Genomic DNA, 115,343 nt, shown 5'->3' with positions numbered 1-115,343 from the left:
CACCATGGGAGCGTCAACTTCCATCTCATCCCACTCTTTCACTAAAATATCCTTAACAATACCACCCTTTTCTGCTGTGACACTGATTTCATTTTTCATGCAATTGATCACGGCTACTTCTTGACCTTCTTTAATTGAGTCACCCTGGTTAACGACAACGCGGGCGACTAATCCCGGCATGGTGGCATTAATATTAAATTCCATTGGTTCTCTCCCTTTATTTAATAAAATTCCAAATAAGTATTGTTAATTCGCCAGTCATAAATTTTAATAAACGGCACGGGCGGACCTCATTCTGACCCGGATCCACCCACAACAAAGCTTGCAACATTCTCCGGTTTTACGGAGTATTTCATATAAAAAAAAATTATCAGGCGAGTGCACTTTCAGAAAGCAATTCTTTTTGCTTAGTCCTTGCCGCAACGGCCTCTTTTTCAGTGCAGTAAATAAAACGAATGCGATCTCTCATGGGAGTTCCCTGACCGATCTTCCACAAATCGGCATTAATTACATGAAGTGCACAGAAATATCCACCAAGAGTTGGTCCATCTCCGATGAGAATTATGGGTGTATTACCACAAATATTCAGTGCTCCCCGGATAGAATAGGCATGGTCCACAATGTTTGACGGGTGACTGCCCCCTACTCCGCCATCTTTTCTTGCAAAAAAGGTATTCGGGAGTTCATCCAGCCGGTATGCGGAACGATTGGAGGTATGTTGAATTTTAAATGAATTGTCAAACAGATAGTCCATTCCCTCTTTGGTAACATAATCCGGACAGGTGTTGGGACCCGGCATGGCACGGATCTGCCACTCGTTTTCATATTCGGGAATATATTCTTTTTTCAATTTTCTGCCTGCAAGGTTGGCCAGGGGCACAGAGGTTTTGCCAAATACGAGCAAATCCCCCGGGGCCAATTTGCGACCTTCAAATCCCCCGTAACTTCCGAAAATACATGTGGATTTACTGTTTAAATAGCTGGGAACATCAAATCCACCGGCAACGCCAAGGTAAGATCGAAAGCCTGTTTTCCCAAAATGAAAAAATTTAAGGCGATCTCCTTTGCGAACCATAATCGACGTCCACATCTCAACCGGGTCACCGTTCAATGTCGGGTTCATATCCGTACCCGTAATGGCCATGACAGCATCTTCCGTAAATTGCGCTTCAAAATACCCACCCGCAATTTCCAGGCCTGCTTCCCCGGCCGGATTTCCCACCAGGAGATTGGCAAATCCCAGAGACACATTGTCAAGGGCACCCGATGCTGCCATCCCCTTGCCCAGGTATCCCAACCGTCCCGGCCAGTCTTCAACGATTGTCTCAATTCCACCATTGATTACGTTCAACATTTATTCATCCTCCTTGTCCAAATTTTTAACCGGAACCCATACCGGAGTTCATCGGTTTCAGCATGAATCGTATCGATTGACAGGGTATTCTTCATAACCTGGGAGCTTCCACGGCCCCTTTTGCCTGTTTTTTCTTAAATTCTTCCGCACCGTTTACGACTGCTTCCGATTGAACAAAATTCACATAATCCTTTATCCGTATTTCCCCTTCTTCAATCTCATATGAGTAATCGGTTTTCTCATGGACATGGGCATAAATATCAAGTATTTCCGACTCACTCACCTCATGGAATTTAATTCGATCTCCGTTCCGGTATAAAAAAGGAGTGTCTTTAAAAAGGGGATGTTTTTGGCTGAACTGAAAGGTGGGGATGGTTCGACCGAAAAGCTGGTAACCGCCACCTGTGGCCGTGGTATAAGTGAACACACAGGGACCGCCGATGCCAACTGTTCCCTCGGGGGTCCATGTCCGGGGAGGATTATATTTGGGAACCACAATGGCACAACGAGGGTCCATGGGCCAGAAGAAACCGCCACCGGGCCAGAATCCACAACCGCTATTATACCATTCCGTTCCCAAAAGTATTTTTTTGATTTCATCAGTGGAAACCCCATTACACATGGCAATATACTCCAGATTATAGCCATTTATCACATTTGGGGCATCCGGCCGGACCTCTTTAACATATTTTGCCACTGCCTTTTTGGTTTCACTGTCTTCAAAAGCGATGGGAAGATGAATAACCCGTGATTCCAACTTGATATCCTCAACGTCCACAACTGCCTGCTCTTCTTCCGTGATTGCCTTAATAAGCTCCTGGGGCCTGAGAATTTCCGGTTCAAAATGGAATAGATTCGTCCTGATACCGGGCACGGTTTCAATAAGTCCGGGAATCTTCTTTTCCAGAATATTGGCGTTGACGGTTCCAATGCGAAAGGAATCCAACAGATCGGCCCGCTGTTCCCGGCCGTACTCTACCTGGATGAATCCGTCACCAGCCTGGCGAAACAATACTTCCAGTCGGGATTCCGTGGGGGCTAAGGAATCCAGGATAACATCATAACTTTTTTGTTCCATGTGTTACGAACCTCCTTTTTTACTGATGAACGATGAATTTTAACCAAAACACTAAAGCTCCGGTGCTGCTATGGTGCAATTTGCTTTTTTTAATTCTTCACAAACCTTTTTGATAAGTTCCAATGCCCCCGGACTGTCCGAATGCAGACATATGGAGGTACCCTCGATGTCAATATCTGTGCCCACTGTGGTGGTTACTTTTTTATCGGTGAGCATTCGCATGACTCTGGCAGCCACATCTTCTGGTCGGTGGGACGCATGCGCCCTTGTAATAACCAGATTTCCCTCGCCGTCATAATCAAGATCTCCGTATACCTCGTATATGACTCGGATACCCATCTCATCGGCCACCTCTTTGACCACTCCTTTTTTCATGGTGTACAGATAAAGGTTTTTGTCAATCTCTGATATGGCCTGACATACGGATCGGGCTACGTCTTTGTTTCTGGACATCATGCCGTAAAGAGATCCATGGGGTTTTACATGGTGGAGTTGCCGATCCCCGGCTTCTACAAAGGCCTTGAGCGCACCGATCTGATAAATCAGATCGTCATGGATCTCTTCCATTGTCATCTTCATTTCTCGGCGACCGAATCCCTGAAGGTCCGGCAATCCGGGATGGGCACCGACCTGAACCCCATGCTTTTTTGCAAAAGCGACTGTTTTCTTCATTACACTCGGATCTCCGGCATGAAATCCGCAGGCCACATTTGCTGCACTTATGTACGGCATAAAAGCTTCATCGTTGCCCATGCTGTACATACCAAAACTCTCACCCATATCCACATTGATATCAATTTCCATAAATCCTCATTTAGGGGATAGCTCACAATATCAGGCACTCTGGGAGTGACTCACTAATCTTGACTAATGAGCAACATTGGAATCAAATCCCTCTTTTTAAATCGAAAACAAAAATAATTCCCAATTTTGACAATTGTGTAATTTTTTCTAAGAAGTTATTGAAAATTTTGAAGAGCTAATTTTCATGTTTTGATGGTATTGAAAAAAATCTGACAATCATTATTTGAACACAATATGCTCTGCTTCAAGCGCACAAGAACTACAATAAACTGTGGTCTAAATTTCATGGATTGATTTTTTACAGAGGCATTAATTTATAGATCGCCCATCTGGAAAGATTAATATCAGCATCTTTTTTGCCTGTAAATATTTGATTTACGAATCTAAAATTCGATTTTTCCGAATTCAAATTTATTCCCAACCTAAACAGAGCAAGCCAGACTCACAGACTTTCCCATTGACTTATTTCCCAAGCGTTTATAAATAAAGAACAGTCTTCCGGGAATATAAAAATACAGGAGTTTACATCGTAAAAAATTTATGGAAATCACATTAAGACAAGTGAAATACTTTGTTGCCGTTGCAGAAACCGGGAAACTTGCCTCGGCTGCCAATCTGGTCAACATTTCTCCATCGTCCATCACCGAAGCTGTGAAAGAACTGGAAAGTATTACCGGGGTTTCTTTAATTACCCGGCATCGCCGGGGAGTTGATCTGACTTTTGAGGGATTTCGTTTTTTACAATACTGCCGGGACATACTTTCTTCGGTCACAGCTGCAGAATATGACTTGAAAAATTCAAAATCCCATTTATCCGGCCAATTGACGATAGGGGTTACCTTCACCATTGCCGGATATTTTCTGGCAGCTCTCATGTCACGTTTCAACCGGGCGTTTCCCCAAATAAAAACGATTTTCATGGAATATACCAGACCTGAAATTGAAAATTTAATATTGAAAAAAAAGATGGATTTGGCAATCCTTCTGGTATCTAATGTAGATAACGATCAACTAAATACCAAGTTATTGGTGAAATCCCCTCGGAAACTCTGGATGTCCATGAATCACCCGTTTTTCCCCAAAAAGGAAATCTCACTGGAAGATGTTTCGCAAGTTCCCTATATTCAACTACTGGTAGATGAAGCCGATACCTCTCATATGAAATATTGGAAAAAATATAACGCCACCCCTCAGGTTCTTTTTCATACGGAATCTGTGGAAGCAGTTAGAAGTATGGTGGCCATAGGGTCAGGGGTCACCATTTTATCAGATATGGTATATCGTCCCTGGTCTCTGGAAGGAAAAAGGATCGAATCCCGTGAACTGGTTAACCAAATACCATCAATGGATGTTGGGCTGATCTGGAACAAAGAAATCCCCCCCACGTCCTGCGCCCAGGCATTTATTGATTTCTGCATCATGGAATATTCTCCAGGACGTCCCATACCCAGTTATCCTCACAGGTAAAAAAATTTCAACCCAACTTTTCTTTATTTCGCAACCTCCCTTAAAAGCATTTATCAAGGCAGGTGTCGATCCAATCTAACAGAAGGCTGGTATATTCCGTTTTTTGTACGGATATTACACACATTAAAACATTTCCGGACTGCCCCGACGGCATTGTTTTTTACAGTGGTATTTATAAAAAACTGCCGGAGCAACACCTCAGGTTTCTGCCCTTGTAGCATGTATCTGCCCTTTGCGGATATTCCTGAAAATATTGACGGGATTGCCGAAAGACGTCAACTCCCCTTCCTGAATCAGATATTCAAAAGAGAGACCCCTTGGCGATAACTTGAAACTCAACTTTCGGTGTTCGCCTTTCGTGGTGGGCTCAAGCTTACGTTATTGACGATTTTGTTGCAATTTGAATTAAGACACCGCCTATCGTCAAAAGTACAATAACCCAAACCTGACCCCGTTGGTGCATGAACTGTCTAAAAACGCCAGCTTTGAGATGAAATCCGAAAGTTGAGTTGAAATATTATTTTTCCGTCCTATATTTGTTATCATGTATAACCTTCGTCCCTTAAGTCCAGAAAAAGGGACGGGAAATAAATCCCATTCATCTGTTGATGAAAAGACAGATGACATTCTGCAGAAACCCCAATATCCTGGACCGGCAGAAATTTCTGATGACACAATTAACTTACAATTCCCGTACGGATCTTTCCATTGACATTTCCTGGCACAAGCACGGTATCTCCCACCATGAGCATTATTTTGTCGATCACCTGAACTGCTGGCGGGACATTTTTCCGGGCAGCGTCCTGGAAAAACTCTTTGATGCCCATGACAGGGGATCGTGTTATTTTGGAAAAAAATCAGAAAGCCTCTTCGATTCTGCCTCGTCCAGGTCAGGCTGACTGATTCTGACTTCAACAAGGAGAAAGCGATGAAAAACAAAACGGTTTCCATTGCCGTCACGGCCGATGAATACATTTCCGCAGTTCTTTGTACACCGGACATCGGCAACGAGAACAGCACTACGGCGCTTGCCTTTGCCCACGGCATGTCCAATGACATGAATCATCCGTCCATCAAAGGGGTGGCAGAAGGTCTTGCAGAAATAGGTTTTATCACCCTGAGATTCAATTTTCCATACAAGGAAAAGGGTAAACAATCCGCTGATCCAGATCATAAACTCATCAGAACATGGCAGTCAGTCATGGGATTTCTCGGTAGCCAAACACATCATCCGGTCAATACAATGGTGGCTGTGGGAAAATCCCTGGGGGCCAGGATCGCATCCCTGGCCGTGGCTGAGGGTGCCATCAAACCGGATCATCTCATCTTCCTTGGCTATCCCCTCCACGCCCCCGGTCGGACAGAGCAACTCCGGGACGCACATCTCTACAGTATCTCCTGTCCCATGCTGTTTTTTGAAGGCACCCGGGACCCGTTCTGCAAACTTGATCTCCTGGACGGTGTGCTTAAAAAGATCCAGACATGCCATGAACTTGAAATAATTCAGGGTGGAGACCATGGCTTCAGTCTCCCCAAATCCGATCTCCGAAAAGAAAAGGATGTGCACCGCCAGATTGTAGAAAAATGCAGGGGATGGCTTCAAAACACCAGCCACTTCAAATAAAAGGGAAATAATGACCAGACAACTAAAGACACCGGCAGACTCAGAATGTTTCATTGCAGAAATTGTCGGAGAAGAGAGCCTCATGGGTCAAAGAATGTCTGCCGGAAAACTCCTCCACATGATGGACATAGCCGCTGCCAGCGCAGGCGCCAGACATTCGGAAAGTTCCCTTGTCACCCTCTCCTTTGATCGCATCGAACTCATCGATGAAATCTGTCACATGGATTATGTGCGCTATGATGCCTGCGTAATCCAGGTGGGGAAATCATCCATGGTGATCAAAGTGGATGGGTTTCATAAGGCCCCGGGTGAACTGGATCTGATACCCGGCCACAGCCACATTATTACCATGGTGGCCATTGATTCAAACAGAAAACCCAATAAGAGTATCCCCGGGCTTGAATACCGCACAGCCAAAGATAATGAGCTGAAAGAACTGGCACAAGCCCGACAGAGACTCCTGGCAAATCGCAGTAAAACAAAGGACAGTGTTCAAGCCCTGGAACAGATCCCCACCCAATGGCTGGCCGATTATTATACCCGTACAACTCATTTCCCGCCGGAGGTCACGGAACTTGTCACCCGCAGGCGTTTTCTTCCCCGAAACACAAACGTCCTTGGCAACGTGTTCGGCGGTGACACCGTGGAGATGATGGCGGAACTGGCCCTGGCCACGGCCCGTCAGTTCACCGGTAATTACCGCATGGTGACCATTGCCATGGAAGACGTTTTTTTCCTTAAACCTCTCCAACTGGAAAATATTTTTGAGATGTGTGCCCATGTGATTTTTGTTGCCAACACCACCCTGGTGGTTCAAATCACAGTCAAAGCCATCTCACTCCATGACTCAGAAGCGTCCTATGTCACCAACAACGGTCTTTTTACCGTTCTTAACTATGATCGAGCCGGAAGAAAAAAAACCATTGTTAACGGCCTTAATATGAAAAATGCCGATCTTCAAACCCGGAAACACTATCTCAATGAACTGATAAAATACGAAAGACGAACCGGTCTTCAAAACACATGGGAACATCGACTGACCGGAAACCTCTGAATTTAAGGAAAAAAACATGTTCTCTAAAAAGATCCCTTTCACTTACCAGATGGAAATCCGCTTTGCCGACACCGATGCCAACGGCCACGTTTTTTTTGCCAATTATCAGACCTATTTTGACACGGCCTTTTTAAAATACCTGGATCACATCGGTTGCAGCTTTGCCTGGTTTATGAAAAATAACATGAACTTCTACTATGTGGAAGCCTGTTCCCGGTTTAAATCCGCACTGACATACGGGGATGAAATCATTATCTCGGTTAAAGTTTCAAAAATCGGCAGAACCAGCTTTACCACTGACTTTGAAGGCAGACAATCCTCAAGCGGTCGTCTTGCCGTCACCGGCCATATTGTTTCGGTTGTGGTGGACAAGGAAAAGGAAACCCCGGTTGAAATACCACAGGCATTCAGGGACGCTTTGTCAACGAGTGTATGAGTTGCAATTTAAAAACAACATCTCCGTCGCCACCGTGGTCATCGGTGTGGTCTACAATGAAGATATCATGGCACTGCTCTCCCAGAAGAGTCTTGATGCAGTACCATGGATTTAACTGAAAAAACATTAACGGTTTTAACAACACCTCAATGCCGTTATCGGTTTTTCCATTCCGTGGTGGTTTTATTTAAAAAGGCAGTAATCCCGTTTGCTGCATCCTCGGAGCAGTTGTTCATCACAATGGTGTTTTTTGCATAATGAAACGCCTGGGCATCGGTCATATCCGCCTGGGCATAAAACCCCTGCTTTCCCACGGAAAGGGCAAAACCACTGGCCCCAGAAATGTCTGTGGCCAGCTTCAGGGTTTCCTCTTCAATGGCTTCAAGGGGAACCACCCGGTTGACAAGCCCCAGGGCCTTTGCCTCTGTTGCAGGAAACTCCCTGCCGGTCAACAGCATCTCCAAAGCAGCCTTTCTGCCGATGGCACGGGTGATGGCAACCATAGGCGTGGTGCAGAAAAGACCAATTTTCACCCCGGGAGTTGAAAACCTTGCGTTGTCCGCCGCCACCACCAGATCACACCAAGCGGCCAGCTGACACCCGGCCGCCGTTGCAATGCCCTGTACCTGGGCAATCACCGGCTGGGGCAGCTCATGAAGCATCATCATCATGCGGGTGCACCGGTCAAAGATCTCCCGGTACTCCTTCACCCCCTCACCCACCATCTCTGCAAGGTAGTGCCCCGCACAAAAATGTTCTCCGGCGGCCTTGATGAGAAGCACCTTTATGGATTCATCCATGGAAATTTCAGTCAACACATGGGTCAATTCTTTAATCATCTGCCTTGAAAGCGCATTGATCTTGGCAGGATTATTCAGGGTCAAAATTCCCACCGCATCTTCTCTTGAAAACAAAATTTCTTTATACTCCATGTAATTTACCTCCTGATTCAGATTTAAGGGACCTTGCCAGCATCACACTGCAGACAAGACAGATCACCGCCGATATAAGGACAAAGACAAACACACCATGCACCCCATCAAGCACCGCCGCCTGCACGGCCTGCCTGGAATGATCGGGAATAAGGGCCTGTACCTCCGGGCGGAACAGATTTTCGGTACCTTCCCGCAACTGATCCAGCAATGCCGAAGGAAAACCGTGGGACACACGCTCCAGACGTCCCACCAGCCCCGATGTCACAAGACCGCCGCATACGCCCACCCCGATGGTACCGCCCAGGGTCCGTGAAAACTGGCTGGAAGCCGTTGCCACCCCCAGATGGATTTCCGGCAGGGCTTTTTGCACCTGCACCATGGTGGAAAGGGAGACAAATCCCATGCCAAGCCCCAGCACCATGAACACCCAGAACAGTTGGGCAGCAGTGGTGTCAAGGCTGAATTTAAGAACGAAAACAGCCCCTGCCACCATGAAAAGTCCCCCCAGAACAGGGATGTTACGGCCACCGGTTAGATCCATGATGCGGCCGATGGCAATGGCACCCACCGACCATCCAAGACTTAATGACAGCATGGCCACGCCCACCTGCATGGGGGTCTGGTTCAGTGCGCCCTGGATAAAAAGTGGCGCGTAGGCGAACAGGGCAAAAATGGTACAGCTGGCAAAAAAAGTGGCACCATTTCCCAATGAAAAGCGGGGGTTTTTAAAAAACCGCAGATCAAGAATAGGATCCTTGGCTCTTTGTTCCACCATTATAAAGGCAACGCCAAAGGCCACGGTGGTGCAAAGCATAAACCCCATTTCGATAACGCCTCCCCCCTGGGCCTTCGCCCCTGTCATGAAAAGAGAAATAAATCCCAAGATAAACCCGGTGAGACACACCACTCCGGCATAGTCCAGATCCACCGTCTTTTTCTTTTCCCGGAATTCGGACAGATATCGTGCAATGCCGATCAAGGAGAGAATCCCCAGGGGCACGTTAATGTAAAAAATCCATCGCCATGAAAACCAGGTGACAATGACCCCGCCAAGGGTAGGGCCGATGATACTTGATATGCCCCACACCGAGCTTGCAAGGGAAAGAGTTCTGGCCCGGGCACCCGGCGGTGCCACTTCCGACAAGACTATGTAGACAAGAGCAAAACAGGCCCCGGCCCCGATGCCTTGGAACACCCGGGCAAAAACCAGAAACGCCATGGTCCGGGAAGCGCCGGCGGCAATGGAGGCACAGAGAAACAAAGAGATGGCAAACAGAAAAAGTTTCCGTGTGTTGAACAGATCTGCAAGCTTGCCAAACACCGGCAAAGCCACAGCCCGGGCCAAAAAATAGGCGGAATAAACCCAGGAGTAAAGGTGCAACCCCCCAAGATCGGCAATAATAGTGGGCGCGGCGGCCGTCATGACAAGGGCATCCATGGCTCCCAGAAAAAGGGCCAGCAGAGCCGAGGCAATAATGTAAAACCGGCCCTGCCGGCCTATGGGGTCTTCAATTGTTGTCTGCACTGAATTTCTCCATAAAGGGGATATTTACATTACGAACTACAGGAGAGCATGGAACACCCTGCCTTGTTTCTGGCCCATTCCGGTCTTTTTTCAGCAAACTTTTTCCTACCAGCCTGTTCTTCATAGGGATTTCGCATCACGTCAAGCAGTTCATTGACCATGTCATAGAAGCTGTTTTCCGCTTTATCAATGACCAGCTGCACCCGATCCCAGTGGGCAACGGAAGATTGATTACCAAAACAATTTTCCTCATTGTCTTTTATTCTCCAGGCTATCATATGTTCTCCAGGCAGGCGTTGCAAACTTCATTTATCAAATCAGGAAAGCCAGGACCGGATCTCATCCTTTGACGGAATTTTGCCAGCACACTTCACTTCACCGTCCACCACCACCGATGGAGTGGCAATCACCCCGAAACCTGCGATCTCCATCATGTCAGTTACTTTTTCAACAGTGGCATCACTACCCGCTTCGGCAACCACCTCTTTAACAATTTTTTCCGCTTTCTTACATTTTGCACAACCTGGACCTAATACTTTGATTTCCATTTTTCTCTCCTGTAATCGGACATGTCCCTAATTTCGTCACCCTTAAAATGCTTGCACGAAATTCAAATCAAGTCCCTGAAATTTATACAATAAAGTTAAACAGATACCCCACTAACAGGATACCAAAACCCACTACACAAATAAACACAGCGATGAGGCGGGGCTTTAACACCTTTCTTAAAATAACCATCTCGGGCAGAGATAGAGCAATGACACTCATCATGAAGGCGAGCACCGTGCCAAGGGCCGCGCCCTTTCCCAGCAACGCCTCCACAACAGGAATAATCCCAGCAGCATTGGAATACATGGGCACACCAATTGTCACCGCCAGGGGCACGGACCACCAGGACCCTTTGCCCATGATGGAAGCCATGAGATCCTGGGGAACAAAGCCATGGATGCCGGCCCCAACGCCAATGCCGATGATGACATAAATCCACACCCGGCCGATGATCTCCTTCACCGCCTCCCAGCCATAAACAATACGATCGGGCCAGGTCAGTTTTTCGTCTTCCGCCGATCCGTCCTGGGCTTTTACGGCAGTGACCCAATCTTCAATATGATTTTCAAGTTTCATGCGTCCGATGGCCCAACCGGCACCAACAGCCACAAACAATCCTGTGCCCATATAAATGGCCGCCACCTTCCAGCCCAGAAGGCCGTACAGCAACCCCAGGGCAATCTCATTGACCATGGGAGCCGCAATAAGAAAGGAAAAGGTTACTCCCAGGGGAACACCGGCCGTGACAAAACCTATAAACAAGGGCACGGCGGAACAGGAACAAAATGGGGTGACGATGCCCAGAAGGGCAGCCATGACATTACCTGCCAATTCACTGCGCCCGGACAGCAGTGCACGGGTTTTTTCAGCGGTGAAAAAACTTCGGATAATGCCCACCCCGAATACCACAAGAAAAAGCAGCATCATCACTTTGGGGGTATCATAGAAAAAAAATTCAATGGATGCCCCAAGATGGGAGCCCTTTTCAATGCCGAACAGGGCATAGGTGAACCATGCAGCCACGGATGCCAGCTTGCCGTAGATGAACCACCAGAGATAAATCCCCACGGCTGCGGCAACCGCATAGAGATACAGTGGACGATTTGATTCCCCGGAAGGAGACATTTGGGTTCCATTGGCTGTAATTTGATCTGTCATCTTGTTCTCCAAAAATTAAAACTTTGACCATAGAGGCTATAAGCATAGGGTCCAAAATAGTTACGCAGGTGCTTATGTAAATGATGTCTGCACCGGCCGGCATGTCAAATTTATAAATAGCTATACAGCTATTTAATCACCAAGGGATTGATCATAACGTCGGTCACTTGGGGGAGAGATCCGGCCTGCCTGAACTGAAGATAAAACAAAGTCAACAGATATTCTCCCGCCGGATAAGGGGCAGAGACGATATCAACGCCTTTATTTCAGGGTCATCCTCCATCCAGTGGCGCAGATTCCCCAGAAATGTGGCGGCATAGGGGCTGGAACTTCCATCCGCCAATGAATAGTTGACCCATTTTTCATTCCGTGAAGAGTTCACCAGCCCTGCAGCTTCCAGTACCTTCAAGTGTTTTGACACCGTGGGCTGGGCCAAGCCCAAAGCACTTGTGATTTCACAGACACACATTACCTTGTGCTGGAGCATTTTTATAATTTTTACCCGGTTAGGGTCGGACATTGCCTTGCATACATCAACGAATAATTTCATACCCCCCCTCATATTCTTTTTTTGGAATATAACCCCTCAAAAAAGACTTGTCAACAAAATATTCGGGCTTGATCATAACATGGGCCATTTTAGGGAGGCTATCGTTTCAACAAGCCTAAAGCTATTTTCCCGCCTGATACAAAGCATTACCCAGAAAAACCTTTCAGCCAGGCTATTTATCTGTTACAATACACATTCATTTTTCGGGCTTGATCGCACAATGGTCCACATATCAAGTGGCTGTCAGTGCGCTCAAGCCCTTTTTTTAAGGACAATATGCCTTTAACTGCATATATTGCCCGACACATTAAACCCCAGGAGAAGCAATCCATGACTGACACAATCAAGTCCGGAGATACAATCAGAGTAGGATACACAGGCAAATTTGAAGACGGCGAGATTTTCGACACATCAGAAGGGCGGGAAGGCTTGAAATTCACAGTGGGAACCGGTCAGTTGATCAAAGGCTTTGACCTGGCCGTAATGGGCATGAAAGTCGGAGAAAAAAAAACCGTCACCATTCCCCCAGAGGAAGGATACGGCCCCCATTTCGAAGACAGAATCATTGATATCCCCGCAGATGCCATACCGGAAGAAATGCAACTTGAAGTGGGCATGCAGCTGGAACTCACCGATCCCAATGGGAATCCGGCCATGGCCACCGTGGCGGAAATTGGAAAAAAAGCCATAAAAATGGACGTGAACCACTTTCTGGCAGGCAAAACCCTTGTCTTTGATATTAACATTGAAGAAATGGGACTGGAACCCGATGCCCCCCACCAATGCGGCGAGGGATGTGACAGTGGATGTGACACGGACAAGGGATGTGGATGCAACTGCGGATGCAGTGACTGATACAGACCAAAAGAGCCATGCCCTTTAAATTGCCTGCCATCCTTTCATGGAAGCAGGGAACTTAACGGACATGGCTCTTTTATTTGCTAAAGAGCTTACTTATCGCTGGGTACGTGGGGAGACCGACCGACTCCGGAAATTCTTATTCCGGGGCTGAACCCGGGGCCGAGGAGATGGCGGCGGCGGTGCTGCCCCCGGTCGTTCAAGTTCAAACCCTTCCATGTTTTTTACGGGAATGTCATGCTTTAAAAGACGCTGAATATCCTTAAGCAGCTTCTGCTCATCCCGGCACACCAGGGAATGGGCCACACCGCTGGCACCGGCCCTGCCCGTGCGGCCAATACGATGGACATAATCTTCCGGCACATTGGGCAGATCAAAATTTACCACATGGGGCAGCATATCAATGTCAAGCCCCCGGGCAGCAATATCCGTTGCCACAAGGGTTCTTATTTTTTCGCTCTTAAAATCAGCCAAGGCCCGGGTCCGGGCAGTCTGGCTTTTATTACCATGTATGGCTGCGGCACCGATACCATCCTGGATCAACTGCTTTGTCAACCGGTTGGCACCGTGTTTGGTGCGGGTAAATACCAGCACCTTGTTCCATTCACCACTTCTGATGAGGGTGGATAAAAGCTGACGCTTCTGGGTCCGAGCAACGGGATAAACCGCCTGTGACACACCATCGGCAGCCTTGTTTGAGGCAGAGACTTCAATGATCTTGGGTGCATTTAGGAGCGTATCTGCAAGGCGCTTGATATCCGTGGAATAGGTGGCGGAAAACAGCATATTCTGACGTCGTGTGGGCAGGAGTTTCAGCACTTTACGAATATCATGGATAAAACCCATGTCCAGCATGCGATCGGCTTCGTCCAGCACAAGAATTTCAATACGGGACAAATCCAAGGTTTTTCGCCCGGCATGGTCCAGAAGTCGTCCCGGTGTCGCCACCAGAATATCTAACCCCCGGCGCAGCTTATCAATCTGGGGATTAATGCCCACACCGCCAAACACCACGGCGGATTTGAGGGTCATTCCCCGGCCCATGTTTTCAATGCTTTCATGGACTTGGGCCGCCAGTTCCCGGGTGGGGGCCAGAACCAGACATCTCGGGGCACAGCCTCTGCCCTTTGTTCGATCCAACATCTGCAGTATGGGAAGACCAAACGCAGCGGTTTTACCGGTGCCTGTCTGGGCACCTGCAAGTACATCCTGTTTCTGGAGAATGACGGGAATCGCCTGGTCCTGGATGGGGGTGGGAACTTTGTAGCCCTCTGCGGCAACGGCACGTAACAGTTCGGCCCTGAGGCCAAATTTTTCAAATGACATATATAATATAATCCTGAATCCGCCCACCCACCATGGTGGGCCAGTCCAGGCGAAATAAATGTTATTGCATGAATTGGGGTTGAGATAACCGCGACACAGCAGGCACTGACTGGGAGGTGCTGAAACAAAAAGATAACTATAACACCCTCACAAACAAAATGCCATCTTATTTTTAATATTTTTTTATCCCACCCTGAAACCAGCCTACAAGGCCATTTACCGGATTACAGACGACATCTTTCATACCTATTTCAATTGGCAAATAGCATGCTCAAACCTTAAAATTTTGACAACGGTCCCATTATCAAGTAAATTCAGGCTTAATTCCAACAAAGCACTTTAAAAGCTGATGATCCAGTGAAAGGCGTACCATGGGGATATTAAAATTTTCCGTGCCTGAAATTTTTTTAGGCCGTGACAGCATGAAATATACAGGCGTGTGTGCAAAGCGCCTGGGAGCAAAGAAGATTTTCTTTGTCTCAGATCCGGGACTTGAGAGTTCAGGATGGGTGGATATTATATTTGACATCCTTGACCATGAAAAACTCAAATGGGTGTATTATTCCAACATTTCATCCAATCCCCGGGACTGGCAGGTGGAGAAAGGTGCACGCCTCTATGAAAAACACGGCTGTGATGTCATCTTTGCCCTGGGGGGGGGAAGTCCCATGGATGCAGCCAAGGGTATTGCACTTGTCACCAGTAATGGCGGCCGCGTCAATGACTATGAAGGGGCCAACCGCATCCAAAAACCATTGCCTCCCATGGTGTTCATGCCTTCCACTGCCAGCAGCGGCTCGGACATTTCCCAATTTACCATCATCACGGACATGGAACGCCAAGTAAAAATGTCCATCATCAGCAGGACCCTGGTACCCAATGTCTCCATTATTGATCCCACCCTGCTCACCACCAAACCAAGGGATCTCATCATTGCCGCCGCCGTGGATGCCCTATCCCATGCCGTGGAGGCCCATGTGTCCCGGCTGGCCTTTTCTCTTACAGAGGTGCATTCTCTTCGGGCCATCAAACTAATCATGAAATATCTGCCCCTGACCCTGGAGAACAACAGTCTGGACAACCTGGAACAACTCAGCATTGCCGGCACTTCGGCTGCCATGGCCTTCAGCAATGCCAGTCTTGGACTTGACCATGCCTTGGCCCACACCCTGGGTGGGGTATTGGATGTTCTGCACGGCATTATTCATCCCATCCTGCTGCCAAGTGTCATGCGCTACAATCTGCCAAACTGCGTGGATAAACTGGCGGAAATCGGCAAGGTGATGATAGGCGGGTCCCTTGGCTCCCCCGAAGCCACTGCCCTGGCAGGCATTTCCACCCTTGAAACCTATTTTAAAAGCCTTGGGGTCACCACGCGACTGCGGGACATTATTCCGGACCGCTCAAAGTTGCCCCAGATATGTGAAATGGCCACCTTTGATTCCTGTTTGCTTAGCAATCCCCGGGATGCAGACGTGGAAGACATGATGAATATATGTAACGAAGCATGGTAATGAATTATGACAAAACCCACAACCCTTGAAGATATCATCGGACTTGAATACACCAAGCTCGGTTTTTTTGGCGAAGTCAAAAAGAACATGGCCAAACTCCAGGCAACCAACCGGCAACTGGAGCGCAAACAAAGAAAGCTTGAAGCCATTTTTGACGGCATATCTGATGTTATGCTCATTTTATCTGCCAATTTCACCATCATTTCGGTAAACCGGCTTTTTTCCACTTTTTTCAATCATACATCCCCCAAGGGAAACTTCTGCTATGAAATTTTAAAAAAAAGAAACCAGCCCTGCGTGGACTGCCCTGTTATGAAATCCAGATTAACCAACAAAGTCTGCCGTAAAATGATGGGCTTTGACATCGATGGCAAACATTATCAGTTTGATATCACCGTATCCCCCCTGCGGGATGCCCGGCAGCAGCCCTTTCGATTTCTTGTTTTAATGCGAGATGTCACCCGGGAAAAGGAATATCAGGCCAAATATAACTATTCCAAAAAAATGGCTACAGTGGGAGCTCTGGCAGCCGGGGTAGCCCATGAAATCAATAATCCCCTGACATCCATCAGCGGATTTACCAAAGGCCTTCAAAGACGACTTCCCATGCTGAATGCCAACCTGTCCGACAATGAAGAAAATCGCGCACTGATGGCGGATTTTACGGAATACATTGACACCATCCTCACCGAATGCGACCGGTGCCGGGACATTGTTCAGAGTCTTTTGACATTCAGCCCAAGAAAAAAAGTAGATTTCACCCCCCTGAACTTTAAACGCCTGGTCACCGGAGTATTGAAACTGCTGCGCCACCGCTTCAGGGAAACCCCCCAGGTAACCATCCGCCTGAAGTCAGAACCCAACCTTCCCCATATCATGGGCAACGCTGCAGAATTAAAACAAGTGGTTCTAAACCTGGTCTGCAATGCGCTGGATGCCGTCAATGAAAAGGGCTCTCTGCAACTGTTTCTTGGACTCAAGGACAATCAGATCATTTTTTCCATACAAGACGATGGCTACGGCATTACCCCGGAAAACATGGAACGTCTCTTTGACCCGTTTTTCACCACAAAAACCATCGGACAGGGGATCGGTATCGGCCTTTCCACCTGCTATAATATTATCCATCAGCACCATGGAGAAATCCTTGTGAACAGTAAAGAAAATAAAGGCACTACCTTCACCGTGGCCCTGCCCCATCCCGATGAGGTGCTGTCATGAGTTCCCCGAACGACAGAATGAAAATTCTGGTGGTGGATGATGAAAAATCCATCCGAAGACTGATGCAAAAAGAAATCGCATCCCCCCGGCGCATCATCACCACGGCGGGCAGTGCAGGTGAGGCCATGGCGGCCATTGCAAAGGACGCCTTTGATGTCATCATCCTGGACATCAACCTGCCGGATGCCAACGGCATTGAGTTGATGAGCCGTTTCCAGGAAGCCATCCTGGCCGTTCAGATCATTTTGATCACCGGTTACGCAGATGTGGACGATGCCGTCAATGCCATGAAGATCGGAGCCTACGATTATATTACCAAACCATTTGACCTTGACCGCCTGGAACTGGTGGTGGAAAAGGCATATCAAAAGGTAACGCTCCAAAGAGAAAAAGTACTTAAGCGCCAGGGAGAAAAACCCCATGTTCCCCGCCTCATTGTGGGTCATTCCGCCGCCACGGATCGAATTCGATATCTCATCGACAAGGTCGCCCCCACATCGGTGCCGGTGCTGATCACCGGAGAAAGCGGCACCGGCAAAAATGTTGTGGCCCGGCAGATCCATTCCCAGAGTCTCCGGGCGGGCCAACCTCTGATCACCAAAAACTGCGCAACCCTCCAGGAAGAGTTGATTCGAAGCGAGTTGTTCGGCTATTGCAAGGGGGCTTTCACCGGCGCGGAAACCTCCCGCAACGGTCTTTTGGCCATGTCAGACAAGGGAACGCTTTTTCTGGATGAAATTGGGGAACTTTCCGTGGGGGTGCAGGCATCTCTTTTGCGGGTGATGGAAAACCAGACTTTTCGGCCGGTGGGGGATAAAAATGAAATCAAGGTGGACATACGATTCATGTTCGCCACCAACAGGAACCTGAAGGAAGAGGTAGCCGAGGGCCGCTTCAACGAAGCCCTTTTTCATAGACTAAATGTCTTTACCCTGCAAATTCTACCCCTTCGGAAACGAAAGGAAGAACTGCCTGTGCTGATAGATTATTTTCTGCAACAACTCAGCCCCGGCGATGAGCCATATAAGATTTCACCCAACGCCATGGCCTGCCTCATGGCCTATGACTGGCCCGGCAACGTCCGGGAACTGAGAAATGTCATGGAAAGAGGCGGCATCCTGGCAGAAAACAACACCATCACCGAACATGGACTGCCATTGGAACTGATTGAAAAAATGACTGATTTTTCGGCAACATCGCCCTTTCTACCCCTTAAAGAAGTTGAAAAACAGCACATTCTCAAGATAATGCACCACGTAAAAAATAACAGATCAATGGCTGCGGAAATCCTTGGTATCGGCAGAAAAACCCTGTATCGAAAACTGCAGAGTTTTGAAGAATAAAACACGATAAACAGAGACAGGCCAGAAATAAGAATGGGGACAGGAAAATATTCCCGTCCCCATTCTTCCCCTTAACCATGGCAACTGTCTAACTTATCAAACAGATATGTGATGTTCCGATTTTTTCATATTAAGCTATGTCAGGTTTAAGCTTGTCAGGTTTTGAAAACAAACCGAATCATCGGGCCATATCAACCCATAAGAAAATTAATTTTTTTGGTTCACTTCTAACAAAAACGAAATCAGAGAAAACAGGATTCAATCATAATTTTTTCAATGAATAGGCAGATACCAGGTACCTGCCTGCCCATCACTATGGAGAGAACGTCCATAATATCCGGCTCAGACCCCATGGCCGTCGCTGTGATGCATGAGCCATGAAGTCCGTCAGGAAAAAAGCCGTATTACAATGCTGCTTTATAAATATTTACTACGTCGTCAAGAGAAGGTCTTCTTGGGTTTGTAGCACCACAGGCGTCTTTCTGCGCATTTTCAGCCATGGTAACAAGATCTTCTTCTTTAACACCCAGTTCTGTAAGGTTGGCAGGAATTCCCACATCAGCAGACAGGGTCTGAATGGCGGACAATGCTTTTTCAGCAGCTTCCCGGGTGGAGAGACCTGTTATGTTTTCGCCCAATGCCACGGCGATGTCAGCAAAACGATCCAGTTTGGCAATCAGGTTGAAACGGGATACATGGGGCAGCAGAATGGCGTTGCACACACCATGAGGAAGATCGTAGAATCCACCCAACTGATGGGCCATGGCATGAACATGGCCAAGGCTTGCGTTGTTGAATGCCATACCTGCAAGATATTCTGCATAGGCCATTTTGTCACGAGCTTCCAGGTCTTGACCATTGGCAACGGCCTGACGCAGATTTCCGGCAACCAGTTCAATGGCTTTAAGGGCACAGGCGTCTGTAACAGGAGTGGCGATGGTGGACACATAGGCTTCAACGGAATGGGTCAGAGCATCCATACCGGTGGCAGCCGTCAAGAATGAAGGCATGCCAAGCATCAGAAGAGGATCATTGATGGCAATGGTGGGGGTTACACGCCAATCAACAATGGCCATTTTTACTTTTCTGCTGGTGTCTGTGATAATGCAGAAGCGGGTCATTTCGCTACCGGTACCGGCTGTGGTATTGATGGCGATGAAGGGAGGCATGGCCTTTGTAGACCGATCAACGCCTTCGTAGTCATGGATGGTTCCGCCGTTTGTGGCAACGATGCCCACACCCTTACCACAGTCATGGGCACTACCACCACCCAGGGTGATGATCATATCACAACCGCTATCCTGATACAGCTTGAGGCCTTCTGCAACATTGTTATCTGTGGGGTTTGGAATCGTATCATCATATACAACCGCATCTACACCCACGTCTGCTTTGATCATATCGCAGATCTGCTGGGTCAGGCCGCAGGCAGTGATGCCCTTATCCGCCACCAGAAACGGTTTTTTTACGCCAAGAGTTTTCATCTGTGCGCCCAGCTGCTTGTGAGACCCAATACCCATAAGAGTTACTGTGGGAATAAAAAATCCGTATACTGCTTCGCCGTTTGACATGTTAAAGCTCCTTTTGCTGTCACCGTTCGTCGATTGAACGATGCGGTGCATTAGATTAAATGGATTTAAGAAGGCAACCCGAAGGCTTCCCCCATGTGAATGAACGTTTCGCTTTAGTACTGCAATTAAAAGACCATGGATGCTATTTTCGCATAAAAAAAACATACGCATGGCCCCCAAAAATATAACATACTGTTTTTATAATATAAAAAAATTTCAAAAAATTAAATGCGTGGATTTACCTGATGGGAAAATCATGGCATTCACCAGATCTGGACACGGGCAAAATGACCCACACAAATATTTCATTGGGGCATTTTTATCGTTACCTCTGAAAAAGGGTCCGGTAATCCAGAACCAGGTTATTGACCATGTTATGCTTGTCTGGCATTATAAGCAGGCGTAAATATTCGCTCAGCACCCCATCTTCACCTGTTTTGGTGATCAACGGTACGGTGTCTGAGGCACCCCATCAGTATTGACAGGATATACACATTGAAAAACCAAAAAAATATAGCTGCAATTATACCCGTGGCGGGTCTTTCCTCCCGGATGAAAGGCTTTAAACCGTTGTTGCCCATGGGAAGCCAATCCATCCTTGAAACAACCATTGATCTGTTCAAACAAAATGGGATAAAGGATATTTTTGTGGTGACGGGCCACAGATCAGAAGCGCTTGAAGGAATTATCACCCAAAAAAAGGCAACCCCGGTACATAATCCAGGGTTTCGCCAGGGCATGTTTTCCACCATCTTAACCGGCGTTAAATGCCTGGACAACAATTGTGATGCTTTTTTTTTGCTTCCGGCAGATATACCGGCCATCAGGCCCCATACCATAAAAGAAATTCTCAGCGCCTGGCATAACGGTAAAGGAAAAATTATTTATCCGGTATTTAAAGGACACAGGGGGCATCCCCCGCTTATCTCCACCCGGTTTTTACCGGCCATCATCAATTTCAATCAGGGGGGCGGATTAAGGGCCTGCCTTGCCGATTTTGAAACAGAATCCATGGATCTTGACGTGTGTGACCGAGGAATTCACATGGATGCAGATACCCGGGAAGATTACCACGCGGTTTTAAAAAAACATCAGACCATGGCCGTGCCGGAAGTTGAAGAGTGCCTCTGTCTTCTGGAAAACAGTCCCCTGGCAGATGAACACATCATGGCCCATTGCATAAAAGTGGCAGAAACAGCCGTTAAAATTGCCACATCTCTGGATCAGGATGCCCCGTTGCTTGATATCCCCTGCATTGAGGCGGCGGCCCTGCTCCATGATATTGCAAGAAAATCCCCCGATCATGCCAGAAAGGGAGGCGAGATACTTAAAGAGATGGGGTTTACCGACATTGCAGAGATGGTCTCTTCCCACATGAATTTAGAAACCGCCCCGAATATCCCTTTAAATGAAAAGGAGATTGTCTACTTTGCCGATAAACTGGTGAGGGGGGATCAGGTGGTCATGGATTTTGAAAAACGATTTAAGGAGAAACTCAGTTCCTTTAAAGCGTATCCGGATGCTGTTAAAAACATCCAGGCCAGGTTTGAAACCGTCTGTATGATAAAGGACAAGATTTCAAAACGCCTGAAAAGGGATCATTCCCATTTTCCATTTTCCCATTCGGGAGAGGTTTTGTAGTAATTATGATCTATCTGTTAAGACATGGTGAAATAAAAGGCGCATCAACAAAACGTTTTATTGGTCAGACAGACGTGGGATTAAGCCAGGCAGGGCTTGAGCAGGCAACATCCTGGCAGAAATATTTTTCACATATCCATATTGATCATATTTTTACAAGCCCGCTTTCAAGGACCGTTGACACCGCAAGGATCGTATCCGGGCGTACCGGGAATGCACTTATTCGGGTCAAGGAGTTCAAGGAGATACATCTCGGGGAATGGGACGGAAAGCCCTTTGCGGAAATAAAAACCAGGTTTCCAGACCAGTGGGAAAAAAGGGGCAACGATCTGACAGGATACCGCCCCCCCCTGGGGGAAAGTTTTCATGATCTTTACCGGCGGGTTGTGCCTGCTTTTAATAAGATATCATTGGAAAATTCAGGAAATATTCTCATGGTGGCCCATGCAGGGGTCAACCGGATGATTCTATGCAGCCTGTTAAACAAAAATCTGCAGGAGCTTTTCACCATTCCCCAGGCCTATGGCTGTTTAAACATCATTGATAATGAGGGAAAAGAACGCCTGGTCCAAGAGATCAACCGAAATCCGTGTCATTGGGAATGGCACCCATCAAACCCTCAATCTCACCGGCCCACAGGTCACTGTCCGGGGTCTCAAGAATAAGGGGAATGTTATCAAACCGAGGGTCCGCCATGATCCGCAGGAACACCTCCATGCCAAGGGAGCCCTGTCCCAGGCTTTCATGGCGATCCACCCGGGAATCAAAGCCTTTTTTAGAGTCATTTAAATGCATTCCTTTCAGATAAGAAAAACCGATGAGACGGTCAAACAGCTGCCAGGTCTCTTTAAAGCCTTCCTCAGATTTGAGATCATATCCGGCGGAAAAGGCGTGGCAGGTATCAATGCAGACCCCCACGCGGGTTTTATCTTCCACCCGGTGAATAATTTGTGCAATCTGTTCAAAGGTATAGCCCATATTGCTGCCCTGACCGGCGGTGTTTTCAATCACCGCCGTGACCCCATGGGTGGCGCTCAAGGCGTAATTCAGGGAATCGGAAATGGTCTCAAGACAGGCTTGTATCTGACGTTCTGATGTGCTGCCTTTTTTCCCCAGATGGCTGCCGGGATGAAAATTCAGGGATTCAAGACCCAGTTGGCCACATCGCTCCATCTCATCAATAAAGGCAACTCTGGATTTCTCAAGGGCCCCCTTTCCAGGGTGTCCCAGATTAATAAGATAACTGTCATGGGCCAGAATCTGATCGGGGGTATAGCCATACTGTCGGCAATTTTCCTTAAATGCCTGTATCGCCTCCGGGGGTAGCGGTTTTGCCTGCCACTGGCGCTGATTCTTAGTGAACAGCGCAAAGGCAGTGGCCTTGATCTTATGGGCATTCACCGGAGCGTTCTGAACACCACCGGCGGCACTGACATGGGCGCCTACGTATTTCATGGAAATATTCCTTCTGAAAAAATCAGGATCTACCGGTCAACACCCATCCAAGGACTGGGCTGCCCTCCGGACCTGGATGAGTTCTGCCACAATACTCACGGCAATCTCCTCAGGGGTCTGGGCTCCGATGGAAAGGCCTATGGGGGAATAAATGCCATCCAGGGTCTCCTGGGAAACACCCCGGGTTAACAAATATCCATAGATCATCTCTCTTTTGGCCCTGCTTCCGATCATGCCAACATAGGTGGCCCGGGTTTTAAGGGCCTGCTCCAGAACATCCCGATCGTAAATATGACCCCGGGTCATGATAACAATATAGCTGCCCCGCCCCATGGGAAAACCGTTAAAACAGTTTTCAAGTTTATTCACCACATGCACCTCTGCCATGGGAAAACGTTCTTCATTGGCAAATTCTTCCCGGTCATCCATGACAATGACCCTGAACCCCGTCCGGTGGGCAAGGTGGGCGGTTTCTGCACCCAGGTGTCCGGCACCAATGATATACACCGTTCCGTTGAACCGTGCAGGTTCCACAAAAAAACGCTCGTCACCCACATGGATAAGACCGGGGGAACGCATTTTTCCGGCATGCTCGGACAGAGATGCCAGGGTCTGTCCATTGAGTTGAAATCCACCGGTCTGGGAATGGTCTGAAATAATACAGCGCTGCATTGAAAAATCTTTATTACTGTTCAAAGGCAGCCGGCTGATCATAAACCCATTCTGGTTTTTCTCAAGCATCTCCAGCAATTTTGCAAAGATATTGATATTGTCTTCCGTGGCTGGCAGATATTCCAGAAGCAGGCTCACACTGCCCCCACAAACCATGTCCATGTCTGCGTATGCCTTGGAATCCAGGGTAAATTCTCGGATACATGCCCCTTTTTTTGTTTCAAAAAATTCCCGAGCCAGTTTCTGCACCTGGGCTTCCACCCAGCCCCCGCCAATGGTGCCGCTGATATTGCCGTCCTCATGCACAATCATTCGGGTGCCCGGGGATCGGGGGGCTGATCCCTGTTTGGTTAAAATGGCGGCCATGACCACCGCCCTTCCCTGTTGTAAGCTGTTGTGTAATATCTTTATTGTTTTACTCATATTATGATCTCTTTAATTTTACGTTTTCCGGGGTTGAAAAAAAGTTTTTTACGGGAAAGAAACACGTGCCCTACGATTAAAATCCCTTGGTTTATCAGCCGGGCCAACTCAGGGATTTCATGGAGGCGCTGCCGAATGTCAACATCAAGATCCGGCTTTCCCCCGGGGATGGCCCAGAATTCAAGGTTCAGAAAATATTTGTTTTGCCGATTCTCAATGCTGGCCTCAAAATCCACAATGTCTTCCAGGGCAAACAGCGCCTCATCCATGACCTCCAGGGGCAATTCAATGCCGTTGCTCCTGTATACACTGCGGCCCTGCAATCTGTCCAGACGTTTAAGTGTTGATCCACAGTCGCACCGGGATGTTAACAAACGGGAAACATCCCCGGTGCGGTAACGGATTAAGGGCATCCCGGTGCGAGTAAGGGTGGTTAAAACAATTTCTCCGGATTGGCCATCCGGCACAGCGTTTCCCTGTTTATCGACTATTTCCAGCAAAAGATCCGCCTCCCGCAGATGGCATCCCTGAAGGGCCTTGCACTCCACCCCTCCGCCAAGTCCGGTTTCTGTCATACCGTAATGGTTGAATACCGGGCAACCCCACGCCCGTTGTATGGCTTTGGTTATGGATCCGGGCAGATAGTCCCCGCTTAACAGCACACTTTTAATGCGGCCCGGGGTAATACTATTGCCCGGCCACCGGACAAGGCTTAACACCTGAACCGGAAGGCCTATGATGCAATCTATGGAAAGTTCATTGATTTTTTCAATCACCTGTCCGGGATCATCTACAAAGCCATGAACCTCTGTCCGGCAGTCAATTCGTTCAAGCCCTGTGGTGAGTCTTTCCCCCACGGAACCGGGATTGGATCCGGGCATAAGCACCATCACCCGTTGGCCGGGTACTACCAAAGCTTTCATTCCATGGGCAAAGAAATCCGCTGTCAACTCAAGATCTTCTTGTGTAAAATAGATTCGTTTGGGATTGCCAGTGGTACCAGAAGTCTGGAGAGTTACCACCCTTGTTATTTCACTCTGGGAGACACAGAGCATCTGCAAACCTGAATCGGCAAGATCCCGTGGATAAATGAAAGGCAATTTGACAATATCTGCAATGGATTTCAGATGATGGGGGGTGATATCCTTTAAATGACTTTTATAAAAGAAACTATTTTCAATGGTTGTCTCAATGACTTTTTGCAGCATGGCCAGTTGATACGCCTGTAGTTGTTCAGCGTCCAGGGCAGATCCCATGGAACAACCTGTCTTATTGGCAATCCACTCGTCTAATGGTGTTATGTCTATTTCCATTTTATTCATACCTGTATAAGGAAAAAATATAAGGCCCATTTTCTGTTTCAGGGGCTTTTGAAGCATATCGCCCCAAGCTTTTGAAGCTATTATAAATACTAAAAATAGTGCAGGGTCAAAGCTTTTTTTAGAGTTGCCGATTTCCAAAGATTCCGTAGAGTAATACTTTGAGGTCAGGAACCACACATATGTTTTTCAGCATTCCATGGACATATAAATTTGATATCCCAGGGTATTATTTTGAGGAAATGGAAATATTCGGATTGGAAATGGAAATCTTTCGAGCTGTTGTGCGGATAGCAGGCAGGTAGCGCGTTGCTGACCCCATTTGAAGCAGCATTTCTGTGCTATTTGCAACCCTAACGATACCAGTTGAAGGCTAAATTCGGCATCCTTGTATATTCAATGGACTTATGACTTGACTGCAAGACTTTGGAGTTTTTGGAAATCGTCTAAGGTATCCACATCAAAAAGAATTCCGTCATTTCCTGTTTCAACAGCCAGAAGACCTTCCTGATATCGAGCAAACAACTTTCTGGCACCGGCATCCCCGCTCAATGAATAGATCAACGGAAAAATATGATGGTGGATGATAACAGGATTTCCCCTTTTCCCGTTACAAAAAGGAATAACTATGGGCGGGAGTGCAGCCTGAAATGCCCGAATCAGGGTATTAATGACGCCATGGTCCACAAGCGGCTGATCCCCCAGCAAAAACATAGCCCCATCACACCGATGTTCCACTGAGGTCAGTCCCTTTTTCAGGGAGCTGCTCTGCCCGACTGCATAATCTTCGTTCTCAACAACGCATACACCAGCTAAAGCCACTTGTTTTCGGATAGTGTCTGCACCATGCCCAAGCACCACAACAATGGGATCAAGATCTGACTTCAACGCATGGGAAATCACCTGATCCAGGAGGGTTCTCCCCCTGAAAGGAAGCAGTTGTTTGGGACGTCCCATGCGTGATGAGCTCCCTGCTGCCAGCACAATTCCGGCAACCTTGATTATTTTTGCTTGCATCCCTGACATAAAATTCTCCTTTTGGGAATCCTCCCAACTGAGCCCATGCCATGTTCCCCACCCATACCATCTCCTTTTTATTTTATCTCGTACCACTGCTTAACAGGAAGCACGGCTTCAAGGGCTGCCACCATGATTCCACAGCAAACACCGCATTCGCTGAGATATTTAGCTACAACAGTGCCTTCCATCTCAAGCTGCGGACTATCCGCCTTGTTCAGCACCACATATTTCAAGGCCCCCGGCTGCACCAAATCAATCTTTTCCATCTCAACCGCAAGCCCCCGGGCCATGTGAATTGCATTAAGAGGTGCGCCCAATGGCAAACCACTATTCCGAGAAAAGAGTAAGGCCCTGTGGACGTAATCATCACAAAGCGAATGTCCAAGCACATCCAGACCTGCCACCAGGATCAGGCACTCTGTACAATCGGGAATCACCGGCTCGGCAGCATTGCATGCTTTCAAGGATTTGCGTTTTGCCCCATCAGCCTCCACTATTATCCAGTCAAAACATCCGGATTGCCACAGTTGATCAACTGCCTCACCGGAAAACCCTAAAATTTTATCCCCTCTCATACCGACAGAAGATCCTGCCGAACCCTTAATAAGAGAGACCCCCATCGTAACGTGACGCATATGACGACATTCTGTCTTTAGCTGTCCAAGCAGAAATTCCATATCAGCCGACAGGATCACCGCCTCAGTCTGCTTGGGAGGGGGCATGAAGATTTTTGTAGTGGTGGTGGTCAACACTTTTTTGCCGATTTCTTGCAAGGCCTTTGCCAACTGAAACATAAGGGTGGTTTTCCCCCCCGCCCCCATGAGGCTGATCACACCCCGGCCATTGAGGCGTAATGCATGTATCAGGGAAGATTCTTTCATCAGTTCACTTTTTTATTCAATTTTAGATAACCCTTTGAAATCATATCATCCATCATATCATCCCCAAAGCAATTTCCACTTTGGCAACAATATTTCCCGAAAACTGAAATTATTGACCCAGAAAGCGTAAACAGCCAAATGAATAATGCCAAATTCATCAATTTAATGAGGCTGTATGTTCTGAGAAATGACGGGTCCAGCTTTCTTTTCCCCCTGTGGCAATGAAAGCCCCCAGGATCACGCCCCTTTGAACGTAGTGCTCCGCCCGTTGCAAAGCCCTTGAGAGGGCATTCATACATGTATCCGAATGCAATGAGCCCACTCTGACAGTTACCGGAACATCTGGAATATCCGTAGCTGAGTCCAGCAGACGGGCAGGTAACTGCAAAATCCCCTCATCTTCAAAAAAACAGGCATTGGCCAAGGCCGTTGCCGCCGCATCTGCCAGGGAAGAGGTGTGTGACAACACCGTCACGGCCGATGCAATTCCCCGAGTGAGGCTTCGCCCACCCAGCCCACTGGTATTAACGCCCCAGGAGGCATGCCGGGCATCCAATGCCATTACATGAGCAATCAAAGGACTTTTAATATCTGTGCGAATGCCCACCCGAGCCATTTCTGTGCCAGCCAACCGAATGGCAATGTCTCCTCCGTTATCCACAATCACCTGGGTCATTTCCCGCTGAAAAAGCCAATCTGCCACAGCGTCTGCCAGAGTACCTGCCACGGCTGCCATGGGGGTTAAATCCGGCTCATCCAGAGCCAGCACGCTTTCAACCATTGTATACGGTATTGATATGTTTTTTTCTTTAAAAAACGAAAGCATCCGGGGCTCCCGATGCATCAGTTGATTCCGATACATTGCCACCTCTTCAAGACAGGTAAAGGCGAATCCGGCAGCTTCCATTGCCAAATCAGGATAGGAGCGACCATGGCGACGGGCCTGTATCGTCATGCGCATGGGACCATTTTCCGCCAGCACCCCCCTTCCATCGGGGAGTATAACAACGCGCCGGTCCATCACGCATCATCACTGCTGCCCACTGGAGATTGGGCAATAAAGGGTTTCATGGCCTCCACGTGCCCGCCCATGGCTTTATAATCAGCCACAGTCATGGTGTATTCCAACGGACATATGGTGGCCGGTGTGGGTGTCCAGTAAAAGGAGCCTTTCTTGACCCTGCCCACATCCACCATAAAGGAGATACCGCCGCCCGGCATAATAAAGCTGGGGGCACCGCCAACGGTGAGTGATGCCTTTCTTTCATGCACGGCCCGGGTCAGCTTGATGGGATAACGTGTCACCCCTGCCCGGGCACTGCCTCCGCTTCCTGCCGTGTACATGGCAGAGACCAGCGACGATTCACAGGAGGCGGCAATGGCATCAATGGCGGCCTGGGCATCGGCGGTCATGTCAATGGAATCAAGATCTCCATTTTGGTTCACCTGAAACAGGGCCCCCTTCTGGCCAGTGGTTTCGGTGATAAGGATGGTCATACCGGGCCATGCAACATTCATATCAATGGAGGCGATAGCATCCGAGGGGGAAATAATAGATGTCCCCCCCCATCCAGCCCCATGATCCCCGAAATAGCGGCCCGGAGTACTCTGCTTAAAGGTCAGCGACACACCGGTCGGTTTCATACCCACATAATCACCGGCCACATGACGACTGAGCTGACCGGTGACATGGGAGTCCAGCACAATGACCTCATCCGCCGCTCTCTTTAGAAGCGGTGCAAAAATGCCAAGGGTGGCACTGCCGCAACCCACACGCATCTTCTCCACGGGCAGCCCATCAATAGTGGGCGATTTTCCCACTTGAATATTGAGACGGCTCCCGCCATCAACTTTGAGCTTCACCGGTTTTCCGTTGGCAATGTCGGTGATGGTCCTGGCCACCACAAATCCATTTTTCCCGGTGAGACGGTTCACACCGCCAATGTGGATCATTTTGGAACCATACTGCTCAGTCTCCACCATACCCACCACCCGTTTTCCCACAAGGACATCTGCCCCCTCCCGGCCAATGAAAAGATCCGTATCGATTTTCACCAGGATGGAGCTGTAACTTAAGGGAACTTCAGTGACCACCGTCACCACATCCACATCCTCCCTGGAATCGGTGACGATGCGGGGCGCCGGTTTACAACAGGGATAGGTGGTACCGGCACCCAGGGCTGTAATTACAGGGGTCAGAATGCTCTCATGGGGCTCCGGCCCCACAATGTCACGCACATCCTCAAAACTGTGGGACCGCGTGGTTCTCACCAGGATTCCGTTGATATTCTCATATCGACGGCAGGCACCCAGGGCATTCAACGGGACCCAGCACCTTATGGGACATGCCTCACATTCCACTGTATCCTCGGGTTGAACCCCCTTTGCACCGACTGCCTCTTCGGGACAAACCCGGGTACAGACACCGCAATGGGTACATTGATCCACCGCCACCACTGCTTTTTTTTTAACAATACGGATGGCTTCCACCGGGCAATCCCGCATGCAGAAGCCGCAGCCGGTACATTTCTCCAGATTAATTTGCATATTACCTCTAACTTTTTCAGGAAAACAGTTCAGGTTTGGTTGCAGCCGGTGGTGTGTTGCGGCTTTTTGCCACCACCACCTCACCATCCACAATCACCATGGCAACCCCTGGGACATCTCCGGCCTCAATGGCTTCCAGGGCATTTTTACCCACAGATCCCATGGGGGTGTCCATGATCACCAGGTCCCCTTCCCTGCCCGGTTCTATAATGCCGCAATTGAGTTTATGGACCCTTGCCGTATTGCCGGTGGCCATGCAGATGGCCTGGGCAGCGGAGATGGGGGTGAGGCTTGCCAGTTGATTGATCACTCTCAATATTCCCAGGGGAACCACACCGGTCCCCGACGGGGCATCATTACCGATGATCACACGATCCAGCACCTTGTGCTCCACAAAGAGTTCTCCAGCTTTAACGGCAATTAACGGATTACCACAATGGACAATCTCAAGGGCCATGTCGGTTTTTGTGATCAGCTGTTCCACCTCATCCAGGGCAACGGCTGTGGGGCCTCCGTTCACATGGGATGCAATGTCCGGGTCAGCTTGGATGACCATCTCCGCCGTCACTGTGCTGCTGCCGGGAATGGAGGTGCCGCCGGTATGCATCATCACGGTCATGCCGCATCCCTTTGCCCATTGAATCATGGGAGCCGCCTCCAGGGGATCCTTCACCGAGCCTAACCCCACTTCACCCACAATGTGTACCCCTTCCTTTGCCATCTCTTCAAAATCGGACTGAATCAGCCCCTTTTCAAGAATCACGGCCCCTCCCTTGACCTTTGCGCCGCCGGGCCTGAAGTTGTTAAAGGATTTTGCGGCAAGAATGGCCAAAGACTTTACACCGGCCCGATCCTTGGGTCGTCCTTTTAAATGGACTTCACCCGCTGAAATCATGGTGGTCACCCCGCCGTGAAGTTCGCTTTCAAGAAATCCCATCTGATTTTGCCGGGAGGTGTAATCCCCTAAAATAGTATGACAATGGGAATCTATGAGTCCCGGCGTAACCGTTGTCCCATGGCAGTCAATGGATTTAATGCCCTGGGGAATATCAAGATCTTTTAAATACCCCACCGCGTCTATTTTACCATTTTTAATCACAATTGCATCGCCCTGGAGCAGCGGATTTTCAATGTCTCCACCGACGATGGTTCCAATGTTCTTTAATAATAGGTCTACCATTTTTCGTCTCCTGATACTCAGTGTTCAAATTTTTTCTGACCGGTTTTAAAAGAACGGAGTCAGATTGGTATGATTGGCGCTATCGGCCCAAAGCGGGTGTGAAGCCGGGACAAAATTTTGGTCCGACCATGACGGTTAAAAAATCTTCATCCCTGACTGTTGTGATTTAGACCTTGTTAGATTTTATAAAATACCCTGCGGCAATACTGGCTTCCAGGACCCGCTCCAAGCTCGCTGGCAGATGGTAAATCCGCTCACCCAGGGCATGGGAAATCGCATTGATAATGGCCGGTGCCGTGGGAATCAGGGCAGGTTCCCCCACGCCCTTAGCTCCAAAGGGACCACTTGGTTCGGTGTCCTCCACAATGATGGGGATAATTTCCGGCATATCCTTGAAGGTAGGAACATGATAGTCCTTCATGGATTCGGTTTTTCCCGGGACAAACTCCTCCATCAAAGCAAATCCCACCCCCATGGCAATACCACCGCAAATCTGCCCAATGACATTTTCCGGATGGATGGCCTTCCCCACATCATGGGCCGCCACCACCTTTTTTACGGACACCTCTCCGGTGAGGGTATCCACCGCCACACAGGCCATCTGACAGGCAAAGGCATAAGTGGCATAGGGAACGCCCTCTCCGGTTTCCGGATCCAGAGGAACGGTTTCCGGATCAAAATACCCCTGCCAGGACAATGCACCTCCCCTGTCCAAAATTCTTTGGGCAAGCCAGGCGAAATCCACTTTTTTATCCGGATTTCTACAGTCAAACACCGTAGCATTTTTGAGTTTCAAATGGGATTTCTGAACCTTCAAACGGTTCACCGCCTCGGTGAGCAGCACTTTTGCCAGTTTATCCGCTGCATCCTTCACGGCGTTTCCGGAGATATAGGTTTGCCTGCTGGCAGAGGTGGCACCGGCATTTGTGGTATATTTAGTATCACCCACAACCATTTCAATGGCATCGGGACTTATTCCCAGGGTTTCCCCGACGATCTGGGAGAGGATAGTGGTAGAGCCTTGGCCGATATCGGCACAACCGGTGAAAAGGGTTACCTGCCCCATTCTATCCATCTCAATCTTTGCCGTGGACGGATTTTGAACTCCGGTGTTACCAATACCATACCACATCCCCCCCAGCCCCACGCCCCGCTTGATAAAAGGAGAGGATTCAGCACTGACCCAGTTTTTTAGGGCATCTTTGTAATGGGGTTTTATCTCATCAAGGCAGGCGTTAAAGCCGGCACTTTCGGTGAGGGTTTGACCGGTACTGGTGATGGAACCCTTTTTCAGCCCGTTTAACATGCGAATTGCCAAAGGATCCATCTGAAGAGCCTGGGCCAGAAGATCCATCTGGCTTTCGTGGGCCAGGGCCATTTGGGGAGCGCCAAATCCCCGCATGGCACCGCAGAGGGTGGTGTTGGTGTAAACGGCACTGCACTCTATATCCACATGTTCCACTTCATAGGGCCCGGTGCCATGCACTGCTGCCCGGGAAGCCACGGCAATGCCGTAAGAACCATAGGCCCCGGTGTTACACACGGCTCTCACTTTCATTGCCACCACCCGACCCTGGGCATCGGCAGCGGTTTTCATATGAATTACAAAGGGGTGTCGCTTGGAGGAGGCAAGATAGGTCTCTTCCCGGGAGTAAACAAACCGGACCGGTCTTTTTAGATGATAAAGGGCAAGTGCTAAAAAGCCCTGTACATTGAGATCCAGCTTTGATCCAAATCCTCCACCGGTGGCCGCTTGAATAATGCGAACCTTTTCATCGGCAACCCCCAGCAGGGAAACCACCTCTTTATGATCATAGTGCGGATTCTGGGTGGAGGCGTAAATCACAAAGGTTCCGTCATCATCCACATATCCCGCGCCGGCATCGGGTTCCAGATAGGTATGTTCAATGGCACTGGTACGATAGGTTTTTTCCACGATGACATGGGCGCTTTCAAAGGCTTTATAAGCATTTCCCTTTTTGATGATCCGTTTGGACAACAAATTTCCCTTTTTATGGATCAAAGGGGCACCCGGTGCCAGGGCCTCCTCCGGTTCAAAGATCGCCGGCAGATCTTCGTAGGTAACGATGACGGCTAACATGGCCAAAGCTGCTGCATCGGGGGTTTCCGCCACCACAAGGGCCACGGGATCCGCCATGGACCGCACCTTGTCAACGGCCAGAAGGGGTTGATCTTTGTTGATAATCCCTGTAAGGTTCGTTCCCGGGATATGCTCTGCGGTGAAGACGGCCACAACTCCAGGTATTTTAACGGCTTTTGAAACATCAATGTTTTTTAAAAACCCATGGGGACGCTGGCTGCGAACCACTCTGAGGCACAAGGGGTGATCCAGTTCCAGATCGGCACAGAACACCGGTGCCCCCTTAACTTTATCCAGGGCACCTTTACGCCGAATACTCTTTCCCACCGTCTGATATTGATTCTTCATTTTTCACACCACTCTATCATCGGATACATCATTCTCATAAAAAGGCCCTGCACGGCCGGCTCTTTATAGATGATTGAAGACCGTCTTCCGGTGATCTCAACCATTTTTTCCGCAAGAAGCGTTCCTGCCTCCCGAAGCAGTTCATGGGTGGGCTTATGTCCCATCAAAAACGATTCCAGCGCATCCATGCGATGGGGGGTGGGGGTACAGGCGCCCAAGGAAAATCGCAGAAATGAAATATTTCCGGCTTCATCTTTGTCCGCCATGGCCGCCATGGTCATGCGGGAGATGGCAAGGGCCTTTCGTCTGCCAATTTTCTGAAAATCGGCAAAACCCGCATTTCTGGGTTTCAGGATGAATTTTACGATGATATCTTCGGGAGCAAGGACGCTAAGGTAGGCCCCGGCTGCAATGGCATCCATGGAAATTTCTCTCATGCCATTTTGATTTGCCACCACGGCCAGGGCTTCATGGATCACAAGCGGGGGGATGGTGTCACCGCAAGGTGATGCATGGGCCACATTCCCCCCAATGGTGGCAACATTTCGAATCTGACGGCTGGCAAAGGTATCGGAAGATTTCCTAAGCGCCGGTGCATACATTTTAATAAGGGGCGAGGTATTGATCTCAGTTAATGTGACACCACTGCCAATGCATAACCCAGCATCGGTCATCTCTATTTTTCTCAATACCGCCAGGCGACTGACATCGAGAAGCTTTTTTTTATTTAATGTGCCGGACCTGAGATCCACCATCACATCGGTGCCCCCGGCAAGGATTTCAGTTTGAGGGCCATGGATATCCAGAAAAACCAGGGCCTCTTCGAGGGTTTCCGGACGGTAATATCTCATTTCAGACATGGGGCTCCCCCTGATTTTTTTCCTTTTTTGTACCATTCAACATCGCTGTTGAACTGGTTTCAACGGCGAAACCCTGGGATTTTCCTCCGGCATCATCATTAAGATCATTGTCGGAAGGGAATGTGCCGTTTTTTACCGGCATCGCCACCTTGATGGAAGAAAAAATCTGTTGGTAACCCGTACATCTGCATAAATTTCCCGCAACGGCATCCCTGATTTCATCATCATCCGGTGCTGGATTCTCTTTCAAAAGTGCATGGGTACTCATCAAAATACCAGGGGTACAAAACCCGCACTGCACGGCATGGTGCTCCAAGAAGGTCTCCTGTATGGGGTGAAGGACTTTTTCTTTTTCAAGCCCCTCAACGGTCAGTACCTTCCTGCCATCCAGTTGAACCCCACACATGAGGCATGAATTGATGGCTTTTCCATCCACCTCAATGGTGCAGGCACCGCACTCACCAATGCCGCACCCCTCTTTGGTCCCCTTGAGCCCCATCACATCCCGGATCACCTGAACCGCCGTCATTTCTGCCGGAATGCGCACGGAGGCCTTCTGTCCATTGAGGGTAAATTGAATATCTATTTTATGTTGATCCATCTTTCTTATTACGCTCCTCTTCACTGGTTGACCCATCCAGGGAATTCCAATCCTTATCTCGGGATACTGTATTTTGGGCTTGATCATAACTTCGGCCACTCATCACAGTTGGTGATCCAACGCCAACGGGGTCAAGCTTGCGTTATTGGAGCGAGATTAGCAAGCTCCATGCTCTTGACAACAAGCTGAGTTTAAATGTAAATTCCAACAAAAGTCTCAATAACACAAGCCTGCCCCCTCCCCAAAATGACCGAAGTTGTGATCAAGCCCTGGATTTTTATGAAGGTGTCCGGCTCTCTGATCTATCTCAACCCATCTTCACCCTTAACCTCTGCGGTGGTCAAGCCACCCACACGGGGAAGAGGCCTTCCGGAATCGGTGATACCTACAATGAGCACCAACTCATTTGCCTTGGGTGCATCGGGAATTCTCACCTCCATGGCATCAAAATGGGACCTGACATAGGCAGCATCTTTATGTCCAAGGGGAAGGTCAATGGCACATCCGGGGCCCCCCATCTTTTTAGCCGACGGCAGCAGTGCCTTACCTCCGCCCACATTGGCACGGATGGGTTTTCCCAGGGCCGGATGCATCAGTGCCGCACAATGTTCACGTTCTCCATCCAGACCGGCAATGGCGGCCTTTCCATAGCTTTCCACCTTTTCAGGGGCAATGCCAAGGGCAGCCACCGCTTTTTGGGTTAGCATTTCACCGATCTCATCACTCCATTGATACAGCAATGACAAATCCACCTGATACACTCCTGCATAGGGATTTTTAAACACCGCAGCACAGGCGGCTTTTCTTGTGGGGGTGCCAAGTTGAACGGTTCCATCTGCATGGGTTTCTTCAACAATGGTATACACGGTTCTAATTTCAGGTTTCATCTCTTTAATCTCCTGTGTAAATTAATGTTGGGTGGGACAGATGCCCCACGAACTACGATGATTGGCCAACAGCCCGATCAAAAATTCCGCTCTATATATCATCCCATAATGCCTGGAAGAAAACATCTGTAGCAAAACTAATTCCCCAAAATCCCATAAAGGCAAGGGCAAAACCATTGGGCGTTCCAATGAACAAGAGCAAAAACAATACTGCAATTCCAATTAATCCAATGGTCTGAGGATCTATTTTCCCTCTCTAATTATCAGCAGTAGCTTCGCATCTCTATAAATTTCTAATTCCCATCGTATGTCAGGCCACCTGTAACCTTTGTTGCCCCAGCAGAAATATCAGGTCCAGGAAAGACGATACTCGGACAGGAAGCTTAAGTCATTGGGCAATTTTTTCCAAAACTTTTTATTAACAAAAAGTCCTTCGGACACACAACCAAAGGAGGTTGAAACGCCAAAATCAGCAACTTCATACAGCTTAAAGGCTTTCACAAGGGCGGGAAAGATGACGATACCGTCAATGACACCCGTTTCCATGGCAAGAAATGCCGAGTTGAGAATAGGTTTGACGTGCGCCGCAGCACACTGAACAACGGGATGGAGCAGCCAACCCACGTGGGCGCTCCTCAACTCGGCATTGTCCATTTTTCAGCTTTCTATGGCACCGGAACGAACCCCCTTTAAATAATTCCCACAATACAAATCATTTCCAATGAGCATATCTGCGGTTTTAATGGTGGCCATAATTTTTTGATCCAAGGGATCAATGATAGCTGAATCCATTCCGGCACTCATCATTAAAGTCACAAAAGTCCTGTTAATAATCTTACGCTGGGGAAGTCCGTAAGAGATATTGGACAATCCCCCGGTAATGTGTACTTCAGGAAATCTAGCCTTGATGGCACGGACGGCACTTAGAACCATAACGCCTTTATTACTATCAGTGCTGATGGGCTGTACCAAAGGATCTATATAGATGGCGTTAGTTGGGATATCAATTTTATTCAGTTCCTCCACCAGCGTAACTGCCCGGTCAACAATATCATCGGAAGAGACAGGCATCCCATTATCATCCATACAAAGAGCTATAACTTTGCACTCTTTTCCTTTCAGAAATGGCATCATTGTATTGAATCTCTCTTTTTCAAGACTAATGGAATTAATCATAGGCATTTTATCAATTTTGTTAAATGCCATCTCTAAAACTGCTGGATCTGGGCTGTCCAGCGCCAGGGGGACATTTGCAATGGGCTGAATGATATCCAAAAGCCACTTCATATCCTCTGTTTCATGACCAATACGAGCGCCGGCATTCACATCAATATAATTTGCTCCAGCCTTCAACTGATTGTTAACATCATCCATTATATAATCTGCATCACGCTCTGCGACAGCTGCCTGAACCTTTTTTCGGGAAGTATTTATCCTTTCTCCAATTACTTCAAACATCAAAAACGCTCCTAAATTTCATAATTATTTCCCATGCAACCTTATCAAGCCCACCATCCAGTAAACAAAAACCTTCTCAGATTTAAGCAACGGTAAATTGGCTTCGATCTCTCCCTTGATATGATCAAGCTCAGCTTATCAGACAAATGATTTTGCTAGCTTGGCTGCAGAACCGGCATCAGGAGCAAAGCCATCTGCACCAATTTCATCACAAAACCCCTGGGTAACCGGCGCTCCCCCAACCATAATTTTCACTTTCTCTCGAAGCCCACTCTCCACAATGGCGTCAACTGTCTGTTTCATCATGGGCATCGTGGTGGTCAGGAGGGCAGAAAGACACACGATCTGGGCATCTTTTTTCTTAATTTCCTCAACAAAATCCTCGGGAGCAATATCCACACCCAGATTGTGGACAACCATGCCAGCACTCTCCATCATCATTGAAACCAGGTTCTTTCCGATGTCATGAAGATCGCCCTTAACGGTACCAATTATAACATTGGTACTACTAGAAACATCACCTTCACCCAACAGTGGTTTGAGTTTTTCCACACAACCTCCCATGGCCTGGGCAGCCATGAGCACTTCGGGAATAAACATATCACCACTTTCCATCTTTTCCCCAACAATGTCCATACCGAAAATGAGACCTTTATTTAAAATATCTACTGCCGGTACATTATCGGCAATAGCTGCATCCACCAGCTGATTCAGTTTTACGGCATCACATGCCACCAATGCTTCTGTCATTGCTTTGAAATCTGCCATTTTATTTCCTCCATCTATATGTTGTGAGGATCGTATTCTTTGCGAAGCCTCTGTTTGGATTTTGATTCATAGACTGACAATAAAGTACAATAAGACAAGTCTTGCACCATACAAATAATCTATTTATTTCTTACTTGTCGGAGCATCCCGACTTATGTCGATAGAATCCATCTGATGTTCCCATGACTCTCATAATTGCTTCAAGTACGCCACCGGAGATTGCCCTTGATTTGTCCGAAATGGTATCGCAATAGGCTATGACCCCCCTTGGATCAACATCACCGATTTTCAATCCACTCTTCACCACCGTACCAGACCTGATCAAGCCCCTGACCACTCCGGAAATCTCGGTTGTGATGTGATCGCCATTCACCTTTCCCACCACAGCTCCTGACTTAACCATGGTGCCGATCTCTATATCTGATACAAATTCACCGTCGCTGGGTGCCCTTAATACCCTCTCCCGGGCAAATCCGTTAATACTGCCGGGAATGCCAGTATTGGCCTCGGCCTGTCCCGCTGAAATCAGACGACCAAGGTTGTGCCCACGATTCGATTCAATGACCACATGCACTGTTTTGCCGGCATCAAAACCGGGGCCAACGCCAATCACCAGAGGCGCTTCTTTCATGGTTGTTCCAAGGTTTCTTTTTGCAATGGTTGCATCAATGACAACGTCGGGGTACAGCTTTTCAATGAAGTGCCATTCAGGATCAACAATGACAGCAATTTTCTTTGAACCCCATGTTTCTTCAATATCATCAACCGTTTCCACCTTTGACGCCCCCACACCTTCCACACATTTATTTCCGGTATAAATAACATCACAAAAAGCAACATTACGTCGAACAGCCAAAGGTTTTTCAATCTCCATCATAAAAATTTTTCTGATATTCGATTGATGAAGACGACAAGCTATGCCTGTAGCCAGCTCTCCAGCACCCTTTACACCAACCACAAGATCAAATGAATTCATTTGAGCCCTCCATATGTTTAACGCTGATTATTTAATTAATTACTCGCGAGTCATATAAATACGAAACCACTTCCCTGCCGGTCATCGTCGGTTTGAAAGCATGAAAGCGTTGACTTATCATGAAAGCGTTGACTTATCACGGCTTTCCACCAATTTTTTTGCAGTAAAGGATCTCATGGCTTCCACCGGACAATCACGCACGCAAAAGCCTCACCCGGCTTACTTCCCTTCATTGACCTGCATGTTACGTCTCCCTGGTAATCATCCAATAAATTTAGCATTCTTTAAAAGTACTTCATACTTTCCGAAGCCATTCTCCATTTTCAGGGTAAAAGGCCCTTCAAAAAACACAAAGTACTTTTGAGGTCATATGAGGGCTGCCACAAAGACTACCATCGTTCCGTAACCGTTTTCTGATCCAGGAAAAGACGCATGGAATCAATTCGACTTTTGGCAGTTCCCTGGGCGGAATCATTTTTTGATCCCAGGGGAAAAAATGCATAAGGCTGGGGAACCGGCACATTAACACCCACATTACCCACGTCAGCTTCTTTAATAAACCTTCGTGCCACACTCCCTTGCTGTGTAAAGATACAGGCGGAATGACCATAATTATCTTTATTATTGATCCAATCCATGGCTTCGTCCAAGTCTTTGGCACGCATGAGGTTCGCCACAGGACCAAAAGACTCCTCCCGGGCAATATGCATATCAACGGTTACATTTTCAAAAATAGTCGGTCCCACAAAAAAACCGTTCTCACATCCTTTGACCTCGGGATTTCTACCATCAAGAAGCAGGGTCGCACCCTCTTGAATACCCTTTTCAATAAAATCATGGATCTTTTTTTGCCCTTTTTTAGAAACAAGGGGTCCAAGCTCGGTATCTTCATCCAGGCCATAGCCCATTTTCATTGCGGCGGAGGCTGCAACAAAGGCTTCCTTAAATTTGTCATAAATATCACCGATAATCACCAGATTATCAGCACCAAGACATCGCTGCCCGGCCATGCCGTAGCAACCGCGAAGAATGCCGTTAATAGCTCCTTTAAAATCGGCATCCGGCATGAGCACGACATGATTTTTTCCATTGCCGTTTATGGAGGCTTCCTTTCCAAGTTTTCCACACTTTTCAAACAATTTTCTGCCAACACCAGTTGATCCGATAAATCCCACCCCTTTTACATGTGGATGTTCAAGAATCTGATCATTAATGTTGCGTCCTCCATATAAAAGGTTCATCAAGCCTGGGGGAAAGCCTTCAACCATGTTCACCACTTCAAAAATGGCCTGCAGACAGACAGGATCATCTTTACTGGGACTCACAATCACAGGGCATCCACTTGCAAGTGCATATGGCACAAAAGAGGACCAAGCATGCATGGGTATATTGTTGGGAGTGATGATAAGGAAAACACCCCTTGGTTCCCAAATTAAAGTTTGGTCCAAACCCCTTGCAAGGTCATTAACCTGTTCTCCTTTGGTTAACAGAAGCATCGCTGAACAAGCAGACTCAATGTTTTCAATGCATCTCCGGATAGTTCCTTTGGACTCACCCAATGTCCGACCATGATCCTGAACCAGAATATTACAGAGTCTATCAAACTGCTCTTCAAATTTTCCCCTGAGATCAAAAAGATAACGAACCTTATCTCTGACAGGGACTTTTTTCCACACCTCAAGGGACGCCTGGGCAGCTTCAATGGCTTTATTCACCTCTTTATCAGTTGCAGATGGAAACGTTGCGATCTCTTCACCGGTTGCTGGGTTAACATTTGAGTAAACATTCGTTGAATCAGACTCAACCCACTCGCCATTAATATAAAGCTTTAATTTTCCATAATGTTTTTCGACTTCTTGCATAATAGCCATACAATTTTCCTTTTAGTTTCCTGTTATCAATCTCATCTCAGAATCATTTTTTAAAAAACTACTTCAGTTAAAGTTTTAATTTATCGCGCTTGGGTCATGTCTTTATTGTTACAAATAAACCCATCAAGACAAAATATTAAACCTATTGTTCAACAATTTCAGTCAAAAACCTGACCCAGAGGACCAGGTTTTTAACAGATAAAAAAACTTATCAAATATCAATGTAAAGTAGACAGAGAGTTTATGATCAACGTGATGCTATTAAAAAGTATATTTAATATAACTTTGAATACGCGTCTGCTCTCCTTCTCTTCCATCCATGACTTCCCTGTCCGCATTCACAAAACCTAACGCCAATTCCCAATCTTTATACGGACTCCATTTGATGTTGGATTGTAAAGTCATACCTTCTTTATGTGCATTTCCTGTTAAAACGGCATTGCTTGCGGTGTAATCATCCTCATCATTTTCAGAATATCCAACGCCGATGGTCCATTTTACAGTGTCACTTAAAGAAAAGGTTGCACCGGTATATGCCCCCCAGAATTTAATGGTTTCAATTTCATTATTAATGGTTAAACCGGCACCGCTTATAACCCCAACTCCGCCATAACGTCCAATACCATCACCGTAAAGTGCACCGGCATAAAGTCGATGCCCTTTACCAATATTAAGATGACCTGTTAAAGACACACCCCATCCCATTGCGGTTTCACCATCAATATCAAACATTCTAATAAGCGCTTTTGGTGAGATATGTCCCCAGCTGCCTGAATACCAATATTTAGCAATGAAATCAGGCATTTTCTCCTCTGAAGTTCCTATGTTCACAAGGGTCCCCCCATAAGTAGCACCCCGGTCAGGATTTTCAATGGCAAGCGTTAAATTGTTTCCCTGGGCAAATTCATATTGATACTGCAGCATGGCCTGTCGAATAAAAGATGCACCCGGATCAGATACAAGATCCAGCCTGGGAGTCATAGCCGCAAGATCCATAAAAGTAGACCATGTCTGCCCAGCAAGAAACGTATGTTTTCCACGTGTTATTTTTCCATAAGCATGCCGCATGCGAAATGTTCGGCTATTGCTCCAGGTTTCGGTTCCACCATCTCCATGGAAATCGCCTTCCACGTGAGTCTGCAACAATCCCATCTCGGAATTGGTCTTTGTTTTGACAAAAAGCCTGCTCTCCCGGGCCGTCATTCTAAAATCATTTGTATCTCCAAGGCTTGCATCATCCAGAGGGATACTGTACATGGTCAACATATCGCCGCCTGTACCGTCGATATCATACATCATCAGGAACTTGGCATAACCGCCTATGTTAACACTAGTATCTTTAACATCAAATGTAAAAGCCAAAGAGGAAGAGACCGTAAAAACAAGCGCTGTTAACAATAAAACAAGGGGAAAAAGTCCATAATTAACCATCTTAATTTTCGAAAAATATCTTTTAGGATTCATTTAAATTATTCCTTATATTAAAAACATTTTTTAAATTAAACTACCATATTAAGTTCCTGTCATATGCATCATCATACTGATAATGCTACCTTTTTAAGACACTCAGGCATTTTTTTTTGAGCATTCAGCAATTAGACGCAAAACACCTGTTCAAATGAAGCAAATAAATTTTTTTATCGCATATTATTAAAGAATAGAGGCTGCAGACACCTTCGTTTCATTTGAAGTCGTGAAATAACTTCACAACGTAGGTTTTGATAATCGATAAATCAGTTTCTCATCATAGTTGAGTACTTAGACACCGAACGGCTACTCTGAACGAAGCCTCTGTACCATATTGATCACCTCCAAAAATAACCGAATCGCAAATGCTGAAATTCCTAAAAACAGTGCAATCTTACTGGGATATATCGGAACCCTGAGAAGCCCTGGCCAGTATTCCTGAATAATTATAGATGACCACGCCAATTTAGCAGCTTGCAAGCTCATCATCGTACATAAAAGGAAACCAAAGATCATTGCAGCAAGGTCAAAATAAAGCCTGTTGCGTGGCGATAGATAACGCAGTATTATTTCAACCCTGATATGACGATCCTCTTTTTGGGTAAAAGAGAGAGAGAGAAAAACAACCCACACCAGAAGTAATTGCACAATGTCATATACGCCGGGTATTGGATATCCGAAAACATAGCGCGAGACAATTCCGACGCCAAGAACAACAGCCATCATACCAAGGGCAATGGAGCCTATGGTGCAAAGTGTTTTTTCCATGGTTTCAAAGAGACTTAATAAGTTATTGCTTATTTTGCTCTTTTCAACGCAATCATCCGGTGTTTGTCCGGAATTCCGGGATTGCATAGTTAAATTCTCCTCTTTTATGAGTCAGTTGATCCAATCGTAACTTCTCGACAATTAAGGATTTTCCAGATACAAGTTATGTCCACCACCGCCGATATTACAGATCTTTTTACAAGGTTTTGGCCCACTTGATTCTGTTTGCCCAGGCCTTGTCATACATGGTTTTTAGTTCGCTGCTTGGTAATTGTGTTAGCTCCAAATAACGCTCAACCATCTGGTTTCCGGGAAGACCTGCGGCATTCATTTTGTTAATGGCCATTTGGTAAACACTCTTACTCATAGTTCCCCATTTTAGAATACTCTCCTTGGGCCATTCCGTAATTGTCATACCACCGTTTTTCATCTCCTCCAATGCCTCTGGTATGAGTTTTTCAGCGGCTAAAACGGCATAGGATTCTTCAGCTTTTTTTGCTTCTTCCAGAATAATAACACGCTGTTCCACAGGCAATTTTTTAAAGGTTTTAAGATTAAAACCGGTGAGATAGGAAGCATTCATTGGGGCCACCCAATGAGATTCCGATGTATTCTTCAGTAAATAGAGATATTTTGACACTTCATACAATTTCAGATCACGCATACCGGTGGTCACCGTTACCATGCAGTCCACAATCCCTTTTTCCATGGATTCATACACATCCGGCCAGGGTGTCATGACAGGAGAGGCCCCTTGCAATCGTGTCAGTTCTGCATGGAATTCTCCTGCAAAAATTCGCATCCGCTTTCCCTTCAGTGCTTCCATATCGGGAATTTCGGTATTGGAAATCATGGAAAGCAAGGCCGTGGCATTATGTAAAAGAAGTATCATGTTTTTTTCTGCTAATTCGTCCTTATAGGTCGGAAATTCATCAAACATGATCTGAGCAACCATCACACCTTCAAGGGGATTCCGGGGGGAGGTAACAGGATCCAACACCCCGCCAAACAGCCATGAAGGAAAATAGGACGGTGAAAACATGGTGGAGAAATAAGCCAAATCCGCCATACCCACGGCCATAGCATCAGGTGTGTCCGTGAACTTGATCAAGGCCCCACTATGGAATGCTTTCACTTTCAACGCTCCGTTGGTTCGCTCTTTGATTGCATCCCCCCAGGGCTTAATTGTCTCAAGCCAACCCTGTTTATCCACTGCCGTCATGGGGTTTGCAAATTTTAACGTTTTTGCAGACACCTGGGTGGTACATAGAATACAGCACGCAACAATCAACAGACTAAGGCTAATACATTTTTTGTTCATGGTAGTATTTTCTCCTTCCGGTTTTATCGCTTCATTGAAGCGATGTTATTATAAGACAATCATGTAAAGGAACATTCCCCTATTACATCTCGCCTATGGACTCACAGTTTGTTGACCAGCACGCACAGATAGCATCCTTTACAAGTGTTTTGGCTATTTGCACTTTATAACTATTCATAATCAATGGTCTTGCACCCACCACTGCTTTTTCGGCTGCCTGTTCGGCAACCTCCTCTGAAAGTTCCTTTCCGCATAGAAAATTTTCCGCTTCAGGTACACGCAAAGGGTCACAAAATACTGCGTTGATAGCTATGGATGCGTTTTGAACAATATTCGCATCTATTTTCAGGCATACGGCACTGTTTACAATGGGGAAATCGATACTTTGCCTCATGGCATATTTTATAAATGCCGACCGGGTGGTGGCTCCAGGTACAGGAATCTGAATTTCAGTGACAATTTCGTCCGGTTCCAGCACCGTAGATTTCATCCCGTTGGCAGAGGTGAAAAAGTCTTCAATTGCAATGATTCGTTTGGATGTTTTTATGTCGGCGTTCAATACCATTAAAGCCGGCGCAGTATCACTGGGATTTACGGCGATGCATTTATTGACGGCGCCAAATATGGAATGATATCGATGGTCTCCTGTCACTGCCAAACATTTCTTCCCGCCTTTTCGAACACATTCAATGCGACCGCCAAGCTGTTGTGGGTAGCGATAATACCAGCATCTGTTTTCCTGGCATATATTTCCCACAAGTGTTCCCAAATTCCTTAACGATGGAGATGCCGTCTTTAATGCAGCTTGGGCAAGGGAGGCATAACGTTTGATGATCAGCTTCGACTCGGCAATATCAACCAAGGTGGTCAAAGCACCTATTTTTAAAAGCCCTGCCTCTTCTTTAATATAATTCAAGCCTGGAATGCGCTTTATATTAATAATAATCCGGGGCTGCTCCGGCCATATATCCTCTCGAAGACATCCCAATAAATCCGTCCCGCCGGCAATGACAACGGCTTTACCGGTATTTTGCTGCAGGATGGATACTGCTTCATCAATTGAGCCTGCATTTATATGTTTAAATTTTCTCATTTTTTCATACCTCTTTTTTTCCGATCCTTTATTTTCCCCAGCGCTTTGAGAATCTTATCAGGTGTAAACGGAGTTTCTTTAATACGAACACCGATGGCATTGTAAATGGCGTTTGAGAATGCTGCTAGGGTGGGGCATGCGGCGCCTTCACCACAGGCAGTGGCACCAAAAGGATGGGTTGGATCTCCCGGTTTTTCAATGACAAGCGGTGTAACATCGCAATCAAGGAGTGAAGTTGGCTTGTACTCAATCCAGTTACAATTGAGCAGTCGTCCATTTTTTCGATCAACGAGGCAATCACTGCCCAAGGTGGCGTTTTCAACACCATGTCGGACATTTAGAAACTGACCGGCAACAATTTTAGGATTCAAAGCAAGCCCAACATTTTGTGCCACAACGACATGAACATTACTGATTGCTCCGGTTTCCGTATCCACATCCAGGGTGATAAACTGGGCCCCTTTCTCCTTTGGAATATATAGACAGTCGGGATTTCCGTCTTTTAAGCATTTTGTGTGAGGAGATTCACTACAATAGTAACCGACCAATTCATGATTTCCACCGTAAATACCTCGGGGTCCGAAGGCTTCGTCAAATGTTATCTTTTTTTCAGGATCGGATTTGACAAAAATAATTGCATTTTTAATGTCCAGCTCAGCAGCATTAACGCCCAATTTTGACCCAGCAAGTTCAAGCAATTGTCTACGCACATCCATGGCGGCTTCATATGTGGCCCAGCCTTGAATCCAGGTTCCACAACTGCTGGCAACAATTGTCGCCCATGGCGTAGAATCGGTGTCGTGGCATACAATACCCACATTTTTATAAGGTATTCCAAGAACCTCGGCAACCAACTGGGGCTGAACCGTGTGCTGTCCCTGGCCCAAATCGGCCAAAGCACAACATAGACTCGCCGTGCCGTCGGGAAACACCTTAACCATGGCGGCTGTTGAGTTGCCAGGTCCCGGGCGTCCGGCTCCCATGCAGAAAATGCCAACACCCATACCATGCCTGATACGTCCTGTTTTTTCACCGGGTGCCTGCCATTTTTCTTTCCAGTCCACCTCTTTGGCTCCTGCATCCAAACATTCGCTTATGCCGCTAGAGGAGATAAGGCAGGATTTATATGTTAAAGGATCATAACCGGCATCTACATCACCGGTTCTCATATGATTTATTCGTCTTAACTCAACCGGATCAATACCCAACTTTTCGGCTGCAATATCCATCACGGTTTCCATGGCATAATGCCCTTCAGGTGCGCCATATCCCTGCCATCCACATGAGAGAAAGCGGTTGGTATGGACATAATAAAGTTTCCCTCTCATATGCTTGCAGTTTCGGGCATAAAGAACGGTTCCCGTTGCCAGAAGTGTATTTTTAACAGGCCATTTATCTCCACCGGAACCAAGCTCCATCCAACATTCAAAATCAATGGTTGTCAATGTGCCGTCTTTCTTAAAACCAAGCCTTAGATTGGCCAAACTACCCCTTGACCAGCCGCAAAGCATCTCTTCCTTTCGCGTATAAGCACACTTTACCGGCTTTTGCAGCGCAAGGGTTGCAAATCCGGCAATGAGAAGATAATGAGAAGGGTGATTAAAATCTCCGACCTCGGCGATCTTGCCACCAAAGCTTGATCCGGTATATGGAGAAACATAATTAACCTTGTGAATCGGCAATCCCAGCACTTCAGCCAACACTGTTTTTTCATGGTGCATGCCCTGACTGTGCGTATAAACCGTTAATTTTTCATTATCGTAACTCATCAGACAGCCCCTGGGATTCATGGCCGGAGATTTACAAAATGCGTATTTTAACCCTTTTTCTTCAACAATAACGTCGGCTTCATTAAAACCTTGTGCCACATCGCCAAACCCATGGAAATCGTGAAGATCTTTTTTAGTCCACAAGTTGGTTTCGGGATCTTTCTCGCTCAAGTAATAACTCAATTCCCAGTCATGGCAATTGGGTTGACCATCAAAAACCTGGGGTGCATCTGGCGCCATGGCTTCTTCAATGTTCAACACATATGGTTTGGTTTTATATTCTATTTCAATGAATTCAAGTGCCGATTCTGCAGTCTCCTCGTCCACAGCAATTACCGCCACTACGTGTTCGCCTGCATAATGAAGATCTTTTCTAAACACCTTTGGGAAGTTACGATAATCCATTACCAGAGAAACACCAGGTATAGCCTGAGCTTTACTTGTATCGATATGAATTATGTCGGCTTGGGGATGTGGGCTTCTCATAATTTTGGAATAAAGGGTGCCGGGCAATGCAATATCAGAATAATATTTTGCCTTTCCGGTTACTCTCGGCAACCCGTCCTTTTGGCGGACGCTTTTACCGAGCACCGATAGTTTATCAGCCATGATGCTCACTCCTTTCAATTTTTTTTGCCGCAGACGCAACAGAGTTAACAATATGCTCATAGTTACTACAAACACATATATTACCGGACAATGCCGCCTTGATTTGAGATTTCGTGGGAGATGGATTCTTATCAATCAGCGCTTTTGCCGTCATAATCATTCCGGGACTGCAAAAACCACATTGAGCCCCATACTCTTCGAGCCACGCCTCCTGCAGGGGATGAATCGCATCACCGTCTGAAAGGCCTTCAATGGTTTCAATGACCTTACCTTCCTGCTCAACGGCCAGCATCATACAAGAGGGCACTGCACGACCGTCAACAATAACCGTGCAGGATCCGCAGGCACCTTCCTGACAAGCCTCTTTGGCACCGGTCAAGCCAAGCTTGTTTCTTAATACAAAGGATAACGTCCAATGGGGCTCCACCTGCAGTTCATAATCTTTTCCGTTTACAAGCAGTTTAAGGACCATTTTTGTGTCGTTTATCATGATTGAAACTCTCCTTGTTCCTATTAATTTTCTCCAGTGTATGACAGAAACTCCATTATCAAAAAGATTCGTCTCGCGACTTTTTTCAAGAAATTTGGGTTCTCGCAAATGAATTAGTACGACTTTCTTGTCCCAAGGCAAACTTCATAAATTTGCTCTCTCAACCAAAAAAAGCACGATGGAAGGGAAAAAATACAATGTATAAACAGTTACTATCTGAACAAGCAAAAATGGAAGCACAGCTTTAAAGATAGACATCACTTCAACATCAGGGCCGGCTATACTTTTTGCCGTATGAACTACAACCCCCAAGGGAGGAGTTAAAGTCGCCACCTCAACCATAACGACGGCGATGATTCCAAACCAGTGAATATCCCATCCTAAGCCGCCTATGGCTGGCAGAAAAATCGGCATCGTAATTGCAAGCATGGAAAAAGCATCTACAAAGCAACCAAGAAACATGAATACACCAATAATGCCGGTAAATTTAACGATAGGTGGAAGCTGAGTTGTGATTATAAAATCTGCAACCACATCGCTCATGCCACTTAACGACAAAAACGTTGAGAATAGGAAAGATCCTATAACGACCAAAAAAATAGTACTGGTATACCAAGTGGCATTCCATACAGAGTTTCGTATTTCAATGAGATTAAATTTTCGGTTAATACACACAAGCCCTAATGCAAGGAGGACACCAAATCCTCCCACTTCTGTTGAAGTTACAACACCACCATACAAGCCCCCGATGATCGAAACAATAATCAATAGAATGCCCCAGACATCCTTTATGCTTTTAATGCGTTCCAACCAGGTTGAGGATGGACCCGGAGGCATTTTTTCAGGATTCATTTTTGCCATAAAAAAAATCATGAGGCAAAATAGAAACGCATTCCAAAGACCAGGCAAGAAACCTGCCAATAGCATTTTCCCCACTGACACTTCGGCAAGCATAGCGTAAAAAATCAGAAAAATGCTGGGGGGAATCAAAACAGCCAAAGTTCCACCAGCAGCAATCACTCCAGCTGATGTCGCTTTGTCATATCCGTATTTTTCCATCTCCGGCAAAGCAATACGTGTCGTCATTGCTGTTGAAGCAATGCTTGAACCAGTTGTTGCAGCAAGGCCTGTATTAGTCACAAGACTAACGAGACAAAGTCCGCCAGGTATTTTACCAAACCAGCATCTGCTCGCGCTAAATACCTTTGCCACGGCCCCTGACATGACCACTAATTCCCCCATTAATAAAAACAAAGGAATTATTGCCAATGTGTACGAGTTACAGGTTCCATATGGTATAAGCGCAAGACTTTTAAGTCCTGCCATTGGACTTTGAATTATCATAATTCCCAGACAACCGATTAAGGCAAGCACAATCCCCACATGAAAGCCAATCGAAACTAAAACGGCAACGACCCCCACCCCCAAAAAACCCAACCACTCGAATTCCATAAATTCACTCCACGTTTTTCGTTATATGCGCATCTCTTTCAACAATCTATTACAGTAAGGCGTAAATTTAATCATGTTTTTTAGCACCTTTTTTCAGGCATTATAGGTTCGCAAATCACAAAAAAGCAAAAAAACTTACGCCATGCTGTACACTTTACCCGAACAAATCGTTCAAAATTGTAAGATCAATAGATTAAAGCTTAAACAGCCTTGATATGCATACTTAGTAAGGCTAAAAGATATCCCAGTTTTAGTTAAGTAAGCACTTAAATTCAGTTTACAATGAGACAGCGTCTATTGTATACAATAGACGCTGTCTCATTGTCAAGATATTATTTTTTTATTTAAAGAATGATTTTGATTTGAGAAATCCACAAAATAATTTATTTACGCTCATCACGATTTAACGCGATTGGAACATGATTGCCTTCTGCAATTTTAAGTATTTATGAATCCATTGCCCCTACGAATTATGGTACAAATCCTTTATAAAGGACTTCATGACAATAAAACGACTACATGTTCAAAGCGCTAAAATTCAGATGCATATCTCTAATTTTCGGGTTGTTTTGGCCGGTTTTACGAAAAACGGGGGGGGCAGGCTGACGTTATTTGAGCTTTGCAAATATTCGGGAATTGGTGATGTAAATGTTTGGGTATGCCCCATATTCGCCTGTTTGGGGCTGCGTAACATACTAATGTTCTGTGAGCAGGCCCAACAGGTAAAGATGGGGGGCTGACCAAATATTTACGAGACTTTTGTTTCATTCCTTTTTTAAACACAAGTAATTATCAAAAGCACAACAACACGAGGCCAGCCTCATTGGTCCATGGCAGGATGGTCCATGTTATAAGCAAACCTCATATTCTCTTTTATGATTTAAAAATATTGGGGATGGATAATAAAAAATGCATGGCTTCAATCACATGTTCTCTCATGAAATTGGAAGCGACATCTTTCTTATTTGCAATAATCATTTCAATAATTTTTTTATGAAAGGTCGAGGATGACTCCAAGTGCTCTTTATACTGCAATGTTTGATAACTGAATCTTCGAATTTGTTTATGCAAATTCGAAGCGATATTTTGAAGACGACCATTTCCTGCAATATCCATAATTGTCAAATGGAACAAACTATGAATTTTTTGATACTTCAAAACATCACATTCCTTTTTTTCAACAATCTCAACGAGATTTGCCATTTTATTGACAAGAGACAGTAGGTAATCCTTCTGCTCACCTGTTATAGAATCCATTGCAAGATTCGTAGCCAAGGCATAAAGCTCTGCCTTTAATGTATAGGCCTCCCAGATATCTTTCTCAGATAATTTGACAACAAAGGTTCCCCGTCGTGGCTTCCTGACTACAAGCCCCTGCCCTTCTAAAGTTTTAAAGGCCTCTCGGACAGGAGGACGACTGATCTCAAGCTTGTCAGCTATTTCATCTTCTTTGATCTGTTGACCTGGTTTTAATTCATCCGTTACGATTAATTCTTCAATAAAGCGCGTGGTCATATCCGCTAATGATTCAACTTTCATAGCGCTCCTTTTATTAATATTTTTTTCATACAATTAGACATTCTTCAATCAAAATCTAAATAACAATGAGGTTTGATTACTAATCTTGCCCACATTCTCACTAGTAATACCAAATGGAACAAGCTTGTGTTATTATATTGCACTTTTTATATAAATAAAACAAATAATAAAAGACTAAAAACGCAAGCTTGATTCAGCGATTCTTAAGGCACTGGCGTTAAGATCAAGCTTATTTGCGGCATCCTTCATTCTTGCTCTACACCTTTATGATGAGCATAGGTATTTTGTACAACCCACATCTTAACTTTTGATGTGATATGAAGGATGCCTTAGGGAATCAGAGGACCTCAATTTAACCGAAAAAACCGGTTGAAAAACCAATATACCTAATTCTGACAACTATAAGCGGCAAATTGAACACTTCTGACTCCCTTATTTACTTAATCTTTTTTCCTTTTAAAAAATTATACATGTCTATTGTATACAATGCAATCTAAAAAATATTCACCTTACAATTAATCCTTTACAAAATGAACTGATAAAACCATCAAGCACATTTATTTTATTAAAAAAAATGAAACTCTAAAAAATCAAAGAATTTGGACGACGTTTCATGGCAAAATCAGCACATTTCGACATCGGCTCTTTTAATAATATTAGAAAATTCTATCTTGGTCTCTTCAGGAAGATCAATGGGTTTTGCAGATTTCATCACGTCACGAAGATAATTTTTCACCCGTTCATTAAGACTTTTGCTTCCGGCATTCTCCCAGCTACTTCGATCTAACCTTGTAAAATTAATTGGACGTACTACACTTCTGCAATGCTTGAATGTATGGGGTGTGGTCAAAAATTGTCCACCATAATCAATGGACATCAGTTCATTCCATGCAAGTTGATCATCATCAAACTGCATTTCCTTCATAATACCCTTTGTCATCCCAAATATTTCATTATCAATGCAAAGGGCAATGGGACTGACCGTACAGGCAGTTTCAAGCTGTCCTGCTCCGCCCAGGACATCTGCGCCCGAACCTGCAATCAACATAGCACGCATGGCACGCTCAGCCATATCCTGTCCATCAATATCTGGTGAATCTGAGCCAGCGCCGTAACAATGTCCCGGGATACCAAAAGCATCACGCATCACCCCTACAAACAAGGCTGATTGTCGCAGAGACTCAACGCTTCCCTGCAAACTTCTTCCTGTACTCATATCCCCTGAAAACTGCAAAGAAGTTGCTATAATAGGTGTTCCTGCCCGAACTACCTGGGCCACGGCCAGCATAACCAAATTCTCTGCTACAGACAAAAGCACACTACCAGGTGCTGTAAAAGGCCCAGTAACACCAGAACCCGGCAGACTGCAAGGTTGAACGGCACAGCCAGCTTTCGCCCCTTGCAAAATTATCTCCATATCCATCCATTTAAAAACAAGAGGTGTAAGAGAACAGGCAATCCAGCTAGCCATGGGGTTTTCCCGCAACTGTGATTCGCCACCAGCAGCGGCTACTAAAAGTTGAACAAGATATTTCACACTCTCTCCGGTATAGGGTTGAATCCAGATATGTTTTTCAGAATTCTCAAGCATGGTTTTCAGGGCATAAATATCTGCTGTAGCAGAGGGTGCATCATCAGGAACAAGAAAAGGGGAATAATCAATATGTTCCAATCGGTCAGCCAATTGAGCCCAATATGCCAGATTATCTAAAGTGACTCTTCCGTACTTTCCTGTTTCCGGATCCAGCCAAGACTGCCCCCCAGTACACAGCCTTGTGTAAAATAGACCCTCTGGGTGGGGAAAATTCATAGCAAATTTTCCATTTCGCCCTTTCAGCGAAAATTGTTTCGGTGCTTTTTCAATCTGCTCTTCTAAAAATTTTTTAGGGAAACGGACAAGTTCTTCAGTATAATCTACGATTGCTCCTTCTTTATCTAAAAGAGCCAAGACTTCCTTATGGTCAATTTTGACACCACGCTTTTCAAGAAGTTCAAAAGCTTTACCTTTCATCAACGCCAATTGTTCTTCATTGTAAAATCGCATTGCGGGCTGAACACTCATAAAAACACCTCCATTGATAATGGTCTTTTTTAATAACAACGATGAAATTTAAGATACATATTTAAAAACAAATTCAAATTCGGTTGGGTTGCCATTTATTAAATTGCACATGTTAAACAATACCTTCGCCAATTATATTCTTTATCAGTTTGCCAGCCATATGATGTACTCTCAAAATCATAGATACACAAAATGTTGACTCTTGCACTCCTGCTCAAAGCACATTTTAAAACTTGGAGAAAGTATTATTAAAGCCATAGGCATAACAAAGCGTAAAATGTTAATTACAATTTACAGCACCTTTGAAACTGCTTCTTTTATTTCGAACCTCAACCAATATGCTAAAATCATAAAAAATTCGTTTTGGAAAACATTCCTGCCATGTAGATTATAAATAGGGCTTGGTTAGAACATGGACCACCCGTCACAGTTGGCGGACCAATGAGGTCAGGCTTGTGTTGTTGTACTTTTGGCAAGACACTATATTTAAAGAAAAACACAAACAAAAGTGCTAAATATTCGGGTTGCTACTATAAATAACGCAAGCCTGACAACACCCCAAAGTGGCCCCTGTTGTGAGTAAGTCCCTACAAATCACCGTGTGATGATTCTCATCAGCAGGCCCTAAATAACACTGGTCTCATGGTCTGATTCGCTAGCCTATTGTCTTTAGTATACAATAGACTTTAATTTGTCAAGCATCATTTCATCATTATCGTAATTTGGCATCCTTTATTTGCCTGTTTTGCGATTCTTATCTCAGGTTTTCGTGTTCTTTGGGCAAGAGAATCAGAAGTAAAAATCAAGAATTGATAGTGTAGGACTTGATCACAGTGCACTATCCATCAAGGTTCTCTTCTATAAAGAGTTTTTCCTTGGACATCGGTGAGGTTATACATGCAAAATGGAATTAATTTTCCCCCGGGTGACAGCACATGGATGCAGCAGTCCCGAACCCGCTCCAGGTCCACATTCCATGCATCCTGAAAAGCCATGCACGAAATGGAAAACATATGGGTTTTCAATCGACTCAAAAACATGTCCAGATCCAGGGGCTGCTCCCCGGGTGAACCACAACTATTGATGATTGTGCCGGTTTTTTCAAAGGCACCAGACGGTGTTGCCGCTGGGCTAGAATTCATGGGCAAAGGTGAAAACACTGATTTTGCAGCCCCTTTTTCTTCCACATCTGGCCGGGGAGTATTTTCTATGTTCATAAAATCTTGATTTTCTGTCTCCTCCACCGAAGGAGATCCCCATTGTCTGGCAATAAAACCCATGGTTTTACTTGCGCCCCTGTAACCGTTTTCAACCATGGTATCGGGTTTATGACGGGTTAAAGGCTTAAGATCACCATGGGGCATCAATACAAAATTGCCATGAAATGAGCAAAGGGCGTTCTCTCAGCCCGGGGGCTTAAAATAGGCGGCATCTATGCCTGTCTGGGCCTCAACCGCCTGCATCACCTGGGGCAGGGTCATCCGGTCATGATCACCGGGGGACATCGGGAAACGGCCAAAATAACTAACCGGCTGAAAATGCACCCCCCGCACATGGGGAGCGTGTGCCAGACCAAACCGGATGATATCCCCCACCTGGTGATCATTACCCCCCGGAACCAGGGTGGGCACCAGTACCATGCCAAGGCCCTGTTCACTGCAATGGGCAATGGCGCGTTCCTTTATCTCCTGAAGCGGCTTGCCCCGCAATTTTAAATGAACCCTGTCATCCACGCCGTCAAACTGAAGAAACACACTGTCAAGCCCTGACTGCTTAAGTTGTTGAACAAAATCTTTATCTGCTGCAAGGCGAAGCCCATTGGTATTTAACTGGATAAAGGAAAAGCCCATCGCCTTTCCCATGCGGATAATGTCAGGCAAATCATCGCGCACCGTAGGTTCTCCTCCGGACAACTGGATATTGCATCCCCCGCCGGTCTGGTGTTTGATCTGTTCATACCAGATTTTTATCTGATGCATTGCCGGATCAGGCACCGTGCCCCCGCTGTCGGCAAAACACACCGGGCAGTGAAGGTTACAGCGCCAGGTAATCTCCAAAAGGGCGGTGCAGGTCCGCTGGCGGTGCTGGGGACAGATACCACAGTCAAAGGGACAGCCCTGGCGGATTTCTGTACCGCACATTACAGGGCCAGCCGGGGTTTTGGTGCGCACCCAAGCGCTCATATCCGGCGGCCCTTTCCATATGAGGGTGCTCATGGGGCCATGATCCGGGCAGGTCTTAACCAGAAAAACAGCGTCTTTTTTCTGTATCCGTTGGGCCGGAACTTTCTTCAGGCAGTGAGGACAAAGGCTCCGGGTGTGGGCCAGCACTTTCTTTTCTTCAGTCATCATCCCTGGAAAACCCCGGATCTATTCCATTGTCCACAAGAATCTGCATGACCTTGTCATAGGTTTCGGCAATGAGCTGGCCGCAACGGGTGGCCATCTGGGGTGAGCCTGCCTGCTCCTCTGTAATATCCTGGCAAAGGCTGCCCCCATGGGTCTTTGTCCTTTCATCAAACCATTCATTTAATTCTGCCAGCATGGGATGAAAGGCGGTCATCTCTTGTTCCTCATCATCCCCCCTGGCTGCATAAAGGGCAAGAATACAGGCACCGGCACCCAGGGCACCACAAGATCCCGCTCCTATGCCCAGACCATTGGCAAGTCCGGCCATGGCCCGCACCAATGGATGATTCTCCCGCCCCTGTTCTTCCAGGGCCATCATCATCATCATCTGGCTGCAGGGATACCCCTTGGCTTTCAGAGATATCATACGCATCAGTGTATCACTCATATTGTTCCTCAGTTTGACATGTAAATTATACCATTCTTTTCCGGGCAATGATTCTGAAATAGCCCGGTCTACTGGCCCGGATGACATCACAGGCCCGGCGGGAAGCCCCACATTCCCCGCCAAAGACCTCGGCCCAGAAACGTTCAAGGCTGCCATGCTCAAAAATAGCCTGCCCCGCAAGCTGGGTTAACAAACAGGAAAGATCTTCCCATTGAATATCCTTAAAACCGGAAGTCGCCACATATTCATGGATATCTTTTTTCCCCATCCCTTTTCTGAATCCACATGCCAGGGGCATTTCTTTTAATTCCCGGCAATGGGCCTTGTTGCGAAGGTAGACATCACATAAAATCAATTGCCCCCGGGGGGCAAGAACCCGATGAAATTCCCCAAGGGCAATCATCATATCCGGGGTCAAAGAGAGCACGCATTCACAGAATACAGCCTTTAAGCTGCCTGATTTAAAGGGCAGGCACTGGGCCGCCCCACGGACCACCGGCATCCTCTTGCCGAATGCAAATATCCCCAGGTCCAGATCCATGCCCACGCAATCAAGGAAGAAATCCCTGTTGAGCATCTCCACGACAGCCCCGGAGCCACACCCCACATCAAGCACCCTGTCTCCGGGTTTAAGATCAGATTTCATGACCGATTCCCGGGTCAGGTCAAGTCCCCCGGGACGCAGCACCGGTCCGGTGAGTTTTTTAAAAGCCGGGGTTTGATAGAGCGCTGTCGGCATTGCCTGCACCTTTTTCCATAAACAACGTCCGGGTTATTGTAAATATTTCGGTCAGCATCCCATCTTCCCCTGTTTTGGCCTGCTCACATAGCATTCCCCCCCCCCAAACAGGGAAAGATGGGGCACCGTCCAAACAGTTACATGGGCAAACCGAAAATTTACGGATTATTTATCTTCCAGTAATTTTTCCACTTCAAGCATTTTACCCAGGGCAATTTCTTCCGGCACCAGGGCCATGCCGCACTTCGGGCAACAGGGCAGCATCACCGTGAAACTGCCGTTCATATAATCAATCTGAACCTTGTCAAGCTTGAGAAGTTCATCACAGGTAAGGCATTTCCATTCTTTATTTTCTTCTATTCCCAAGTCGGTGATCATGAATGTTCCCCCATAATCTGCATGCGATGACAATAGCTGTTATGGATGGTATATCCCGTGTCTGCCGGGGTATATTCCACCCAGAAGGTCACCATGAAGGGTCGATGGCAGGCCAAAAAATAACCGGTAACAGTGTTTTGCATTTGTTTTCCCGACTGCTTTGCATGGGCAATGGTGGCCCTTATATCCTGGTGCAGAATACGCCTCTGATCCAGTTTCGCCTGGACCTCAGGGGAGATAATCAAGGTGGTCTCTGATCGTGTCTTTGAGGTCTCCTTCCAGATCTCTTCCAGAATAGTTTCTTTAAGGCGGGCTCTATTGTCCCGGCTGTGGGAAAGTCCGACCTTTTCCCTGGCACCGGGAATGTCGGCTTGTATTTTTCCGGGAAAAATATAATCCAGCAGATGGGCCGTGGGCTTTCCTGCCCCCCTCAGGCTTTCCCGACACATGGCACAGTAAGTCAAAAAATCAAGCTGACTTTCATTGACTCTCTGTTCAAGCTGTTTTCTGGCCATGGCAGGATTGGCATTTTCCATGAGTCCCCCAAACCCGCAGCATTGCGTCTTTTCCCGGCTGAACTCAAGCTCTGTAACCGGAAGATCCAGTTTTGATGCAAGGCGTCTCACCGCCTCGTGTATGCCGGATTCATACCGGGTGGTGCAGGGATCATGGATAACCATGGGCTGCCCCGCTTTTTTACAAGCTGTACCGGGAAGCTGACATTGATCCATTATTTCCCAAAGAGAAGACACCGTTATCCGGGGAAGATATCTTTTAAACATATCCATGCACGAAGAGCAGGCCAAAATCAGATGGGGTTCCCCCATCTTCTGCCAATTTTCTTTAAGAAGGTGTATGGCTTCATGGGTTTTTTCTTCATTGCCGGACCAGTGGGCCGGGGCTGCGCAGCACTGAAGCATCAGTCCTGTGTCTTTTGCCCAGTAATTCATTAAAAAGGAATAGGTCTGGATGACATGTTCCGGATTGGACCCGGCAAGCTGACATCCCGGGAAAAAGGCAAACCTGCTTTTTTCCCGATCCGGGGCATGGCGTAAAAGCATGAATGTATCAGAGTTGCTGAAGGCCATGTCCTGCAGGGCAAATTCATGGGCCGAAGGGGGCATTTTTTTTCGCTGCACCAGATCCCTGCGGGCATCCAGGCACAGGTCCGTCATGGAAAAATTTCCCGGGCAGATCTCTTGGCACAGACCGCAGAGACTGCAGGAGTTGAGCATGGTATTGGCAGTATGATTACCCATGACAATGGTGGCATTGTTATATATTTCCCGAGCATATTTTTTGGGATATCCGTTGTAATGGGCAAGATAAGGACAGACTTTCAGACACTCCAGGCACTGGCAATCAATACACCGCAGGGCCTCTTTCTTTGCCTCCTCAATGGTATATCCTTTTTCTGCATCAGCGGGCAGCACCCTGGGAAGTGGGGTAATATCTGCTGTATTGGTAAAAAGACGTGTGGGATATGGTCCTTCATCCTGCCTGCCTTCTGCAAGGCTCACTCCCTGCACAAATCTTTCCATGGAAAGGGCTGCCGCCCGCCCCTGGAAGGCTTGGTGCAAAGGCAAGACAATTCCTGTTTCATCAGGTATCCCGCCTGCAAACACGCACTTTTGAGCAAGGGAAAATATTGTCAAATCCGGGGTTTCACCCTGGGCAAGGGGGATGCATTTACAGGTGTCCAGGCCAATGTACACCGCTGAAAAACCATTTTCTAAAAGCGCAGAGGTCTCCGGAAGCTCTTGTGTCTTTTCCTGTACCAGGCCCAGAGTGTCCAGCACAGCAAGTTCTTTTTCAATGATTTCACCGGAAAGAGCAGGCATGTCCCAAAGTCTTCCCCCCAGTTTATCCTGGGAGGAAAACAGGGTGACCCCATATCCTTTACGCAAAAGTTCCAAGGCAGCCACAAGGGAGCTTAAATTGTCCCCCACAACGGCCATGGTATAATTTTTTTTGGGCATGGGAATGGTGCGAATTCTGGGCTTTGGCTGCTCCACACATATTTTTTCAAGCTCCCCCATGGCGATGGAGCCACCAAAATTCTTTCTCAGGCAGGCGTCTTCACAGGGGTGGTGACAGATGCGCCCCAGAATACCGGGGAAAGGAAGTGTTTTATCCAGAATTTTCCAGGCATCATTCCATTTTCCCTGCCCAGCCTTCTGTACAAAGGTTCGTACATCCACATGTAAAGGACAGGCGGAACGACAGGCCGGGGCCTCCTCTTGAATGCACTGTTTTTCCACCTGGCGCAGTGTTTGTTGGTCCATCTCTCCTCCATGGAACAGGGGAGGTTCCGCCGTATGTCGGAACCTCCCCTGTTGGTGATTTTATCTCACGGGAAGTGCGGTGATATGCTTCCCATAAATTTGTAATCCGATTTTATCAAATAAGATTACACCTGTTTGGGCATTGCAGCCAACACTTTCTCCGGACGGGCAGGCAGATGCCTAACCCGGGCACCGCAGGCATTGTAAATAGCATTAATGACCGAAGCATGGGGGGTTGTCAGGGGCATTTCACCAACACCTGCCGCACCAAAGGGGCCACGCTCCCTGGGTGTTTCTATATACATGATTTCAAGGTTATCCGGGATCTGTTTTATATAGGGAAATCCTGCACCGGCGAGGGTGGCGTGCTTTTTGATATCTTCATAATCTTCGGTGAGCGCAAGGCCGATGCCCTGGGCCACACCACCGTAGATCTGTCCATCCACCGTGAGCTTGTTGTTGACCACACCCACGTCGGCAGCAATGGTCATGCCCTCCACCGTGGTTTTACCGGTGGCTGTTTCAACGGCAACCTCTGACATGAAAACCCCGTACATGTAACCTGCCAGGGGGTCACCCTGGGCATTTTCATCACAATCAGAGCAGGGAGCTGACCATTTGCCGTGAAACTTGGTTTCAAGACCATCTGCCTTCATTCCTTCATAATCCCGGAAACTGCCATCATCCTTCTGGGCTGCGGCAACCAGGGCCTGGCATCCGTTGAGGATAGCCTGCCCCACCACCATCTGGGATCGACTTCCGCCCGCAGGACCGGCATTGGGGCATTGGCTGGTGTCATTTAAAACAAGTTTGATCTGATCCGGAGTGATTTTCATGGGGCGAAGGGCCTCATGGGCACATCCAAGGGTACCACTGTCAGCGCCCTGGCCATGGTCATGCCAGGTGGCAAACACCGTAACTGTGTTGTCTTCATTGAGTTCCACATCAATTTCAGCGGTATCCGGGCCGTCCAGGCCGCAGCCATATACACCGATGCTGATCCCCACACCTTTCTTAATTTCCGGTGTGGAATCTGCTGCAGCTTTCTTTTTGGCAGCCTCGTACTTAGGACGAACCAGATCCAGGAGCGCCGGCAGAGAATATGCATCAGGGGCGCACCCCGTTGGAGTCGTGGCACCTTCACGATACACATTTTTATAGCGCAGCTCTAGGGGATCCATACCGATTTTCTCGGCAAGTTCATCCATGAGCACCTCGGGACCAAACTCTATTTCCGGAGCGCCATATCCACGGAAGGCAGATCCCCAGCAGTGGTTGGTGCATACCGTTCTGCCCTCCCCGCGGATATTGGCAATGTCATATCCGGCTCCTGCAAACTGGGCCCCCCTCAGGGTCAACAGATCACCGAACTCTGAATAGGGACCATGATCCACGGACCAGTCTGTCTCCATGGCCTTGAGTTTACCATCTTTATCGGCAGCCAGGCGTACGTTGGTGAAAAAGGGAGAACGCTTGCCGGTGTACTGCTGCTGCTGTTTGTAGGTGTACTGGAGAAAACAGGGACGACCGGTGGCAAGGGCCGCCACACCCACCAGGGCTTCCATGGTGGGGCTGAACTTATAACCAAAAGTGCCCCCTGTGGGATTCTGGATCATGATCATGTTTTCCGGCTCAACTCCCAGACCCGGGGCGATCATGTACATGTGCAGATGAAGCCCGATGGACTTTGACTGTATCACAAGCTTACCATCCTCATTGATATAGGCAAATCCCACATCCGGCTCAATGGGCAGATGGGGTTGACGTCCCACATAGTAGTCCCCTTCTATCACATGGTCGGCCGTGTCAAAAATGGGGGCGGTCTCTTCACCCTTGGCAATTTTCTGGGTGTAGTAAATATTGGGGGTGCCGGGATGAATCTCAATGGCATCGTCGGCCATGGCTGCCGGAGCATTCATGTATTCTGGCAGTTGTTCCAGTTCAACCTTTACCTTTGCGGCGGCTGCGTCTGCATTTTTCTTGGTATCTGCACACACAAGGGCAATGGCATCACCATACTGGAATACCTTTTCATCACACAAAATGGGCCGATCCCAGCCATCTCCCTTATTGCTTGGAAAGGTGATAAGTCCTGAGATACGATTCTTTCCCTTGACATCCTTATGGGTGAGTACCTTGACTACACCCGGCATTTTTTCAGCTTCGGATGTATCTATGGAGAGGATATTGGCATGGGAAACCTCGGCCTGGACCATGGCCATCTGCAGCGCATCTTCGGGCATGAGAAGTCCCTGATCCGCACCAAACATCCAGGTACCGGTCACCTTGGCAACAGCCGTGGGGCGGGGCATGCTGGAACCCCAGATGCGGCCGTCTTCGGGGATTTTATAGGCAAGTTCTTCCTTGGTGATCTCACCGTTGAGCACCCTTGCCGCATCCATGACGGAATCCACAAGCTGTTTGTAACCGGTACACCGGCAGGCATTTCTATATTTCTGGAACCAGTCCCGGATATCGTCACGGCTGGGATTGGGATTGGAATCAAGGAGTGCCTTGGAGGAAACAATGAATCCCGGGGTGCAGAATCCGCACTGGGCACCGCCATGAAGTATCCAGGCAACCTGAATGGGATGCAAATTATCCGGGGTACCAATGCCTTCAATGGTAGTGATTTCGGCCCCCTCGGGGACCCGGGTCATCTTGGTAATACAAGAGCGGATTAGTTTTCCGTTCATGATGACATTACAGGCACCACACTGGCCTTCATCACAACCGACCTTGACGCCAAGGATCAGCAATTGCTTACGAAGCACGGCGGACAAAGTGTCTGTGGGGTTGACCAGAACTGTTCTGGGCATGCCATTCACATTAATCGTTTTTTTCAACATTTTAGGTTTCTCCTTTATGGTTCCAATGAACTTAATATTTACATCACCAACCCGAATGGAGGAGGTTTCAGCCTTGCGTTATTGCCATTATCCATAAGGTTTTGGAGTTGCACCTGATTTGGTGGATAATACCAATAAAACAAGCCTGCCTCCGTTCTCACATAATCGGCCAACAAAAACTTGAGCATCAAGTTCTTACACTTAATATTTAAATCTCAACTTTCGGTATTCGCCTTTCGTGGTGGGGTCAGGCTTGCGTTATTGACACTTTTATTGCAATTTGAGTTAAAACACCGCCTGTCGTCAAAAGTACAATAGCACAAACCTGACCCCGTTGGCGCATGAACTGTATAAAAACGCCAACTTTGAGATGAAGTCCGAAAGTTGCGTTTAAATCATATCAGCTCTTCCCAAAGGGGCAGGCAGGGTAGCGGCACTCCGGACAACTCTCACAGAATCCACCATGACCCAGCGCCACAATATCCTCGCGGGTCACCCGCTCCCCTGCCATGAGTCGAGGAATAACCAATTCAAATATAGTGGCCCTGTAATACATGACACAGCCGGGAAGTCCCACCACAGGTAAATCCCCAAGATAGGCAAGCATAAACATGGCTCCGGGAAAAACAGGTGAACCATAGGTCTCAATGTCGGCACCTGTGGCACGAATGGCAGCCGGGGTCTGATCATCTGGGTCAACGGACATACCTCCTGTAACCACAACCATGTCTGCCCCTTCATCCACCAGTTTTTTGATGGCATTGGTGGTCATTTCAACGTCATCGGAGGTCAGGATCTGCCTGGTGATGGATCCGTTGAGTTCACCGAATTTTTCCCTTAAAACCGAACCGAAACGATCCTCTATACGGCCTGTGTATATTTCACTACCGGTGGTGACAATACCGATGCGGGCGGCACTGAAAGGCCTTACTTCCACCACAGGAAACCCCTGTCGGCAGATCTCTTCCACCTGTTCAATCTTTTCTTCTTCTATGACAAGGGGCACCACCCTTGTTCCGGCCACTGCACGCTTTTCACTCACCTGCTGATCGGTATGCACTGTCCCAAATACCATCTGATCAATGGCATTGATGCGATTCAGGGCCTGGACATTAATTTTTAAAAGTCCGGTTCTGTCGGCAATGAAATTAATACGGCCTTCACTGGGTTCGGTCAGCCTTATTCCCGGCCCGGCGGCAGCAATGGCAATACGCCTGGCAGCTTCATTTTCATGAAGAAAGCCTTCCTCTACCTCCCAGACATAGAGATTAGCCTTCCCCATTTTCAAGAGTTCCTCAACATCCTCTTTTTTGACTACATGGCCTTTCTTAAAGGCCCTTCCCTTAAATTCTCCGGGTACAATACGTGTCATGTCCTGACATAAAATCATACCAACTGCTTCCTGGACTGGAACGGTTTTCATGGACTCTCCTGTAAAAAATGGCAAACGGACCACATTTCAATCTCATATTCAATACTTTTGTTTCATATAAAAACTTTAACCCAAACACAACTATAAAGTAAGAATGAGTTATTTAAACATCAATCAATTATTTAAAAAACATAAAATAACATATTGCGACCACGGCCAAAAGAAAAATGCCGGATATCCAAATTTTAACCATGGTTCAGCATGTTAAACCATTGGCTCAACAGAATATACCGCATAGTCTAGCTTCTCATTAAAATTCAAGGCGGATTTTGCCGTGTACAGTTGTTCCGCACAAGACCCATGGTAGTAATCACCTATCACAACGGACAATAACAACGGCACGATGCCGCCTCGCTGGCCCATTGAAGCACCCCGCCCAGGGCGGCATAATAGTACTTCCACTATCTGTTGTGTTGCCAGGCTGACATCCTGTGTCATATTAAATCAGTTTAAAAGATTGCAGACACTAAAAAATCCTTTTTATAAAAAACAAAAACCTAAAAAAACAAAATTTAAACCATCAAGTATTTCGTAGCTAAGCAATTAAAGGGCCAGCATACTCAGTCTGAAGACACAAAACAAACTATAAGAATAAGAATATCAATCCAAACACCTGAATAAATAGGAATAAATTCAATAAAAATAAAAAAATATTTCGTTCATACTTTATACAGATGCCCATTTGCTGGTTTTAAAAGTGCAAAAACGACCCTCAATCCAGCAATGAAACAGAGGCAATATGACCCATTAAAACCCATAAAAACCCTCTGGTAGATAAAATATTCTTAGAAAAAACCATAGATAACCATCAGCAACAATTCAAGCACTAACAATTTTATCTGCCCATCATAATCTTGGGACAAAATGACCGATCAGTCCGCAAAGCACATAACTGCTTGATTTTAGAAATCAAGAACTATAGAATAAAAATCTATGTTTTTTACAACTTCAGGCTTGATCACCGGGAAACCAGGCATGATGAAAAAAATTCTTATTGTCGATGATGATACTGTTCTGCTTAACTTGATCAGTAAAATATTACAGAATGAAAATTACAAGTGTTCAAAAGCTTTGAATGCCACCATGGCCAGGCAATTACTTGAAACACAACCGTTTGATCTGATTCTGAGCGATATCAATATGCCGGGGGAATCCGGCCTTGATCTAGTGCGTTTCACTCTGGACAGGTATCCGGACACGGCGGTGATCATGGTATCTGGTATCAGTGATCGAAAAACGGCTTCGGAGGCCTTATCCATAGGTTCTTATGGTTATCTGATCAAACCCTTCGACAGAACCCAGCTGCTCATCGCCATGGACAATGCCTTTCGGCGACTTGACGTAGAAAAAGAGCGAAGACAACACATTGAAAAACTGGATATGCTAGTTCAAGAACAAACCAGGGAATTGCGGGAAAATCTCCAGGAGATGAAACACAGTGAAGAGCAACTCAAAACCGTCATGGAGAAATATCTCAAGGAGAACAATGAGAAAAAGCAGTTAATGGAAGCTATTCCATCCATACTTATAGGTATTTCCCGGGAAGACCGAATTATTCAGTGGAATCTTTCCGCAGAAAAGACCCTCGGATTGAAAGCCATGGATGTCATGGAGCAACCCTTCACAACATGCGGAATTTCATGGGACTGGCCCAGGCTGGAAAAGGGAATATTTTTTTGCAGGAAACATAAAAATCAGGTACGGCTGGACAACCTGTCCTTTACTAAACCTGACGGCAGCGAAGGCTTTCTGGGAATAACCCTGGCCCCCATGGCATCGGATACAACAGACAACACCGAAAACATTGGGTTTATCTTTATTGCAGCCGACATCACTGCCCTGAAACAAGCCAGAACAGACCTGCACAAAAGTGAAATCCGCCATCGCATTCTTTTTGAAAGCTCCCAGGATGCTATTTTAACCCTGGAGCCCCCCGACTGGAATTTCACCTCATGTAATCAGGCAACATTAAAGCTGTTCAATGTAAAAAACAAAGAAGAGTTCACGGCCCTGCACCCTTGGGATGTGTCCCCCAAATGTCAGCCGGACGGCAGCTCGTCCAGGGATTTTTCCTTGAAACAGATCCACACAGCCATGAGCCATGGCTCTGTGTTTTATGAGCATATACACAAAAGGTGTGATGGGAATGTTTTTCCGGCCACCGTGCTCCTGACCCGGATGGAATTAACGGGCAAGATACTTCTCCAGGGCACAGTAAGGGACATAACCGAACAAAAATCACTTGAACTTCAACTGACCCAGGCTCGAAAACTGGAGGCAGTGGGACAGCTTGCTGCAGGGATCGCCCATGAAATCAACACCCCCATACAATATGTGGGGGACAACAACCAGTTCATGTCCGAAGCCTTTGGACACTTCATGGAACTGATTCAATTATATGAGCAACTGGCAGAACGCGCGACATCCAGGCAGAACTGTGACGATCTTATGCAAGCCATCAACACCGCCATTGAGGATGCCGATTTTGAGTACCTGAAAGAAGAGATACCCCAGGCCATTGAACAAACCATTGAAGGCGTAAATCGCATTTCTGAAATTGTACGCTCCATGAAGGAATTTTCCCATCCGGGGGTCAAGGAGAAAATTGCCGTGGACATTAACCGGGCCATTGAAAACACCCTTACCGTGTCACGCAATGAATGGAAATATCTTGCGGAAATTGAAACGGATCTGGACCCGTCCCTGCCCTTGATTCTGTGCCTTCCCGGAGAACTGAACCAGGTATTTCTCAACATTATTATCAACGCGGCCCAGGCAATTGCAGAAAAACATGACACCACCACCACCGAAAAAGGGATCATCCGGATCACCACACGCGTCCAGGACAAACACATGGAAATCCGCATCAGCGACACAGGACCCGGCATTCCGGAAGCGGTTCAACCACGAATTTTTGATCCCTTTTTCACCACAAAAGAGGTGGGCAAGGGCACGGGCCAGGGACTGGCCATTTCTCGATCTATTATTGTGGAGAAACACCAGGGAAAGCTTAATTTTGAGACAGATCCCCGGAAGGGTAGCACCTTTATCATACATCTTCCCATACATGAGACGGTGGCATGACGCACAAAAAGACAAAAAAACAAATTCTATTTGTGGACGATGAGCCCAACATCCTGAAGGGGTTAAAAAGAATGCTCAGGTCCATGCGAAAAGAATGGGACATGGCATTTGCAGAAAGTGGTGCCCAGGCCCTGGAAATGCTTTCCCAAAGAACATTTGATGTAATAGTTTCCGATATGCGGATGCCCCAAATGGATGGAGTGGCATTATTGAAAACGGTGAAAAAACAATATCCCATGATCGTGCGCATCATTCTCTCCGGACATTCGGACCAGGAGATGATTTTAAAATCAATCAATTCTGTCCATCAGTATCGTTCCAAACCATGTGATTCCCAGGTGCTGATATCAACGGTGAACCGATCGTGCACCCTGGGTGATTTTCTCAATCATAAAAATTTAAGACAGGTTATCTCAAAGATAGACTCCATACCGAGTCTTCCTTCTCTTTACATCAATATGATGGATGAACTTCGCTCACCGGCTGCATCCGTGGAGCGGTTGGGAAAAATTATAGGAAAAGACCTGGGAATGACAGCAAAGATTCTCCAACTGGTAAACTCTTCTTTTTTCGGAAGATCCCAGCATATTTCAGATATATCCCAGGCTGTTATCATGCTGGGCCTTAACACCATCCGCTCCCTGGTGCTCACCGTTGGTATTTTTTCAAAACTGGATGCCTCCACAATGACGGCATTTAACATGGAAAAAATTTATGAGCACAGCATCAAGACCGGTACCATTGCCCAAAAAATTGCCATACACGAAAATGCAGACAGGGAAACTGTGGACAACGCATTCATCACCGGACTGCTTCACGATCTTGGCAAAATTATTTTTGCCGCAAATTTCCCAGAAACCTATGCAAATGTATTTAAATTATCACAAGAAAGAAACATAACCTTTATAGAGGCAGAATTGCAGGTAATGGGAGCTAGCCATGCCCAGGTGGGAGCCTACCTACTGGGACTTTGGGGACTGCCCGACATTATTGTTGAAGGAGTTGCTCTTCACCATAGCCCGGATAAGCACCCCAACAAGGCCTTCACTCCCCTCATTGCTGTATATTTTGCCAATATTTTTGAAAATAATGCCCGAACGTCCAGTGATGAAATGGACCGGGCGTTTGGTACGCTCCCCATGATGCAATCCCGATTTCATGAAAAAATACCCATCTGGAAACCGATATCTGATCAGATATTGTCTAATAAAATGTAAGTTTCCAGTTTTACCACAAAGATGAACAATAAAACAAAATAGGGCCATCGGCAGAAAAAACGGGAAAACGCATTCCCATTTTCCCGATTCGACGCTTAATCAGGGAGGGATCAGGCTTGCGTTATTGACGCTTTTGTTAAAATCTACCTTGAAACTCAGACAGTTGTCCAAAGCACAATAAAACAAGCCTGATCCCGCCGGCTCGCTAATTATAACAAATAAATCATATTGTACTTCAAGCCCCCAAAAATGGGAATGCGCCCAAACGGGGGGACGCAATTTTTTATTGGTATTCAAGGCGGTCTTTTTCGTGCATACTGATTTCATGCGTAAAAAAGCCCTGGGTAAAAGAGTGAAAAAAGACAAACAGGCTGATATATTCTTTGGTAGTAATAGCCTAAGGGCTGACGAGATAACAAGGAGAATGCAACTAATATGAACAGACGCATACTAATAGTAGATGACGAACAGAATCTGCTCAATTCTCTAAAACGCCAGTTACGAAAACATTTTCACATTGAAACGGCCCTGGGTCCCGAACAGGGGCTGAACTGCATCAAAACCCAGCCTCCCTTTGCCGTCATTGTTTCAGATCTTCGCATGCCCGTCATGGACGGAATTGAATTCCTGGCCCAGGCTGCCAAGCTAAAACCCCACAGTGTACGGATCATGCTCACCGGAAATGCAGATCTTCAAAATGCCATAAAAGCTGTAAACGAAGGCAACATTTACCGATTTCTGACCAAACCCTGTGCCATTGAGCTGCTGGCAAACGTGCTGAACCAGGCAGTGGAACAATACCGCCTGATCACCGCGGAAAAAGAACTTCTGAACCAGACCCTTAAGGGCAGCATCAAGGTCATGAGCGAACTTTTGTCCCTGGTGAATCCCGAAGCCCTGGGCAGATCCTCCCGGATCAGAAGATATGCCACCGACATTTCAAAACAACTGGGTATCAGCAATTTGTGGCTCATTGAAACAGCCGCCATGCTGTCCCAGATCGGGTGTGTGCTGCTGCCCGAAGAAACCATAAAGAAACTGTATCAGGGCCAGCAACTGACCCCTGATGAAAGTCAGCTTTTTGACATGCATCCCGGTATTGCAGCAAACCTGATAACCAAAATTCCACGTATGCAGCCAGTTGCCGACATCATCGCCTTCCAGGATAAGCGATTTGACGGCTCTGACCAGCCTGAAGGTGCCAGGAAGGGTAAAGACCTTCCCCTTGGAGCGCGTATCCTGAAGGTTATACTTGATTTTGACATGCTGGAGTCAAAGGGTTTTCGCCAGGACAAGGCATTGGCACAACTCAAAAAGCAATGGAAATGGTACGATCCGTCCATTCTAAAAGCACTGGAAATCTTTCTTGGGGGAAAACGCAGATATATTGAGAAAAAAATTCCCCTGACATCCTTAAAAGCCGGGATGCTGCTGTCTGAAGATATCACCACCAGCAAAGGCCAGTTGCTCATATCAAGGGGGGAGGAGGTCAGCCCAATACTGATCAAACGCTTGACAAACTTCGCGTCTAAAACAAAGATTAAAGAACCCATATGCGTTTCTGTTTCCTTGAATCAACCAAAGGTGATGAAAGGGGGGATCTAAGTGGTTGCCAAAGAAATGATCATAAATAAAAACTTCCTGATCGTGGATGACCAGGAGGAAATATGCAACATGCAGGCAATGATTCTGAGGCGGAATGGATACAAAAATGTTTATCTTGCCCACACAGGAAAAAGAGCACTTGGCATGCTAAAAAGAGTTCCAATCCATTTTATCGTTACTGACTGGCACATGCCCAACATGACTGGCATCGAATTATTGATAGCAATAAGGCACGACCCGCTATATCAGGACATTCCGGTTTTAATGGTTACAGAAGAAATGTCAGAGGAAAAGGTATTGTACGCCATTGAAGAGGGTGTGGATGGGTATCAGGAAAAACCGTTTACCGAAAAAAATTTCCTCAAGGCCATTGAAACTATTTTTCATAAAAGGCTGTATCGGAATGAGTTAGAAGAGAAAATACAAAAATTATCTTCTTTGAAACTGCAGAAAAAATATGATGATGCCCTGATGTTCGGCCAGATACTCCTCAGCCAGCATGAAAGTCCGGAAGCATTATTTATTTTAAGTGAATGCTATTTCCAAAAGAAAGACTATGAAAGCGCAAAAATATATGCCAAGAAAGCGTTAAAATTGAAGAAAGATAGTAAATTCATGAATTTACTTGGAGAGATTTACATGGCAGAAGGGAAATTTGAAAAGGCCGTGGAACAGCTCAAAGAATCAAGTTCCATGAATCCATTAAATCTCAATCGAAAAATAGAATTAGGAAACGCCTACCTCCAGTTAGGATTGCTCGATGACGCCTCTGAAACCTTTTCCGATGTAAAAGACTCCGCTCCCACTGACCTTAACTATATTAAGATGGGTTCCGCCTATCTTGAGGCTGGAGATATTAAAAAAGCAGGAGAATTTATAAAACAGGCCGTTGATCCACTTCCAGAAACGATTTCAACCTTTAATAATTATGCCATTGAATTAAGAAGACTCGGGGAAGTTGAAGGGGCCGTGAATCAGTATAAAAAGTGTCTTTCAATTTATCCCAATAATTATATTATTTTGTATAACCTGGGAAAGGCCTATTTTGATATGGGAAAATACCAAGAGGCAAAAAAGGTACTGGAGAAGTCCATCGCATCGAAGCCCATTGATGAGGTTAAAAAATTTCTGGCCCATGTGGAATCCAAAATTGAGGGGCTCTTATAACTTTTTTATCACCCACATGACAGGCAACGACGTATGAAAATGCGATCATGCCACCCCCAATGGGCCCCGCCTGGAACCGTAGACGGCTCAATTGGCCGGTTCCTATTGTCCATCGGGGGGCTCTGATGAGGATACTCGGAAATTTTATTTTCTAATAAAAATAAAGGACATCTGCAACTCATTGGCGGATCAGTTTCTATGACGTTCAAATCCCGGGATGGCAAAACGCTCCTCCAGAAAATTCAAGGCCCAGGTGGCAACGGAAACCAGCAGCAGATACACCGCCCCCACAATGGAAAAAACCTCCACATACTTAAAAGATGCCGATGCAATAATTTTCCCCTGGCCGGTGAGCTCAATGCAGGTGACCATGTAAGCCAGGGAGGAGTATTTAATAAGATAAATAATCTCATTGCCGCATCCGGGAAGTGCCCGGCGCAATGCCTGGGGCAGGACCACATATATCACTGTCTGCAGCTGGGTGAAACCTATGGATCGGGCCGCATAAAGTTGCCCCCTGCGGATGGAAAGAAGTGCCCCACGGATGTACTCCGACTGATAGGCACCGCTGCAAAGGGCGAATGCCACCACCGATGCCCAGTAAGGACTCAGGTAAACACCCATGCGGGGCAAGCCGAAATACCAGATATACAGCTGGATCAACAGTGGAAATCCCCGAAAGATAAGAACATACCCATCCCCCAGAAATTTAACAACGGGGTGCCCATACACCCGTAAGGTGGCGGAAAGCACCCCCATGCACACCCCGAAAATGGCCGATGGAATGATCAGAAGAATACTGATCCAGGTGCCCTGAATCAGGGCCGGCATGACATCCTTCTGTATATATAAAAGCTCATCCATGATCATTCACCGCCGATCTCGGCAATTCTGGAACAAAAATCCCGGGTCCGAGTGGCAGCCCCCGGGGCCAGCAGCACATCCGGAGCACCCTGTTCCACGATAACCCCTTTTTCCATGAAGATAATTTCATCGGCCAGAGACCTTGCAAATCCGATCTGGTGGGTGGCCATGATCATGGTCATCCCCCCTTTTCCCAGATCCCGGATGACAGCCTGCACCTCCCCGATGAGTTCCGGGTCCAATGCCGAAGTGGGCTCATCCAGCAGCATCACTTTGGGGTCCATGGCCAGTGCCCTTGCAATGGAAACCCGCTGTTTTTGACCACCGGAAAGTTGGGCCGGATATTGATGGGCCTGGTCTTGAAGCCCAACGCGGTCAAGCTCTGCCATGGCCCGCTCTTTTGCCGCGCTTTTTTTCATGCCCAAGACCTTCACCATGCCGATTTCCACATTGGCAAGGGCAGTGAGATGATCAAACAGATTAAAATCCTGAAAAATCATTCCCACCTGACGTCGATAGGCGCAAAGCCCCCGTTTATCGGATTTGTCAACGATGCGTCCTTCCAGGGAAATGATGCCTTCATCGGGCATGACCAGAAAATTAATGGACTGCAAAAAGGTACTTTTACCCCCACCGGACGGGCCGATGATCACCTTTATTTCTCCTTTTTGAATGGAGAGGGACACATCTTTCAAGATGGTATTTTCCCCAAAACATTTGGTGATATGGTCAATTTTAAGTACAGGGCTGGAATCTGTGTTCATAAACTATCCTTATCGAGAATACCCGGGAATGCTGACTTTCTTGTGCAGCATGTTCAGCAGCTTGGTGCCGATATAGGTAAATATCAAAAAAATAAATCCCGCTGCCAGGTAAATGGCCAAATGCTGGTAGGTGCGCGAGGCAATGTGGTGAGCCCGAGACATTAATTCTGTCACTCCCAGAGCATAGGTCACAGCAGAATCCTTGAGTAAAATGGCATATTCATTGGTCCAGCCGGGGATGGAAAGCCGGAAAGACTGAGGCAGAATAATAAAAACAATGGCTTTGGTATCACTCATTCCCAAGGCCCGGGCCGCCTTCATCTGCCCCTGGGGCAATGAAGCCATGGCCCCCCGCAGAATTTGGGACTGATAGGCGGAACTGATCAAACCCAGCACCATGGTGGCCACCATAAAGGCCGACATGTTTATATTAAGCCAGGTAAACAGCCCGAAATAAAAAAGAAATAGAAATACCAGCAGGGGGATACCCCGGAAAAACCAGACATAAATGCCGATGATTCTACGGATAACCCGGTTGCCGTACACCTGGCCCACGGCCAGGGGGAGACCCAGGATAAACCCAAACAGCATGGCCGAAAGCACCACAATGACGTTGACCAACGCCCCCTGGAGCATGTAGGGCAGGCCCTGTTCAATCACAAGCAAACTTTTTATCATGAGATTCTTCCCGGGGTTACTGATGTATATATGTTTTTGTTTTCCATATAAAACTTCATCCAGATATTTGAAATAATTAAAGTTTCAATCTTCGTTGTGGTCAGTAGGGCATGGCTGTTATATGGAAATCTCAACAGCAGAGCCCCCAAAGGGCAGCCGGTCCAGGGCCGGATCGGATACCCGTTGGGGGGGATGAGAAACTATGGCTGACGATTTGATCAATGGACTTTATATTTCTCGTTCAACTCTTTCCAATAAGGACTTGCCATAAGTTTTGTCAATCCCTCGTTGAGCGTCTTGAGAAGATCGGTATCTGCCTTGCGAACGGCATAGGCAGTTTCATCATCGGGCTGGCCATAACGGCCAATGGTCTTGATGGGCAGGCCTTTATCCATGGCTTCCTTTGCGGAAATCTCAGAGGCGACGGCACATTGAATCCGTCCATTGACAAGATCTTCCATGGCAAGGGGAGCAGAATCATACTGCTGCAGGGTGAACTTTTTTCCGGCCTTGATCAAATTTTCCTCAACCCACTGGGCCTCGGAGGTACCGCGCTGGATACCCCACTGAATTTCACCATCCTTGCATGCATCCACCGTAAGATCAGAATCTGCCTTGACAACCAGCATCATCACCGTTTTATGGTAAGACTTTGTAAAATTGACTTCTTTGAGGCGTTCCGGGGTGACACTCATACCGGATGCAATAAGGTCAATCTTCTTGGCCTGGAGGCTGGGAATAATGGCAGCCCAGTCCGTGGGCTGATGTTTTACTGTAAAACCCATCTCTTTGGCAATCCACTCCACGGCTTTCACATCCATGCCATCGGGCTTACCCGTTTCATCAATGTAGGAAAAGGGGGGATAATTGGCATCAATCCCGTTTATAAATACCTTTTCTCCGGCAAAGGCTGCCCCAATACCCGCAGACACCATGGCCACACTCATTAATACAGTTAAAAGCATTCTTTTTTTCATTTTTTTCTCCTCATGGAATACATTCATGGTTGGGCCAGGTTATGCTCATTTTATGCGGTTATGATCATTCTATCTGAATGATCCGCTGGGAGCTTTCCCCCGACCGGTATTGTCAATCAATTTCATATGCCACAAAAAACAGGTTTATGACACAAAATTCAGGTAAACGCCACACCATCCTTTTAATTTTGAAATTTTCTGATCAATTCAACCACTTCGCTATTGTCCGGAAATCTTTTTTCCTGGCGTTTTGAAAAAACAGTTCTACCATCCATCGTGATCTCATACACCCCTCCGGAACCCGGCACAAGTTCCGGGGAGATATCAAAATTTCCTTTAATGACCGCTGCCAGACCGGCAGCCCGGGGTTCATAATTTCAGGCCGTACAATACATAATTTTAATGTCCATGTTTCCTCCTTGCCATTCTTCTGATATAGTCATTGTGACCCCGGCACTTGCCAAGGCCACACTAGGCTTTATAGATCAAATGCTTGACCACAACCGACGCAAAACAAAGGATTTGATCACAACCTGGGCCACTTTGGGGTGGAGTCAAAAACAAATTTTCAAAACATATCAAGAAGGCAGCCAATGAACAATGCATCTACACCTACCGACACCATATTTTCCATCAGCCCTGTGGGATATGTGGAAAACACCATCAACCGGATGACCTTCAGCCCCCATGGAAAAGATACCCCGGAAGAAAGACGAAAACAAGTTCAAAAACACAGGGATGAAACCCAAAATACCGTCAGCACCCTCAAGCTTCTGCCTCAATTTGAGGAACTGCTGGATGGCATTGAAGACTTTTCTCACATTGTGGTGATTTACTGGCCCCACCGACTTGCCCCGGAGGAGCGCGAGATTAAAAAAGTCCATCCCATGGGACGAAAGGACTTTCCCCTCAAGGGTATTTTTGCCACCCGAAGCCCTGCCCGTCCCAATCCTTTACTGATCTCCACTGTACGTCTGCTGGAAAAAAAAGAAAATCAACTCCGAGTCCAGGGCCTTGAAGCCCTGAACGGAAGCCCCATCATGGATATCAAGCCACTGACAAGGCACTTTGATGACAGTGAAGGACACCATTTTCCAGACTGGATCAATGATCTCAACAAAGATCTTGATAACCGGGGATGAATCACGCGGACATGAATATGAAACAAATACTGCCAGTGGTGGCACTGCTGGCAGCGGTGCTGTTGTGGGGTGCATCTTTTTCCGCCATGCGAACCGCCCTGATGACCCTTGATCCCTGGTCCGTGATCTGGCTGAGAATGCTCATCGGGCTTTTGTGTTTCCTGCCCATGGTGCCCAAACTTCTGCCCAAGGCATACCAGAAGGGTGACTGGAAAATTCTGATTCCCACCGTGCTGTTCCAACCCTGCCTTTATTTTTTTCTGGAATCCCGGGCCTTGATGCTCACCACTTCTTCCCAGGCCGGTATCATCTCTTCTTTTAATCCCCTCATGGTCACCTTCGGGGCCTGGGTGTTTCTTTCTGAAAAAATTACCTGGCAGAACTGGGCTGGCCTGTGCCTGTCCATGACCGGGGTGGCGGCACTGACTTTTTTTGAAGGCACCCAGAACCATGCCGCAAATCCCGTTCTGGGCAATTTTCTGGAAATCTGTGCCATGACCTCGGCGGCGGCCAATATGATTCTGGTCAAACAGCTCTCCAGCCGATACAATCCATGGAGCCTCACCGCCATGCAGCTCATGGCTGGCACCTTGTTTTTCCTGCCGGGGCTGCCACACATTATCCAGTCACCGCCGAACATCTGGACATTGAAACTGATTCTGATCCTGGTTTTTCTCGGGGCATTTGTCTCCCTTGGAGCCTTTGGTCTTTACAATTGGGGGATGAGTAAAATCACCGCCTCCCGGGCAGCCTCATTTATCAATCTTATTCCTGTAACGGCCATTATCATGGGATGGGGGTTGCTGGGAGAATCGTTGAATCTTATACAGTGTGCTGGCGCTACAATTGTCATTGCAGGGGTTATTCTAGGACAGCGCCGGGGGACAAAGACCCTTCAAAAAGAAAGGTTTGCTGTCACGCGAGGGTCATAATCACAAGGGGATCTTTCATTGTCTGGGCGTTAAACGAAAAAACAGCCGAGTCCCGAATGTGATCAAAACAAATGCCGGGGAAGAAGGCCCATGGTCTTAAGCAAATAAAGGGAACTAACCATTAAAATACCATATATCAGCATGGTGGAAAGAATGGAGAAAGAGGCAAACTTAAATGCGGAACCCGAGGCTTTATTACGACGGGGCACCCCCCAAGACCAGGACAGGGAATGGAATTCATCCATTACCAGATGGGTGATCCCTCCGGCCGAAACGGCAATTCCCACGGCCATAGCCATATTTTCTCCGGATGGACTGAAAAGGAAAAAGGCACAGATTCCGCACACCAGAACAAAGGGAATGCTATGCATAATTCCCCTGTGAACGGTTATTTTTTTAATAAAACTCCGGGCAACATAATTGATCAGAAAATAGCCCACGGCAAAATAACAGATCAGAAACTCCGGGCTCAGGTCATGGTATTGGGACACTGTTTTCAGCATGACAGCAGGGATAATCAGGGCAAGCAGCCCAAATAAAATGCTCAGAGGCTTTCCTGTGTCACTATCCAAATCCGGCAGCACCCCTCCGATAATGCCCATGAGACAGACTGCCCCAAGCTGAACATGGTCAAGAACCCCCGGGGAAAAAAAAACATAGACACCTGACACAGTGGCACCGGTTATAATACCACCCAATACGTGGGTCCTAAAATCCGACATATGTTATTACCCTGTCCTTGATCAAAACTTTAAAAATGGCCCATAGACGGCATTCATCAGGAGATCCCATGAGCATTCCAGATACCCTCACCGCAAGCCTGGAAGATTATCTTGAAACCATTTATCATATCATTAATGAGAAACAGGCTGCAAGGGTCAAGGACATTGCCACACGCCTGGGCGTACAAAATTCCTCCGTCACCGGTGCCTTAAAAAGCCTCACCAAAAAAGGACATATCAATTACGCCCCCTATGATGTTATCACCCTTACTGACAAAGGGGAAAAAACGGCCCTTGATGTCATCCGCAGACACGAGGTGATGAAAACCTTCATCGTTGATATTTTGTGTCTGGAAGACAATGATGCAGCGGAAAAAGCAGCCTGTCAAATGGAGCATTCCGTGCCACCGGAGGTGCTGGAACGTATTATCCGCTTTGTGGAATTCACACAGATCTGCCCCCGAAGCGGCACAGAGTGGTTGTCGGGGTTCCAACGCTTCTGTGAAAGCAATTTCACCGGCACCCTTTGCCAGGATGAAAAAAAACAATGCAGCGGGCGTTTCAACCAGGGTCCCGGTTCCTGCACCATGCTTTCCCGGCCCACCCTGCCCCTGACACACATCAAAGAAAACCAAAAGGCAACATTGGTTGAGGTGAAGGATAAAACAGGCATTTATCACCAGCTTGATACCATGGGGGTCACACCGGGCAGCCTGTTCCAGGTGGAAACCATCCATCCCCGCACCGGGGATATGGATGTGGCTGTCCGGGGATACCATCTGACTCTTAGAAAACAGGAGGCAACCGCCATCATAGTGAGTCCCTGCTGACCCCGCCAACTATGACAAACAAACCATATTATGATTAAAGCGGGAAAAATGGGAATGCGCCCTACGACTCTTGAGTTCGGAATCTGTGCTTCAAAATATCCTGCCCACCTGATAAACCCCTGCAGCAAGGCTAAATGCAAGGCTTGTATTAAATATAACACTGAACACAGCCCATTTCCAAGAGGTCTCCCGGCTGATAACTGCCACGGTGACAAAACACGGCGCATACAAAAGGACAAAAACCATGAGGCTCAATGCCGTCACCGGGGACCACTGGGGATCTGCGGCAAGGCGCGAGCCAAGGGTATCGGATGCCTGTGCATCCACGGCCCCCAGGGAATACACGGTCCCCAGGGAAGAGACAATCACCTCTTTGGCGGCAAAGCCTCCCAAAAGAGCTATATTGGTCCTCCAGTCAAAACCGGCAAGACGGGTCACGGGTTCAAAAAAAGATCCCAGACGACCGGCAAAAGAATATCTCAATGCGTTGCTGGATCGCTGATTTTCAATGGAAACCAGTTCTTCATGAAGCTGCCGATGGATTTCTGGTTTGTCCACAGCCGTTGCCATGCGGGTTTCGACTGCTGTTTGACGGGCCTGGAGCTGTGAAGACATATCTTCCGGAATTCCCGGAAAAGTCATGGCCGCCCAGATGAGGATGGATATCCCCAGAATCACGGTGCCTGCTTTTTTCATATATTGCCATGCCCGCTCCCAGGTGTGCATTAAGACACCCCGAAAGGTGGGCATACGGTAAGGCGGCAATTCCATGACAAAGGGAGTCGCCTCTCCCCGGATCACGGTGGAACGCAGCAGCTTTGCCACCAGCAGCACCACCACCCAGCTCAGGAGGGTCATTCCAAACATCACACCGGCGGCGTTGTCGGGGAAAAATGCCGCCGAAAGCAGCAGAAACACGGGTACCTTGGCCCCACAGTTCATGAAAGGCGCGGTTAAAATAGTGGCCAGTTTTTCCTTGGGACTTCTAAGGGTTCTTGCCGCCATCACCCCGGGTACGGCACAGCCCCCAGGAATACCACCGGAAACAATAAAGGGCATGAGAGATGCTCCATGAAGGCCAAACATCCGGAACACCCGGTCCATCATGTACGCCATGCGGGCCATGTATCCCAGATCCTCAAGGATGGTGATGGCCATGAACATAACCATGATCAAGGGTACAAAGCCCATGACCCCACCCACACCGCCGATGATCCCATCCACCACCAGTGATTGAAAAAAACCCGGGGGGATCAAGACAAGGGCCATGGCTGCCAGCCACTCAAAAAAAGCCTCCACCCACCCCATGGGAATCTCACCAATGGGAAAGGTAACCTGAAAAATACCGTAAAGGGTGGCCAGCATGATCAGGGGCCCCAGGAACTGATTGGTCACCACCCGGTCTATGGTGTCAGACAGACGAATACGCTGACGGGTGGTATCCCGCTTTACCACTCCCTGTTTCATCATGGCGGCAATGTGGCCATATCTGTAATCGGCAATGATGGCATCTGGTTCCACATCAAGGGTCTGCATGCATCTATCCGTGATTTCTTTCACAAGGTCCGTCAATCGGGCATGGACCTTGCCCCCCCATTGGTGTCCCATGGCCATGATCTGCTCGTCACCTTCCAGGTACTTCAACGCCGCCCACCGTGCCGGGAAGCGATCCGTCAGGAACGTTTTCTCCTGGATAATTTTTTCCATTTCCCCAAGTGCAGGGTCCAAAAAAGATCCATAGGAAATATATAGGGGGTTCCAATTGTCTTTTTTTTCCCGGATAAAGGAAATGGTGCGCTGGATCAATTCATGCTTACCGGCACCGGTGCGGGCAATGGTTTCCACCACGGGAACCCCCAAAAGGGACGACAGCAGGGCCACATCTATATTTTTACCCTGTTTTTTAACGGCATCCATCATGTTCAGGGCAAGTACCATGGGCGCCCCAAGCTCCATGAACTGGATGGTGAGATAGAGATTTCTTTCAAGGCTTGTGGCATCAATGATGTTAATGACCACCTGGGGACGTTCATCCACAATGAAATCCCTTGCCACAAGCTCCTCGGGGGAATACGCCGTGAGAGAATAAGTCCCCGGGAGATCCACCACGTCCATGAGTATTTCGCCTGATTTTACCGTCCCGGAGCGCTTTTCCACGGTGACTCCCGGGTAATTGCCCACATGCTGCCGGGCACCGGTGAGGGCATTAAACAGGGTGGTTTTTCCACAATTGGGATTTCCAGCCAGAGCTGCTGTGATATGCTGTGCCATTGTTAATCCTCCAGGATCTCCACTGTGATGTAGTCTGCCTCATTGTTTCTCAGGGTAATGGTGAAATCCATGATACGCAAAGCCACCGGATCTTTTAACGGTGCCCTTCCCACCACCTGGACTTCTGTGTTGGGTACCAGCCCCATATCCCTGATTCTTCGTCCCAGTTCTCCGGTTGCTTTCACCGACCGGATCACACCGGTCTGATGCATTTTCATCTTTCTTAAGTTAATCGTGGCTGACATTAAGCGTTTCCCATCCTTGAAGCGTGTCTGATTTAGCGTTTGACCTCTGGAGCATCTTGAATCTCAACCAATGGAGACCGGCAAGTCTCAGACTTAGAGCAGCCTGTACACGAAGAACAATTGCCCTTTCCACCCACAAAATGGCGAATTAAAAAAACAAATGCCCCCCCGACAATGACTGCAGTCAGCCCCACGTCAACAAATTCCATATATGCCCCCTGCATGGCACACTGATGCGCCGTTATTTTACATGTAATCATCTTTTCAATACCACAATGTAAGACCAAACCATTGATTTGGCAATCATACAGGAAAAGAAATCAATGTCAACTAAAAAAGTTAGGCTTGCCTAACAACAGCTTTTTTTCATGGTCTGGAAGGGATATGGAGGGTTGTTGGATGTTTCAGGCTTGATCACAGCACAGGAAAGATGGAGATGAGGCATAGATCAAGATCTCGATTTTATACCATTTAAAATCAAATGAGTGACCTGCTCTGCAGTTTCATCTATGGATACTTTTTCATTAAAAATCACCCGGTTGAGACATGCATGCTCAATTGTACCGAATATGGCATGTCGGGCAAAAGAAGGTGAGATATCCCCTCGGATTTCTCCGGATGCCATGCCTTCTTTGATAATATCCAGAAGTATTTTGTTAAATTGTCGCACAAGTTCATAGGCTTCACTGTGGAAATATTCCTCTGCATTTCGAACCTCAAGCAAAATTATTCTGGCAAAGACGCGGTGGGTGGCATAGCGGTCAATGCTGACCCAGATCACCTTGCGAAGCTTATTCAAAGCTCCGGAAACCCCCTTAAGGTCCTGATCAATTCCCAGCAAAAAATGTTCATAATATTCCTTGAGCACATGATGAAGCAGTTGGCGTTTATCTTTAAAATACTTATAAATCAACCCCTCTGTAACCCCTGCATTGACAGCTATGTCGGAAATGGTAATGGATGAAAAATTACGATCCTCAAGCAGGGTTCGCATGGCATTAATGATTTTTATCTTACCTGGGGGGATATTTTTCTTTTCCATGAACTCTTTTAAGATATGGTTTAATCTCTGGGAGATGGTCAAAAGATCGGCCAACCGTCATAATTGATGGCCCAATGGGAGGGACAGATTTTTGTTATCAGGGTCTTTATTAAGTCAGGTCATTCCTGTCAAATCCATCAGGTAAACAATATTTACCTGAACATATCTGTTAAAGTCAAGCCCCAATATCCCCGCCACGAAAGGTGAATACCTAAAATTAAGTATTCAACAAAAACATCCGCACAATTTTATTGACACCGAATGGCCCCTGTGAGCATGTTAGTCAACATGAATTTTCAGAAATTCATAACAATCCCGGCCCCTCTGGAAAGGGCTCGGATCAGCATAATAATAAATATGAAAACCTTATTGCCAATTATTAACGACAGAGATCATACCAGATGGCATCTTTCCTTATAAAACGTAGTCGGAATCATCTCACCAATGCGGGAATTATCCCTTTTATTTTGATGTTCACATCCTGTTTTTCCCTCCTATATCCCCTGTCCCTGCCCCAGGCACAGGAAGCTGAACTTACAGAAGAAACCGTATTAACCATGGGTTCCTGGCGCACAGATGATATTGTCCAGATGCGACACATCCTTGACGTATTTGAAAAACAAGCCCCAGGCATCCGGATTATATTTGATCCCACCCCGGCACCGGAATATGATGAGGTGCTGGAGGCCCAGCTCAACAGTGGGTCTGCCCCGGATATTTTTTACCTTAGATCTTTCAACGTTTCCCGTCGGCTGTTTGAACAAGGATATCTGGATACATTAAATGATTTACCCGGTCTTAAAGAAAACTTCTCCACCGAGATGTTGACACCCTGGAGTTCGAAGCAACACAGCCTTTACGGGGTTCCCTTCATCGCAGTGGCCCAGGGCATCTATTACAACAAGCAGATCTTTTCCAGGTTAAATCTTACCCCTCCCCGCACATGGGAAGCCCTTATCGACCAAGCTCGAATCATAAAGAATGCCGGTATTATCCCCTTTGCCAATGCCTCGGGTGATGAGTGGACCATCAACGAAATTGTCTTTTTCAACCTGGTCCCCAATTTCATCGGCGGATATAAGGGAAGAATGGCCTACCTCACCGGGGAAAGCTGCTTCAATGATGATAAGATGATCGCCGCATTCCAGGCACTGGCAGATCTGATCCCTTTCTTGCCCCCGAACCACACCCTCTTGAAATACATTGACAGCCTTTATATGTTCATACAGGGACAGGCGGCCATGTGGATGGGCGGCTCCTGGGACATCCCCTTTCTTGAGTCCGAATCCCCTCGCTTTGAATGGGATGTTTTTGCACCGCCGGCGCCCCAAAATGCCCTCCGATTCATGACCTTTCACTTAGATGCAGGAGTGGGGCTCAACAGGAACTCAGAAAATAAAACTGCAGCCCGAACATTTTTATCCTGGCTTACCCGTCCAGAAACAGGACGTCTGCTGGCCAATACCCTGCCAGGATTTTTTCCCATGCATCGATTACAGCACCTTTCCCCCCGGGAAAAAGCATCGCTTCGGGCAAAACAGCCGGAAAAATCCCTGGAAAACCCCCATGCCAATACCTTTCTGGCCCTGAGAAATCAATATCCCACTGACATCCGTCTGGCATGGGAAAAACTGCGAGAAGGAAGCCCGGACGGATACGAACTTATGAAAGTGGCCAGTGTCCATGTTATCAACGGAGACTGGTCTGCAAAACAGGCGGCTAACTTTGTTCAGGATGGCCTGGCCACCTGGTTCAAACCCAGCATGACATGCAAAAAACAATAAATAAATGAAACTTTTCTTTGGCAAAATTCGACATCAAATAATGGCAGGCACACTGATCCTGTGCATTATCATGATAGCCGTGGGATTTTCCACCATCCGGTATGTAAAACAAGTTTCCCATCAGGTCAGCGAACTGACGGACAACCTATCTTTGCAGATGACCCTTTCCAGGGATATTGCATCCAAAACAATTCTAAGTCGGCTACATGCAAATGCCTATGTGGAGGAACAATCCCAGCAGCGCCTCAATGAATTTATTCGAAATCATCGGGACCTCAACACCTTGATTGATACCTTGGAACCCATAGCCCAGTCTTCACATCGCAACCCGATCCTGGAAAACATCCGTACCTCTGTCTTGGCATATGGCAAGGCCTTTGGGCGGGTGGTCCAGTTAATCCGCCTGCAACAAGATATTCTGGCCAACGAAATGATACCCAGCCAGTATCGTATCGACAGCCGATTCAGCGCACTTCGCACGGGCATCCCCGGCAAAGATACCCTGCAGCAGTTTCTGGCACTGGGGAATGCCCAAATGGCCTGGATGCAAATGGTCAACCACAGCATCCAATATACACAGAATAAAAATGCACGCCATGCCGTTCTCTTCAACAAATACTTTGTCTCGGCACAAAAGGATCTGTCAAGCCTTATACCCCTTTTCCAGGAAGATTCCCTGGAACAAAAAAATGCCGTGGAAGCCTATAACGCCATGGGTAGATTTTCCACCGGATTTGAAAAAATCCATGTTGCATCCATTGAATTAAATCAGCTTTTAAAAACCACCTGCAAAGACCTGGAAGCTGAAATCAATGAAGCCGTTGACGCCAGCGTAAAAAGCATTGAAGCTGAATACAAAGCCCAGAACATTACCTCAAAAAAAATCTTAACCAAAAGCTGGTTTCTTCTATTTTCCGCCTTCGTGATTTCACTTGTGCTGGGAACCATTATAAGCTTTTTGATTACCTCAAAAATAACCACCCCCATTCACCAGCTCATGTGTGCTTCCAGAAATATCGCAGACAGAGATCTCCACCACTTGGCAGGGCACCTCACAGCACTTTCAAAGGGAGATCTGGAACAGGATTTCCATATATCTGCCCAGCCCCTGCACATCCGTCAAAATAACGAAGTAGGGCAGATGGCAAATGCCTTTAATGACATTGTTCACCAGCTGGGTCATACAGAAAAAGCCTTTTCACGGATGAAAGCATATTTAAGGTACATGGCAGATACGTCCACCAGTGTTGCCAATGGTGATCTGTCCGTGGAAGCAGCTGTAATTTCAGAAAAAGATGAACTGGGAAATGCCATTGCCACCATGGTGAACAATCTGAGAGTCTCCCACACCAAAGTTCAGCAGTATCAGAATCACCAGCAGGATCTTGTGGAAAAGAAAACCGCCCAGTTAAAAGCCACTAACAGCCAGCTTCAAAAATTCAACCGGGATTTGAACCGGGAAATTGAAGAACGCAAGGATGCACAGGATGCCCTCCAAAAGAACAAACAGCAGCTGAATCTGGCTCTCAAGGCAGCGGTCATGGGTATATGGCAATGGACACCTTCCACCGGAACAATGCTCCTTTCCGGCGAACATCCCGCGCTTCTGGGGATTGACAAAAATATGTTCAAAAACACCCTTGAAGACTTTAAAACATACATTCATCCCGAAGACAGGGAAGTTGCCGACCTTTTCTTCAAAGCAATTGCATCGGAAAACACCGCCGATTCTTTTACGTACAAAGTGGTGTGGCCCGACGGGACCATCAGATGGATGCACTCCCACGGGAAAGCCATCTGGGATGACACCACTCGTATCCACCGCATTGTGGGGATCACCCAGGATATCACCCAACGTATTCTGGCTGAACAGGAACACAGTGAAAAAAAGAAGCTTGCTGCGGTGATGGAAACCGCAGGTGCCGTGTGCCATGAGCTGAACCAGCCCCTGCAGATCATATCCGGATGTTGTGAACTTTTAAATGAAACCCCGAATCTAAGCCCGGGAACTGCCCGGAAACTGGCCATGATTGATCAGCAGGTAAAGCGGATGACCACCTTGAACCATAATCTGATGAATATCACAAGTTACCGCACGAAAGCGTACCTGACCTCCACCATTATTGACATCAGCGAAGCCTCCAGGAAAAAAGAAGCGGAAGAAACCTGATCATCCAGTGCCAACAAGTCAAAACCCAATCATCTTCAGAAAGGAATGATTCATGCGTCTAAAATCTATTCCCAACTGTGGCAGAACCCTTGATTCAGTGCGCCTGCGGCGCACTGAATGCCGCAGGAATTTATGATATTTATGAACTCACGTGTTGGGCTTGCTCATAAAAATTTTATTGATATACCATTTATCAAGCCCAGGTTACTGCATTCTATGAAGGCCGCCCCGGGGAAACGGCAAATTAAACACAGCCGAGTCCCTAAGATGGTTTGATTTTTATTACAATCATGATAAAAACACGGCACTCAAAATAATATTTAACGAAACTTTTCAGTTTGGAAGATATCATGGGACCCAAACGAAAGTTCACAAAAAATCCGTGAGCCCGCAATGAAAACCGATCAAAGCATCTTGCCTGAAAAAAGTTCTCCATTATCCCAATTTTTACAAGGGGCAAAGGATACCTTTCCTTTAATTGTAGGTGCCATTCCTTTTGGCATTATCTTTGGAACCCTGGCCGCCACGGCTGGCCTTTCCTTTGCCGCCACCATGGGAATGTCTCTATTTGTTTTCGCCGGCTCCTCACAGTTTGTGTGTGTGAGCCTGGTGACGGCGGGTACAGCCTGGCCCATGATTGTCTTGACAACCTTTGTGGTGAACCTACGCCACATGCTCTACGGCGCCACCATGGTGCCATTTTATAAAAATTTGCATCCCCTGTGGAAAATGGTGCTGGCCTTTGGGCTAACGGATGAAACCTTTGCCGTGGCTGTTACCCGGTACATGCAAAAAGATGATGCCCCCCATAGAGAATACTACAACCTTGGCTCCATGGTGTTCATGTACACCAACTGGAACCTGTGCACCATCATTGGCCTCACAGCCGGAAAAACATTCCCGGGCATCTCTGAATGGGGACTCGATTTTGCCATGCCTGCCACCTTCATAGGTATTGTCATTCCCTATCTTGTGTCAAAACCCATGTGGGCCTCGGTAATAACTGCCGGAACGATATCCATTCTGGCTGGCGGACTTCCCCATAAACTGGGACTCATGGTGGCGGCAATTGCCGGTGTTACAGTGGGCCTGGTGTGTGAGAAATTCTTTTGCAGCAAAAAGGAGGCGGCATGATCTTTGGCATAGACATTCAAATGAATGAAATTTATATGGTTGCAGGAATGGCGCTGGTAACCTTTGGCATACGATATATCATGTTTCCCATTGCCGGACGTTTTCGATTCCCAGAACTGTTTGAAAAAGGCCTGTCATATGTCCCGCCGGTTGTACTCACCGCCATTATTGTGCCAGCTATTCTCATGCCCACAGGGGACACCCTTAATTTAAAGTTGTCCAATCCCTATCTTATCGGGGCCATTGCCGCCTGTATTGTTGGTGGACTGTTTAAAAATCTGCTGTTGACCATTGTGGTGAGCATGACCGTGTTTTTAGGGTTTCAATGGATATTTGCCATGGGGTAATTTAGAAAATCGTATGGCTTTTAAAGCACAATTTTCTTTAAGGTATAATATTAGTAAAGTCATGGCACTGATTGCAAAAAATTTCCGATTTTTTATGTATATGGTGGCAAAGATCACAATCAAGATCCTGTCCATAGTGGATTGAGTCATGGGGATTCGGGTCCAGCGTATCAGTAAGAGCTGCGACCTTCTGCCCGTTTATATGGCACTTTAAACAACGATCCGTTCCAACCAGACCGTAGCTCTTTTTTTCTCCATGACAATCACTGCAGAAGACGCCCCTGAGCAGGTGCAAATGACTTCCGGAAATTTTACCATCAAGAGACATTTCCTCCTTTTCATGGCATTCAAGACACCCGTCCATTCGCATGCTTTGGGTTGAGACATGATCCGCACCCAATATGGATTCGTTCTGGTGACACTGCCTGCAATCTCCAGGCCCATCTATCACTACTTTTCGATCGGCTGAAACACCATTCCCCACCCATAAAAAGATCAAAAACAAATAGAGCATTACACTCTTAATTATTTCAAAAAAAGCGTTTGTCGTCATTGAAATTTTCATCTATTCCTCTTCATCCTCAGCTTTTTTGATTTTTCCATTCAAGCGTGTTGAGTATGGCCCGACGATCAAATTTTTAAAACCGATATCCGGACAAGTGGGGGTCAGGCATGTGTTATTGTCATGATAGACAAAGCGCCATTCAAGCCTAAATCCAAACAATCATACCAATAACGCAAACCTGACCCCTTTTTCCGAATATCTGCAAAAAATCCGATCATCGAATATAAAGTCCATCTTAAAGCCGGAAGTAAACACAATCTAACCGCTTTGATATTCTTTAATCCCATGGGCATAAAAATCAATTAGGAATCCAGTAATTTCCAATTTACCGTTTAGTCATGACAAAATTCATAAAACAATGGTCGTCTGGACTTTATAAACGGTAAATTGACACGCTTTAAGTCCCTTACGCCTAACCCCAAGATTCTTCAAGGATTGAATTTTTCCCGGCAATTCTACCGAATACCAAACAATCGGTGGTGGCATTACTTCCCAGGCGTACAGCTCCGTGCACGCCCCCCGTAACTTCTCCTGCAGCGTATAAACCCTTTATCGCCCTGTGCTGGAGATCCATCACCTGGGCTGATGTATTGATCTGAATGCCGCCCATGGTATGATGAACCTTAGGCCACAGCCGCATACCATAAAAGGGTGCCGTTTCCACAGGTTTGGCATCTTTTTGAAATGGTCTCCCAAAATCATCATCCCGGTCACTTTTTTGATACGCATTATACTTTTCTATTTCCGCCTTAAGCCCCGGAAGGTTTATCTTATATTCCGATGCAAGAGCATCAATAGTATCAAATTTTTTTACAACACCCCTTTCAAGCATTTTATCGAGCTTGGCAGTTCTGGATACACCGTTTTGATCAGCGATCCCTATGGCATAGTGTCCTGTTTTAAGGATTGCATCCGCCCTTATTTTTCTATCGGCAAGCTCGTTCACAAAGCGTTTCCCATTGCTTGGATCCACCATGAGACCATAGGGGAAAGCGGCTGTAATCGAAAAAATGTAGCCTATCCCCATTCCCTTTTCATCCGGGCAGGCCCAAGGCCCCAGCTGAATCCAGGAAATCTGTACAGGCATTGCACCCAAACGAAATGCCTCACTTAATCCTTCTGCCGTGGCTCCCATCTGATTGGTACAATCAACGTCTCTTGTCAGCCTCGGGTCTTGAATAGTCCTGAAATCTATGTCATTACCAAACCCTCCTGATGCCAGAATGACTGCCTTGTTTGCCTTTAGATAATTTATCCTACCGCTTCCAGCGTTTGAGAATTTATAGTTGGAAAATACCTTTACGCCCTTTACCCTGCCATCCTCGCCCTGGAGAATACGATCCAAATAATTTTTGGTCCTTACCTCAATGCCGAGGCTTTTAACTTTATCGAGTTGAGGCCTGACGATTCCCGCACCTGAACTGTTGGTAGTATAGTAACTGCGCGGTACAGAATGCCCGCCCAAATGCGTTACCCTCTCTTTATATTTGCATCCCAGATACTCAACCGTCCAAAGAATCGCATCACTGGATTCTCGAGCAACCATCATTGAAAGCTCAGGATGATTGATTCCAAGGCCTGCTTTCAACATATCCTGGTACATTAACTCCGGTGAATCTTTGATCCCTTCTCTGTCCTGTAGAGGGGTTCCACACCCGGCAATCAGTCCACCATTAATTATTGAATTCCCACCGGGAACAGGCATTTTTTCAAGAACCACCACAGAAAATCCTGCATTCTTGACCTCAAGCGCCGCTGCAAGCCCGGCAAATCCACTGCCGATGACAACAACATCAAAACTTTCATCCCACTTTTCAGGGACTTCTGAGGCATGGGAGATTTTGGGTTTAATCACGAATCCCCCTGCCGTCATTCCAGCCACCGCCAATGCACCACCACTCTTTTTAATAAAACTGCGCCTGCTGAGTTTTTGCTTTTGGGTAAGATTTTCCATTTTCAATCCCTCTCTTTTGTTTAGATAATAGTTATCAACTTCGGGACAAATTGCTCGTGCATATAAACCACGGGACTTAGTCTAAACATCGGCACTTTGGGAAGGGACCCGCCCTGCGTTATCAACGCCTTTGTTGAATTTTTTCTTTGTGTAAAAGCATGGAGCCTGATAAAAGCATCGCTCTCCAAAAACACAAAAGGGCCCCGGTTCCCCGCCAATGATGGATGACCGAGATTATGACCAAGCCCAAAGCATACATATGTAAAAGCATGGAATGTGCCACAACAATAGAATAAAACAAAAGGGAGCTTAACCACTTAATTTAAATAATATTTCTTATTTATTCTTCAAAAAAAATACGATCTTCTTTATGATTTTATAAAAAACATTTTTCCATCCTGTAAAAAAGACGGACATAAACTGATGTCCTTAAGAAGCTGTTTAGAAATTATTTTCAGAGCAAAAAATAACGCTGATATCAGCAACGTCATAACTGCATAATCCATAATGCCTGACCTAACCCTTACCAGGTTCTATCATTTTGGGTTCATCTTAAAATTCAAATTTTTTTACAGGCTTGTGCATGCAGAAGGAGGTGGGAGGAATTACGTTATTAACACAGCAACTATTTCTCCGGCAAACGCCAGTCGATCTCCTGCTTTCCCCGGGCTGTCAGGTACTGATTGGCACGGGAGAAGTGAGCGTTCCCCAAAAATCCCCGGTGGGCGGAAAACGGAGAGGGATGGGCGGACTTGAGAACCAGGTGACGGCTCCCGTCAAGAAACTGCCCTTTTTTTTGGGCATAGCTTCCCCACAACAGAAAAACAAGCCCCTCATGCTTGTCGTTTAAAAGCTGCACAGCCCGGTCTGTGAACCGTTCCCAACCACGGTTCTGGTGGGAGGCCGGTCTCCTTTTCTCAACAGTTAAAACACTGTTTAAAAGCAATACCCCCTGCCTGGCCCAGGAGATCAGGTGGCCGTGACGGGGAGGAACAATCCCCAAATCTCTATGCAGCTCCTTATAAATGTTTATCAATGAAGGGGGGACTGCCACCCCGGGCTGAACGGAAAAGCACAGTCCATGTGCCTGTCCGGTTCCATGATAGGGGTCCTGCCCCAAGATCACCACCTTTACCCTGTCAAAGGGGGTGAGATTAAAGGCATTGAACATGTCAGATCCTCTGGGATAAATTTCTTTTCCCAGCCTTTTTTCTTCCACCAGAAATGCCCTCAGATCCTGCATATAAGGCGCTTGAAACTCCGCCAGAAGTTCTTTTTTCCATGATGGTTCCAACTTGATCTGATCTTGGGATTCAAACATTTTTGAAAATATCCTTATTGATAACCAATTCCTTTCTCAATATTTTCGGATTAAAACGTGTAAACACGGTTGAACGTTTATGATTTTTTTGCTCTGAAATTTGTTATCAGTGAATGCAATCTCTCCTTACGGCATTACCCTGAGCATTTAACGACAACGATTGACCCATATAATGCCTGCAATAACAAAACATGGAAAATCCTATCAATGCCAAGCACAGGGCTACACATGCTGAGCTGAACAACCTGGAGTATAAGAAGAATTCTCAGGAATATCATAAAGCATACCACCCAGGCGCAGATAAAGACGGTCGTCTTTTTCTTCCAGAAAGGGGGATAATTTGACAAGCGCTCTGGGGGTAAATTTAATGCAATGGTCCGGGGTCATGACATAGAGGTTATCATTCCAGGTAAACAAGTGGCCGGGGGGCAAGATCAGGGTCTTTCGAGTATTCAAAACCAGGGTCAATCCCTCTTTTTCCTTTATATCTATGGCAAAAAGAGCCGTGTCTTCATAGGAGAAATACACCTTTTCAAGGATCCCTTCCCGGGTCTGGAAAAGATGATATCCCATTTCATCCTTTTGAATGGATTCATTGAAATGGCGGATAATTTTCGGATGTTCAAACCTACCGGTTTCAGTGTACCAGATTCCGTTTTTATCCAGCCGAAAGAGCGCCTCCTCTCTGGGGATAATCATTTCTTTTGATTTTAAGTCCATTATGTTTGATTCCTGTGCACAAAGTTCATACCTGTCATCCGAATCTTGAATGTAAACGTTAATGTTTAACAGCAGCGCTCATATAAGGCAAGCCTATATTGAACCGCCTGCACAGCAAACCCAACAACTAAGGGAATCAGCAATTTTTTATTTACCGTTTAGCCGGACTGGCATTTATAAAGCGCTGCAACCTGGACTGAATAAGTAGTAAATCAATAAGATCTGACTCCCCAAAAAGTAAGGGATCAGACTTTTGTTATGGGCATTGTCCGTGACGGTAAAATCCTCATCCGCCTTGGTCAATAGCGCAAATAACTTAAATCTGACCCCTTTCATAAAAAAAAGAGACATCCTTCATATCACATCAAAAGTACTTTACCCTTTTCAGGGGGACACCAGAAAATGGCCAGTCACCTCATGAAAGTGTAACGTGTGGATGAAGGATGCCCAAAAAGATCATCACCTAAGAAAAAATTCAGGTTCCATCAAAACACGACAAAGCCGCATTTAAACATGAAACTCCGAGTTTTCTCAGCTGAGTTTCACAGCAGCATTCTCAGCGGCCAGCATGACATGGTAATTCAAAGGAGATGCCGTCAAAAGTGGATGGGTGGCATACTGCATCACTGCCAACTGCTCCGCAGTTAAATGGGCCTGAATAGCTGCGGCAATAATGTTGACCATATCAGAAACAGCTTCACCCCCACTGACATGTCCCCCAATGACCTGGCCGTTATCCCGGCGAAAGAGAAGTTTTATTTTCATGTTGGGCACCGAACCCGGCAGGTGACCGGGATGACGGTTGGGGGCTGTGACCTCACCTTCAACAAATTCAATACCCTCATCCGTGGCACTTTTGCTTGTCATACCGGCAGCTGCAACAGATCGCCCCCCTACCATGGTACTGAAAGCACCCAAGGCACCCATGGTTTCACGGCTTTTTTCCCGGCAAAGATTCGTGGCGGCAATCATGCCTTCACTGCAGGCAACGGAAGCCAGACGAATACCGCTGGGTTTACCCGTAATACAGGAAAATTTGCAGGCGCAGTCACCCGCAGCCAGGATATCCGGATCCTGGGTCTGCATATATTTATCAACTTTGACACCATTCCGGGGATCGGCATCCAGTCCGCATTTTACAGCCAGATCAATATTGGGCTGGGCGCCAATACCGATAATAACCGCATCTGCCGGTATGACTTCACCATCGGCAAGCTTTACCCCTTCAACCTTTTCCTGTCCTACTATTTCTCCGGCCTGACAATTGGTCTTAACCATGACGCCAAGTTTTTTTAGCTCTTCCTCTATCTCAACACAAAAGTCTTCTTCGCAGGCAAGCATCAGGCAATGGGGCATCATTTCCACAATGGTGACGATTTTGTCAAGACCGGCTTTATGCCCCATCAAGGCAATCTGCTCTGCCATTTCAACACCGATGAATCCGCCACCAATGACAACCACATTCCGGGCCGGTTCCAATGCCGTATATACCTCTTTTAAATAATTCGGATCTTTACGGACGGTAAACACATTGGCTTTATCAATACCGGGAAGCGGAGGCACAAAGGGCTTGGAACCTGTGCTGATAAGCAGTTTGCCATAGGAGAGGCGCTCACCATCGTCAAAGACAACCTCCTTTTTGGCTCGGTCTATATTTGCAACATTTCTTTGCAGAATTTCAATACCCTGATCGATAAAACCCTGGTCAGGGATCAAATTCTTGTCAACCTGGCCCATAATTCCGTAGATGTAGGGAATGCCGCAGGGTATAGGTGTATTGACAACATTTCTGATAAGGGTAACTGTTTTTTCTGCTGCTCTTTTCTTCAAGGTTATGGCTGCCATCAATCCCGCTGCCGAACCACCAATAATAACTACATCGCTTCGCATGTTTTAGTTTTCCTTTTTTGGGATATATCCACAAATAACGGTTATTGTTTTTAAGATAACATCTGCTTCCTTATGTCCACATGGGCACAACGAATATTGAAACTTTAATCATTTCAAATACCTGGTCGGGACTTCATATAAAACTTTAAAACTGGGATACTGCAGTAAGCAATATACATACCGAATGCTTTAAAATAAATAAAAAAATATTTCACAAACGTATAACCAACTGAAATAGAAAGACATAGAAAGACATAGAAATCACAACACTCATTGAGCTCTCTTTTGTTTAAATCTTTGTTTGTTAATCACATGTCAAATCACACATTAACAAGTGTTCAATTTTTAAACAATTCTTCCCCGGATGAGCGATGCTGTGATCAAGCCGCAATATGGTCTTCAGAAAAAACTTTTATCCAAAATTTTTCTTCTTTACAGGCAAATTTTATGTTGATATGGAAATGAGCATTAGCTCGCATTGTATGGCAAAACAAAGCAACTTCCGAATTCATAATCAAAGATTCCTGCATCGCCATCAATCACAGTGTGCTTAATCACATTACCGTATTTCAAACAGGGAGACAGCATGAAAAAAAATCTGGCACTATTTATGGTCGTTCAATTTCTGGCATTTCTTTTTATCATCTCATCTTTTGCAAATCCTGAAATTCCAAAAAAGAAACAGACAACGCTGGGAAAATATATCACCGCACAAAAAGCCTATGAACAATACACGAAAAGCCCGGACACGATCCAAATCCTGGATGTTCGAACGCCGTGTGAATATGCCTTTGTTGGCCATGCCCCCATGGCGGTAAACATTCCCCTAAAATTCCTTAAACCGGGCCTGACAGAAGACAACAAATTAATAATGCCTGACAACGAAAATTTTGTTGCCGAGGTGGAAGCAAAATTTAAAAAAACCGACACCATATTTGTAACATGCCGTTCCGGAGGAAGAAGTGCGGCATGTATCAACAAACTGGCCCTGGCAGGCTTTATAAATGTCCATAATATCATTGACGGCTTTGAAGGCGACAAGGACGACAAAGGGTATCGAACCGTTAACGGTTGGAAGAATTCCGGTGCTCCCTGGACATACAAAATTGATCCAACACTGGCGTACAGACCTTAAAAAATAAAAAAGATCTCCTCAACCCAAAGGGTATGGAGATCTTTACAAGAAACAGATCCGACCCGGGACATTCAGTCCGGTCGGATCCGTCATGGTTATGGTACGAACGCATCCCCTATTTTGCCTGTTCCTCGGCACGCAAATCTTTTCTCAAAACTTTGCCCACATTGGACTTGGGCAACGCCTCCCTAAACTCTACCTCCACTGGCAATTTATATTTGGCAAGCTTTGTGGCACAATAATCTATCACTTCCCGGGCAGTCATTTCCTGGCCCTGCTTGAGAATAACAAAGGCTTTTATCGCCTCTCCACGCTTGGGATGGGGAATGCCGATGGTGCAGGCCTCCAGGATTTTGGGATGTTCGAACAGGACTTCGTCAATATCCCGTGGATACACATTATATCCTCCGGAAAGAATCATGTCTTTAATCCGATCAACAATATAAAAATATCCGTCCTCATCCATGGTGGCAACATCACCGGTTAAGAGGAACCCATCCTCGGTGATGGTTTCCTTGGTGGCATCGGGTCTGCCAAGATACCCTTTCATGACCTGGGGACCCCGGATGAGTAATTCCCCGGATTCGCCCAAAGGCACTTCTTTGGTCTTATCGTCAAGATCCATAATTTTAGCTTCCGTATTGGAAATGGGAATACCGATACTGCCCTGTTTCCGGGTGCCATGGAAGGGATTTACAAAGGCAACTGGGGTCGATTCCGTTAATCCGAACCCCTCCACAATAATGGAGCCTGTTTTTTGCTGAAAATTGGTGATCACATCCAGGGGCAGGGGCGCACTTCCGGAAAAGCATCCCTTAATTGAAGTTAAATCTGTTTTATCCATATCCGGGTGATCCAGCATACCGATATACATGGTGGGAACCAGGGGGGCAAAGGTGACCTTGAACTTGCTGATGGATTCAAGCAATGGTTCCGGCTGGGGTTTGGGAACCAGGACGTTGGTCCAGGCCATGCGAATGGCCAGGTTCATGGAGACGGACATGCCAAACACATGAAAGAAAGGAAGGGCTCCCAGCATGACTTCAGCCCCTTCATCAAACCCGGGAAACCAGGCTTCCAATTGCTGAACCTGGTATGAAAGGTTTCTGTGGGTGAGCATGACGCCTTTGGACACGCCCGTGGTGCCCCCGGTGTACTGGTACATGGCCACATCATCCATTGTGACATCCGCCTGGCTGTAATCCGGGGCACATCCGGCAATAAAATCTTTGAATTTATACAGATTTTTTGCAGGGGACACATCGGCTGCCAACCCTCTTTTTTTAGCAACCAGAGGAAACAAAAGACGTTTCGCAAAGGGCAGATAATCCCCAATGGACGTGTAAACAATGCTTTTTATACTGGTTTTTTCTCTGAGTTTAACCATCCGGGCAGCCAGAAGGTCAAGGGTAATTAAAAATTTAGAGTTTGAATCTGTAAACTGATGTTCAAGTTCCCTGTCGGAATAAAGCGGATTGTTGAACACGGCAATTGCACCGATTCTAAGCGTGGCATAATAGGCCACCACGCAGGGAATGACATTGGGAAGCAGGATGGCTACGCTGTCTCCTTTCTGTATCCCCTCTTCCTTAAGTCCGGCTGCAAACGTTGCCACCATTTCACTGAGTTCCGTAAAGGTCAGGGTATACCCCTGGAAATTCAGGGCCGGGGTGTCCGGGAATTTTTTTGTGGATGCTTCAAGGTATTGGGGAATAAAGATATCCTTGAATTCTATATTATCTGGAACCCCCTTATCATAGGACTTTAGCCAGTTTTTTTGGGAATACACACTTTGCTCAGACAACTTCATCTCCTTTCTTCGCTTCACGGTTAAAAGAGAGGCCTCTGCTGGATTTCAGATCTTTATAAATTGAAGACAAAGGTAATGTCCCTACGTAACGGGCTTATATCCATTTATTCCTGATAACGGATACAGCACGGATATGAACACCATCAAAAGTGCAGCAACACAAGCCTGAAACAGCTCACCCAGAAATCAGCCAAAAGATTTAATCTTCAAGTGATAAAGGTAAAAGCAGATTACTGTCAAGAAAAAAAAACAAATAAGCAAACATTGTTCACTCATTTAAATGAAGCTCTTCTTCAAGGTGTTTTTTTATTCTCAATTCAGAGGTGTGAAGCAATGTCCACGTTTTTGATGTTCCTAAAAATGGAGGAGGAGCCAGGCGTACCTTATTCCTTTATCCATAATATTTTGGGTTCGCATCGGGTTTGCCGGCACAGGCCCTTTAAAATCGATTCAAAAGTTCCCACCACATCCGCAGATCATTGAATTCATCGTGACACGCCTTTGTCGGTGAGCTGGCCACCTCACTATTCCATGCTTCAACAAACTCATCAGAATTAAATTTAAACCCATTCTTTTCAAGAATCCTGTGAATTGCATCGTAACTCTCACACCGATTCAGTGTATCCCTGATTCCATGATTTTCTGGAATTGAATGAATAAATCGCCTTGCATCATTTACCGACATCGTCTTATCTCCTTTACTCCAGAGTCATAAGTTCTCATAACTTGTTCAAATCATTATCGCCAACAACATGAGTTGTCATAGTTCAAGCTTAATAATTTCATAGAGTTCAGCAATATCAGCACAAAACGTGCAGAGAACTTATGGCTGTAGAACCCTTTATAAATACGCACCCTGTTGACACTGCTGACAATCCATTGATTTGCACACAGGATGCCGCCCTGCAAGATTGATCAAAATCATATTTCAACAGTCTGATATTAATACAAATAGATTACCATACCTTCAAAAACAAAAAACATAACACTTAAAAAAATTAATTACAATTTTGAGACTAAACATATAAATACTTTCAATTTTGGAGTGAAATTCAAAAATTTTTATCCTGCATTCACGCCCCATTTCTGAACTCAAAAACAATTCTGCTATATGCAAGTAAGGAGAGTTGGGTTATGAGCATCGACAATTAAATACTGGTCCAATTTTTGCTTATCATGTCAGAAATGGGGCCTGCGCAAATACATGGACACCCGTCACAGTTGGCGGAGGAATGGAGTCAAGCTTGTGTTGTGACCACTCTCAAATAAGAAGAAGAGGCAATAAAAAACGCATCAAAGTTCAAAGGGAGAAAAATACAGTGAAAAACACCGCCCCCGGCCATTTAGAAACGCAGCCAAGGGTAAAAAAAACAACCTCCCAGAGGGCTAAAATGGAAGAAAGTTTTCCCCATTGTCAATTCAGCCTGTGCAATGTACCGCCGTGGGTTGTTGGTTCCAGAGCCTTTAATGACAACCCACAGCAGCTGCATATTCAAGGCGTTCGGACCACCCATTCTCATTTTTTCAACCAACTGGATCAATTATCAACCTGGGAGGAAAGGGCCAGGATATTTCAAGATTACATGGAAGTTGCCTTTCATCTTCACCAATGGCGCAAAGCAGATGCACCTAATGATCATGTCAGTCTCAAACACAGTTATCTTAGATTTCTCCGGGGATGGCTGTTCAATGCAAGTTCCGTTGAAGGCGCTGTGATAAAGGGATGGGTGGAAAGCCGAATGGGGCTGCAACCCACCTATCATCGCGGTCATATTCCGGGAAAGAACAGCGAGAAATATTTTGCTTACTTGACAGACCGCATGGAGGCGGCTGCACGCACCAATGCCATCTTTTCACAACTGGATCTTCTCTATGAGTTTGTACAGTACGAGATGGAACGTCGAGATTCCAGCCTCACCCACATCACCCTGTTCAGGGGCATTTACGATTTTGATGAACATGAAATACTTGTACAAAAGGATGATCGAAGGGCCGTGGTCCGTCTCAACAGCCTAAATTCGTTTACCCACGATTTTGAACGGGCATGGGAGTTTGGCACCTTTGTGTTCGAAGCAAAGGTGCCGGTTTCAAAAATATTCTTTGACGGCTCATTTCTCCACGCAGGGATTCTAAGGGGAGAAGAGGAAGTACTGGTCATCGGTGGAATCTATGACATCACAAGACGGTTGGTATAACGTTCATATCCTGACAAATAATGAAGTTTCTTAACGCCTGGCAAGGCAAAAGGGCTGATCGCCTTTGGATCCGAATGGACCGGATCGGGTGACCGTTGGGAGCTCTGCTGTCAACATTTTCATATAAAAAACTCGATAATCCAATTATTTATCTGTCATACAGATAACCATGGGAGATAAGGGATCTGTAATCTAAATGAAAAACATTGAAGCACTTGACTGGGAGGAAGTTATAGACAAGGCAAAGGCAGCATTCATGGGGGTTGCCCTGGGAGATGCCCTGGGTGCCACCACAGAATTCATGACCTCCCGAGAAATTAAAGTTAAATTTGGCGTACACAAGCAGATTATCGGAAAAGGATGGCTTTATCTCAAACCCGGCCAAGTGACCGACGATACTGAGATGTCCATCTGGATGGGGCGGGCCATTCAAAATTCCGGCGGGTGGAATTTATCAGCCATTGCTGAAGGCTTTGCCCACTGGATGAGAAGTCGCCCGATTGACATCGGCTCCACCTGTTCCAGGGGCATCAAGAACTACATTGTACATAACCGTCTTGAGGTCCCGCCAAGCCCATGGGATGCAGGTAACGGTGCCTTGATGCGCATGGTTCCCGTTGCCCTTTACAGCCTGGGGGATAAAGAAATCCTTGCTCGCTATGCCGTGGAACAGGCACACCTTACCCACAACAATCCCCTGTCCGATGCGGCATGTATATTTTTTGGCCATCTAGTTCATCGTGCCATTATGGGGGCCACACGGAACCAGCTTCGTGACCTTGTCGACAAGTTTATCATGGCACACCCAAAATTTCGCTATCATCCCTATCCCCAAAACAGCTCTGCCTATGTTGTGGATACCGTGCAGACCGTATTTCATTTTCTATTTTCAACACAAACCTTTGAAGAGTGCCTTGTGGGTACCGTGAACCAGGGAGGGGATGCAGACACCACCGGGGCCCTGGCCGGCATGCTTGCCGGTGCACTTTACGGGGGCCGTCAAATACCCAAACGCTGGTTGAAATGCCTGGACCCCAAGGTCTCTTCCGAGGTTCCTCTACTGGCAGAACACCTTGTAAACCACTCTCCTCTGGCCCGGATACAATGACTGGCTTATGCACAGCATAGCTCGGAAAATTGTGGCGCAATAATGAGGAATGTGCCATACAAAAAAGTAGATTTTCTGGATGGACTCAGTGACTGGGGCAGTCGCCTTTTTGATGCCCTGATTTTCCTGTCCGACGGAATCAGTTATAAGGGGGCGCATTCCCATTTTCCCGGTTGGATGCTTAATCAGAGAGGGGTCAGGCTTGCGTTATTGGCATTATCGGTGGTTTTTGCGTTTGCACAGGCTGTGGTCGATAACGTCAATAACACAAACCTGACCCCGTTGGCCCCACCAACTATGACAAAAAAACCATATTGTGATCAAACCGGGAAAATGGGAATGCGCCCGTTATAAGGCCTATCTCATTGTATGAAGTGAAAAACGGTATTGATTGACACAGTGGCGATTCTGTCAAAAAACAAGGTTCATGTCGCATTTGGGGGTCTTGTTTTTTATCGAGGGTGCTGATTGATAAGGGGGGTGCATGCTGTGACCAACCCCAAATTATAACTTATTCATGGTGATATCATAGATACAAAACTCACAAGATTATACTTTCGACAATTTCGATTGCTTTTAATCGCCGTATTTATGTTGATTGGACTCGTACCACTGATATCCTTCGGATATATAGGGATATCCCAAGGGAAACAAATGATTAAGGAAAAAGCAGCTTCGTATTTAATGAATTTATCTAAAAGGAACGCAGAATCTATCAAGCAGTTCATGATAGAACGGGTGAATGATATTAATCTGCTGAGTAATATTTTAGATGTTTCAGACTCAAACTTCGAGTATCATATTAACCAAATAAAAAATGATCCACGCAGACCATATATTGATTTTTTTATTTTAAGCCAGTCCGGAAAGTTGATATTCAATTCAAGAGGAGGACTCATTGATTCCAAAATTCTGGAAACATCCAGTGAGCCCACTTTGTCATGGAAGGGTGTTCGAATACAAAAAAAAATTAAAGTTTTAGGCAAAGACAAATCAAATCCAGTATTAATGTTATCCAAAAAACTAACGAGCCAGAATGGAAATGATCCAAAATATCTCTATACCTTGGTTGATTTCAGGTTCATTGATGCACTATTAAAGGAAAATAATATAGAAAATACTGGTGAGGTATACCTGGTCAACGAAGAGGGGTTGTTTTTATCTACTTCCCGATTCGGAGCCAAAGCCCTTCAAAGCAAGATTTCAATCCAGGAGATACCATTAAATAGCAAGTTGTCTGCCCATCAATCAATTGATTACCGTGGGGAAACCGTCTTGCAATCACGACAAAGGATACCTCCTTTCAACTGGATTGTTGTTGCTGATCAGGATATGGTTGAGATATTAAATCGTATTAAGGAACTTGAAAAAAAAGCACTGATTTATGCTTCCATAACTGGATGTGTTGTGTTTTTTTTGGCTTTTTTTATATCAACGGCTATAGCAAACATGCTGAAAGGAAAATATCAGCGTGAAAAAGAAATGGAATTTCAACTCATTCAAAATGAGAAGCTGGCATCTTTGGGGTTACTAACTTCCGGGCTTGCCCACGAATTAAATACGCCTTTGGCAAATGCCTTACTTTATACTCAAATTGCCCTTGAAGAGCTGGAGGAGGAGGATCTCAATAAAAATAGCATCTGCCAGCATCTGTCAACCGTGATTGATGAGGTTAAACAGGGAAGCAGCGTTATAAAAAATCTTTTATACTTTTCAAGGCACACTCACAGTGATTCCCCAACAGTTGACTGCAATAAATTATTGGTTAAATTGATGGAAATTACCATTCCTCACTGCGATTCAAAAAATATCCATGTGGAAATGGAATTGGAAAATGACATACCTGATGTCATAGCGAATGCCAGTACCTTACAATCAATATTAACGAATCTGGTTGCAAATGCTGTTGAAGCAATGCCTGATGGCGGCAATCTTAAATTGAAAACTCGCTTTATCCCGGTACTGAAAATGGTTAAAATTGAAGTGACCGATTCCGGCAGTGGGATTCCTGAAGAAGACATTTCAAACATATTCGCCCCTTTTTATTCAACTAAAAAACCAGGAGAAGGCACTGGTTTAGGTCTATTTGTCAGCTATGAAATGGCAAGAAAATTGGGCGGTGATTTAAAAGTCGTAAGCTCAACCCCCAATAACTCAAAACAGTCGGGTACAAGTTTTACGCTTGAACTGCCTATAGAGGATTAATGATAAAATGCCTGCGTTCAAAATATTAATTGTTGAAGATGATGTTAACTTGAACCGAGGATTGGTGCATGTCATCAAAAAGCAGGGGTATGAAACAGCTTCTGCAGAATCTGGAGAACAAGCCCTTCAATGCATAAAAGAAAAATCATTTGACCTGATCATTTCAGATTTCAAGCTGCCTGGTATTGATGGCAAACAGGTTTTAAAAGCGGCAAAAAGGTATGATTCAAGCATCCTGTTTATTATGATCACAGCTTACGGAACGGTGGATACAGCTGTTTCTGCCATGAAAGAAGGTGCTGACGATTATATTATGAAACCATTTGATATGGACGAATTCAAGCTTGTCGTAAAAAAAACATTGGAAAAAAAAGCATTACTCGTTGATAATGCCCGATTAAAAAGTCAATTACACAAGAAAAACACCTTTGATAATATAATAGGGGCAAGCCCATCCATGGTGGATGTTTTTAAGAGCATTCACCATGTAAAAAACTCTAAAACAACCGTTCTGATTCGTGGAGAAACCGGAACCGGAAAAGATCTGGTAGCAAGGGCGATACACTATAATGGAGACCGGACTTCAAAACCATATATACCTGTTAATTGCGCAGCATTAAATGAAAATTTAATGACCAGTGAACTGTTTGGCCACGTGAAAGGTGCATATACCGGTGCCGTATCAGATAAACGTGGCGTTTTTGAAGCAGCTGATGGTGGGACTCTGTTTCTCGATGAAATTGGTGATATTGGCAAAGGCTTGCAGCAGGCACTTCTGAGAGCTATTGAAACCGGAGAAATTCAGCCAGTAGGATCGTTTAAACGAAAAATTGTCCGGGTCCGAATTATCGCTGCTACCAACAGAAATCTTGAGGAGATGATTGAGAAAGAAGTCTTCAGAGAAGACCTGTACTACAGACTCAATGTCGTAACTGTTAATTTACCGCCTTTGCGTGAACGTACAGGTGACATTGAGTTATTGGCCTTCCATTTTTTAAAACAGTATGCTGCTCAAAATAAAAAACAGATTAATAAAATATCTTCCGGTGCGCTAAAATTGCTGGAAAATTATTCCTGGCCCGGCAATGTGAGAGAACTGGAAAACATCATTGAAAGAGCCACTTTATTCGAAGAGGATTCTATTCTTTCTGTTCAAAGTCTTCCGAATATTTTGAAACAAACAGCCTCAAAAAAACCACGTAGGAATATTAACTCCCTGGATCACATGAGCAAAAATCATATTCAGGATGTATTGGAAACCACCGGTGGCAATAAAACCCAGGCATCTAAAATCTTAGGCATTGATCGCTCCACTCTCTATCGGATTATAAAACGCTTTAAAATTCAATAGATCCCACCTGCTATTCCATTGATGCAATCTGCCCCTTCGTTGCATTTCGCGACGTTTCAACCACAGTATACGCACCCCACCCATCTTAAAATATCTAACAATTTCAAAATGTTATTTTTGTTTATATCTTTGGCACAGCTGTTGCTATTTATGCCTGCAACAATTTGATGATTTTTCATCAAATCATATTTGATGACTTTAGAAGGCAAGCAAAAAGGCATAGAAACCGAATATCGGTCTATTAAAACTAACTTGGAGAAATTATGAAAGACTACAGCTTTGGAAATTTGATGGATTGGGGCAGTGTATTAGATAAATTACAACACCTGAAAGATACGGGTGAGTTAAACAATCATCAAGAGGAACTGATCAAGTTGCTTCGCTGCGATATCAATTGGCGATTGAGAGAAGCTGCGGTTGAAGCCTCATCAACCTTGACAAATCCCAGTGTGGATACGGTAACGCTGCTTGTTGAATTGCTCAAGCGAGAAGATATCTACTATAATGTTCGCATAATGGCAGCAGAGGCTTTATCTACGCTTGTGCCGGTTGTAATGAAAAGTAAAGATCTCAATAAAGACCTTGCCCGCTTATTCATCGATGAGGCCAACCATGAAGTAACACGTCTGCTGTCTTCTCCGGCACCACCGATTTTTCATGATGCCCTGGACATTACATTAGAGAAAATTCAGATGGTTTTAGAAGCTGCCTGACCCACACCAGGATAAAAAAAAGAGGTACCATTGCTCCCGGGCCTGTTTTCGTTAATACCTCCATCTGCTCCTTAACAAAGAGGAGGGCCGCAGGTCCGGCACACAATCTTATAAAAAACAAATCAAACGCTGACAGGATTATTATTACATTCCTGCATCCGGCCGCACCGTCAAACCACTCCGATGTAAAGGAAATGATGGAAAAAAAGATCACCGCATTTACCATGGACGGCATTCCCAGAATTTCCAGAGCACAGCGGATGGACCCCTTGACTTCCATGAGTGCAATTACAGGGTATAAATCAATTATCATGGCAGCAGCCCAGTTTCCTAAGTTTATCCCCATGATCGGGACATCCATAGGGATGATCAAGCCTGCCAACATTCTGGTTATCGGAACAGGTGTTGTGGGGTTGCAGGCAATTGCCACAGGGAAGCGCCTTGGTGGGGTCGTCAAAGCGGTGGATATTCGCCCGGATGCAAAAAAAGAGGCCGAAAGCCTGGGCGTCAAGGTTGGAGGATTCGATGTGCCGCCCGAGATCGCTGTGGGAGAAGGGGGGTATGCAAAGGCATTGTCATGTTCAGACACCCTCCCCAGCATCCCTATATCTTGACGGGTGCTTTATTGATCGGCTCTTTGGCAGGAATTTGGCTTGTCACCCGGATCAGCATGATTCAAATCCCTGCCATGGTGGCATTCCAGAATGGTGCAGGCGGATTAGCCTCCTTTTTGATTGCCTTTGTCGAATTGATGAGGGGCAACCTGAACGTTGTCAACGAGATATCCGGGCTGCTCGGGTTGGTAATGGGGGCTTTCACCTTCTCAGGTTCCATGATAGCCGCAGGAAAACTTGCCAACAAACTGAATCAAACCCCTGTTCAACTTAAAGGGCATACGCTTATTCTCGGTGCAAATTTTCTTATAGTTGTCGGATTGATATCTTTTGCATTGAGCAGCACCATGCCTTTACCCCTGGGGATCACCGTCTGGGTCGTTATTATTATTTCCGCTGCTTTATTCGGGGTTCTGTTTGCCATTCGTGTCGGTGGTGCAGACATGCCAGTGCTGATATCATTTCTTAATGCAACCACCGGACTTGCCGCGGCCCTTTGCGGTATGGTTCTTGGCAATAAACTGTTGATTTCCTGTGGTGCAGCAGTGGCTGCTTCGGGTTCCATTCTGACCCACGTAATATGCAAATCAATGAATCGAAGCCTTTACAGGGTGTTTGTGCCGCTGGTGCAGAAACAGGATACACTCCAAGGTAAAAAAAGTGAATCACAGCCTGGGTTAGAAAAAAACAGCCCTGTTTAGAAAAAATAGATCCGCTTAAAGATGTGGCCGAAAAAATACGCTGTTCAAAAAAAATAGTAATCGTCCCCGGATACGGTATGGCCGTGGCCCAGGCACAATTTGAAGTAATCGCATTGACTGAATCCCTGATTTCTATGGGTAAAGAGGTTCAGTTCGCAATTCATCCGGTTGCAGGCCGGATGCCGGGGCACATGAACGTACTGCTTGCTGAGGCGGGTATTGACTATGACTTGTTGAAAGAAATGGATGATATAAACCCGGGCTTTAAAGATACGGATCTTGTTTTGGTCGTAGGGGCCTGTGATGTGGTAAATCCTTCTGCAATTAAAGTCAACGGTTCTCCCATATCGGGAATGCCCATACTCCATGTCCATGAAGCCTCCCATGTCGTATGCTGCAATATAGATGAGCGTCCGGGATATTCCGGTGTGGACAATCCATTATACAAGAATGAAAAAACAACACTCTTATGTGGGGATGCCAAGCAAACCATTGAAAATCTTTTTCAAGAGGTTTCCCAGGAGACAAGAGATAATGACGTATTAAATTCCCACGGTGAACATGACGTCATTAAATCCGCAGTGGCAGAATTACTGGCTGCTGAAACCGTCATTGTTATACCGGGTTATGGAATGGCCCAGGCCCAGGCTCAGTTTGAAGTGGTGGAACTGTCTCAGATGCTCCAAAGCATGGGAAAGGATGTCAAATTCGCCATTCATCCCGTGGCTGGCAGGATGCCGGGACATATGAATGTTGTATTGGCTGAAGCGGACATCGAATATGACCGGCTTTATGAGATGGATGAGATCAATCCTGATTTTCAAAAAACGGATGTGGCTGTTATATTCGGGGCCTGTGATGTAGTCAACTCCGCTGCCATTGATATCCCGGGAACACCCATATCCGGAATGCCCATACTCATGGCTCACAATGCGAAAAGGGTGATAGTGTGCAACTATGATACCAAACCTGGTTATTCCGGGGTTGAAAATCCCTTGTATGAAGATTCAAAAACATTAATGGCGACAGGTGATGCTAAGGCAACGGCAATCCTGATGATTAAAGAGCTAAAAAACAAGACTAAATTTCAGTCTTAAATATATTTTTTTCCCGGTATGGGTACGTAGTCCAACCGGGATTAACAATATTAGTATCTCAACTTTCGGACTTCATTTCAAACTGCGGCCATGGTCATCGGCTCCGATATCGGCACCACGGCCACGGTGCTTTTAGGAGCCATTGGAGGAACACCTCCCAAAAAGAGAGTGGCCGCAAGCCACCTGTTTTTCAACCTGGTGACTGGGCTCATCGCCTTTCTGGCCTTGCCAGTGATGATTATGGTCGTTAAAATATTTGTAGATGTCTCAACCAATGGTCTGGTCGGAATTGCCCTGTTCCACACCGTGTTTAATATTACCGGAGTTCTGATTTTTCTGCCAATTGTGGGAGTGATGACGACGTATCTTGTCAAACTTTTTCCTGAACATAAAGAACAATTGTGTGTTCATATCGCCAATACACCCATAGAGGAAGTTGAATCGGCCGTCATCGCCCTTAAAAACGAACATCTGGATCTGTCCACCCTGTTTCTGGTAAACCGTCTTTTTACTCAGGCCTGCAGAATGATGATTTTCAGCATCAAAGATTTGAAACTCACACAGGAAAAGGCCAATCATTTTGACAAAGCCATTGAACCTGGATTAAAATCATGACCGGCACGCCCATTTTTTTTGCGGTTTCGGTGTGGCGACTACCTAATAAAACGTTAAAACCAAAACTCAGGGTACTTTCTTGAGGTTGCCAGATTATTGACGATCAAGGCAACAATCAGCATGATCAAAACCCCGACCCCAACTGGAATGACCGCATAAAAAAAACCAAGGTCATGGATTTTTTCACTGCCGATAACAGCAATCAAGGCAGTTGCCCCTCCGGGAGGATGCAGTGTCCTGGTTGCATGCATGACGGCAATGGCTGTGGCCACGGCAATTGAGGACGCAAGCCAGGGAAATGGATAAAGTAATTTATAGGCAATAACCCCGATAACCGCAGATATGACATGCCCGCCCAATAAATTTCTGGGTTGCGCCAAAGGGCTCCTGACCGCACCGTATATCAATACGGCTGAAGCCCCGAAAGATCCGATAATATAAACCAGATCATCACCGCTGAAAAGGTTATAATTCAAGAAAGCCACCGGTGTTATCCCCAGAAAAGCACCCACCCATGACCAGGCGATCTCTGAAAAACCAACCGCTGGCGGGCTCTGCCCTCCCCCTCTCATTTTGCTGAAAAACGACATTAAATTACATTTCCTATTTTTTTATTTCCATTAACAAATGGTCTGAACAATGTCTGATCGGGCAATAATCCCCAGCAGTTTTGATTGATCATCAATGACCGGCACCCTGTTGATGTTCTTCTGATCCATAAGATTGGCAATTTCCATTAAAGGGGTTCGGGGCACAATGGTGATACAGGGAAAAGACATGATATCTGCCGCCACAAGAGTTCTAAAGCCCGCTGCAATACAGCCTGTGGTTTCAAGACATTGTAAAACAACACGCATAAAAGACGGCGCATGATCATCATTCATCCGCTTTAAAAAATCTTTATCAGATATGACGCCTGCAACGCTAAGATCATCCCTGACAACCGGAAGACCGGAGATCTTGTTGTCGGCCATTTTTTTTGCCACTTCCATAAGTGAGGTGTTTTCGCTCACTGTGACGACATCTCGGGTCATGATCTGATCTGCAGTAATGGCATTTTTCATGCGGGACATGGCTTGAGCAAAGGCCACCAGATAGACTTCCCTAAAATCAGAGGGTGTAATATCCAGATACCCTGGTATCTGTTTCATGGCTTGAAAAATATCTTCATCTGAAATTGGCAGGGTACATTCATTGAGTGAACTAAATTTCATATCATCCCCTCTATAAAAGGTTTGGGTAAAATGGCTATCCTTACAAGAAAACTGCTTTATGAAAATGTTTTACTGGATGCCTCAGCGACAGTCGCCATAAAAATAATGAATTTTCCTGATTAAGTCATTGACTTAGATCAAGTTCCTTTTTTGATAAATAAGCTATAAGAGCCAATAATATTTAAACAGGCTCTAAAAAAAATGGGGTTGGTCACAACATGGGGCACTTTGGGGAGAGGTCAGGCTTGCGTTATTGGCATTATCGTTGCTCTTGGCATTTGCACAGGCTGTGGTCGATAACGTCAATAACACAAGCCTGACCCCATTGGCACCAACGGTAACTGTTGGCCCATTTTGTGATCAAGCCCGAAAAAATCTTAGGGAAAAGAGACGCTATCATGAAAAAATTCTTTGAAAATCACAAAATGAAAATGTGGATTTTCTCAATAAGACGTCTGACTCAACTGTTGTCATGCATTATCGTCATAATCATTGGGGCCAAATTTTACACCTTTGTCGCCCAACTTGAAAGCGGAATCCTCCCGAGCTTTGAAAGACCGCCCGGTGTCGAGGCCTTTCTGCCGATCAGCGCCCTGGTCAGCCTGAAACATTTTTTAATTACCGGAAAAATAAACACCATCCATCCATCGGGAATGGTGATTTTTTCAATCATTTGTTTGACAGCATTAATCTTAAAAAAAGGGTTTTGCAGCTGGATTTGCCCTATAGGTCTGCTTTCTGATATTTTTGCAAAATTAAATGGCCTATCCTTTAAACATAAAGTGGTTCTGCCGATTTGGGCGGACGTGGTACTGAGAAGCATCAAATATACCCTGGCCGGCTTCTTTGTCTGGTCCGTTTTTTACAAAATGCCCATACAAAGCATTGAGCAGTTTATTCAAAGTCCTTATAATCAATTTGCGGACATAAAAATGCTGCATTTTTTTACCCATTTTTCAAATACCGCCCTGATCGTTATCTTTGTATTGTTTTTATTGTCATTTGTCATTCCTTATTTCTGGTGCAGATATCTATGTCCTTACGGTGCTATTCTGGGAGTGTTCAGCTTTTTGAGTATCGGGAGAATCAAACGAAATCCATCTAATTGTACCAATTGCGGCAGATGCGAAGAAAAATGCCCCAGCCGCATAAAAATCAGGGAAAAGAAAAGCATTCACTCTTCAGAGTGTACGGCATGCATGACTTGTGTGAAAAATTGTCCTGAAAAACAGACCCTGGGCTTTTTCCTATTTCCCGGGAATATACAACTTGGGCAAGCCGGAATTGCCCTGATATTAATTTTCATATTTTTCATGGGTATATCCATGGCCAAAATATCGGGTAACTGGCAAAACGAGATTACAAAACCGACCTATCTCAGGTATGTAATACAGAACAGTCTGCCATGGAATTCTAACGGATCGGCTGACCCGAAAAAAATGGAGAAAATGATAAAAGCAATGAAAAACATTCAGACACAAAAAGGTCAAACAATCCAATATTTTAAAGAAAAAGGAAAATAAAATGACCATACCCGGTAATCTAATGACCACTGCAATGGCAGTCATGCCACACACGAATGTGGATCAGGCGCTTAAAACCGCATTAAGTCTTGACATACCATTCTGGCCCCAGTTACCGAACTACAGCTATTATGAAGATATGTATGTTCAGGCGGCAGAACATTTTCCGGGGATACTGCTTGATATGGACAAGAAAACGCTGAGATTTTCCATGGATAAATTCATAGAAGAGTTTGAAGAAACCATGTCCCATTTTGAAGATCCTGAATATTTCGATGTCAGTCCCACCTATTCTGCAGTATACCACAAATTTTTGGACATGGATCTTACGAATAGGCCAGCAATTCGGGGGCAGCTTGAGGGTCCTGTCAGTTTTGGCTTTAATGTTCTTGATCAAGATGACCGCCCCATCTTGTTTGACGATACGATCAGACCGTTTATGTTTGAAATCATGGCAAAACGGATAAATATTCAGCTTAAAAGGTTGAAAGAAAAAAATCCCAACGCATTCATGTTTATTGACGAACCCGGTATGCAGTTCATTTTTTCAGCCATGTCCGGATACGGAGAACAAAAAGCCAAAAAGGATCTGGATTTGTTTTTTTCCACAATTGATTCCCCCAAGGGGATACATCTTTGCGGCAACCCGGATTGGGATTTTCTCTTAGGGATGGATATGGATGTGTTATCATTTGATGTTTATACCAATGCCGAGATCTTTTCATCCTGTTCCCATTCCATTAAAAGTTTTTTGGACAGAAACGGAATATTGGTCTGGGGAATCGTTCCAACCGGTATTGAAACTTTTGAAAAAGAAAACCTTGAGTTGCTTGCCTTTAAGCTGAAGACCATTTGGAAGGCGTTAACCCAAAAAGGTATCTCATTGGATCAGATTTTGAATCAAAGCCTGATATCTCCTGCCACCTGCTGCCTTGTCAACCAGGACAAAGAGAGAACCGTTGAAAAGGCATTTCAGTTAACTCAAAAACTTTCTGAAAATCTCAGGGAAGCGTACAGGTTAATATGAAAAGTGGCAGATCTTGTGAGCAAGCCCAAAATATCTTTAAAAGACAAGTTTAACCGTCACTATATAAGAGAAGGCCTGAAATGATGCCCATAAAAAGCAACCCCATGACCATAAAAAAAATCACAACAAAGATATTTAAGGGGATATTGACCCTCCTGCCGGTTGCTGCCGCTGTTCTGGCGGTGGGATATCTGGTCATGCACAGGTCCGCTCCCACCAAAAAACCAGAAACAGAATCTGTCACCCCGCTCCGGGTCATCAGGACCTCTTACGTGGGACTGGTTCCCCGGGCCATTGGATTCGGTGTGGCCCAACCCGGTAAAATCTGGGAGGCCATCTCAGAGGTTCAGGGAACGGTTTTGTCCATACATCCGCAATTGAAATCCGGAGAAATGATCCCGGCCCACACGGTATTGATCCAGATAGATCCAAAGGAATACCATCTGACCATCGCCCGGCTGGAGGCCAATATTGAAGAGATCAGGGCCAACCTGCAAGAGCTTTCTGAAACCAGACAAAACACAAAGAACTTAATGGCCATTGAAGAAGCATCTCTGGTGCTGGCCACCAAATCCTTTGAACGAACCCGAGTATTATTGAAAAGCAATGCCACCTCCCGGGACACGGTGGACCGGGAACAACGGACATTGCTTCAACAACAGCAGGCAGTTCAACAATTAAAAAACCGTCTGGCCCTGATCCCATCAAAAGAAAAGGCCCTGAACTCAGCTCTCACCGTACAAGCAACTCATCTCAAGCAGGCCGAAATTGATCTTACCAAAACCACCATCAAGGCACCCATGGATTGCCGGCTGGATGATGTAAACTTGGATGCCGGCCAGTTTGTACGGGCCGGTCAATTACTTTTCAAGGCCAACGCCACCCGGCTCACTGAAATTGAGGCCCGATTTTCATTGGACACCTTTCGAACCCTGTTGGATAAGGAGAAAACAAAACAATTCCAGTCCGGGATAACTCCGGATACCTTTAAAACTCTGTTTCAGAAAATGACCGTTCTGGTCCATCTCCAGAGCGGTGACTGGTCCGTCCAATGGCATGGACGAATAGACCGGTGGCGGGAAGCTCTTGATTATCAGACCCGGGAAATCCGGGTGGTGGTTGCAGTTGACAATCCCTATGAGAAAGCAATTCCCGGCATCCGCCCTCCTTTAACCGGCGGCATGTTCTGCCGGGTTGAACTTCAAGGGCCGGTGCAGAAAGAGCGTCTGGTCATTCCCAGATCGGCTATCCACAATAAAAGCGTTTTTATTGTGGATTCAGACAATCGCCTTCAAAAAAGAGAAATCCAGGTGGATTTTGTCCAATCGGATGTGGCAGTAATCCAATCCGGCCTGTCACCAGGAGAGATGGTTGTGGTCTCCGATCCCACACCTGCCATCATCGGGATGAAAGTCACCCCCATGATTGATGCGCCCCTGGAACAAGATGTTAAGGCCGAAAGCCAGGCCGGAGGGGTGGCGCAATGATTCGTTTTTTTACCCGGCACCCCACAGCTGCCAACCTGTTGATGGTGGCATTTCTCATTGCCGGTGCCCTGTCCACCTCCCGAATACTCAGGGAAACCCAGCCCCATTTTGCCCCCAGCGAAGTTGAGATCCGCATCTGCTATGCCGGTGCCACGGCCCAGGAGGTGGAAGAGGTGATCGGCCGCCGGGTGGAAGACGCCATTGACGGAATCAGTTTTGTAAAAGAGATCCGGGTGGATGCCAGGGAAGGAGTGGCCGCAATTGTGGTTGAAATGGATGTAAAAGGTGATATCCAGACCTTTTTGAGGGACATTGAAACGGAAATTGACGCCATTGATGATTTTCCACCCCAGGTTGAAAACCCGGTCATAACTGAGCTGGGTCGGACCGATCCGGTTCTGTCACTGCTGGTTTCAGGCCCCATGGAGCTGATTGACCTCAAGGCCTATGCCGAAGATCTCAAGGACCGGTTAAAGGAGGCTGGAATTTCCCTGATCAAAATAGAGGGGTTTTCCGATCACCAGATCCGGGTTTCCCTTTACGATGGGGCACTGCAAAGCCTGGGACTCAGTGCAGCCCAAGTGGCACAGCGCATTGCCTCCCGGAACCGGGACGTTCCTCTGGGAATCCTGGAAACCCGTGAACGGGATATTATCCTGCGCCTTGTGGATCAACGACGCACCCCCGATACCCTAAAAAATCTGATCATTCTCGACACCGAAAAAGGCGGAATAATCCGTCTGGGAGACATTGCCGACATCCAGGACCTGTTTGAGCATGATGAAGATAAAATCATGTCCGGGGAGAGACAGATTGCCCTCTTGAAAATTGAAAAATCAAACACACAGGATGCCATCCGGGTGGCCGAAAAGGTAAAAGCCTTTGTGGCGGATGAAAAAATACGTCATCCCCAGATGGAATTGATCATTACCCAGGATGAGACAACTATTTTAAAAGACCGCCTCCAGATGCTCATCATCAACGGAATCCAGGGGTTGGTGCTTGTATTTGCAACCATGTGGCTCTTTTTTAATATGCGTATCTCTTTCTGGGTGGCCATGGGCCTGCCCGTCTCTTTCCTGGGGGCCTTTTTTCTGATTCCATATACCGGGTTGAGCATCAACATGTTCACCATGGTGGGAATGCTCATGGCGCTGGGATTGATCATGGATGACGCCATTGTCATTGCCGAGAATATCATGGTTCACCGCCGCAACGGAAAACCTCCCCTTGCGGCGGCAATGGACGGAACCCGGGAAGTCGCGGCGGGGGTTATCTCCTCTTTTCTCTCCACCCTCTGTATTCTGGGTCCTCTGGCCTTTATCCATGGTCAGATTGGGAACGTTCTAAAGGTGGTTCCCATGATGCTCATTCTGGTCATGACCGTCAGCCTGGTTGAAGCATTCTGGATTTTGCCTGCCCATCTCCACCATGCCATGAACCGGCCAGATTCTGACAGACAAAACGTATTGCGGAACCGGTTTGATCTGTTTTTCAACTGGATGAGGGATCGTCTCCTGGGCCGAAGCATCGACTTTTTATTGAAATGGAGATACCCCTTTCTGGGTGTTATCCTGGGGCTGTTTATTCTTTCCATTGGAATGCTGGCATCTGGAAAAATAAAATTCCAGGGCTTTCCAGAGATGGAGGGAGATGTGGTGGTGGCCCGTTTGCTGATGCCCCAGGGCACCCCCCTGAAACGTACACAAACCGTGGTGGACCTAATTCTTGCCGCCCTTGATCGGACCAACCTGAAATTCAAGGAAATCCAGCCGGAAACCCGGGACCTGGTCCAAAACACCTATGTTCAGTTCAATCGGAATACGGACAGTTTTGAAAATGGTCCCCATGTGGCCACCATCACCGTTGATCTGCTCACCGCCGAAAAACGATCCGGCACTATCGACGAATATCTTGCCTTTTGGAGAAGCGAAATTGGAAGCCTGCCCGATGTAATGAGCCTGAACCTGAGTAAACCGTGGTTTGGTCCGGGGGGGCAGCCCATTGAATTACGACTGCGGGGCAAAGATCTTCATCAAATGAAACAGGCCGTAACCGATTTGAAGGTCTGGTTTGCTCAGTTCCAGGGCGTGGTCAACCTGGCCGATGACCTGCGCCCAGGAAAACCTGAACTGCGCATGAAGGTACGAAAAGAGGCCCATGGCATCGGCATTGATGCCACTGAAACCGCAAACCAGCTCCGGGCGGCCTTCCAGGGTCTTGAGGCCGATGAAATTCAAGTGGGAGCGGAAGCCTATGAAATCCAGGTGAGGTTGGCCGGAATGAACCGCAACAGCCTCCAGGACATTGAAAACTTCAAACTTGTGACAATCCATAGCCGACAGGTCCCCCTGAAGGCAGTGGTGGAATGGAAAAAGGAAAAGGGATGGGCAAGGATCGCCCGCCACAACGGCATGCGGGCCGTTACCCTGCGCGGGGATGTGGATACCCGCCAACTCAACACCAATGAACTCATCGCCCTTTTTAGCAAAACATATCTCAATGAATTTCATGAAACATATCCGGATTTAAAACTCACCATCGTCGGTTCATTGAAGGAAACCAACACCGCCCGGATGTCCATGTTGGGATCCATGGGGGTGGGGTTCATCGGTATTTTTTTACTGCTCAGTTTTCAATTCAGAACATACACGGAACCCCTCATTGTCATGATGGCCATTCCCTTTTCCCTCATCGGA

General features: G+C 46.4%; 102 protein-coding genes and 2 pseudogenes (1 of these 104 running past the window's edge). 39 read left to right on the top strand and 65 right to left on the bottom strand.

The features are described 5' to 3' along the window. The 4 genes from ACYQ2M_RS05380 to ACYQ2M_RS05365 all read right to left on the bottom strand — a co-directional run. Positions 1–204, bottom strand: partial view of a biotin/lipoyl-containing protein gene (locus tag ACYQ2M_RS05380; protein WP_459915296.1) — the 5' portion only. Its footprint begins 15 nt before the window's first position; only the first 204 of its 219 coding nucleotides appear in the window; its start codon is at positions 202–204; the stop codon falls past the left edge of the window. Between the two features lie 166 nt (positions 205–370). Further along, complete coding sequence (locus ACYQ2M_RS05375) at positions 371–1,354, bottom strand: 5-oxoprolinase subunit C family protein (protein ID WP_459915295.1); 984 nt, start codon at positions 1,352–1,354, stop codon at positions 371–373. 91 nt (positions 1,355–1,445) lie between these two features. Next, positions 1,446–2,432: a carboxyltransferase domain-containing protein gene (locus tag ACYQ2M_RS05370; RefSeq protein ID WP_459915294.1), complete on the bottom strand. Its 987-nt coding sequence runs from the start codon at positions 2,430–2,432 to the stop codon at positions 1,446–1,448. Between the two features lie 51 nt (positions 2,433–2,483). Next, complete coding sequence (locus ACYQ2M_RS05365) at positions 2,484–3,236, bottom strand: 5-oxoprolinase subunit PxpA (RefSeq protein WP_459915293.1); 753 nt, start codon at positions 3,234–3,236, stop codon at positions 2,484–2,486. 561 nt (positions 3,237–3,797) lie between these two features. Here ACYQ2M_RS05365 and ACYQ2M_RS05360 point away from each other — a divergent pair. The 6 genes from ACYQ2M_RS05360 to ACYQ2M_RS05335 all read left to right on the top strand — a co-directional run bounded on the left by ACYQ2M_RS05360 (position 3,798) and on the right by ACYQ2M_RS05335 (position 7,932). Further along, entirely contained in the window at positions 3,798–4,703 is a 906-nt protein-coding gene (locus ACYQ2M_RS05360) for a LysR family transcriptional regulator (RefSeq protein ID WP_459915292.1), read from the top strand. A 668-nt stretch (positions 4,704–5,371) separates the two neighbouring features. Next, entirely contained in the window at positions 5,372–5,602 is a 231-nt protein-coding gene (locus tag ACYQ2M_RS05355; RefSeq protein ID WP_459915291.1) for a hypothetical protein, read from the top strand. Between the two features lie 29 nt (positions 5,603–5,631). Then, complete coding sequence (locus ACYQ2M_RS05350) at positions 5,632–6,327, top strand: alpha/beta hydrolase family protein (RefSeq protein WP_459915290.1); 696 nt, start codon at positions 5,632–5,634, stop codon at positions 6,325–6,327. Positions 6,328–6,337: 10 nt separating this feature from the next. Further along, positions 6,338–7,381, top strand: a complete 1,044-nt coding sequence (locus ACYQ2M_RS05345; RefSeq protein WP_459915289.1) for an acyl-CoA thioesterase — start codon at positions 6,338–6,340, stop codon at positions 7,379–7,381. A 16-nt stretch (positions 7,382–7,397) separates the two neighbouring features. Beyond that, positions 7,398–7,817 (top strand): acyl-CoA thioesterase, encoded by a 420-nt coding sequence (locus tag ACYQ2M_RS05340; protein ID WP_459915288.1) that lies wholly within the window; start codon positions 7,398–7,400, stop codon positions 7,815–7,817. Next, positions 7,810–7,932, top strand: a complete 123-nt coding sequence (locus ACYQ2M_RS05335; protein ID WP_459915287.1) for a hypothetical protein — start codon at positions 7,810–7,812, stop codon at positions 7,930–7,932. The genes ACYQ2M_RS05340 and ACYQ2M_RS05335 overlap by 8 nt, the downstream gene beginning before the upstream one ends. A gap of 40 nt (positions 7,933–7,972) precedes the next feature. Here the strand turns inward: ACYQ2M_RS05335 and ACYQ2M_RS05330 are convergent, their stop codons facing one another. The 6 genes from ACYQ2M_RS05330 to ACYQ2M_RS05305 all read right to left on the bottom strand — a co-directional run bounded on the left by ACYQ2M_RS05330 (position 7,973) and on the right by ACYQ2M_RS05305 (position 12,534). Next, entirely contained in the window at positions 7,973–8,749 is a 777-nt protein-coding gene (locus ACYQ2M_RS05330; protein WP_459915286.1) for an enoyl-CoA hydratase, read from the bottom strand. After that, positions 8,739–10,277 (bottom strand): MFS transporter, encoded by a 1,539-nt coding sequence (locus ACYQ2M_RS05325; RefSeq protein WP_459915285.1) that lies wholly within the window; start codon positions 10,275–10,277, stop codon positions 8,739–8,741. Before ACYQ2M_RS05325 ends, ACYQ2M_RS05330 begins: the two co-directional genes overlap by 11 nt. 29 nt (positions 10,278–10,306) lie before the next feature. Beyond that, the gene (locus tag ACYQ2M_RS05320) at positions 10,307–10,555 is read right to left on the bottom strand and encodes a hypothetical protein (protein WP_459915284.1); all 249 of its coding nucleotides are present in this window, start codon (positions 10,553–10,555) and stop codon (positions 10,307–10,309) included. A gap of 39 nt (positions 10,556–10,594) precedes the next feature. Further along, positions 10,595–10,825 (bottom strand): thioredoxin family protein, encoded by a 231-nt coding sequence (locus ACYQ2M_RS05315; protein WP_459915283.1) that lies wholly within the window; start codon positions 10,823–10,825, stop codon positions 10,595–10,597. Positions 10,826–10,907: 82 nt separating this feature from the next. Then, positions 10,908–11,984: a permease gene (locus tag ACYQ2M_RS05310; protein WP_459915282.1), complete on the bottom strand. Its 1,077-nt coding sequence runs from the start codon at positions 11,982–11,984 to the stop codon at positions 10,908–10,910. Between the two features lie 211 nt (positions 11,985–12,195). After that, positions 12,196–12,534 (bottom strand): ArsR/SmtB family transcription factor, encoded by a 339-nt coding sequence (locus ACYQ2M_RS05305; protein ID WP_459915281.1) that lies wholly within the window; start codon positions 12,532–12,534, stop codon positions 12,196–12,198. Positions 12,535–12,864: 330 nt separating this feature from the next. Here ACYQ2M_RS05305 and ACYQ2M_RS05300 point away from each other — a divergent pair, with 330 nt between their 5' ends. Then, on the top strand, positions 12,865–13,389 hold the full coding sequence (locus ACYQ2M_RS05300) for an FKBP-type peptidyl-prolyl cis-trans isomerase (RefSeq protein WP_459915280.1): 525 nt from the start codon (positions 12,865–12,867) through the stop codon (positions 13,387–13,389). A gap of 99 nt (positions 13,390–13,488) precedes the next feature. Here ACYQ2M_RS05300 and ACYQ2M_RS05295 read toward each other — a convergent pair whose 3' ends face one another. After that, entirely contained in the window at positions 13,489–14,718 is a 1,230-nt protein-coding gene (locus ACYQ2M_RS05295; protein WP_459915279.1) for a DEAD/DEAH box helicase, read from the bottom strand. A 371-nt stretch (positions 14,719–15,089) separates the two neighbouring features. On the opposite strand from ACYQ2M_RS05295, the gene ACYQ2M_RS05290 reads away from it, so the two are divergent. Genes ACYQ2M_RS05290 through ACYQ2M_RS05280 form a run of 3 tightly spaced genes read left to right on the top strand, consistent with a single transcriptional unit; the run spans position 15,090 to position 18,796 of the window. Then, positions 15,090–16,232: an iron-containing alcohol dehydrogenase gene (locus ACYQ2M_RS05290; RefSeq protein WP_459915278.1), complete on the top strand. Its 1,143-nt coding sequence runs from the start codon at positions 15,090–15,092 to the stop codon at positions 16,230–16,232. Between the two features lie 6 nt (positions 16,233–16,238). Then, the gene (locus ACYQ2M_RS05285) at positions 16,239–17,453 is read left to right on the top strand and encodes a two-component system sensor histidine kinase NtrB (RefSeq protein ID WP_459915277.1); all 1,215 of its coding nucleotides are present in this window, start codon (positions 16,239–16,241) and stop codon (positions 17,451–17,453) included. Continuing rightward, the gene (locus tag ACYQ2M_RS05280) at positions 17,450–18,796 is read left to right on the top strand and encodes a sigma-54-dependent transcriptional regulator (protein ID WP_459915276.1); all 1,347 of its coding nucleotides are present in this window, start codon (positions 17,450–17,452) and stop codon (positions 18,794–18,796) included. Before ACYQ2M_RS05285 ends, ACYQ2M_RS05280 begins: the two co-directional genes overlap by 4 nt. A 404-nt stretch (positions 18,797–19,200) precedes the next feature. Here ACYQ2M_RS05280 and ACYQ2M_RS05275 read toward each other — a convergent pair whose 3' ends face one another. Continuing rightward, on the bottom strand, positions 19,201–20,367 hold the full coding sequence (locus ACYQ2M_RS05275) for an iron-containing alcohol dehydrogenase (RefSeq protein ID WP_459915275.1): 1,167 nt from the start codon (positions 20,365–20,367) through the stop codon (positions 19,201–19,203). A gap of 495 nt (positions 20,368–20,862) precedes the next feature. On the opposite strand from ACYQ2M_RS05275, the gene ACYQ2M_RS05270 reads away from it, so the two are divergent. Both ACYQ2M_RS05270 and cobC read left to right on the top strand, forming a co-directional pair. Next, entirely contained in the window at positions 20,863–22,008 is a 1,146-nt protein-coding gene (locus ACYQ2M_RS05270; RefSeq protein WP_459915274.1) for a DVU_1551 family NTP transferase, read from the top strand. 5 nt (positions 22,009–22,013) lie between these two features. Further along, positions 22,014–22,673 carry an alpha-ribazole phosphatase gene (cobC, locus tag ACYQ2M_RS05265; protein ID WP_459915273.1) on the top strand — a complete coding sequence of 220 codons (660 nt, stop codon included), beginning with the start codon at positions 22,014–22,016 and terminating at the stop codon, positions 22,671–22,673. Here the strand turns inward: cobC and nfo are convergent. The 33 genes from nfo to ACYQ2M_RS05100 all read right to left on the bottom strand — a co-directional run bounded on the left by nfo (position 22,585) and on the right by ACYQ2M_RS05100 (position 64,415). Further along, positions 22,585–23,463, bottom strand: coding sequence for a deoxyribonuclease IV (gene nfo, locus ACYQ2M_RS05260; protein ID WP_459915272.1), 879 nt, complete (start codon positions 23,461–23,463; stop codon positions 22,585–22,587). The two genes, cobC and nfo, sit on opposite strands and share 89 nt — an antisense overlap. A gap of 36 nt (positions 23,464–23,499) precedes the next feature. Continuing rightward, positions 23,500–24,558, bottom strand: a complete 1,059-nt coding sequence (locus ACYQ2M_RS05255) for an XdhC family aldehyde oxidoreductase maturation factor (RefSeq protein WP_459915271.1) — start codon at positions 24,556–24,558, stop codon at positions 23,500–23,502. After that, a complete protein-coding gene (locus tag ACYQ2M_RS05250; RefSeq protein ID WP_459915270.1) occupies positions 24,555–25,871 on the bottom strand; it encodes a DVU_1553 family AMP-dependent CoA ligase in 1,317 nt (438 codons plus the stop codon). The genes ACYQ2M_RS05255 and ACYQ2M_RS05250 overlap by 4 nt, the downstream gene beginning before the upstream one ends. A 411-nt stretch (positions 25,872–26,282) precedes the next feature. Next, positions 26,283–26,903, bottom strand: a complete 621-nt coding sequence (mocA, locus tag ACYQ2M_RS05245) for a molybdenum cofactor cytidylyltransferase (RefSeq protein ID WP_459915269.1) — start codon at positions 26,901–26,903, stop codon at positions 26,283–26,285. A gap of 68 nt (positions 26,904–26,971) precedes the next feature. Further along, positions 26,972–27,778, bottom strand: coding sequence for a selenium cofactor biosynthesis protein YqeC (gene yqeC, locus ACYQ2M_RS05240; RefSeq protein WP_459915268.1), 807 nt, complete (start codon positions 27,776–27,778; stop codon positions 26,972–26,974). Positions 27,779–27,935: 157 nt separating this feature from the next. Further along, positions 27,936–28,799: a hypothetical protein gene (locus ACYQ2M_RS05235; protein WP_459915267.1), complete on the bottom strand. Its 864-nt coding sequence runs from the start codon at positions 28,797–28,799 to the stop codon at positions 27,936–27,938. Further along, on the bottom strand, positions 28,799–30,325 hold the full coding sequence (locus ACYQ2M_RS05230) for a DUF362 domain-containing protein (protein WP_459915266.1): 1,527 nt from the start codon (positions 30,323–30,325) through the stop codon (positions 28,799–28,801). The genes ACYQ2M_RS05235 and ACYQ2M_RS05230 overlap by 1 nt, the downstream gene beginning before the upstream one ends. A 16-nt stretch (positions 30,326–30,341) precedes the next feature. Further along, the gene (locus tag ACYQ2M_RS05225) at positions 30,342–31,505 is read right to left on the bottom strand and encodes an amidohydrolase family protein (protein WP_459915265.1); all 1,164 of its coding nucleotides are present in this window, start codon (positions 31,503–31,505) and stop codon (positions 30,342–30,344) included. Positions 31,506–31,671: 166 nt separating this feature from the next. After that, complete coding sequence (locus ACYQ2M_RS05220; protein WP_459915264.1) at positions 31,672–33,954, bottom strand: xanthine dehydrogenase family protein molybdopterin-binding subunit; 2,283 nt, start codon at positions 33,952–33,954, stop codon at positions 31,672–31,674. Beyond that, a complete protein-coding gene (locus ACYQ2M_RS05215; RefSeq protein WP_459915263.1) occupies positions 33,951–34,814 on the bottom strand; it encodes an FAD binding domain-containing protein in 864 nt (287 codons plus the stop codon). Before ACYQ2M_RS05215 ends, ACYQ2M_RS05220 begins: the two co-directional genes overlap by 4 nt. Further along, positions 34,807–35,415 carry a (2Fe-2S)-binding protein gene (locus ACYQ2M_RS05210; protein WP_459915262.1) on the bottom strand — a complete coding sequence of 203 codons (609 nt, stop codon included), beginning with the start codon at positions 35,413–35,415 and terminating at the stop codon, positions 34,807–34,809. The genes ACYQ2M_RS05215 and ACYQ2M_RS05210 overlap by 8 nt, the downstream gene beginning before the upstream one ends. Positions 35,416–35,717: 302 nt before the next feature. After that, a complete protein-coding gene (locus ACYQ2M_RS05205) occupies positions 35,718–36,302 on the bottom strand; it encodes an amino acid synthesis family protein (protein WP_459915261.1) in 585 nt (194 codons plus the stop codon). 348 nt (positions 36,303–36,650) lie between these two features. After that, positions 36,651–36,926 (bottom strand): hypothetical protein, encoded by a 276-nt coding sequence (locus ACYQ2M_RS05200; RefSeq protein WP_459915260.1) that lies wholly within the window; start codon positions 36,924–36,926, stop codon positions 36,651–36,653. Positions 36,927–36,959: 33 nt separating this feature from the next. Continuing rightward, positions 36,960–37,760 carry a dihydropteroate synthase gene (locus tag ACYQ2M_RS05195; RefSeq protein ID WP_459915259.1) on the bottom strand — a complete coding sequence of 267 codons (801 nt, stop codon included), beginning with the start codon at positions 37,758–37,760 and terminating at the stop codon, positions 36,960–36,962. Positions 37,761–37,898: 138 nt separating this feature from the next. Then, positions 37,899–38,528, bottom strand: coding sequence for a cobalamin B12-binding domain-containing protein (locus ACYQ2M_RS05190; RefSeq protein WP_459915258.1), 630 nt, complete (start codon positions 38,526–38,528; stop codon positions 37,899–37,901). Between the two features lie 130 nt (positions 38,529–38,658). Next, positions 38,659–39,504 (bottom strand): selenium-dependent molybdenum cofactor biosynthesis protein YqeB, encoded by an 846-nt coding sequence (gene yqeB, locus ACYQ2M_RS05185; RefSeq protein WP_459915257.1) that lies wholly within the window; start codon positions 39,502–39,504, stop codon positions 38,659–38,661. Positions 39,505–39,893: 389 nt separating this feature from the next. Continuing rightward, positions 39,894–41,375: an aldehyde dehydrogenase family protein gene (locus ACYQ2M_RS05180; RefSeq protein WP_459915256.1), complete on the bottom strand. Its 1,482-nt coding sequence runs from the start codon at positions 41,373–41,375 to the stop codon at positions 39,894–39,896. A gap of 261 nt (positions 41,376–41,636) precedes the next feature. Then, positions 41,637–42,839 carry a DcaP family trimeric outer membrane transporter gene (locus ACYQ2M_RS05175; RefSeq protein ID WP_459915255.1) on the bottom strand — a complete coding sequence of 401 codons (1,203 nt, stop codon included), beginning with the start codon at positions 42,837–42,839 and terminating at the stop codon, positions 41,637–41,639. A gap of 309 nt (positions 42,840–43,148) precedes the next feature. Then, entirely contained in the window at positions 43,149–43,697 is a 549-nt protein-coding gene (locus ACYQ2M_RS05170) for a TRAP transporter small permease subunit (protein ID WP_459915254.1), read from the bottom strand. Between the two features lie 109 nt (positions 43,698–43,806). After that, positions 43,807–44,931: a TRAP transporter substrate-binding protein gene (locus ACYQ2M_RS05165; RefSeq protein ID WP_459915253.1), complete on the bottom strand. Its 1,125-nt coding sequence runs from the start codon at positions 44,929–44,931 to the stop codon at positions 43,807–43,809. An 82-nt stretch (positions 44,932–45,013) separates the two neighbouring features. Next, positions 45,014–46,024 carry an FAD binding domain-containing protein gene (locus ACYQ2M_RS05160; protein WP_459915252.1) on the bottom strand — a complete coding sequence of 337 codons (1,011 nt, stop codon included), beginning with the start codon at positions 46,022–46,024 and terminating at the stop codon, positions 45,014–45,016. Further along, a complete protein-coding gene (locus tag ACYQ2M_RS05155) occupies positions 46,021–48,402 on the bottom strand; it encodes a xanthine dehydrogenase family protein molybdopterin-binding subunit (protein WP_459915251.1) in 2,382 nt (793 codons plus the stop codon). The genes ACYQ2M_RS05160 and ACYQ2M_RS05155 overlap by 4 nt, the downstream gene beginning before the upstream one ends. Continuing rightward, positions 48,395–48,892, bottom strand: coding sequence for a (2Fe-2S)-binding protein (locus ACYQ2M_RS05150; RefSeq protein ID WP_459915250.1), 498 nt, complete (start codon positions 48,890–48,892; stop codon positions 48,395–48,397). Before ACYQ2M_RS05150 ends, ACYQ2M_RS05155 begins: the two co-directional genes overlap by 8 nt. Before the next feature lie 144 nt (positions 48,893–49,036). Beyond that, complete coding sequence (locus tag ACYQ2M_RS05145; protein WP_459915249.1) at positions 49,037–50,344, bottom strand: TRAP transporter large permease; 1,308 nt, start codon at positions 50,342–50,344, stop codon at positions 49,037–49,039. Positions 50,345–51,217: 873 nt separating this feature from the next. After that, positions 51,218–51,883, bottom strand: coding sequence for a GntR family transcriptional regulator (locus ACYQ2M_RS05140; protein WP_459915248.1), 666 nt, complete (start codon positions 51,881–51,883; stop codon positions 51,218–51,220). Between the two features lie 622 nt (positions 51,884–52,505). Then, positions 52,506–53,945: a trimethylamine methyltransferase family protein gene (locus tag ACYQ2M_RS05135; protein WP_459915247.1), complete on the bottom strand. Its 1,440-nt coding sequence runs from the start codon at positions 53,943–53,945 to the stop codon at positions 52,506–52,508. Between the two features lie 845 nt (positions 53,946–54,790). Beyond that, positions 54,791–56,296: a radical SAM (seleno)protein TrsS gene (trsS, locus tag ACYQ2M_RS05130; RefSeq protein WP_459915246.1), complete on the bottom strand. Its 1,506-nt coding sequence runs from the start codon at positions 56,294–56,296 to the stop codon at positions 54,791–54,793. Then, on the bottom strand, positions 56,286–56,741 hold the full coding sequence (locus ACYQ2M_RS05125) for a DVU_1555 family C-GCAxxG-C-C protein (protein ID WP_459915245.1): 456 nt from the start codon (positions 56,739–56,741) through the stop codon (positions 56,286–56,288). The genes trsS and ACYQ2M_RS05125 overlap by 11 nt, the downstream gene beginning before the upstream one ends. A gap of 25 nt (positions 56,742–56,766) precedes the next feature. Then, positions 56,767–57,480 (bottom strand): DVU_1556 family methyltransferase, encoded by a 714-nt coding sequence (trsM, locus tag ACYQ2M_RS05120; protein WP_459915244.1) that lies wholly within the window; start codon positions 57,478–57,480, stop codon positions 56,767–56,769. A gap of 165 nt (positions 57,481–57,645) precedes the next feature. Continuing rightward, entirely contained in the window at positions 57,646–57,858 is a 213-nt protein-coding gene (locus ACYQ2M_RS05115) for a DVU_1557 family redox protein (RefSeq protein ID WP_459915243.1), read from the bottom strand. Then, positions 57,855–60,143, bottom strand: coding sequence for a pyridine nucleotide-disulfide oxidoreductase/dicluster-binding protein (locus ACYQ2M_RS05110; RefSeq protein WP_459915242.1), 2,289 nt, complete (start codon positions 60,141–60,143; stop codon positions 57,855–57,857). Before ACYQ2M_RS05110 ends, ACYQ2M_RS05115 begins: the two co-directional genes overlap by 4 nt. A gap of 125 nt (positions 60,144–60,268) precedes the next feature. Then, positions 60,269–62,992: a molybdopterin-dependent aldehyde oxidoreductase gene (locus ACYQ2M_RS05105; protein WP_459915241.1), complete on the bottom strand. Its 2,724-nt coding sequence runs from the start codon at positions 62,990–62,992 to the stop codon at positions 60,269–60,271. Positions 62,993–63,392: 400 nt separating this feature from the next. After that, positions 63,393–64,415, bottom strand: a complete 1,023-nt coding sequence (locus tag ACYQ2M_RS05100; protein WP_459915240.1) for a molybdopterin-binding protein — start codon at positions 64,413–64,415, stop codon at positions 63,393–63,395. Between the two features lie 984 nt (positions 64,416–65,399). Between ACYQ2M_RS05100 and ACYQ2M_RS05095 the strand changes: the two genes are divergently transcribed. The 4 genes from ACYQ2M_RS05095 to ACYQ2M_RS05080 all read left to right on the top strand — a co-directional run bounded on the left by ACYQ2M_RS05095 (position 65,400) and on the right by ACYQ2M_RS05080 (position 71,497). Then, positions 65,400–67,508 (top strand): PAS domain-containing sensor histidine kinase, encoded by a 2,109-nt coding sequence (locus ACYQ2M_RS05095; RefSeq protein WP_459915239.1) that lies wholly within the window; start codon positions 65,400–65,402, stop codon positions 67,506–67,508. Then, positions 67,505–68,725, top strand: coding sequence for an HDOD domain-containing protein (locus ACYQ2M_RS05090; protein ID WP_459915238.1), 1,221 nt, complete (start codon positions 67,505–67,507; stop codon positions 68,723–68,725). The genes ACYQ2M_RS05095 and ACYQ2M_RS05090 overlap by 4 nt, the downstream gene beginning before the upstream one ends. Positions 68,726–69,160: 435 nt before the next feature. Continuing rightward, entirely contained in the window at positions 69,161–70,330 is a 1,170-nt protein-coding gene (locus tag ACYQ2M_RS05085; RefSeq protein ID WP_459915237.1) for an HD domain-containing phosphohydrolase, read from the top strand. Then, a complete protein-coding gene (locus ACYQ2M_RS05080; RefSeq protein ID WP_459915236.1) occupies positions 70,331–71,497 on the top strand; it encodes a tetratricopeptide repeat protein in 1,167 nt (388 codons plus the stop codon). A gap of 189 nt (positions 71,498–71,686) precedes the next feature. On the opposite strand, the gene ACYQ2M_RS05075 is transcribed toward ACYQ2M_RS05080, so the two are convergent. The 5 genes and pseudogenes from ACYQ2M_RS05075 to ACYQ2M_RS05055 all read right to left on the bottom strand — a co-directional run. Next, on the bottom strand, positions 71,687–72,361 hold the full coding sequence (locus tag ACYQ2M_RS05075; protein WP_459915235.1) for an amino acid ABC transporter permease: 675 nt from the start codon (positions 72,359–72,361) through the stop codon (positions 71,687–71,689). Positions 72,362–72,363: 2 nt separating this feature from the next. Continuing rightward, entirely contained in the window at positions 72,364–73,125 is a 762-nt protein-coding gene (locus ACYQ2M_RS05070) for an amino acid ABC transporter ATP-binding protein (RefSeq protein WP_459915234.1), read from the bottom strand. A 9-nt stretch (positions 73,126–73,134) separates the two neighbouring features. Continuing rightward, positions 73,135–73,803 carry an amino acid ABC transporter permease gene (locus tag ACYQ2M_RS05065; protein WP_459915233.1) on the bottom strand — a complete coding sequence of 223 codons (669 nt, stop codon included), beginning with the start codon at positions 73,801–73,803 and terminating at the stop codon, positions 73,135–73,137. A gap of 218 nt (positions 73,804–74,021) precedes the next feature. Next, the gene (locus ACYQ2M_RS05060) at positions 74,022–74,780 is read right to left on the bottom strand and encodes an ABC transporter substrate-binding protein (RefSeq protein WP_459915232.1); all 759 of its coding nucleotides are present in this window, start codon (positions 74,778–74,780) and stop codon (positions 74,022–74,024) included. A gap of 182 nt (positions 74,781–74,962) precedes the next feature. Further along, positions 74,963–75,145, bottom strand: a pseudogene (locus ACYQ2M_RS05055) (SelT/SelW/SelH family protein); the annotation flags it as partial. A 228-nt stretch (positions 75,146–75,373) separates the two neighbouring features. Here ACYQ2M_RS05055 and tsaA point away from each other — a divergent pair. After that, positions 75,374–75,922 carry a tRNA (N6-threonylcarbamoyladenosine(37)-N6)-methyltransferase TrmO gene (tsaA, locus tag ACYQ2M_RS05050; RefSeq protein ID WP_459915231.1) on the top strand — a complete coding sequence of 183 codons (549 nt, stop codon included), beginning with the start codon at positions 75,374–75,376 and terminating at the stop codon, positions 75,920–75,922. A gap of 17 nt (positions 75,923–75,939) precedes the next feature. Then, complete coding sequence (locus ACYQ2M_RS05045) at positions 75,940–76,854, top strand: DMT family transporter (protein WP_459915230.1); 915 nt, start codon at positions 75,940–75,942, stop codon at positions 76,852–76,854. 62 nt (positions 76,855–76,916) lie between these two features. Here the strand turns inward: ACYQ2M_RS05045 and ACYQ2M_RS05040 are convergent, their stop codons facing one another. Then, positions 76,917–77,576 carry a metal-dependent hydrolase gene (locus tag ACYQ2M_RS05040; RefSeq protein ID WP_459915229.1) on the bottom strand — a complete coding sequence of 220 codons (660 nt, stop codon included), beginning with the start codon at positions 77,574–77,576 and terminating at the stop codon, positions 76,917–76,919. A gap of 68 nt (positions 77,577–77,644) precedes the next feature. On the opposite strand from ACYQ2M_RS05040, the gene ACYQ2M_RS05035 reads away from it, so the two are divergent. Beyond that, a complete protein-coding gene (locus tag ACYQ2M_RS05035; protein ID WP_459915228.1) occupies positions 77,645–78,406 on the top strand; it encodes a metal-dependent transcriptional regulator in 762 nt (253 codons plus the stop codon). A 90-nt stretch (positions 78,407–78,496) separates the two neighbouring features. Here ACYQ2M_RS05035 and feoB read toward each other — a convergent pair whose 3' ends face one another. From feoB to ACYQ2M_RS05020, 3 genes are all read right to left on the bottom strand, one after another. Further along, positions 78,497–80,677: a ferrous iron transport protein B gene (feoB, locus tag ACYQ2M_RS05030; RefSeq protein WP_459915227.1), complete on the bottom strand. Its 2,181-nt coding sequence runs from the start codon at positions 80,675–80,677 to the stop codon at positions 78,497–78,499. Positions 80,678–80,679: 2 nt separating this feature from the next. Continuing rightward, on the bottom strand, positions 80,680–80,922 hold the full coding sequence (locus ACYQ2M_RS05025; RefSeq protein WP_459915226.1) for a FeoA family protein: 243 nt from the start codon (positions 80,920–80,922) through the stop codon (positions 80,680–80,682). A 448-nt stretch (positions 80,923–81,370) separates the two neighbouring features. Continuing rightward, positions 81,371–81,964 carry a TetR/AcrR family transcriptional regulator gene (locus tag ACYQ2M_RS05020; RefSeq protein ID WP_459915225.1) on the bottom strand — a complete coding sequence of 198 codons (594 nt, stop codon included), beginning with the start codon at positions 81,962–81,964 and terminating at the stop codon, positions 81,371–81,373. Between the two features lie 401 nt (positions 81,965–82,365). Between ACYQ2M_RS05020 and ACYQ2M_RS05015 the strand changes: the two genes are divergently transcribed. From ACYQ2M_RS05015 to ACYQ2M_RS05000, 4 genes are all read left to right on the top strand, one after another. Continuing rightward, complete coding sequence (locus tag ACYQ2M_RS05015) at positions 82,366–83,748, top strand: ABC transporter substrate-binding protein (protein WP_459915224.1); 1,383 nt, start codon at positions 82,366–82,368, stop codon at positions 83,746–83,748. Positions 83,749–83,752: 4 nt separating this feature from the next. Continuing rightward, a complete protein-coding gene (locus tag ACYQ2M_RS05010) occupies positions 83,753–85,918 on the top strand; it encodes a PAS domain-containing protein (RefSeq protein ID WP_459915223.1) in 2,166 nt (721 codons plus the stop codon). A gap of 393 nt (positions 85,919–86,311) precedes the next feature. Then, positions 86,312–87,052 carry an AzlC family ABC transporter permease gene (locus ACYQ2M_RS05005; RefSeq protein ID WP_459915222.1) on the top strand — a complete coding sequence of 247 codons (741 nt, stop codon included), beginning with the start codon at positions 86,312–86,314 and terminating at the stop codon, positions 87,050–87,052. Continuing rightward, on the top strand, positions 87,049–87,399 hold the full coding sequence (locus tag ACYQ2M_RS05000; RefSeq protein ID WP_459915221.1) for an AzlD domain-containing protein: 351 nt from the start codon (positions 87,049–87,051) through the stop codon (positions 87,397–87,399). Before ACYQ2M_RS05005 ends, ACYQ2M_RS05000 begins: the two co-directional genes overlap by 4 nt. 37 nt (positions 87,400–87,436) lie before the next feature. Here ACYQ2M_RS05000 and ACYQ2M_RS25620 read toward each other — a convergent pair whose 3' ends face one another. From ACYQ2M_RS25620 to ACYQ2M_RS04970, 6 genes are all read right to left on the bottom strand, one after another. Continuing rightward, entirely contained in the window at positions 87,437–87,913 is a 477-nt protein-coding gene (locus ACYQ2M_RS25620) for a cytochrome c3 family protein (protein ID WP_487247201.1), read from the bottom strand. A gap of 463 nt (positions 87,914–88,376) precedes the next feature. Next, a complete protein-coding gene (locus tag ACYQ2M_RS04990) occupies positions 88,377–89,837 on the bottom strand; it encodes a flavocytochrome c (protein ID WP_459915333.1) in 1,461 nt (486 codons plus the stop codon). 706 nt (positions 89,838–90,543) lie between these two features. Next, complete coding sequence (gene ung, locus ACYQ2M_RS04985) at positions 90,544–91,239, bottom strand: uracil-DNA glycosylase (protein ID WP_459915220.1); 696 nt, start codon at positions 91,237–91,239, stop codon at positions 90,544–90,546. A 222-nt stretch (positions 91,240–91,461) separates the two neighbouring features. Further along, positions 91,462–91,959, bottom strand: a complete 498-nt coding sequence (locus ACYQ2M_RS04980; protein WP_459915219.1) for an MFS transporter permease — start codon at positions 91,957–91,959, stop codon at positions 91,462–91,464. Positions 91,960–92,490: 531 nt separating this feature from the next. After that, positions 92,491–93,849: an FAD-dependent oxidoreductase gene (locus ACYQ2M_RS04975; protein WP_459915218.1), complete on the bottom strand. Its 1,359-nt coding sequence runs from the start codon at positions 93,847–93,849 to the stop codon at positions 92,491–92,493. 380 nt (positions 93,850–94,229) lie between these two features. Next, complete coding sequence (locus ACYQ2M_RS04970) at positions 94,230–94,361, bottom strand: hypothetical protein (protein WP_459915217.1); 132 nt, start codon at positions 94,359–94,361, stop codon at positions 94,230–94,232. A 74-nt stretch (positions 94,362–94,435) separates the two neighbouring features. On the opposite strand from ACYQ2M_RS04970, the gene ACYQ2M_RS04965 reads away from it, so the two are divergent. Continuing rightward, on the top strand, positions 94,436–94,984 hold the full coding sequence (locus ACYQ2M_RS04965) for a rhodanese-like domain-containing protein (RefSeq protein WP_459915216.1): 549 nt from the start codon (positions 94,436–94,438) through the stop codon (positions 94,982–94,984). 115 nt (positions 94,985–95,099) lie between these two features. Here the strand turns inward: ACYQ2M_RS04965 and ACYQ2M_RS04960 are convergent, their stop codons facing one another. Both ACYQ2M_RS04960 and ACYQ2M_RS04955 read right to left on the bottom strand, forming a co-directional pair. Further along, the gene (locus tag ACYQ2M_RS04960; RefSeq protein WP_459915215.1) at positions 95,100–96,788 is read right to left on the bottom strand and encodes a long-chain-fatty-acid--CoA ligase; all 1,689 of its coding nucleotides are present in this window, start codon (positions 96,786–96,788) and stop codon (positions 95,100–95,102) included. Between the two features lie 445 nt (positions 96,789–97,233). Further along, positions 97,234–97,479 carry a Nif11-like leader peptide family natural product precursor gene (locus ACYQ2M_RS04955; protein ID WP_459915214.1) on the bottom strand — a complete coding sequence of 82 codons (246 nt, stop codon included), beginning with the start codon at positions 97,477–97,479 and terminating at the stop codon, positions 97,234–97,236. Between the two features lie 634 nt (positions 97,480–98,113). Between ACYQ2M_RS04955 and ACYQ2M_RS04950 the strand changes: the two genes are divergently transcribed. From ACYQ2M_RS04950 to ACYQ2M_RS04905, 10 genes are all read left to right on the top strand, one after another. Further along, the gene (locus tag ACYQ2M_RS04950) at positions 98,114–98,989 is read left to right on the top strand and encodes an NAD(+)--dinitrogen-reductase ADP-D-ribosyltransferase (protein WP_459915213.1); all 876 of its coding nucleotides are present in this window, start codon (positions 98,114–98,116) and stop codon (positions 98,987–98,989) included. 196 nt (positions 98,990–99,185) lie between these two features. Then, on the top strand, positions 99,186–100,097 hold the full coding sequence (gene draG, locus ACYQ2M_RS04945) for an ADP-ribosyl-[dinitrogen reductase] hydrolase (protein ID WP_459915212.1): 912 nt from the start codon (positions 99,186–99,188) through the stop codon (positions 100,095–100,097). A 51-nt stretch (positions 100,098–100,148) separates the two neighbouring features. After that, positions 100,149–100,451 (top strand): hypothetical protein, encoded by a 303-nt coding sequence (locus ACYQ2M_RS04940; protein WP_459915211.1) that lies wholly within the window; start codon positions 100,149–100,151, stop codon positions 100,449–100,451. Positions 100,452–100,751: 300 nt separating this feature from the next. Continuing rightward, entirely contained in the window at positions 100,752–102,302 is a 1,551-nt protein-coding gene (locus ACYQ2M_RS04935; protein ID WP_459915210.1) for a sensor histidine kinase, read from the top strand. Positions 102,303–102,309: 7 nt separating this feature from the next. Next, positions 102,310–103,653, top strand: a complete 1,344-nt coding sequence (locus tag ACYQ2M_RS04930) for a sigma-54-dependent transcriptional regulator (protein WP_459915209.1) — start codon at positions 102,310–102,312, stop codon at positions 103,651–103,653. 263 nt (positions 103,654–103,916) lie between these two features. Next, a complete protein-coding gene (locus tag ACYQ2M_RS04925; protein WP_459915208.1) occupies positions 103,917–104,366 on the top strand; it encodes a HEAT repeat domain-containing protein in 450 nt (149 codons plus the stop codon). Beyond that, on the top strand, positions 104,330–104,980 hold the full coding sequence (locus tag ACYQ2M_RS04920; RefSeq protein WP_459915332.1) for a Rossmann-fold NAD(P)-binding domain-containing protein: 651 nt from the start codon (positions 104,330–104,332) through the stop codon (positions 104,978–104,980). Before ACYQ2M_RS04925 ends, ACYQ2M_RS04920 begins: the two co-directional genes overlap by 37 nt. Further along, positions 104,944–105,681 carry an NAD(P)(+) transhydrogenase (Re/Si-specific) subunit beta gene (locus ACYQ2M_RS04915; protein ID WP_459915207.1) on the top strand — a complete coding sequence of 246 codons (738 nt, stop codon included), beginning with the start codon at positions 104,944–104,946 and terminating at the stop codon, positions 105,679–105,681. Before ACYQ2M_RS04920 ends, ACYQ2M_RS04915 begins: the two co-directional genes overlap by 37 nt. Positions 105,682–105,704: 23 nt before the next feature. Beyond that, positions 105,705–106,778: an NAD(P)(+) transhydrogenase (Re/Si-specific) subunit beta gene (locus tag ACYQ2M_RS04910; RefSeq protein ID WP_459915206.1), complete on the top strand. Its 1,074-nt coding sequence runs from the start codon at positions 105,705–105,707 to the stop codon at positions 106,776–106,778. 90 nt (positions 106,779–106,868) lie between these two features. Then, positions 106,869–107,393: a hypothetical protein gene (locus ACYQ2M_RS04905; RefSeq protein WP_459915205.1), complete on the top strand. Its 525-nt coding sequence runs from the start codon at positions 106,869–106,871 to the stop codon at positions 107,391–107,393. Positions 107,394–107,446: 53 nt separating this feature from the next. Here ACYQ2M_RS04905 and ACYQ2M_RS04900 read toward each other — a convergent pair whose 3' ends face one another. The 3 genes from ACYQ2M_RS04900 to ACYQ2M_RS04890 form a co-directional block, all read right to left on the bottom strand. Next, a complete protein-coding gene (locus tag ACYQ2M_RS04900; RefSeq protein ID WP_459915204.1) occupies positions 107,447–107,983 on the bottom strand; it encodes an HPP family protein in 537 nt (178 codons plus the stop codon). 30 nt (positions 107,984–108,013) lie between these two features. Beyond that, positions 108,014–108,607: a CBS domain-containing protein gene (locus ACYQ2M_RS04895; protein WP_459915203.1), complete on the bottom strand. Its 594-nt coding sequence runs from the start codon at positions 108,605–108,607 to the stop codon at positions 108,014–108,016. 505 nt (positions 108,608–109,112) lie between these two features. Then, on the bottom strand, positions 109,113–109,280 hold the full coding sequence (locus ACYQ2M_RS04890; RefSeq protein ID WP_459915336.1) for a hypothetical protein: 168 nt from the start codon (positions 109,278–109,280) through the stop codon (positions 109,113–109,115). On the opposite strand from ACYQ2M_RS04890, the pseudogene ACYQ2M_RS04885 reads away from it, so the two are divergent. From ACYQ2M_RS04885 to ACYQ2M_RS04865, 5 genes and pseudogenes are all read left to right on the top strand, one after another. Next, a pseudogene (locus tag ACYQ2M_RS04885) lies at positions 109,261–109,818 on the top strand (4Fe-4S binding protein); the annotation flags it as partial. The gene ACYQ2M_RS04890 and the pseudogene ACYQ2M_RS04885 sit on opposite strands and share 20 nt — an antisense overlap. A 114-nt stretch (positions 109,819–109,932) precedes the next feature. After that, positions 109,933–110,130 (top strand): hypothetical protein, encoded by a 198-nt coding sequence (locus ACYQ2M_RS04880; protein ID WP_459915335.1) that lies wholly within the window; start codon positions 109,933–109,935, stop codon positions 110,128–110,130. A gap of 1 nt (position 110,131) precedes the next feature. Next, positions 110,132–111,157, top strand: coding sequence for a uroporphyrinogen decarboxylase/cobalamine-independent methonine synthase family protein (locus ACYQ2M_RS04875; RefSeq protein WP_459915202.1), 1,026 nt, complete (start codon positions 110,132–110,134; stop codon positions 111,155–111,157). Positions 111,158–111,237: 80 nt separating this feature from the next. Further along, a complete protein-coding gene (locus ACYQ2M_RS04870) occupies positions 111,238–112,644 on the top strand; it encodes an efflux RND transporter periplasmic adaptor subunit (RefSeq protein ID WP_459915201.1) in 1,407 nt (468 codons plus the stop codon). Further along, the coding region (locus ACYQ2M_RS04865; protein ID WP_459915200.1) for an efflux RND transporter permease subunit at positions 112,641–115,343 on the top strand (2,703 nt) is incomplete at its 3' end. The genes ACYQ2M_RS04870 and ACYQ2M_RS04865, both read left to right, overlap by 4 nt.

It is taken from the genome of Desulfocicer niacini (assembly GCF_054657595.1).
This window is presented reverse-complemented; position numbering and strand designations above follow the sequence as displayed.

What these genes read in the sequence shown, in the direction of transcription:
- ACYQ2M_RS05375 (WP_459915295.1), bottom strand. Translation starts at nt 1,354, where the DNA reads ATGTTGAACGTAATCAATGGTGGAATTGAGACAATCGTTGAAGACTGG.
- ACYQ2M_RS05370 (WP_459915294.1), bottom strand. Translation starts at nt 2,432, where the DNA reads ATGGAACAAAAAAGTTATGATGTTATCCTGGATTCCTTAGCCCCCACG.
- ACYQ2M_RS05365 (WP_459915293.1), bottom strand. Translation starts at nt 3,236, where the DNA reads ATGGAAATTGATATCAATGTGGATATGGGTGAGAGTTTTGGTATGTAC.
- ACYQ2M_RS05355 (WP_459915291.1), top strand. Translation starts at nt 5,372, where the DNA reads ATGACACAATTAACTTACAATTCCCGTACGGATCTTTCCATTGACATT.
- ACYQ2M_RS05350 (WP_459915290.1), top strand. Translation starts at nt 5,632, where the DNA reads ATGAAAAACAAAACGGTTTCCATTGCCGTCACGGCCGATGAATACATT.
- ACYQ2M_RS05345 (WP_459915289.1), top strand. Translation starts at nt 6,338, where the DNA reads ATGACCAGACAACTAAAGACACCGGCAGACTCAGAATGTTTCATTGCA.
- ACYQ2M_RS05340 (WP_459915288.1), top strand. Translation starts at nt 7,398, where the DNA reads ATGTTCTCTAAAAAGATCCCTTTCACTTACCAGATGGAAATCCGCTTT.
- ACYQ2M_RS05330 (WP_459915286.1), bottom strand. Translation starts at nt 8,749, where the DNA reads ATGGAGTATAAAGAAATTTTGTTTTCAAGAGAAGATGCGGTGGGAATT.
- ACYQ2M_RS05320 (WP_459915284.1), bottom strand. Translation starts at nt 10,555, where the DNA reads ATGATAGCCTGGAGAATAAAAGACAATGAGGAAAATTGTTTTGGTAAT.
- ACYQ2M_RS05315 (WP_459915283.1), bottom strand. Translation starts at nt 10,825, where the DNA reads ATGGAAATCAAAGTATTAGGTCCAGGTTGTGCAAAATGTAAGAAAGCG.
- ACYQ2M_RS05310 (WP_459915282.1), bottom strand. Translation starts at nt 11,984, where the DNA reads ATGACAGATCAAATTACAGCCAATGGAACCCAAATGTCTCCTTCCGGG.
- ACYQ2M_RS05305 (WP_459915281.1), bottom strand. Translation starts at nt 12,534, where the DNA reads ATGAAATTATTCGTTGATGTATGCAAGGCAATGTCCGACCCTAACCGG.
- ACYQ2M_RS05300 (WP_459915280.1), top strand. Translation starts at nt 12,865, where the DNA reads ATGACTGACACAATCAAGTCCGGAGATACAATCAGAGTAGGATACACA.
- ACYQ2M_RS05295 (WP_459915279.1), bottom strand. Translation starts at nt 14,718, where the DNA reads ATGTCATTTGAAAAATTTGGCCTCAGGGCCGAACTGTTACGTGCCGTT.
- ACYQ2M_RS05290 (WP_459915278.1), top strand. Translation starts at nt 15,090, where the DNA reads ATGGGGATATTAAAATTTTCCGTGCCTGAAATTTTTTTAGGCCGTGAC.
- ACYQ2M_RS05285 (WP_459915277.1), top strand. Translation starts at nt 16,239, where the DNA reads ATGACAAAACCCACAACCCTTGAAGATATCATCGGACTTGAATACACC.
- ACYQ2M_RS05280 (WP_459915276.1), top strand. Translation starts at nt 17,450, where the DNA reads ATGAGTTCCCCGAACGACAGAATGAAAATTCTGGTGGTGGATGATGAA.
- ACYQ2M_RS05275 (WP_459915275.1), bottom strand. Translation starts at nt 20,367, where the DNA reads ATGTCAAACGGCGAAGCAGTATACGGATTTTTTATTCCCACAGTAACT.
- cobC (WP_459915273.1), top strand. Translation starts at nt 22,014, where the DNA reads ATGATCTATCTGTTAAGACATGGTGAAATAAAAGGCGCATCAACAAAA.
- nfo (WP_459915272.1), bottom strand. Translation starts at nt 23,463, where the DNA reads ATGAAATACGTAGGCGCCCATGTCAGTGCCGCCGGTGGTGTTCAGAAC.
- ACYQ2M_RS05255 (WP_459915271.1), bottom strand. Translation starts at nt 24,558, where the DNA reads ATGAGTAAAACAATAAAGATATTACACAACAGCTTACAACAGGGAAGG.
- ACYQ2M_RS05250 (WP_459915270.1), bottom strand. Translation starts at nt 25,871, where the DNA reads ATGGAAATAGACATAACACCATTAGACGAGTGGATTGCCAATAAGACA.
- mocA (WP_459915269.1), bottom strand. Translation starts at nt 26,903, where the DNA reads ATGTCAGGGATGCAAGCAAAAATAATCAAGGTTGCCGGAATTGTGCTG.
- yqeC (WP_459915268.1), bottom strand. Translation starts at nt 27,778, where the DNA reads ATGAAAGAATCTTCCCTGATACATGCATTACGCCTCAATGGCCGGGGT.
- ACYQ2M_RS05235 (WP_459915267.1), bottom strand. Translation starts at nt 28,799, where the DNA reads ATGGACCGGCGCGTTGTTATACTCCCCGATGGAAGGGGGGTGCTGGCG.
- ACYQ2M_RS05230 (WP_459915266.1), bottom strand. Translation starts at nt 30,325, where the DNA reads ATGCAAATTAATCTGGAGAAATGTACCGGCTGCGGCTTCTGCATGCGG.
- ACYQ2M_RS05225 (WP_459915265.1), bottom strand. Translation starts at nt 31,505, where the DNA reads ATGGTAGACCTATTATTAAAGAACATTGGAACCATCGTCGGTGGAGAC.
- ACYQ2M_RS05220 (WP_459915264.1), bottom strand. Translation starts at nt 33,954, where the DNA reads ATGAAGAATCAATATCAGACGGTGGGAAAGAGTATTCGGCGTAAAGGT.
- ACYQ2M_RS05215 (WP_459915263.1), bottom strand. Translation starts at nt 34,814, where the DNA reads ATGTCTGAAATGAGATATTACCGTCCGGAAACCCTCGAAGAGGCCCTG.
- ACYQ2M_RS05210 (WP_459915262.1), bottom strand. Translation starts at nt 35,415, where the DNA reads ATGGATCAACATAAAATAGATATTCAATTTACCCTCAATGGACAGAAG.
- ACYQ2M_RS05205 (WP_459915261.1), bottom strand. Translation starts at nt 36,302, where the DNA reads ATGAAACCTGAAATTAGAACCGTGTATACCATTGTTGAAGAAACCCAT.
- ACYQ2M_RS05195 (WP_459915259.1), bottom strand. Translation starts at nt 37,760, where the DNA reads ATGTTTGAAGTAATTGGAGAAAGGATAAATACTTCCCGAAAAAAGGTT.
- ACYQ2M_RS05190 (WP_459915258.1), bottom strand. Translation starts at nt 38,528, where the DNA reads ATGGCAGATTTCAAAGCAATGACAGAAGCATTGGTGGCATGTGATGCC.
- yqeB (WP_459915257.1), bottom strand. Translation starts at nt 39,504, where the DNA reads ATGAATTCATTTGATCTTGTGGTTGGTGTAAAGGGTGCTGGAGAGCTG.
- ACYQ2M_RS05180 (WP_459915256.1), bottom strand. Translation starts at nt 41,375, where the DNA reads ATGGCTATTATGCAAGAAGTCGAAAAACATTATGGAAAATTAAAGCTT.
- ACYQ2M_RS05175 (WP_459915255.1), bottom strand. Translation starts at nt 42,839, where the DNA reads ATGAATCCTAAAAGATATTTTTCGAAAATTAAGATGGTTAATTATGGA.
- ACYQ2M_RS05170 (WP_459915254.1), bottom strand. Translation starts at nt 43,697, where the DNA reads ATGCAATCCCGGAATTCCGGACAAACACCGGATGATTGCGTTGAAAAG.
- ACYQ2M_RS05165 (WP_459915253.1), bottom strand. Translation starts at nt 44,931, where the DNA reads ATGAACAAAAAATGTATTAGCCTTAGTCTGTTGATTGTTGCGTGCTGT.
- ACYQ2M_RS05160 (WP_459915252.1), bottom strand. Translation starts at nt 46,024, where the DNA reads ATGAGAAAATTTAAACATATAAATGCAGGCTCAATTGATGAAGCAGTA.
- ACYQ2M_RS05155 (WP_459915251.1), bottom strand. Translation starts at nt 48,402, where the DNA reads ATGGCTGATAAACTATCGGTGCTCGGTAAAAGCGTCCGCCAAAAGGAC.
- ACYQ2M_RS05150 (WP_459915250.1), bottom strand. Translation starts at nt 48,892, where the DNA reads ATGATAAACGACACAAAAATGGTCCTTAAACTGCTTGTAAACGGAAAA.
- ACYQ2M_RS05145 (WP_459915249.1), bottom strand. Translation starts at nt 50,344, where the DNA reads ATGGAATTCGAGTGGTTGGGTTTTTTGGGGGTGGGGGTCGTTGCCGTT.
- ACYQ2M_RS05140 (WP_459915248.1), bottom strand. Translation starts at nt 51,883, where the DNA reads ATGAAAGTTGAATCATTAGCGGATATGACCACGCGCTTTATTGAAGAA.
- ACYQ2M_RS05135 (WP_459915247.1), bottom strand. Translation starts at nt 53,945, where the DNA reads ATGAGTGTTCAGCCCGCAATGCGATTTTACAATGAAGAACAATTGGCG.
- ACYQ2M_RS05125 (WP_459915245.1), bottom strand. Translation starts at nt 56,741, where the DNA reads ATGAGTGATACACTGATGCGTATGATATCTCTGAAAGCCAAGGGGTAT.
- trsM (WP_459915244.1), bottom strand. Translation starts at nt 57,480, where the DNA reads ATGCCGACAGCGCTCTATCAAACCCCGGCTTTTAAAAAACTCACCGGA.
- ACYQ2M_RS05115 (WP_459915243.1), bottom strand. Translation starts at nt 57,858, where the DNA reads ATGATCACCGACTTGGGAATAGAAGAAAATAAAGAATGGAAATGCCTT.
- ACYQ2M_RS05110 (WP_459915242.1), bottom strand. Translation starts at nt 60,143, where the DNA reads ATGGACCAACAAACACTGCGCCAGGTGGAAAAACAGTGCATTCAAGAG.
- ACYQ2M_RS05105 (WP_459915241.1), bottom strand. Translation starts at nt 62,992, where the DNA reads ATGTTGAAAAAAACGATTAATGTGAATGGCATGCCCAGAACAGTTCTG.
- ACYQ2M_RS05100 (WP_459915240.1), bottom strand. Translation starts at nt 64,415, where the DNA reads ATGAAAACCGTTCCAGTCCAGGAAGCAGTTGGTATGATTTTATGTCAG.
- ACYQ2M_RS05095 (WP_459915239.1), top strand. Translation starts at nt 65,400, where the DNA reads ATGATGAAAAAAATTCTTATTGTCGATGATGATACTGTTCTGCTTAAC.
- ACYQ2M_RS05090 (WP_459915238.1), top strand. Translation starts at nt 67,505, where the DNA reads ATGACGCACAAAAAGACAAAAAAACAAATTCTATTTGTGGACGATGAG.
- ACYQ2M_RS05085 (WP_459915237.1), top strand. Translation starts at nt 69,161, where the DNA reads ATGAACAGACGCATACTAATAGTAGATGACGAACAGAATCTGCTCAAT.
- ACYQ2M_RS05075 (WP_459915235.1), bottom strand. Translation starts at nt 72,361, where the DNA reads ATGGATGAGCTTTTATATATACAGAAGGATGTCATGCCGGCCCTGATT.
- ACYQ2M_RS05070 (WP_459915234.1), bottom strand. Translation starts at nt 73,125, where the DNA reads ATGAACACAGATTCCAGCCCTGTACTTAAAATTGACCATATCACCAAA.
- ACYQ2M_RS05065 (WP_459915233.1), bottom strand. Translation starts at nt 73,803, where the DNA reads ATGATAAAAAGTTTGCTTGTGATTGAACAGGGCCTGCCCTACATGCTC.
- ACYQ2M_RS05060 (WP_459915232.1), bottom strand. Translation starts at nt 74,780, where the DNA reads ATGAAAAAAAGAATGCTTTTAACTGTATTAATGAGTGTGGCCATGGTG.
- tsaA (WP_459915231.1), top strand. Translation starts at nt 75,374, where the DNA reads ATGAACAATGCATCTACACCTACCGACACCATATTTTCCATCAGCCCT.
- ACYQ2M_RS05045 (WP_459915230.1), top strand. Translation starts at nt 75,940, where the DNA reads ATGAAACAAATACTGCCAGTGGTGGCACTGCTGGCAGCGGTGCTGTTG.
- ACYQ2M_RS05040 (WP_459915229.1), bottom strand. Translation starts at nt 77,576, where the DNA reads ATGTCGGATTTTAGGACCCACGTATTGGGTGGTATTATAACCGGTGCC.
- ACYQ2M_RS05035 (WP_459915228.1), top strand. Translation starts at nt 77,645, where the DNA reads ATGAGCATTCCAGATACCCTCACCGCAAGCCTGGAAGATTATCTTGAA.
- feoB (WP_459915227.1), bottom strand. Translation starts at nt 80,677, where the DNA reads ATGGCACAGCATATCACAGCAGCTCTGGCTGGAAATCCCAATTGTGGA.
- ACYQ2M_RS05025 (WP_459915226.1), bottom strand. Translation starts at nt 80,922, where the DNA reads ATGTCAGCCACGATTAACTTAAGAAAGATGAAAATGCATCAGACCGGT.
- ACYQ2M_RS05020 (WP_459915225.1), bottom strand. Translation starts at nt 81,964, where the DNA reads ATGGAAAAGAAAAATATCCCCCCAGGTAAGATAAAAATCATTAATGCC.
- ACYQ2M_RS05015 (WP_459915224.1), top strand. Translation starts at nt 82,366, where the DNA reads ATGGCATCTTTCCTTATAAAACGTAGTCGGAATCATCTCACCAATGCG.
- ACYQ2M_RS05010 (WP_459915223.1), top strand. Translation starts at nt 83,753, where the DNA reads ATGAAACTTTTCTTTGGCAAAATTCGACATCAAATAATGGCAGGCACA.
- ACYQ2M_RS05005 (WP_459915222.1), top strand. Translation starts at nt 86,312, where the DNA reads ATGAAAACCGATCAAAGCATCTTGCCTGAAAAAAGTTCTCCATTATCC.
- ACYQ2M_RS05000 (WP_459915221.1), top strand. Translation starts at nt 87,049, where the DNA reads ATGATCTTTGGCATAGACATTCAAATGAATGAAATTTATATGGTTGCA.
- ACYQ2M_RS25620 (WP_487247201.1), bottom strand. Translation starts at nt 87,913, where the DNA reads ATGCTCTATTTGTTTTTGATCTTTTTATGGGTGGGGAATGGTGTTTCA.
- ACYQ2M_RS04990 (WP_459915333.1), bottom strand. Translation starts at nt 89,837, where the DNA reads ATGACGGCAGGGGGATTCGTGATTAAACCCAAAATCTCCCATGCCTCA.
- ung (WP_459915220.1), bottom strand. Translation starts at nt 91,239, where the DNA reads ATGTTTGAATCCCAAGATCAGATCAAGTTGGAACCATCATGGAAAAAA.
- ACYQ2M_RS04980 (WP_459915219.1), bottom strand. Translation starts at nt 91,959, where the DNA reads ATGGACTTAAAATCAAAAGAAATGATTATCCCCAGAGAGGAGGCGCTC.
- ACYQ2M_RS04975 (WP_459915218.1), bottom strand. Translation starts at nt 93,849, where the DNA reads ATGCGAAGCGATGTAGTTATTATTGGTGGTTCGGCAGCGGGATTGATG.
- ACYQ2M_RS04970 (WP_459915217.1), bottom strand. Translation starts at nt 94,361, where the DNA reads ATGAATTCGGAAGTTGCTTTGTTTTGCCATACAATGCGAGCTAATGCT.
- ACYQ2M_RS04965 (WP_459915216.1), top strand. Translation starts at nt 94,436, where the DNA reads ATGAAAAAAAATCTGGCACTATTTATGGTCGTTCAATTTCTGGCATTT.
- ACYQ2M_RS04955 (WP_459915214.1), bottom strand. Translation starts at nt 97,479, where the DNA reads ATGTCGGTAAATGATGCAAGGCGATTTATTCATTCAATTCCAGAAAAT.
- draG (WP_459915212.1), top strand. Translation starts at nt 99,186, where the DNA reads ATGAAAAACATTGAAGCACTTGACTGGGAGGAAGTTATAGACAAGGCA.
- ACYQ2M_RS04935 (WP_459915210.1), top strand. Translation starts at nt 100,752, where the DNA reads ATGATTAAGGAAAAAGCAGCTTCGTATTTAATGAATTTATCTAAAAGG.
- ACYQ2M_RS04930 (WP_459915209.1), top strand. Translation starts at nt 102,310, where the DNA reads ATGCCTGCGTTCAAAATATTAATTGTTGAAGATGATGTTAACTTGAAC.
- ACYQ2M_RS04925 (WP_459915208.1), top strand. Translation starts at nt 103,917, where the DNA reads ATGAAAGACTACAGCTTTGGAAATTTGATGGATTGGGGCAGTGTATTA.
- ACYQ2M_RS04915 (WP_459915207.1), top strand. Translation starts at nt 104,944, where the DNA reads ATGTTCAGACACCCTCCCCAGCATCCCTATATCTTGACGGGTGCTTTA.
- ACYQ2M_RS04905 (WP_459915205.1), top strand. Translation starts at nt 106,869, where the DNA reads ATGGTCATCGGCTCCGATATCGGCACCACGGCCACGGTGCTTTTAGGA.
- ACYQ2M_RS04900 (WP_459915204.1), bottom strand. Translation starts at nt 107,983, where the DNA reads ATGTCGTTTTTCAGCAAAATGAGAGGGGGAGGGCAGAGCCCGCCAGCG.
- ACYQ2M_RS04895 (WP_459915203.1), bottom strand. Translation starts at nt 108,607, where the DNA reads ATGAAATTTAGTTCACTCAATGAATGTACCCTGCCAATTTCAGATGAA.
- ACYQ2M_RS04890 (WP_459915336.1), bottom strand. Translation starts at nt 109,280, where the DNA reads ATGATTGAAAAAATCACCATTCCCGATGGATGGATGGTGTTTATTTTT.
- ACYQ2M_RS04880 (WP_459915335.1), top strand. Translation starts at nt 109,933, where the DNA reads ATGGCCAAAATATCGGGTAACTGGCAAAACGAGATTACAAAACCGACC.
- ACYQ2M_RS04875 (WP_459915202.1), top strand. Translation starts at nt 110,132, where the DNA reads ATGACCATACCCGGTAATCTAATGACCACTGCAATGGCAGTCATGCCA.
- ACYQ2M_RS04870 (WP_459915201.1), top strand. Translation starts at nt 111,238, where the DNA reads ATGATGCCCATAAAAAGCAACCCCATGACCATAAAAAAAATCACAACA.